Genomic DNA, 104,297 nt, shown 5'->3' with positions numbered 1-104,297 from the left:
ATGCCTCGGGAGGCCTAGATGATACCGCCGCCGCCGGCCGCAGAGGCTGGGCGTTCGGCGGAAACCTTTTTCCTGTAGCCGCTGGCGCGATAAGCTGCGATCGGGTCAATGGCGCCGCCCACGCGGCGGCGGGCTTCGGCGAGGATCGGCTCGACATCGGCACGGTAAGCACGCTTCAGCGTTTCCGTCGCCATCAGCGCGTCATTCTCGTCCTGATAGCCCGAAAGCGCCTCGCGGTCGACGATCAGGGCCTGCGCGTAGGCGCGGCGGATTTCGTTGGCGCTATTGATAAGGCTCTCGATCGGGTCCGTCACATTGTGCGACTGATCGATCATGTGCGCCGGATGGAAGCCATTTACGCCCCGTTGCTCGGCATCGACCAGTTCGTTGAAGACGAGGAACAGACGGTAAGGCTCGATCGAACCCGCGTCCAGGTCGTCGTCGCCATATTTCGAATCGTTGAAGTGGAAGCCGCCGAGCTTTCCGAACTGGATCAGGCGGGCAACAATCATCTCTATATTGGTATTCGGTGCATGGTGACCTAGGTCCACGAGGCACTGCGCTTTGGGGCCGAGCGTCTGAGCGATCAGATAGTTGGTGCCCCAGTCCTGCACGATCGTCGAATAGAAGGCCGGCTCGTACATCTTGTGTTCGGAGAACAGCTTCCAGTCCTCCGGCAACGCCTTGTAGATATCCGCCATGGAGGCAAGGTAGCGTTCGAAAGCTTTGGTGAAGTTGCTCTGGCCGGGGAAGTTCGAGCCGTCGCCGATCCAGACCGTCAGGGCCTTGGAGCCGATCGCCTTTCCGATCTCGATGCATTCGAGGTTGTGCTCGATGGCTTGTTGGCGCGTCGCCGCGTCCGTATGGCTGAGCGAGCCATATTTATAGGAATATTTCTGGCCCGGCGCATCCGAGAACGTGTTGGAATTCATTGCATCGAAGCTAAGGCCGAGCGCATCACCTTTGGCCTTCAACTCGCCGGCATCAGCCTTGTCCCAGGGAATATGGAGGGAAACGGTCGGCGTTGCCTGCGTCAGTTGATGAATGACGGCGCAATCGTCCAGCTTGTCAAAGATGCCGCGCGGCTCGCCCGTGCCGGGAAAGCGGGCAAAGCGTGTGCCACCCGTTCCCACGCCCCAGGAGGGAACAGCGACGAAGAATGCTGCGACCTTTTTCGTAATGGCGTCGATGTCTATGCCGCGGCGGGCAAGGTTTGCACCGAGCGCGTCGTAATCGGCCTTGAGCGCCGCCGTCCTCTTGTCGTTTTCCTCGACGATCAGATCCTGCGCAATCCTGAACTCAGCCATCAAATCCTCCCTGAAACGCGAACCATGGGGCCCTGTTCTGCGTTCTATTGCTTCATTCCTAACCCACCAAAGAGGCGCTCGTGGACGTCATCCGCATACTTCTCGCGATCATCCTGCCGCCGCTCGGCGTGTTCCTGCAGGTCGGGCTCGGCCTGCATTTCTGGCTCAATATATTGCTCACGCTCTGCGGCTACATCCCGGGGATCATCCACGCAATATGGGTGATCCTCCGGAAATAACGCCTTAGCGCGGGAAGCTCTGTGCGTTGCCGGCATCGACGTTGATGATGTTGCCGGTGGATTTTGCCGAAAGGTCCGAAGCGAGAAAATAGATCGCCTCGGCAATATCTTCCGGGAAGACGTTGAGCTTCAGCATCGAACGCTTGCGGTAGTGTTCCTCAAGGTCGTCCACTTCGATCTTCGAGGAAGCCGCGCGCTGTTCGCGCCACTCGCCGTTCCAGATCTTCGAGCCGCGCAGCACAGCATCGGGGTTCACCGTATTGACGCGAATGCCGGCTTCTGCGCCTTCGAGCGCCAGGCAGCGGGCGAGATGAATTTCGGCGGCCTTGGCCGTGCAATAGGCAGCAGCGTTCGGTGATGATGCGAGGCCGTTCTTCGATGCGACGAAGACCACATTGCCGCCGAGGCTCTGCCTGCGGAACAGGCGGAAGGCTTCGCGCGAAACGAGGAAATAGCCGGTCGCCAGGATGTCGATGTTCTTGTTCCACATCGAAAGCTCGGTGCTTTCGATCGGCGCCGACGACGCAATGCCGGCATTCGAAACGAGGATGTCGATGCCACCGAACTCGACACAGGATTCCCCAAAGGATGAGACCACCGCATCCTCCCTGGTGACGTCGAGCTTTACGGTGCGAACCGCATCCGCACCGTGCTTCTTCACGAAGTCGGCTTCAGTCGCCTCCAGTGCCGACTGGTCGATATCGGCAAGCACCACGCAGGCGCCCTCGCCTACCAGACGCGCCGCCGTTGCCCGGCCGATGCCGCCGGCACCGCCGGTGACGAAGGCAACCTTCCCGGCAAGGCTCTTGGGCTTCGGCATGCGCTGCAGCTTGGCTTCTTCCAGCAGCCAGTATTCGATATCGAAGGCTTCCTGTTCCGGCAGGCCTTGGTATTCGGAAACCGTCGAAGCGCCGCGCATCACGTTGATTGCATTGACGTAGAATTCGCTGGCGATGCGGGCGGTTGCCTTGTCGCGGGCAAAGGAGAACATGCCGACACCGGGAACAAGGAATATGACCGGGTTCGCATCGCGCATGGCGGGCGAATTATCGTGCTTGCAGTCGTTGTAATAGCGGGCGTAGTCGGCGCGATAGTCCTCCAGCGCCTTGTCGAGGCCGGCAACGATCGCATCGACATCCGGCCTTGCCGGGTCAAAATCGACGATCAGCGGGCGAATCTTGGTGCGCAGGAAGTGGTCCGGGCAGCTGGTGCCGAGCGCACCCAGCGGACGCAGGCTCTTCGAATTTACGAATTCGAGTACAGCATCCTGATCGTCGAAATGGCCGAGCTTGCGCTCTTGCTTTCCGATCCGGCCCCGGATTTCCGGCATCAAGCGGGCCGCAATCGCGCGGCGTTCGGAAACCGGCAGGCTCTGCGTTGCAGCACCGCCGAAGATCGTCTTGCCCTCGGTCTTTTCTGCAAACCAGACGATGGCTTTGTTGATGATGTCGAGGGTCAGCTCGTAGCAGGCCTTGGCGTCGTTCGCCCAGGTGAAGAGGCCGTGACTTTCGAGCACGACACCCTTGGCGTGCGGGTTCGCCTTGACGAAGGCTTCGAGATCGAGGCCGAGCTGGAAGCCCGGGCGGCGCCAGGGCAGCCAGCCGATGTCGTCGCCGAATATCTGCCGCGTCAGTTCCTTGGAATTCTTGGATGCGGCGATTGCGATTATCGCGTCCGGATGCATGTGGTCGACATGTGTGAAGGGCACGAAACCATGCAGCGGCGTATCGATGGAGGCGGCACGGGAATTCAGATTGAACGTGCAATGCGGCAGGAAGCCGACCATGCGGTCTTCGTCCTCGACGCCCTTATAGATGCCTTTCAGCGAATCGAGCTTGTCCTGATAGAGCGTCGCAAAGCCATCGAGCTTGATGGTGCCGACGTCGCCGCCGGAGCCCTTCACCCAGAGAACCTTGACCTTATCGCCAGTGAGCGGATCCGTTTCCATCACTTTGGCCGAGGTATTGCCGCCACCATAGTTGGTAATGCGCTTGTCGGCGCCAAGCAGGTTCGAGCGGTAGAGCAGCTTGCCGGGTTCATCGAGCCCTGCTGCGTAAGAATTATCCCAACGGTTCTCAAGAAGCCGGACGGTGGCCGCCATGTCATCCTCCCTTGTGTGCCTTATGCGCGGACGAAATCCACGTGCTATTCGGTGACGGTATCGCTCATCAAAACGCACATTGTCAATCGAAAACGATCAAAAACAATTATTGTGCAGCGCAATATGAAGATTCTTGATCGTTTTTGATTGACAGCTTTTAACGGATACGAAATAAATGCGACAGGGAGGAGCCAAATGCACGAACGTGAACGCCATCGCATCATCTTGAGCGCGGTCCAGGAAAAATCGGTCGTCACAATTCAGGATATTTCCGAATTGACCGGGGCTTCCGAGGCTACGATCCGTCGTGACATTGCGGCTCTCCATGTGCAGGGCAAGATCCGGCGTGTGCGTGGCGGCGCCGAGGCCGTCCATCCACCGCAGCTCGGCAATCTCGCGGGCCGCCCCTTTAGAGTTTCAGAATCTGTCAATATCGATAAAAAGCGCGCAATTGCGCGGGCCGCGGTCGATCTTTGCGACCCGGGCGACGCAATCATCATCAATGGCGGCACGACGACCTTCCAGATGGTGCACTTCATGTCGGCGCATCGCATGCAGGTCATGACGAATTCTTTCGCGATCGCCGAGCATTTGGTAAAACATTCCAAGAATACGGTGACGGTGCCGGGCGGCGTAATCTACCGCGAGCAGAGCCTCATCCTGTCGCCCTTCGACAATGACGCCATCCGCAATTTCTATGCGCGCCGTTTTTTCATCGGAGCTCAGGGCGTCGGCCCGCTCGGCATCATGGAAGCCGACGCGCAGATCATTCAAAGCGAACAGAAGCTGATGCATCAGGCCGACGAACTCGTCGTCATGGTCGATTCCAGCAAGTTCCGCCGCCGGTCGAGCCTCATTCTGTGCCCGCTCGACCGTGTTTCGACGATCATCACCGACGACGGCATCCAAGACGATTCCGCCAAGATGATCGAGGATGCAGGCATCCGACTCGTCGTCGCGAGCGCCGGCCTGCAATCGGTGAAGGAGGATTCCTCGTCGGTCGCCTGAGAAGCGCCGGCCAGGTGTAGTTAGTCTTAATCAACGTGGGAGGATGAAAGCATGAAACTCGCAAAGAAACTCGCGGTGGGCGTCGCACTCGCCGTCGCCATGATGGCAGGCACGGCAAGTGCTGCCGACATGAAGATCGGTCTTGTCGTCAAGTCGCTCGGTAACGGCTTCTTCGATGCGGCCAACAAGGGTGCCCAGGAAGCCGCCAAGGAGCTCGGCGGTGTCGAAGTGATCTATACCGGCCCGACCTCGACGACGGCCGAAGGCCAGATCGAAGTCATCAATTCGCTGATCGCACAGGGCGTCGATGCCATCGCGATTTCGGCGAACGACCCGGACGCTGTCGTTCCGGCTTTGAAGAAGGCTACACAGCGCGGCATCAAGGTCATTTCCTGGGATTCCGGTGTCGCCGCTGAAGGCCGCATCCTGCAGCTCAACCCATCGTCCAACGAGCTGATCGGCAAGATGTGCCTGACGCTTGTCAAGGATCACCTTGACGGCGGCAAGGGCGATTTCGCGATCCTGTCGGCAACGACGACCTCGACGAACCAGAACATCTGGATCGACCAGATGAAGAAGCAGCTCAAGGACTTCCCGGGCCTGAACCTCGTCACCACCGTTTACGGCGACGATCTTTCGGACAAGTCCTACCGCGAAGCCGAAGGCCTCTTGAAGTCCAACCCGAACGTCAAGGTCATCGTCGCTCCGACGACGGTCGGCGTTCTGGCGGCATCCAAGGTCGTCGAAGACAAGGGTCTCGTCGGCAAGGTCTATGTCACGGGTCTCGGTCTGCCGTCCGAAATGGCCGGTGCGATCAAGTCGGGCGCGACGAAGGAATTCGCCATCTGGAACCCGATCGACCTCGGCTATTCAGCCGCGCAGATTGCCTATCGCCTTGTCAAGGGTGAAACCGACGGCAAGCCGGGCAGCGAGATCGAAGCCGGCCGCATGGGCAAGATCAAGGTTGGCGACAACGGCGAGGCCGCAATGGCAGACCCGTTCGTCTACAACGCCTCGAACATCGACCAGTTCTCCAAGGTCTTCTGATCTCGAACCGTTATACATAAGCCCCGGCGGCTTTAGGGCCGCCGGGATTTCTCATTCGACACCGGTAACGCGCTGATGAACACTGCCCTTCAACAACCCGTCACGGACCGCAAGGCCGCAGATGCGCAGGCCATCCTCGAAATGCGGGGCATCTCGCAGATCTTTCCCGGCGTAAAGGCGCTCGACAATGTCAGCATCGCGCTCTATCCCGGCAGGGTGACGGCGCTGATCGGCGAAAACGGCGCGGGCAAATCCACGCTCGTCAAGATCCTGACCGGCATCTACAGGCCGAACGAAGGCGAAATCATCGTCGACGGCCACCCAGTCACCTTTGCAAGCGCGCAGGCCGCAATCGATGCGGGCGTCACGGCCATCCATCAGGAAACTGTCCTCTTCGACGAGTTGACCGTTGCCGAAAACATCTTCCTCGGCCATGCGCCGCGCACAAAATTCCGCACGATCGACTGGAAGCAAATGAACAGCCGCTCGAAGGAGCTGCTGACCTCACTCGAAAGCAATATCGATCCGACGATCCGGCTGAAGGACCTCTCGATCGCGCAGCGCCATCTGGTGGCGATCGCCCGCGCGCTTTCGATCGAGGCCCGTATCGTCATCATGGACGAGCCGACGGCCGCCCTTTCCCGTAAAGAAATCGACGATCTCTTCCGCATCGTCCAGGGCCTGAAGGAAAAGGGCAAGGCGATCCTTTTCATCAGCCACAAGTTCGACGAACTCTACGAGATCGCCGACAACTTCGTTGTCTTCCGCGACGGCCGCGCCGTCGGAAACGGCAGGCTGAAGGAAACGCCGCAGGACGCGATCGTGAAGCTCATGGTCGGCCGCGATGTCGAAAACGTGTTTCCCAAGTTTCCGGTGCAGATCGGCGGTCCGGTCCTCGAAGTCCAGAATTACTGTCACCGCACGGAATTCCGCGATATTTCCTTCACTCTCCGCAAGGGCGAAATTCTTGGCGTTTATGGCCTGATCGGCGCCGGACGCTCGGAACTTTGCCAATCGCTCTTCGGCATCACCAAGCCGCTCTCCGGCAAACTCATACTCGACGGCAAGGAGCTGTCGATTGCCTCTCCTCATGATGCCATACGCGCCGGCATCGTCTATGTGCCGGAAGAGCGCGGCCGCCACGGTCTGGCGCTGCCGATGCCGATCTACCAGAACATGACATTGCCGTCGCTGACGCGCACCTCGCGCAAGGGCTTCCTCAAAGCCGCCAACGAATTTGCGCTTGCCCGCAAATATGCCGAGCGCCTGGACCTTCGCGCCGCCGCCCTCTCCGTCCCTGTCGGCACGCTGTCAGGCGGCAACCAGCAGAAAGTCGTCATCGGCAAGTGGCTGGCGACGCAGCCCAAGGTCATCATCCTCGACGAGCCGACCAAGGGCATCGATATCGGTTCCAAGGCTGCCGTCCACGGCTTCATCAGCGAACTCGCCGCGGAAGGCCTTTCGATCATCATGATCTCCTCCGAACTGCCGGAAATCATCGGCATGTCGGATCGGGTGCTGGTGATGAAGGAAGGGTTGTCGGTCGGCCTCTTTGCGCGAGCAGAGCTTTCACCGGAGACACTGGTGCGCGCAGCGACCGGAAATGCATGAGGTAAAACATGGCAAGACTGATCAGAAAACGCGAAACACTGCTTTTCCTCATCATCGTCTTGATGATTGGGGTCTTTTCGACGCGCGCGGCGGATTTTGCGACGCCTTCGAACCTCGCCGGCATCTTCAACGATACGTCGATCCTCATCATTCTGGCGCTGGCGCAGATGACCGTGATACTGACGAAATCCATCGACCTTTCGGTCGCCGCCAACCTTGCCTTCACCGGCATGGCGATCGCGATGATGAATGCCGCCTATCCCGATTTGCCGCTGGTCGTCCTGATCCTTGCAGCGATTGCGATCGGCGCCTGCCTCGGTGCGATCAATGGCTGTCTCGTCTGGGCGCTTGAAATTCCGCCGATCGTCGTCACGCTCGGAACACTGACGATCTATCGCGGCATGGCCTTTGTGCTCTCTGGCGGCGCCTGGGTGAACGCCCACCAGATGACGCCGACGTTCCTTTCCGTGCCGCGCACGCTGATCCTCGGCCTGCCCGTTCTCGGCTGGGTAGGCATCGTCATCGTGCTGCTGATGTATATACTGCTGAAATACACCCAGTTCGGCCGCTCGGCCTATGCGACCGGCGGCAATCCGACGGCGGCCGTCTATGCAGGCATCGATACAGGCTGGACGAAGTTCCTCGCCTTCGTGCTGTCCGGTGCGCTCGCCGGCCTTGCGAGCTATCTTTGGGTCTCGCGCTACGCCGTCGCCTATGTCGATATCGCCAGCGGCTTCGAACTTGACAGTGTGGCGGCCTGCGTCATCGGCGGCATTTCGATTGCCGGCGGCGTCGGCTCGGTCATTGGTACCGTTCTCGGAGCTCTCTTCCTCGGCGTCATCAAGAACGCGCTTCCCGTTATCGGCATCTCGCCCTTCACGCAGATGGCGATCTCCGGCACCGTCATCATCCTCGCCGTCGTCTTCAATGCCCGGCGCGAACGCAGCCGCGGGCGCATCATCCTGCGCGACAAGGCAGCCGCAGAAACTCCAGCCGAGGTGACCGCATGAGCAGCGTTTCCGCCCCAATCGAAAAACGCGTGATTCCCGATCGTCTCGGCACGCCGCTCCGCCGCATCATGGCCAGCTGGGAAGTGCTGCTCTTCGGCGTTGCCATCGCCATCTTCATCTTCAATTCCATGGCATCGCCCTACTTCCTGAATGCCTGGAACCTCTCGGACGCGACCTTCAACTTCACCGAAAAGGCGATGATCGCCTTCGCCATGGCGTTGCTCGTCATTGCCGGCGAGATCGACCTTTCGGTAGCCGCCATCATCGCGCTTGCCTCGACCGCCATGGGTTGGGCCGCTCAGGCTGGCATCGGCACACCGGGCCTCGTCCTGATCGGTATCGGCACCGGTCTCGTCTGCGGGCTTTTCAACGGTTTCCTCGTCTCGGCATTGAAGCTGCCATCGATCGTCGTCACCATCGGCACGATGAGCCTCTTCCGCGGCGTTTCCTATATCGTGCTCGGCGACCAGGCCTATGGCAAATACCCCGCCGATTTCGCCTATTTCGGCCAAGGCTATGTCGTCTGGGTGTTCTCCTTCGAGTTCGTTTTGTTCATCGTGCTGGCGATCCTTTTTGCCATCCTGCTGCACGCCACGAACTTCGGCCGTCAGGTGTATACGATCGGCAACAACGATTTCGCCGCCCGCTTCTCCGGCATACCGGTCGAGCGCGTGAAATTCATCCTGTTCATGCTGACAGGCGTCATGAGCGGCGTCGCTGCCGTGTGCCTCACCTCGCGCCTCGGATCCACCCGTCCCTCGATTGCGCAGGGCTGGGAGCTCGAAGTCGTCACCATGGTCGTGCTCGGCGGCGTCTCGATCCTCGGCGGCTCCGGCACGATCGGCGGTGTCGTCATCGCCGCCTTCGTCATGGGTCTCGTTACGTTCGGCCTCGGCCTGCTCAATGTTCCGGGCATCGTCATGTCGATCTTCATCGGCCTGCTGCTCATCATCACGATTGCCATTCCGATCGTCGCCCGCCGTATCAAAGCCATGAGCTCCAAATGACCCTCGAAAAACACGCCTTCAAGATGAAGCTCAACCCGGGCATGGAAGCCGAGTACAAGAAACGGCACAACGAGATCTGGCCGGAACTTATCGAGCTGCTGCATCATTCCGGCGCCAGCGATTATTCGATCCATCTCGACCGCGAGACGAACACGCTGTTCGGCGTGCTGACGCGGCCGAAAGATCACACGATGGCAAGCCTGCCAGAGCATCCCATCATGAAGAAGTGGTGGGCGCATATGGCCGACATCATGGAAACCAACCCGGACAATTCACCGGTTCAGAGCGATCTGGTCACCGTCTTCCACATGCCATGAACAACATGCCCGATTACAGCCGCATCGCCGTTCTCGATATCGGCAAGACGAATGCGAAAGTCGTCGTGCTCGACAGCCAAACCGGCACGGAAATCGCAGCCGCAAAGACGGCGAATACGGTCGTCAGGTCCGGCATCTATCCGCATTATGATATCGACGGCTTATGGGCCTTCGCGCTCGATGCATTGAAGTCTTTCGCGACGGCGCCGGGCTTCGATGCGATTTCGATCACGACACACGGCGCGTCGGCAGCGCTCATCGGCGCCGATGGCAAGCTCGCCATGCCGGTTCTCGATTACGAGCACGAATATCTGCAAGAGATCCGAGAGGCTTATAGCGCGCTGCGCCCACCCTTCGAGGAGACCTATTCGCCGCGCCAGTCGATGGGGCTGAATGTCGGCGCCCAGCTTCACTATCAGAAAACGGCCTTTCCGCGGGAATTCGCGAAGGTGGCAACCATCGTCACCTATCCTCAATATTGGGCGGCACGGCTGACGGGCGTTACGGCGAATGAGTTGACCTCGCTTGGCTGCCACACGGATCTCTGGAATCCGAAGGCAGGTGAATATTCCTCGCTGGTCGATACGCTCGGCGTCCGCGATCTCATGGCGCCCATCCATTCGGCCTTTGAGGCGCTCGGTCCCGTCTTGCCGGAGATCGCTCGCGGCATCGAAATCGCTGCCGATATCCCGGTCTATTGTGGCATCCACGACTCCAATGCCTCGCTGCTGCCGCATCTCGTTGCGCGCCAGGCGCCCTTTGCGGTTGTCTCGACGGGCACGTGGGTTGTCAATTTCGGCGTCGGCGGCGACCTTACCCATCTCGACCCGAAGCGCGATGCGCTTGCCAATGTCGATGCCTATGGCCGCGCTGTGCCGTCCTCCCGCTTCATGGGGGGCCGTGAGTTCGAGATTCTTTCCACAGAAATCGGCAGTGTTCCGCCAGAGGACGTTGCGGCAGCTCTCGGCCCCGTCGTTGCGGGAAACCTGATGTTGCTGCCGAATGTCGCCACCGGCTCCGGCCCCTTCCCCGGCCGCCAAGGACGCTGGCTGAATGCCGATAGGGCAAGCCCTGCGGAACGCTACGCCGCCATGTGCCTCTACCTCGCCTTGATGACCGAGGCCTGCTTCGGCTTGATCGGCGCCAAGGGGCCTGTCATCGTCGAAGGGCCGTTCGCGCTGAACGAGACGTATCTCAAGGTTCTCGCAGCACTGACGGGGCGTGACGTGATTGCCCTGCCGGGATCGACCGGCACCAGTCAAGGCGCCGCACTGCTCACCGGCATCAGACCCACACCCGGTCCGGAAAGGCGTTTCACGCCAGCTGCGATTGCCGGCCTGAAAAACTATCGCCACACCTGGCACGCAGCGATGGAATAGCGGTCTTTTCATCCGCGCCCTTTACCTCGCCCAAGGCCGGCAGCTAATGTTGGATCGTTCAAAATCAGGTGGAGGAAACATCATGATGGATTCAAACGCGGTCTTCGATCCGCGTGCCCTTGCCGCGCGGCTTCGCAGTCTCCACAATGCCGGCAAACTGGCGCCGACTGCCAGTTTCGCGCTTCCCGCCGATCTCCGCCACGCCATGGATGCGCAGAATTTCCTCGCCGCCGAAGAAGGCATCACCAGCAATGCCTGGAAAGTGGCCGCTTCGCCGGATGGCCAGGCCGTGACGGCGCCGCTCCATCCCTATGCGGAAACCGATTCCGGTGCCCAAATCCCCTGGGCGAAGGGCATGAAGTTTGAAGCGGAGATTGCCGTTCGTCTCGGCAAGGATCTTGCGATCCGCGAAAGCAGCTACAGTCGCGCCGAAGTCGCCGATGCGGTTGCGACTGTCCATCTCGGCGCCGAACTCCTGGCTTCCGCCATCGAGGAAAGCGGCAGGCTCTCCTTTTTCCTCTTCCTCGCCGATCGCCTCGGCAACTGCGGCTATGTGCTCGGCCCGGCCATGCCGAAGACGCTGATCGATACGGCAACCGGAACACAGTTGAAAGTTACCTTCAACGGACAACCGATCTACGACGCCCCGGCGCAGCATCCGAAAGGCGACGTGCTCACCTGGCTTGTCGGCTACGCCAATGACAGGTTTCGGCCGGAAAACTCGCTGAAGGCCGGCGCGTTGATCACCACAGGCACCCTTTGCGGCGCGATTGAACTCGCTTCGCCGGGCGAGATCGATATCCTCCTTGGCGAGGCCAGTAGGCTTCACCTCTCGCTCATCGCGAAATAATCAGACTTTGCTGCGAAACATCTCGATGATGGCGGAGAAGTCCCTTCCGCCATTGCCCTGCTTTTCGAAGAGCGCATAAAGCTGCGCGGCTTCGGCGCCGAGCGGGGTCGATGCGCCGCTTGAAAGTGCGGCCTCCTGCGACAGCCGCAGATCCTTCAGCATCAGAGCAGCGGCAAATCCTGGCTTGTAACCGTTGTTTGCCGGCGAGGTCGGTACCGGACCCGGCACCGGGCAATAGGTGTTGATCGACCAGCACTGGCCGGACGAGGTCGAGGCAACATCAAAGAGCGCCTGATGCGAAAGGCCGAGTTTTTCCGCCAGCACGAAAGCTTCGCAAACACCGATCATCGAGATACCGAGGATCATATTGTTGCAGATCTTGGCCGCCTGCCCAGCACCCGCTTCGCCGCAGTGGACGATCTTCTTGCCCATGGCTTCGAGGATCGGTTTTGCCTTGGCGAAACTCTCTTTTGAACCGCCCGCCATGAAGGTCAGCGTACCGGCCGCTGCCCCGCCGGTTCCGCCGGAGACGGGAGCGTCGAGCGAGAGGCAGCCTGCGGTTTTGGCCATCGCATGGGCCTTGCGAGCACTTTCGACATCGATCGTCGAGCAGTCGATCACCAGTGTTCCTGCAGGAATGGAAGCGAGAATGTCTGGCCAGGCCGTCAGCACATGTTTGCCCTGCGGCAGCATCGTGACGACGATCTCGGCATTGGCCACCGCCTGGCTGATGTGGCCCGCAGGCTTCACGCCGGTTTCCTCCGCCGCCTTGAGAACTGGCGCAGCAAGATCAAAACCCGTCACCTCATGCCCGGCCTTGACGAGATTTGCCGCCATCGGTCCGCCCATATTGCCGAGCCCGATAAATGCGATCCGTGCCATGCTGGCCTCCTATCTGTTGTCTTCGAGGATCATTGCGGCAGCCTTTTCGGCGATCATGATCGTCGGCGAATTCGTATTGCCTGACGTGATGGACGGCATGATGGAGGCATCTGCGATCCTGAGCTTGCCGAGCGCGCGCAGCTTGAGCCGCGGATCAACAACGCTGTCCTTGTCTGCGCCCATCCGGCAGGTGCCGACCGGATGGAATATCGTCGTGCCGATGTCGCCCGCCGCCCGCTCCAGATCGGCCTCCGTCTGATAGGAGGGGCCGGGTTTGAATTCCTCCGGCTTGAAGCGCGCGAAGGATGGCTGCAAAACGATCCGCCGCGTCAGCCTTATCGATCGAACAGCGATGTCGCGATCACGCTCCGTCGAGAGGTATTTCGGCGCAATCGTCGGCTGCGCGGCGAAATCCGGGCTCGCAAGATGGACGGAGCCGCGGCTCTCCGGCCTCAGGTTGCAAACGCTTGCAGTGATCGCTGGAAAGGCGTGCACCGGATCGCCGAACTTGTCGAGCGAGACCGGCTGCACGTGATATTGCAGGTCGGGCGTCTCCTTGTCAGGCCCTGAGCGCGTGAAGATGCCAAGCTGGCTCGGCGCCATGGCCATCGGCCCTGAGCGGCGGATGAGATATTCGAGCCCGATTGCTGCCTTGCCGATCAGCTTCGTTGCTTTCTCATTCAGCGTCGGCACACCGGTGACCTTATAGGCGAGGCGAAGCTGCAGATGGTCCTGCAGGTTCTCGCCGACGCCCTTGACCTCGGTAACGACGTCGACGCCGGCATTCTTCAGGACCTCGCCGCGGCCGATGCCGGAAAGCTCCAGGATATGCGGCGAGCCGATGGAGCCAGCCGAAAGCACTGTCTCCCTGGTGGCGTAAGCGCGCTTCGCGATGCCGTCATGCTGGAACTCGACGCCGGAAATGGCTCCCTCCTCCACAAGCAGCCGCCGCACTTGCGCCTTGGTCAAAACCGTTAGATTGGCGCGCTTCATCGCCGGCCGCAGGAAGGCCTTTGCCGTGTTCCATCGAATGCCGGAGCGCTGGTTGACGTCGAAGTAGCCGGAGCCCTCGTTGCTGCCGCGGTTGAAATCCTCCGTCATCGGAATACCAGCTTCCCTTGCCGCCTGCTGGAAGGCATCGAGCACGGCCCAGCGTACCCGCGCCTTCTCCACGCGCCATTCGCCGCCGGCACCATGGATTGCGTCTGCACCGCGGTAATGATCCTCCGATTTGCGGAAGAACGGCAGGACGTCATCCCAGTTCCAGCCGGCACACCCCATCTGCCGCCAAAGGTCATAGTCGCGCGCCTGGCCACGCATGTAGATCATGCCGTTGATCGAAGAGCAGCCGCCGAGCACCTTGCCGCGGGGATAACCCAAGGCCCGGCCGTTCAACCCTTCCTCCGGTGCTGTCGTAAAGCACCAGTCGGTGCGCGGATTGTTGATGCAATAGAGATAGCCGACCGGAATATGGATCCAGTAGTAGTTGTCGCTGCCACCGGCTTCCAGCAGCAGCACGCGGCGATTGCGGTCTTCGGACAGGCGGTTGGCCAGCACGCAGCCCGCGCTGCCTGCGCCGATGATGATATAGTCGTAACGATCCATCTGATGTCACCGGCCGTTCAACGGCGATATACGAAGCCCAGTTTCCGGCCGACCCACGAAGCGTAGAACTCGCCGACGATGCCGCGACGGAAGATCAGCACGCAGATCATGAAGACGACGCCGGTGATGATCGTGACCGGGAATTCCGAGGTCGCGAGATAATTCTGCAGTGTCACAACGAGCCCTGCCCCGAAGATCGGGCCAATCAACGTGCCTATGCCGCCAAGAAGCGTCATTAAGATCACCTCGCCCGACATCTGCCAGGCGACGTCCGTCAGCGTCGCGAACTGGAAGACCAGCGATTTCAACGCCCCAGCCAGCCCGGCAAGGGCCGCCGACATCACGAAGGCGCCGAGCTTGTAATGCGCCACCGAATAGCCGAGCGATATCGCCCGGTTCTCGTTCTCGCGGATCGATTTCAGGATCATGCCGAAGGGCGAATGGATGAAACGCCAGATCAGAAGCATGCCGATGATGAAGATTGCCAGCACGAAATAATACATGTTGGTCGAATTGTTCAGGTCGATGAAGCCGAAGAGATGCCCCCGCGGCACGGACTGGATGCCGTCCTCGCCCTCAGTGAATTCCGCCTGCAGGCAAAAGAAGAAGAACATCTGCGAAAGCGCCAGCGTGATCATCGCGAAATAGATGCCCTGACGGCGAATAGCGAGATATCCCATGACGAGACCGAGGAGCGCCGCACCCACGACGCCCGTAAGGATGCCGAGCTCCGGCGGGAAGCCCCAGGATTTCACCGTATAGGCGGTGAAATAGGCCGCCCCGCCGAAGAAGGTGGCATGCCCGAAGGATAGCAGCCCGGTGTAGCCGAGGAGCAGGTTGAAGGCGCAGGCAAAGAGCGCAAAGCACAGGAGCTTCATCAGGAAGATCGGATAGAAGAAGTACGGCGCGAGCAGCAGAAGCAAAAGGCCGATGATCAGGAAACCTGCCTGTACCGACAGTGCGGTGCGGCTCTTTTCTGCACGAATGGTTTCGGTGATGTCCGTCATCTTACGCATCCCGGCCGAAGAGGCCCGCGGGCCTGACGAGAAGTACGATCGCCATGATCACGAAGATCACGATGTTCGACGCTTCCGGATAGAAAACCTTGGTGAGACCCTCCGCAATGCCCAGCACATAGCCGGTGACGATCGCCCCCATAATCGAGCCCATGCCGCCGACGACCACCACGGCGAAGACGACAATGATGATGTTCGATCCCATCAGCGGCGAGACCTGGTAAATTGGCGCCGCCAGCACGCCGGCAAAAGCTGCAAGACCGGCGCCGAGCGCGTAGGTCAGAGTCAGGAGCAGCGGCACGTTGACGCCGAAAACCTGCACCAGCACGGTATTTTCCGTCGCCGCGCGGAGATAGGCTCCGAGCTTGGTCTTCTCGATGAGAAGCCAGGTGCCGATGCAGACCACGAGTGACATGACGATCACCCAGCCGCGATAGATCGGCAGGAACATGAAACCGAGGTTGGTTCCCCCTGCAAGTGCTGCCGGCGTAGCGTAGGGCTGGCCGGACGAGCCGTAGAGATAGCGGAAGGTCCCTTCGATCGCCAGCGCCATGCCGAAGGTGAAGAGCAGGCCGTAGAGCGGATCGAGGTCATAGAGCCGCCGCAGGAAGAGCCGTTCCACGACGGCGCCGAACAGGCCAACAGCGACCGGGGCGAGAATAAGCGCCGGCCAGTAGCCGATACCACCATAGGCAAGCATCAGATAAGCGACGAAGGCACCTAGCATGTACTGCGCGCCATGCGCAAAGTTGATGACGCGCAACAGCCCGAAAATGATCGCCAGGCCGAGACTCAAAAGCGCGTAGAAGGAGCCGTTGATGAGGCCGATCAGCAATTGGCCGAGAAGCGCCTGAACGGGAATGCCGAAGATCATCGTCATGGCATCACACTCCCAAGACCCTGTGCAGCGTATCCATCCGCTGCGGCAGGTCGCCAACCGGGAAATCGGCGACCATCTGCCCATGATCCATCAGATAGAAACGGTCGGCAATACGGCTTGCAAACCGGAAGTTCTGCTCGACAAGGAGAATGGTCATGCCGCGCTCCTTCAGCTTCTTCAATACCTCGCCGATACGCTGGACGATGACCGGCGCCAGACCTTCCGTCGGCTCGTCGAGCAGCAGCATCTTGACGCCGGTGCGCAGAACGCGGGCGATCGCCAGCATCTGCTGTTCGCCGCCGGAAAGCTTGGTTCCAGAGCTCGCGCGGCGCTCGTAGAGATTCGGGAAAAGCTCGTAGATCTCGTCGAGGCTCATGCCGCCCTCGGCAACAACCGGCGGCAGAAGCAGGTTTTCCGAGACCGTTAGTGTCGAAAAAATGCCGCGCTCCTCGGGCACGAAGCCGATGCCCTTGTGCGCCGTCTTGTGCAGCGGCACCTGCATCATGTCCGCTCCACCAAAGCTGATCTTGCCTTTGCGAGCCCGGACAATGCCGGTGATCGTGCGCAGTGTGGTCGTCTTGCCGACGCCGTTGCGGCCGAGGATGGTGATCGTCTCACCCTCGCCGACGCGCATGTCGACGCCGTGCAGGACGTGGCTTTCGCCATACCAGGCATTAAGGCCCTGAACGTCCAGAAGGGTAGCCATCAACCTTCCTCCGTGCCCATATAGGCCTCGCGGACGCGCGGGTCCTGGCTGACGGTCGCATAATCGCCCTCGGCGAGGATTTCGCCACGCTGGAGCACGGTCACCTGCTGACAGATATTGGCGACGACGGAGAGATTGTGCTCGACCATCAACACCGCGCGGTCGCGGGCAACCTCGCGGATGATGGCCGAAACGACGCTGACGTCCTCCCGCCCCATGCCTGCCATCGGCTCGTCGAGCAGCAGTACCTTCGGGTCGAGCGCGAGCGTCGTGGCGATCTCCAGCACGCGCTTGCGGCCGTAGGAGAGATCGGCAGCGATTTGGTCCCGCTCCTTGGAAAGCCCGACGCTTGCGAGCAGCTGCTCGGCACGATTGTTCAGGCGATCGAGCGCCGACACCGGCCGCCAGAATTGCGTGGAGAGATTGTTCGGCCGTTGCAGGGCGACACGCACATTGTCGAGCACCGACAGATGCGGGAAGACCGCCGAAATCTGGAACGAGCGCACCAGCCCCATGCGCGCCACCTTGTCGGGCGGCGTCCGGGTGATGTCCGTGCCCATGAGCGTGATCGTGCCGTGCGTCGGCTGCAGGAACTTGGTCAGCAGGTTGAAGACCGTCGTCTTGCCCGCGCCGTTCGGCCCGATGAGTGCATGGACGCTTGCGTCATGCACATCGAGATCGACATTCTTGACGGCCGCGAAGCCGCCGAAATCCTTGCGAAGGCCGCGGGCGGACAGGACCACCCGCGGCGTCGCATTCGTTTGTGTTGCGGAGACCGCCATCAGCTTATTTCACCAGATCGCAGCCGCTCTTGGCGGGATCGATATAGGCGTCCTTACCGGGGATGGTGGCGAGAACGTTGAAGTAGTCCCAAGGTTCCTTGCTTTCGTCCGGCTTCTTCACCTGCAAAAGGTACATGTCGTGGATCATGCGGCCGTTCGGGCCGACGGTGCCGCCGCGGCCAAAGACGTCGTCCACCGGCATCTCGTGCAATTGCTTGGCAACAGCATCCGTTTCGTCCGTGCCGGCCTTCTGGATGGCCTTCAGGTACTGAAGCACGGCCGAGTAGGTGCCGGCATGGGTCATGTTCGGCATCCTGCCGGTGCGCTCGAAGTATTTCTTCCCGAAGGCGCGGCTTTCCTCGTCCAGGTTCCAATAATAGCCTTCCGTCAGGGTCAGGCCCTGCGCCGCCTCGAGGCCGAGGCCGTGAACCTCAGCGAGCGTGAAGAGAAGCGCGGCCAATCGCTGGCCACCCTGCGTGATGCCGAATTCAGCCGCCTGCTTGATGGCATTCGCCGTATCGAGGCCTGCATTGGCAAGGCCGACGACCTTGGCGCCGGAGGATTGAGCCTGCAGCAGGAAGGACGAGAAATCCTGGCTGGCGAGCGGATGGCGCACGGCACCGACGACGGTACCGCCATTGGACTTCACGAAATCGCTCCCCTGTTTCTCCAGCGAATAGCCGAATGCGTAGTCGGCCGTCAGGAAGAACCAGCTGTCGCCGCCCTGCTTGACAAGCGCGCCGCCGGTGCCGACGGCAAGTGCATGCGTGTCATAGGCCCAGTGGAAGCCGTAGGGCGAACAGGCCTTGCCCGTCAGATCCGTCGTCGCGGCACCCGTGACGATATCGATCTTCTTCTTCTCTTTGCCGATTGCCTGGACAGCAAGCGCGACCGACGAGGTCGTCAGTTCCATGATCGCGTCCACCTGTTCGGTATCGTACCATTGGCGGGCGATGTTCGATGCGATGTCCGGCTTGTTCTGATGGTCGGCGTCGACGATCTCGATCGGAGCGTCAAGCACCTTTCCGCCGAAATCTTCAGCCGCCATGTTGGCGGCTTCGACGGACCACTTGCCGCCGAAATCGGCATAAACGCCGGATTGATCGTTCAGGATGCCGATCTTCACCTTTCCATCGGAAGCACCGTCGGCGAGTACCGCGGTGCTGCTTGCAAGCAGGAATGCCACGGACGCAATGAGATTCTTTCGCATATGTCTCTCCTCCCAGAGATGGCCAGATCGCGAGTCTGTTCAAAATTGGCCAGCGGTTCTCCTCAACCAGCCGACGCTACGCCTACGATCACGGAAATTCCGCGTTGAGGCAACGGGCGGTTTACAATTAATTGCAAACAGTATCTGTTCGTTTTTGAACAGAACTGCGTGAGAACGAAACCTAGGGCGCTTTCCGATCTTGTGCAGCCATCGACGATTGGACCAAAGACGTAGATGGATGCGTGACGCCGCATGAGCAATCCTCCACAATTTACTTGGGACGACCTGCAGTTTTTTCTAGCGGTGGCGCGCACCGGCCAGCTCTCGACGGCTGCAAGGCAGCTGCGCAGCAGCCACGCCACCGTCTCACGGCGCATCGACAGGCTGGAATTCGCTCTCAAGGTCAAGCTCTTCGAGCGCAACCCGCGCGGCTACGTGCTGACGGCGATGGGTACGCGTTTCGTGGACACCGCCGAAAAGATGGAGCAGGAGACCGAGCGCCTACGTGCCGATCTTGCCGCAGGCTCGATGACGCAGCGAGGCGTCGTGCGGCTCAGCGCGCCGGAAGGCTTTGCGAATTTCTTCTTTGCGAGCGTGCTGCCGAAATTCGCAGCACATCACCCGCATCTGTCGCTCGAATTGGTGACGATCCAGCAGATCATGTCGCTGTCGCGCAAGGAGGCCGACATTACCGTCGTATTGGACGAACCCAAGGGCGGACCGTATTTTTCCGAGAAGCTGACCGACTACCATCTGCAGGTTTACGGTTCGCGGGATTATCTCGCCAAAAACCCGCCGGTTACCTGTCGCGACGACCTGCTCAACCATCCCTTCATCAGCTATATCGAAGAGATGATCTTTGCGCCGGGACTTGATTATCTCGGCGACGTCCATCCGCGCATCAAGCCGCAGTTCCAGAGTTCCAGCATCTTTGCGCAGCTGACGGCGACGCGAAACGGCCTGGGGCTTTGCGTGCTTCCCTATTTCTTCGCAAGCCTTTATCCGGAGCTGGTGCGCGTCCTGCCGGACGAGGTGGACCTCTGCCGGAACTACTGGGTCACTTGTCATCAGGATATGAGACAAGCGCCACGCGTGCGCGCCGTCATCGACTTTCTGCGCGAGGCCGTGAAAGGCGAGGACGCGCGGTTCATTCCGCCATTTGCGGCCGCAATGCATTCCGGCCGAAAGGCCGGATGACTATTTCAGGAATTCGGCGCGGTGCGGCGTGAAGGTGTCGATCAGCCGCCCCTTCTCCAGCGCCGTGACGCCGTGAACGAGGTTCGGCGGCACGATGAAGCTGCCGCCCTGTTTCAGGACTTCGGTCTTGCCGTCGATGGTAACCGCAAAGCTGCCTTCGGCGACGTAGCTTGCCTGGATATGCGGATGGGAATGGGCAGCACCGATCGCGTCCTTTTCGAAGGCGACTTCCACCATCATCATTTCCGGTAGGTAGACCATGATGCGGCGCGTGACGCCCGGCTCAGGGCTGATCCAGTCAGCGCCTTCGGCATGCACGAAAAGAGCGCTCGATGTCATTTTCGCCTCCTCATTCGATTCCTTTGGACGGCAAGTTGGAACATCGAAACCTGTTTGAAAAGAGCCCGTCCGCTATATTCCTCCCGATTGACGCCGAACCTACCCGGGGTTATGGCCAGCTTGATCAGGCATGCCTGAAAAATGGTGAGGAGACACCGTCATGCAGCATACCCGCGAAACCTTCGACTGGGCCGATCCCTTCCGGCTTGTGGAGCAGCTGACCGACGAAGAGCGCATGGTGCAGGACACAGCGCACGCTTATGCGCAGGAGAAGCTCACTCCCCGGGTGCTCGAAGCCTTCCGCCATGAAAAGACCGATCCGGCGATCTTCCGCGAAATGGGCGAACTCGGCCTGCTCGGCCCGACGATTGCTCCGGAATACGGCGGAGCGGGTTTGGGTTATGTCGCCTACGGCCTGATCGCCCGCGAAGTAGAGCGCGTCGACAGCGGCTACCGTTCGATGATGAGCGTGCAGTCGTCGCTCGTCATGGTGCCGATCGAGGCCTTCGGCTCGGATGCGCAGAAACAGAAATATCTGCCCAAGCTTGCAGCCGGCGAGTGGATTGGCTGCTTTGGGCTGACCGAACCGAACCACGGCTCCGATCCGGGCTCGATGGCGACGCGCGCCAAAGAGGTCGATGGCGGCTACAGCCTCATGGGCACCAAAACTTGGATCTCCAATTCGCCGATCGCCGACGTCTTCATCGTCTGGGCCAAGACGGAGGACGGCGTGATCCGCGGCTTCATTCTGGAAAAGGGCTGGAAGGGTCTTTCGGCACCGGCCATCCACGGCAAGGTGGGGCTGCGCGCATCGATCACCGGCGAGGTCGTGCTCGACGAGGTCTTCGTGCCGGAGGAAAACCTGCTGCCGAACGTGACGGGCCTGAAGGGTCCGTTCACCTGCCTGAATTCCGCCCGTTTCGGCATTGCCTGGGGCGCGCTCGGTGCGGCAGAGGCCTGCTATGCGACGGCGCGGCAATACACGCTCGACCGCAAGCAGTTCAACCGGCCGCTGGCCGCCAACCAACTGATCCAGAAAAAGCTTGCCGACATGGCAACCGAGATTTCGCTCGGCCTGCAGGGGTGCCTCAGGCTCGGCCGCATGAAGGAGGAAGGCCACCCGCCGGTGGAACTCACCTCGATCCTCAAGCGCAATTCCTGCGGCAAGGCGCTCGACATTGCGCGCGCTGCCCGCGACATGCTCGGCGGCAATGGCATCTCCGACGAGTTCGGTGTCGCCCGCCACCTCGTCAATCTCGAAGTCGTCAATACCTACGAGGGCACGCACGACATCCACGCGCTCATCCTCGGCCGCGCCATCACGGGAATCCAGGCCTTCGCGAACTAGCGTCCCGTCCTTCGGCGCCAGAGCGTGTAGGCGACCGAAGCAAGCACACCAACCACGATGCCGAGCGCAACGTTGCCGTAGACGGCACCGAGCCCCACGCCAAGCGCAATGCCGATCGCGATCGGAAATGCAAGATCCTTGTCCATTCGATGCTCCCTTCGCATTTTGCAGATCGGCCATGGAGCGAATTGCAACCACTCGGAGATTGTGCCACGCTGCCGTCGTTGCAACGGCCCGATTGGGGGAAGGGTCTGTCATATGCTTCTGTTTCTTGCTTTCTTGATTGGAATTGTTGCCGGCCTCAGAGCCATGACTGCGCCAGCTGCTGTCGCCTGGGGCGCCGCACTCGGTTGGTTCGACGTCTCTCAGACACCTCTGGCCTTCATGGGCTACCGGTGGACGCCGTGGGTTTTGACCCTGCTTGCCGCCGTCGAATTGATAACCGACCAACTGCCGACGACGCCGAGCCGCAAGGTGCCGATGCAATTCGGTGCGCGCATCATCATGGGTGCACTGGCCGGTGCCATGATCGGCGCACCGGGCGGTTCCCTGATAGCCGGTCTTGTCGCCGGCATCGTCGGCGCAGTCGTTGGCACGCTCGGCGGCGCCACCATCCGCGCAAAACTCGCGGCCGCTTTCGGCAAGGATTTGCCGGCAGCACTTATCGAGGATGCCGTCGCCATCGGCGGCGCGCTGCTGATTGTGGGGGCTGTGCCATGAAAAATTATGACGCGATCTTCATCGGGGCCGGTCAGTCTGGACCCTTCCTCGCCGCCCGCATGGCCGGGAAGGGCATGAAGGTGGCGCTGATCGAGCGCAAATATCTCGGCGGCACCTGCGTCAATGCCGGCTGCATGCCGACGAAGACGCTTGTTGCCAGCGCTCGTGCTGCACATGTCGCCCGCCGCGGCGCCGACTACGGCGTAAAGATCACCGGTGGGATCGACGTCGACATGAAGATCGTACGCAAGCGCGCCGAGACCGTCATCATGGATGCCCGCAACGGCCTGATCGGTTGGTTCGACGGTATGGAGACGGCGGACGTCGTCTACGGCCAGGCGCAATTCACCGGCCCGAAGACGGTTTCGGTCAATGGCGAGACGCTGACCGCGCCGCAAGTCTTTCTGAATGTCGGCGCCCGCCCGGTCATTCCGGATTTTCCCGGTCTTAAGGATATCGACTACCTCACCAGCACGTCGATAATCTACCTCGACACGCTGCCACGCCATCTCGCCGTCATCGGCGGCAGCTATATTGGCCTCGAATTCGCGCAGATGTACCGCCGCTTCGGCGCCAAAGTCACCGTCGTCGAACGCGGACCGAAACTTGCCTCCCGTGAGGACGAGGATATCTCCGACGCAATCGAGGACATTCTGCGCGCGGAAGGTATCGCAGTTCACACGAATGCGGATGGTATCGCCTTTGCGAAGAGAGGCGATGGCGTTGACGTCAGCACTGGCGCCGGCAGGCCGGCAATCGGGGCCAGCCATGTGCTGATTGCAACCGGCCGCAGGCCGAACACCGACGATCTCGGCCTCGATGCCGCCGGCGTTGCGACGGACAAGCGCGGGTACATCACAGTCGACGACAGGCTGATGACCAATGTCGAGGGCATCTTCGCGCTTGGCGACTGCAACGGCCGTGGGGCTTTCACGCATACTTCCTACAATGATTTCGAGATCGCTGCGGCTAACCTGCTGGATGGCGGCGACCGCAGGGTGAGCAGCCGCATTCCAGCCTATGCGCTCTATATCGATCCGCCGCTCGGCCGTGCAGGCATCACGGAGAAGGAAGCACGCTTTTCCGGCAAAAAGATCATGATTTCGACACGCCCGATGAGCCGCGTCGGCCGCGCCAATGAACGTGGCGAGACGCAAGGTTTCATGAAGATTATCGCGGATGCTGAAACCAAGCAGATCCTCGGCGCCGCGATCCTCGGCATCGAGGGTGACGAGGCGATCCACGGCATCATCGATGCAATGAATGCCGGCACGACCTACCCTGCCCTGCAATGGTCGGTGCCGATCCATCCGACCATCTCGGAACTGATCCCAACGGTGCTGGGAGATTTGAAGACCGTCTGAGCAGTCCACAACGATCTGCAGCGCTGGCTGCCGCGTGAACGCAGCCGAGGTGTGATTGTCCGCTTGTTACCATCAACGACTTCGGCAGCAGGAAAGATGCGCAGCCGGAATTCTTCGGCGATGGCATGTCGTCCCATCAAATGCGGCCTTCTAAAATTTGATGGGAACCGTTGATAGTCGGGGGATGAATGGGCATCGAATCTGCCAGTAGCGCTCCAGCGGAGCTTTCGTTCGATCTATGCATTGTCGGGGCCGGCGCAAGTGGCCTGACAATAGCATCCAATTTCCTTAAGAGATCCTTGTCGGTTTGCGTGCTTGAAAGCGGCGGCGTCGATGGACAGGGACAGCCGAATTTTTCGGGTGACGGCCATGACGGCGGACTCCCATATGCTTCGTTGGCGACAACCCGCTTGAAGGGTCTTGGCGGGAGCACGCAGCAACTGGGATGGGGAGGTTTCTGCAAGCCGCTGGATCGACAGGATTTTGTCGAAAGGACATGGGTCGGCAATAGCGGCTGGCCATTCGATCTCGAGCACTTGGGTCCCTATTATGAGCGCGCCTGCCAAACGCTCGGTCTCGGGGACGTTAGCCTTCTTGGCGAGCGTCAGCGATTGTTTCCTGCGCAATCGCCGATCATTGCGACTGATTCCGTTGGATTGTGTAATAATCACCGGCTTGGACGTCATTTTCGTGAGCCCGTCAAAAGCTCAACGAGCGTTGATTTATTTTTTGATGCAACGGTTCTCAGTTTGGAGTTTGCGCCGGGGCAATCCACGATAGCAGCGGCCCTCTGCATAGATCGTCACGGAAGGACGTTTCGAGTGAGGGCCCGCGCCTTCGTCATTGCAGCGGGCGGGATTGAAAATGCCCGGCTCTTGATGATTTCCAATCTTGCCGCACAAAGAGAACCCGGCTTGGTTGGTCGATATTTCATGGATCACCCTCGCTTTACAATCGGGACCCTGTTCCCGTCGAATAAATATGTCCAAAGAGTTTTCGCACGACTCGACCGTGTCCGCGTTACGAGACGCCACCGCATGGCGCGGACATTGGGGTGGCGCGACGCCGGCGGCTATGTGGTTAATGGCCTGACGCTGCCGTTCGAAATTCATGCGAAGGAAGCGCTGCTGAACTATCGCGCATGGGTAGAGCCATGCTTTCTCGGTCAGAGCCAGCGCGCCTATGACGATTATCGGCTATCGCTCCTGAACGCGCGTGATAGGCTCATTCTATCAGGTCGGGGGGGCTTTCCCTCAATATCACCGAAGCATATGACGTGGACCAGCGGAATGCATCTGCTCAGGCCGCCTTCACTTGTTCGCGGCTTTCGACTGCATCATTTCATCGAGCCTGAACCTTGCTTCGAAAGCCGGCTCGCGCTGTCAGACAAGAAAGACCGCTACGGCCTGCCCCTTGTGTCGCTGTCCTGGCATCTATCTGGGTCTACCCTCGACAGCCTGAAACGTACAATTGCCATTTTGCAGAACGAGATGCGCGTCAGCGGTCTCGGAGAACTTCTTGTAACCCAGGAAGAATGGGACGTTTTGCAAAATCCAATGTGGACTTGGCATCATATGGGAACAACCCGAATGCATGACCATCCCGCGCGCGGCGTTGTCGACCGCAATTGCCGCGTGCATGGGGTTTCAAACCTTTTCGTGGCAGGAAGTTCCGTTTTTCCAACCGCGGGGAACGACACCCCGACCCTCACGATCGTGGCTCTCGCCCACCGCCTTTCCGATCATCTGAACGAATTTGCCAGCTGACCGCTCGCCTTCCATTTGGCAATGCCTGCTTCGAGCTGCATTGGATTGAAATCAAAGAGTTTCCGCGCTCTCAATATACTGAGCGGAGCAAAACCTGCGTTCTTTGCAACACCGCGTACTGTGATCAGGGCCGGATCGGCGCCCAGCGCCTCAGCAAGGATGACAGCCGCTTCGAGCGAGGAACGCCCGGCACCTGAACCAACGTTGAGCAACCCGTCGAACGGCGCCTCGATCATCTTGAGCGCGAGTTCCACGACGTCGTCGACATGAATGAAATCGGCAGTGTAGACACCGCCCTGATCGATAATGACGGGAGTATTGCGCACAAGATTGGCGATGAAGGTGGGCAGCATTCCGCGCGGATGCATTCCGGGTCCATAGACAGATCCAAGACGCAGGATGGTCGCAACAACCGTCCCTGCGCGCGCCGCCGCCGCCAAGCAGAGTTCACCAGCGAGCTTGCTCGCCAGATAATAGGTTGCCCGCTCCACGGGATAGGCGGGCGAATCCTCATGCGCCGGCACCTGGGAGCGGGTATAAACCTGACCCGAGCTAAAATGGATGATGTGACCAATCCTTTGCTGGGCTGCATCCGTTGCAAGTTGAAGGGCGGAAATGGTATTGTTTTGGAAGCAAAGTGGCGCCGCTCCAGGGTCGCTTAGGTCGTTGGGAATCACTGCGGCAAGATGAAATACCGCTTGCACATCGCGAAGCTTCGGCAGTGGCTGACCTAAGTGCCAGGGTAAAATCTCAAGTGATTTGGAACGCGGAACGGAGCATCGTGTTACGTCCCGAACGAGCGCGACGACGCTAATTCCCCTCGAAAGCGCCGTTCGTGCTAACTTGCTTCCAATGAAGCCGGTGGCCCCCGTGATGGCGATCTTCATCATTGTCGTGGTTCAAGTAAGTCGCTGTTCATCAAAACGGTCTCCGACCAATGACGAAGCACCGTCACGGGCAGAACCGCTGGTTGGATGATGGGCTCATCAAAAAGGATGTGCCGAATGCACATCTCGACTTCGTTGAAACCGGCGTGCACGCGTATGCCAGTGGTCCCGGAGAAGCGGCCGTTAATTTCAAAGATTCTGACGGCTCCATCGTCAAGACGGAACTGAAAGTTGGCGGGGCCGAACGCGTTCAATATCGTAGCCGCGCGTTCTACGGCCTCGTTGAGTTCACCGTACGGCTCAGCGAATGCGCGGTATGTGTTACCGTCCCGCAGGTCGCGGCGCATGACAATAGACGCGGCGCACTTGCCCTCAAACGTCAAAGTTCCGGCCGTATACTCCGTCTCAGGCGTTCCGACGTATTTCTGAATGACACAGCAAGGCTGTTCATCAATTGCGGCCTGCAGTTCGCCATCCGAGTGAATGACGCGTACTCCGATCGAGCGGGCGCCGACGCGTGGCTTGACGATGAGCGGAAATCCGACCGTTGCGATGAGGTCATGTTCGTTGCCCGGTAGACATGATGGAACAAAACCCAAGCCTTCGCTTTCGAGAAACTGAGCCGTCAGCCACTTATCGTCCGCAATTTCAACGACCCGCGGCGAGCTGATGATGACGCGCGTGCCGTAGGTCGCTTCAAGAAATTCCCGGTGCGCCGCAAAAGCGTGAAGCTCGACATCGGTGCCTGGAATAACGACGTCCGGCCGCTCGCGCTCAATGACAACGCAAATCCGTTCGAAGTATGCGGGATCGTTGGCCATCGGAATGAGATATGGCACATCTCCCCAATACAGGCCGACGGCGAGAGGGCTGGGATCGGCAACGACGATGGTGGCATTCAAATTTGATCGCTGAAGGCTGCGGATAATGCCTTGTCCAAGGAGCGCCCCAGCGCCAGTGACGAGTACCTTCACCGCCCAACCCCCATAGTTCTCAGAATATCCCGGCACTGCCCGAGCTGGTCGATGCGATGCGCGTCGGAGCCGATCGACACGATCGGATCGATCTGCCGACAAAGTTCGACGAACGTCGCAGTGTCGACCAGATATGAAGAGTTTATTTCGATTGCTATTCCTCGCTCGAGCGACGCTTCCATCATTTGCGCGAAGTACTCGGCGGGAAAAGCCCCGTGGCGGCGCTGATACATGCCTCCTGGATGGCCAAGCACGTCGATCGGCGCATGTTTGATCAAGCCCATCGAAAGCTGGAACTCTATGGCCGCTGTCTCGGCCGCAGAGATTTTATTGAAGTCAAGGTAGTCGCCATTCCCGTCGGGAAACCGATGTACGACGCCCAATACGATATCTGAGCCCTGCTGCACCGAGGGCGATATATCAAGTGTTCCGGCTTCATCCAATGCCTTGGCCTCCGATCCTACAAAGACCTTCATGGCAGGATAGGCATGTGCGATTTCTCTTATCTCTGCTGCGAAGCTGTCAAACCAGTCAGTTGATCGTCGAACATGTTCAGTAAATGCAATGGCGCCAAGGCCGATGCGAGCGGCTTCTTCCAGAATTGCAGCAGAGCTTGCTTGCCCGTCTGTCCAGTTTGTATGGACCTGATATTCGACGTTGACCGCCGAGGGAGTGAGTTCACTATACCGGCAAAATACTGGTTTTGGCATCTTAAGCATCCGCCGCGCTGAGCTTTGGTGCATCTGCTGTCGCACGCTTGACGGCAGTTGCGACGATCTCTGCGTTCGCGCGCATCGTTCTTCCGTCGATCGTGGGGTCGACAAGGAAGGCCAAACTCGTCTCACCCAACATCTGGGCCGTCGACAGGCGTTCCTTTGGCGAAAGACCGAGATCAGAAAAACATCTCTCGAGATATATTTCGGAGCAACTGCCGGAAAAGCAGGGAACCCCTTCGGCGTTGATCTCGGCAATCAGACGATCCCGGTCATGGCCGGCGCTGAGTTTATCGGGCCTAACAAAGACATAGAAGCGGTAGTAGGCATGCCGCAGCCGGGGTTCCGGGACTGGCACCCGCAGCGCATCGATTTCTGAGAGCGCCTCCGCCAAGATTGCAGCGTTTTTGCTCCTAATGTCGCGCGACGAGGAAAGCCGCTTCAGTTGGTGCAGCCCCAGCACGGCTTGGATCGAGGTCATTCGAAGGTTCGTACCAATTGACTCGTGCAGCCAACGAAACCCCGTTTGGTCCTTGGTTCTTATGACCGTGTCGTAGGATTTCCCGTGATCTTTTCTGCTCCAGGCCCGCGACCAAAGCGCGTCGTCATTCATCGAGATGAGCCCACCTTCTCCTCCCGTCGTTATGATCTTGTCCTGGCAGAACGAAAAAGCCGCGATATCGCCAAAGCTGCCAACGGGCTTTCCGTCGATTTCAGCCCCATGGGCTTGAGCACAATCCTCGATCACCCACAGTCCATGCCGCCGGGCGAGGCGCATAATTTCGGGCATGTCGCACGGCCAACCGGCAAGATGGACCACAATCAGACCCTTTGTGTGCGGGGTTATCTTCGCTTCGATGGAAGCAGCAGTGAGGTTCTGGCTCTCAGGATCGACATCGGCAAAAATCGGGACGCCGCCACTGAATGGTACGCATGCACCGGATGCAACAAAGCTGCGGGGCGTGACGATGACCTCATCGCCCGGCGCCAAGGCGAGCGCGAACAGGGCAAGATCGAGCGCGACGGTTCCATTCGCGAGCGCAATGGCCCGTCGGTTGCCGAGGAATTCCGCATAGGCTTGTTCGAAAGCCTCGACGTAGGGCCCTGTCCAGGCGTTTACGCGACCCGATCGCAAGACCTCGGCCACCTCCTCGATTTGCTCTTCGCTATAAACTGGCCACTTTGGCATCCTTCCCTCGCTTGCCGGTCATCGGCACTGATCCGAATTCATCCTCAACAGACGCATCTAACAAGAACAAAGGCTTCCGCGGCACGTCTCAGCACGGTAGCCCCTCGCAGGGTCGCGAGCGCCCGCAGGCTTTCGATTGACCGCTCATGCGGCGCATCGCGGATCTGGGACGCGTAGCACCGCATTGCTTCAAGCTTTCGCTCCAGATGATCTTCGATGTCGACAAAGACATTCGGCACGAAAGAGGGTGTGAGATAGGGAGCGTTCCAGTTTGTTTCCGATAACGTCTCGTAGGCAAGGATAAGTGTCGGATATTGCGGCTGATGGGGGCGTGCGCCAACAAGACAGGAGGCAAAGATGAGCTGGTGGTCCAGATGCATGTCACCGAGGAATGGGATGATGAGCGTTTGCGGGCGCAACCGCGCGATCAATTCGCCCAACGCGGCATTGAGCGTGGAATGTGCTATTTCGGAAAGCGCTGCGGCTGGAAAGCCGAGCCAGACGGTTTCCTTGACCCCGAGGAGTTCGAGAGAGCGCCTGCATTCTGCCTGCACCTTGGCGACCATGGCTGCGGAGAAGGCGGGTGGCTTTCCTTCGGTGACGATCGCGACAAACACGTCGTTCCCAGCTGCCGAAAGCTTCGACATCGTGCCGCCAGCGCCGAGCACCTCATCATCAGGATGAGGTGCGACCACGAGTGTTGTCCCGAAAGCAGCGCTGTTCATTCCGCTTCCCCAAGAACTGCGTGACGCGCAATTTTGCGATCTGCCGGTGTCGTCCATTTCGTCACTTCGACGCATTCACCGTTGCCGCATCGAACGACGAAACCACCGGTGGTTAGTGTCTGGATCTGCCCAGGAAGACCGATGTAGCGATGGCTATGCGCGTAAGGCCGAGCGGTCCAGATAGACAGGTGCTCTCCGTCCATCGTTGTAAACGCGCCGGGATAGGGATCGCCAACCGCCCTGATGAAAGTCAGAACCCGGTCTGCATCCGCATGCCAATCGATCTTCCCATCTCGAGGCCGGCGGCGCGCGCAGTAGGTGGCATGGTCATGGTCCTGCGGCGTTCGGGTCGCGACGCCTTGGTGAAAATCATTCACGATTTGAGGAATAAGCTCGCGAATGGCGCTCCGTTGCCTATCGTAAAGACTTCTCGCGGTTTCGTCATTTCTCAACCGAAAGCGCTGCTGACGCAGTATGTCGCCAGTGTCGATGCCATCGTCGATCCAAAAAAAGCTAGCGCCGGTTTCCTGTTGATGGGTCAGGATTGTCCACGGAATGACGGCTCTGCCCCTCAGTTTCGGCAACAAAGAAGGATGAAAACCTATGCAGCCCAGGCGGGCCGCTTCACGAAAGGGTGCTTTGCAGACCTGGGACCAACCGACGATGAAAATGATGTCAGGGTTCAATTGCCGAACCTCCGCTACAATCGGGGCAGAGTTCACATCCTCTGCGTAAATGATCGGGAGGGTGGCGCTTACGGCCTGGGAGATATCGATCGCGTCAGAATGCCGGCCCAAGGCCTTTCGGGGTAACGTCACGACTGCGGCAGGGGCAGTCTGTGATTCCAAGAGAGCTTCAATGGCAGCAACTGTTGACTCCACCGCTCCGACGACAACGATACGCATGGTTTAGCCTTTCGGGTCCAATCCAACTCGCAAACAGGACAGTATCGTCGGCTGGGTTTCAGCCTTCTGAACATTGTGTTCATTCACCACCTCGCCCAACACCAACGTCTTGAGCGTCATCGCCACAATCAATACGTCAAGCGCAAGGTTGTGCTGTTCGACATACCAGATATCCAGAGCGAGCTTCTGCATGTCGTTCAGGCGTGTGTTGCCGTTGACCTGGGCCCAACCCGTCAAGCCCGGCTGCACCCTGCAGCGAAGCTGACCGATGGCGCCAAGATCACTCAGCGTTTGAATAGGCAAGGGCCGCGGTCCAACAAAAGACATCACCCCTGCCAGAACCAGAATAAGCTGCGGCAGCTCGTCAAAGCGAAGACGTCTGATGATGGCTGTCAGTCGCGTTTGCCTCAAATGGTCAGGAAGCAGGTCGCCTTTCCCGTCTCGCTCATTAGACATCGTGCGAAATTTCAAGATCGAGAACGGCCGCATTGAAAGGCCTGCTCTCACCTGGCGGAACATAACCGGCCAACCCAACGCGAGATACGTCAGCGCAGCGACCGTCAAAAAGATCGGCGAGCAGATGATCAGAACAAGAGACGAAAGCAGGATGTCGAAGATCCTCTTGCTGACTGAGCTTTCGTTTAGGAGCTCGCTGCGACCTCGCGCGTCCCGGAAGTCACCTGGTGCCACCACTTCATCCCCCGAGGCGTTATATTCCAGCGATCGCGACGATGACCGCGTCGCCGGGCAGAACTTCGGTTTGTGCATCCGCAGGCATTGCCTGTCGGTTCCCGTCCACTTGACGTCTTATCTGATAGGAGAAAGTGATCTTGTTCTTGGCCGCGTTTTCTGTTGCCGACGCCGCAGCCATCAGGAAGAACTGTTCTTCAGCTGATTGACGTTCCGCGATCAACTTCTTGATCGCTACATCCCGCTCTTGCTGTTTCAGCAAAATGTCGTTCTGACGGTCTGCCTGAAGCTTTGCTAGGTCTAATCGCAGTCCCCCAAGCTCGCGCCGTGAACGCGACATGTCGGCGTAGATTTGCAACAGACTTGCCTTTTCCCCAGACGCGGCCGTCTTTGCCCGCAGCCATTCGGCAGAGGTATTCAGTTGCTTCTGTCGCAGCTCGTCCGCACGGCCAAAAACTGCTTCGGTTGTCGCAACCAGCTCCTTCTGCTCCACCTCCAGCTGCTGAAGAATCTCAAGTCCTTTTTCTGCTTCCTTGATGCCTTGGGAAAGAATATCGATCTGAGACCTGCTGGTCGCTAAATCCGTTTCCAGAATCTTTTGTTCTATTTCGACTACTGACTTTATTGAAACATCTTGGACAAATTTCTTTGCGATCTCAGGTACATCGTTCAAGTCTACCTTATCGCGTCCCTCAAGCTGGGCAACCAATCTTGCGGCGTAGACGGCCTCGTGAACGATTTGAGCGTCCGAGCCGTCGATCTCACCGCGCAACCGGGCCCGCGCCACAATCCGGTCGGATGGATTGGTGACGTCAGTCTGGGTTCCACCTGCAAGTCCGATGGCCTGTTCAACCGTCAGGCCAGGGTAAAACGGAAACGATCCAGGGCTGTTCACTTCGCCCAGTACAAAGATCGGCCTGAACGTCGTGATGTTTAGCGCGATCCTCGGGTCCTTCAGAATGTCTTTTTCGACATACTGCGCGCGGAGACTGGCCAGCGCCTGAGTGACCGTCAGTCCGGCTATGCGAACATCTCCGATCAGCGGAAACTGGACGTCGCCGGCCGAGGTAACGGTCAGGGTGACGGGAAGCTCCGCGTCATCCAGAAAATCAAAGGTTACGGCGTCGCCGGCGGAGAGGCGGTAGTCATCCGCACCAGCTTTCGCGCAGGCCGCCGACATCGCCAGCGCTAAGAAGACACAGCCCAAAAAGGCTGGCCGGCGAGAAAACCCTCGCCAAGTAAAGATCGCTTGAAACATGGATCACCCTCGGCCAAGAGATAGTGCGCGCGCACGCCGTCGCATGCCCGACTTCGCCTCCAATATTTCAGCCCAGAATAAACGGAATTTGCGTTTTGTCGAGTATTGATTAAGAATGCATGCTCCTAAACGCTTAGTTTTGACTAAGACGACTGTCTTGTAACAATATGTGATACTGATTTTCTACATAACACTACTATCGATCTGGACTTGGCCGTCCTTATCGCCTTGGGCCTGGACGTCATCAAAGGAATGCCCATGTCAGCGTTTTCCCTCATTGCGAAAAAAGCGGATCGCTTCAGGGCAAGGGTTTTCAGCGAGCGCGATTTCGCCAAGCATTTAAGACAGATACTTCATCTCCTAAGCGGCAACTTTGTAGCGTCGATGGTTGGGCTTGTGGCCTTTGCCTTGACTGCCCGAGCACTGGGACCGGCGGATTACGGCATTCTCGCTCTCTGTTTTGCGTTCAGTCGCGCGATCGAGCGACTGGTCAGCTTTCAATCCTGGCAGCCTTTGATCAAGTTCGGTGCGCAGGCGATGGAGGATCAGCGAACTGAAGATCTCCGGCGGTTGCTAAAATTCGGCTTTGTGTTGGACGTAGGGGCTGCGCTCGTTTCTTGGATTGTCGCGGTTGGTCTAATCCTTTTTGCTTCGCCGCTTGTGGGGATCCGACCCGAAGTCCAAACCTTTGCCCTGATTTACTGCAGCGCCCTGCCGTTCCAGATTGCCGGAATGCCCACAGCGGTCTTGCGGCTTTTCGGTGGTTTTTCCACGCTTGCCTACAGTCAGGTCCTCGGTAGCTTCGTCAGGGTGCTTCTGTGCGGTATCGGGCTGCTGGCTGGATGGGGATTGAGAGAGTTCACGTTTATCTGGATGGGCATGCAGATCATCAGTTCCATGAGCATGACAGGGCTTGCGTTCCTGGAAACACGCCGCCGCGGCTATCAGAATATTCTGACGGCACCTCTAACGGGCATAACACAGAGCGTACCTGGATTGTGGCGCTTCGCGCTGTCGGCAAACATCTCTCTTACGATCCGCTCGAGCGCAAACGAGCTGGATACGCTCTTGGTCGGGTATCTGGCCGATCCAACAGCGGCCGGGCTTTACCACATAGCAAAGCGCATAGGCAGGATGGCGCAACAAGCCGGTGTACAAGTCCAAACCGTTGTGTACCCGGAGCTTTCGAGACTTTGGGCGACCCATTCAGTTTCGGCATTTCGCCGCATCGTACGGCAGACCCAATGGCTTCTACTCGCCGCCGGCATTTGTCTCATCGCCGTCGTGAGCCTGACGATTAAGCCTCTTTTGCTCTGGACAGCGGGCGCGCAGTTTATAGGAGCCGCACCTTTAGTTGTCGTCCAGGCCATCGCCGTTGTTATGGTGCTGAACGGCTCTGTCCTGCGGTCCGCATTGCTTGCAATGGGGCGCGAAAACGCCGTTCTTCGCAGCGTCTTGTTTTCCACCTTGGCATTTCATCTTACTGCCTTTGCGCTCATACCTGTCATCGGCCCCATGGGCGCCAACATCGCGCACATCACAATGGCATCTTTATGGATGCTTGCGATGTTGCTCCCCTATCGAGCCCACATTGCGGATAACGCAGGCGCCAATGATACGAGTGGATTAGGTTGATCTTTTCAAGCTGAATACGCGCAAGGATGCCAGCATGTTTCTTGCTATCGTCCAATCAATCCGCTTAACCGAGGATCCATGATCAGCGGCACTGTTTATAATCCCGCCGATAATGAATGCGTGGTTGAGGTTTAATCGCTCTACCAAGTCAACCAGCGCGGCTTGTCTCGTTTTATGAAGTACGCCAATCACGAATATCGAGTCGACATGCGCCGACAGCCAGATCGCGTCCTGGGCCGTGTCGGTGGCTGGTGTATCCACGATGACGAGATCGTAGTGTTGTCTCAAGGCGTTGAACAGTTCTCGGTATTGCTGCAGCGACGGTCGCCCCGTAAGAACGTCCAAGAAGGGATATGACGGCGAGCGTGTCACCATATGCTTGAGGTCGGAGCCGGCAATGGGGCTGTTGGCTAGACCCCGGCTTGAGGTTACACTGTAGGCATTCACTGCACCCGCCGAGAGGTCAACCAGGATCGTGCTCAAGCCTTCACGTTGAGCAGAAGCAGCCATGGCGACCGACAACATCGTCTTGCCATCGCGCCTCGATGTCGAGGTGAACATGACAACCTTGCTTCCTGGCGAGCTGTCGATCGTTTTCCAAGCCAAGCAAAGCGTGCGGGCCGCAATCGCCAGTCCAGAGTTCTCATCAGCCAGCAGTCTCGAGCCTGTCTCCTTCGCTACATCATGCTTAAGGGCACAGCCAGGGACGCTAACGATATTCGGCCGGCCTAGGATCGCCGAGACGGTCTTGGAAGAATGAATACGGCTGTCCAAATTGTCCAGAATGATCATCCCCATAAGGGCGAGAAGACTAGAACCGACAAGTCCCGCTCCAAATATAAATAGCGGCTGAGGAAAGGACGGTTGAACAGGCACCTCGGCGAACGAGGACACCATCGCAGTCGCTTTGAACTGTTCCCGGTCAGGGTCCAGAGCGCTCAGACGCAGTTCTACAGCATCATAACGCTTCTGCTCGCTCAGGAGGTCGCGCTCAAGTTCTCGTCTGCGGATTTCAGCTAGATTGCGGGACTGCACCCTGTCTTGCAATACCGACACTGCCTGCTCAAAATTCTTCACCCGAATGCTTGCCACCCTCGCGTTGTTTTCGAGTTCCTGGAGGATTCGGCTCGCCTCGTCGAGGATCATCTTCCGGTTTGAGGCAATCTCAGCATCGGCGTCGATAACAAGGGGATGGTTGTTGCCGAATTTAGACGTCAATTGTCCTCGCAGCCTCTGAAGACGGGCTCCCTCGGTTCGAAGGCTGGTAAGAAGATCGGACGTGACAACCTTGCCGATGTCTTCCTCGCCACCTGAGGCGAGACGGGCCTTAGCTTCGTTCACCTTCGCCCATTCTCCCGCCTCATCGACGCGTGCGAGTGTAAATTGCTCGTTCAATTGTTCGGTGCGGGCCCGAAGCAAATCATCCTTTGGATCAAAGGTGAGATCGCTCGTAGCAGTAAAGGCTGCTATCTCGCGTTCGCGTTTCGTAATTGAGACTGCCAGTTCATCTGACTGCTGACGCAGATATTTAATCGTCTCCGAAGTCGCAACTGACTTCAGATTGCTTGTCCATTCGACGTAATGCCGGGCAATCGCATCAGCGACGGCCGCCGCCTGGATCGGACTTGGTTGACGAACGGTGATCGTCAACGCCAAGCTGTCGCCCTTTCGATCGACCGTGAAGGTGCCGAGAAGCGTTGTAATGGCGCGATCACGTTGGGCAGTTTCGGAAATGATACGCTTTGTTGGAGAGCGGCGGCCGTCGCGTTCCTCGCCACCCAAAAACCAACCGGAGATCCTTCGAACAGCAAGAGAGAGAGCGTTTGGCTCGGCCACGCTCAGATAGGAATTGTAAAAGGGATCTGCGACCAGATTCAGCGCATCGACGACGGTACCCATAAAGACCCGAGACCGGATAATGTCGAGCTCGGTATCCATTGACGACTTATCGCGCTCTTGTTTTTGCGCTTCCACCACAGCTTCGTAAGGGCGCGTGTCATTCCGGTCAAAAACAATGGCCGACGTCGCTGCATATTCCGCGGGCAACGCAAAACTTAATAGCAGAGAGAGGAGCGCGCCAACCGTGATGACAATCGCTAAAAACTTCTTGTACCGCCACACGAGCGACCAGGCCTCTCCGGTCCCTCTGCTGCTTGAAAAGCGCTCATTGACGAATGGCGAGCTACCGTCACTGCTATTGTACGCAAAGTTACCAGCCGCACGTTCGGTCGTAAGCATACCGCCTCCGATGCTCATTCAAAACTCAACGCCAAAAACTCAACGCCAACGCATGTGATCGTTGCCCGAATTCGCGGATTCCCAGATCCGTCATCTGCTTCAATGGCCTGAAAGACTAGAAGATGCGACCTTTTTTGGCAAGAAAATCTCGTGATCCTAAAGACAATATACGATATTGTCGTAGTTATCTTATTGCTTAACAAAAGGTGACGGCAGCAAAGACTAGTATCGGGGGCGTATAATCATGTCTACCAAGAAAGTATTACAGGCCCGACGGGAGGACTTGGGGCTTCCTTGGCTGGCCCGTTCTCGTTTTAGGGAAAGAAACGGGTCACAAGTCGCTGATTGGGCTGAGAATTTGTCTGCACTAGCCGCCGTTTTCTTGTCGCCCATGAATTTTCTCCGGCTGCCGTTTTTCTACTTCACTCTCAGCGACGCGTTTGCATGCATCTGTCTTTTCATCCTTGTGCTGCGCGGCCGGCTGCGATTTGATCCTATCGGCGCGGTGCCGACTGTGGTTTGGCTGCTCGGATTGTGCATGCTGCTGACAGGACTGCTTGTGAGCAGCATGATCAACGGCGATCCATTGCGGGGCACCGTTTACATCGTTCAATATTTCTTCGCGTACTTCATTCTTCTTGTCGTCATCGGCAGCAGCGACCGTCAAAGGCTGCTGTTAATGTCCAAGGTTTACGTGGCGTCGATATTACTGATGTGCCTACACGGGGCATATGTCATCAACATAGTGGCCGAGACAAATACCACGTTCGTCAGCGGCAGTGGCCGCTTGACCGGTTTTGTAGAACGCGAAAACGAATGCTCCGCACTGATTGCACTTTCCGTTCCGATGCTGCTCACATTCTGCTTCGGCCGCGGATCCAGCAAGCTCGGCCTGCTGGCTTTACCCTTCATGGGCTACGGCGTGATGTTGACGGGATCCAACACTGGCCTGGCGTCTTTCCTCTTGGGTGTCGGCCTGTTCTGCGCCTTGACCTTGAATGTAAAACTTCTTGCGCCTATCGGCGCCTTGGGCGCCATTTTGATCGTAATTGTCGAGCGATGGGGCCGGGATTATCTTCCGGTCGCGTTTCAAAGGCGCGTTCTCGGCGCGCTGGAAAGTGGAGACCTCGACCAGGCCGGTTCCTTCCAACATCGCGTACAATTGATCCATGAAGCGATCGGCCGGACAAAGGATACTTTCCTCTTTGGGCTTGGCGCCGATCAGTACGCGCTGACCAGCGTATTAACGCAACCTGTGCACAACCTCTATCTTCTGTTGTGGACGGAAGGCGGATTTCTCAGCATGGTGGGCTTCATCGTGATGATTGGCGCAAGTTTCGGTCCTGCGCTGTCAGCCTGGCAACAGCCGGGAGGACGACATCTTGCCGCATCTGCAATCTGCACGGTCTGCCTTTTTCTCTTTTTGATCAATGCCTTCCCAAGCGTCTACGGCCGCTTCTGGGCGATGCCGATCATATTGACCGTAGCACTGGCGAACACTTGTCGCTATCAGTCTTCAAGGCGGATGCGTTAGACGAGCCCCATGCGCAAAAGCAGTGTCTTATTGACGTCGTGAACGTCAAATTTTTGCTGGGCAACGCGGCGCGATTCGAGACCCATTTGCGCCGCAGCCGTTGGGTCCCGGACAAAGCTTAGCATCGCATCCGCCAGCGCTTTGGCGTTTCTGGGAGGGACGAGAAGCCCATTCACATTTTGGATCACCGTCTCACGGCAGCCAGGGAGATCGGTCGTTATCACAGCCCTTCCTGTCGACAGTGCCTCTAGGATGCTGCGCGGAATACCCTCCCGGTAATACGAGGGCAGCACGAACACGTTGCAATCAGCCAGATAGGGACGAACATCTCTCGTCTCTCCCAGATATTTGATCACCCCTTCGCTGCTCCAGTCCTGGATTTGCTTTCTTGAAATTGCAGCCGGGTTGGGATCGAATTGGCCAAGCAGCCTGAACTCGGCGTCGGGAACAGTTCTCTTGACTAGCCGTGCAGCATCCACGTAGTCGTGGATGCCTTTGTCTGTCAGGAGCCTCGCGATCAGCAAGAAGACGCACCTGCCAGACGGCGGGGGCTGGTAGCCGAAGTGAACGAGGTCAATTCCGGAGCCTGGAACGCGGCAAATCTTGGTATCATCGGTGGTCATCCGATAATGCTTCACATCCTTATCGTCCGCTTCGTTATACGTGAAGATGACTTTCGCGCCACTCAAAGCGATGCGATACAATAGGACGCTTGCTGCTCGCATGAATTTGCCCTTCAGCGTGGCGCCGCAACTATCCGAAAACACATGCCCTAAGCCGGTGATGAGAAAGCATCGACTGGGAATTTTGGCGAGCCGCCCGGCGATGCCCGCATAGATAATCGGTTTCATGGTGTACGGCACAACCACATCCGGCCGGAGCTTGCGAAAATGCTTGAGTAACGCGCTGACGGTGGCAATATCCTGAAGTGGGTTGAGCCCTGCCCGCGCCATCGGGATGACGACGAAGGCAACCCCGATCTTTGCCAGATCGCCCCTGACGGCGGCGTCATCCTCCGGGCCGAAAGCAGTTACGGAGTGTCCCGCTTCAACCATCCGCTTCAGAAGTTCATAACGGAAATTGGTCAAAGAGGGAGAATAACTTGAGATGACTGCAATCTTGCGGGGAGCCGTCCCGACTTTTCCCGCCTCAGCGTAGTCCGGGCCTTCGCCTGGCCGGCTCCTAAGCTCCGATTCGACGCCATGCATTATTCGATCCACTTCGTCTGCGCTCCTCCAAGGCAGCCTCATAGAGGCACATGTGAGCGTCTCGATATTGTCTCAGCGAAAACCTTTGTTCGACCCGCTTTCGACCCGCCAAGCCACGCTTCGATCGTGCTTCGGCGGACTGGCTGAAAAGGCTCGCTACGACCTGAGCTTGAGCTTCCGGATCGCCGGGTCTGCTGATGAGATCATGGTCACCGATGAGCCAGGCACAATCGCCAATGTCGGTTGCAACAACGGGTACGCCACAAGCCATGGCCTCGGCAACCGAAAGCGGGAACGCTTCCCCCCAAGCAGATGACAAGACGAAAACATCAAACCCCGGCAACAAACTGGCAACGTCGCTTCGGGGACCTGGTGTCGTTAGCCGGTCCTCCAGGTCCATATCGCGTGCGAGCCGGCGCGCGGCTCCATCACTGTGACCTTCGCCAATGATCAAACCGTGCACATCGAACCCCTGGGTGCGCAGTTGCGCCAGTATTCTAACGAAACCCTCATGATTTTTCATCGGGTGCGCTCTCGCGACATTGCCGATTACCAGCCGTTCGGGAGGTATATTCAGTTCCGCACGAATACGCTCGCGAGCATTCGGAAGGGGGCGGAACGCCTCACAGTCAATTCCGTTTGGAATAATTACCCGTTTTGATGCATCGAATCCGAGGGCCTCATGCTGAGCGGCTGCGGTGCTGGAACAATAGGAGATGGCAGACGTCATTTTCGAAAGCCGCGCTTGCAGGCGGATGATGAACCGCGTCAGGGGCTTTTCCCTCTTTATCTCATCAAGAGAGTGGTGGACGCTCCAGATTACCGGCTGGGAAGCGCCCATCAGCGCAGCCGCGGATGCCGCCAAATTGCCATGGTACATCCATCCGTGCAGAAGATCGCTCGGCGTGGCTGCCATTACTGAGCGAAGGCGGGTGAGCGCTCGAAGAGACGTCATGGAGGTGTGCATGTCCAGTGCGTGAATGGGGACGTTGTTGGCTCTCAATAAGGCAGCAACCGGCCCAGGGCTCATAAGAGACATGACCTCTGGTAGATAGTCAGTACCACGCAGCTCGTTTACAAATCTCGCCAGCATATATTCGGCGCCGCCAACGTTCAGGCCGGTGATGCAGTTTAAAACCCGAGTGATCATTGCAAAATGCCGCCCCTGACGCGTTAAAGCGAATGGTTTCAGCGAGGTAGCGGCGTGATGCTTGACGCTATTTTCACCCGGCGTCCCTTGCCCTGCTTCCGCGCCTGGGGCCTCGTCCTGGCGATACCCCACAGGGGAGCGGCTTTCGGCGACTTTTCAAACCCTTCGACGATTTGGCCGATAATTTCTAGAACGCGCTCCTCCTCGCCCATCTCTCCGTGGGTCTGCAGTGCTTCGAACGCTTCCTCCAACACCTCCAGGGCCACCGGGGATGGGACCGCTCCCAGGACGCCAGGAACAGGCGAGGCAACCCGCTGTTCACCGTCATCGAAGAGCTCTTCGAATAGCTTTTCCCCCGGTCGCATCCCAATCGTTGTGATCGGAATATCCACTTCAGGCGTGAACCCGGCCAAGGTTATCATACGCTTGGCAATGTCGATGATCTTGATCGGTTCTCCCATATCCAGGACGAAAATCTCTCCCTGGCCGATTTCGCCTTCCAGGCCATAGGCCGAAGCCTGCAATGTTAGTTCGACTGCTTCCCGGATTGTCATAAAGAAGCGAGTCATGTTCGGGTCCGTTATTGTCAGCGGCCCGCCGCGCGCGAGTTGCTTCTTAAACAGAGGAATCAAAGAGCCGCTCGACCCGAGTACGTTTCCAAACCGCACTGTCATGAAACGCGGTCCACGATGTTCGTCAAAGCCTCGAAGATCCAGCGCCTGGCAATAAAGCTCTGCAAGGCGTTTTGTCGCTCCCATCACACTCGTCGGATTGACCACTTTGTCGGTCGACACTTGCACCATCGCCAGAACGCCACTTCGCGCCGCCGCCCGTGCAACGTTCATTGTGCCAACAACATTTGTCAGGACACCTTCGCATGCGTTCATCTCGACCATCGGCACGTGCTTCAGTGCCGCGGCGTGAAACACCAATTCTGGTCGATGGTCTTCGAAGATGCGATCGACGCGCTTCGCACGGCGCACGTTGCACATATGTGGGAAGCGCGGAACATCCGGAAAACGCTCGCTGAGTTCCATATCGATCTGGTAAAGGTTGAGTTCGCAGTTCTCAATCAACACCACCTCCGCCGGCTCGCAGGCGGCTATTTGCAACGTCAACTCACTTCCGATCGACCCTCCCGCACCTGTTACCAAAACCCGTCGGCCCTTGACCAATCGGTCAATCGCTTCGTGATCGAGGGCAGCCTGTGGTCGCTCCAGCAAATCGGTAAGCTCGATGGCTCGCAGTTCAAAGCGGTTTTCCCTATGTGCATTTTTCAGTTCCGTCATCTGAGAGAGGCGCGAAACAGAAATACCCATTGACTCGGCCTGACGTATAAGTGTCTCCGATCGCTCATCGCCGAAAGCAGAAGGTGGCTCGGTAAAAACGATGTGGCGGGGGCACAGCCCTTGACGTTTGAGCTGTTCCACAGCAAATCCGAACTGGTCGAGCGTTCCAAGAATTGGAACGCCACGCAGCGTCATTCCTTGATGCACAGAGTCAACGTCCAGGCAGCCGACGGGCAGATGCTGGCAGTTCTTGTCGCGACTGACAGCACGCAGATATAAATCTGCCGCCCCTTGTGCACCGACGAGCAGCGTGGGGACGCGTCGCACGTTTACCGAGGAAGCCTGGGTCACCGCCCTTCCCCATTGCCGTAACTCGTCCCATCTGAAACTAAGGCGCGAAGCGAGCAAGAAGGCTGCGAGCAATAATGGCTCAACGACGATCGCGCTCCGCGGAATATCCTCCAGCCTTGTGCCGAAGAAGAGTATAACGACGAAAAGACCCGAGCTAATGGCAACAGCACGCACGACGGTGCCGAGGTCGGCAACCGAACCATATCGCCAATTTCGACTGTAAAGACCGCAAAGCGGAAAGAGGATTGCACACATCGCCAGGTACTGCCAGCAGGCTATAGCCAACGCCCGCACCACCTCCGCACGCAGCGCCAAAGCATCGACGCCGTATCGAAGCATGAATGCAAACGAGAGTGCGAGGACTGCCGCGAACAAGTCGGCAACAAATAGGCCAGGCGACTTGCTTACATTTAAGATGGCCGCGCGCAACCGTCGCCAGCCGGCGGCCGACAGCCGCTTTGATACGATTTGGAGTGCATGAGTGCGGCGCGCCCTCGGCCCCATCGCGTCGGGCTGTGGTTCGGTCCACGCTTGATCGTCGCGTCGCATGACGTCCCCCTCACAATCCGCACTTGCAGCATTCTTAAAAAGCGACTCTGCTCAGTTTTCCGCGCCTCACAAAGAATACTCATGTGGGCCAACTGACTTTGGGATCGAACTGGATAGTGTAGCATTGCGGCAAATGACTTATGCATTGGCTGCGACTCTTCATAGTACATTCGCACAAACATTCCGAGCTGTAAATGGATGTTTATAGTATCAAAACTCTATGGATTTAATGATCTAAACGTATATCATTCGCCTATACTTGTTGCTTCAGAGCAATAATACCCCAATCTGATTAATCCTATTTTGTATTGTTACGAGAAAATGTCTTCTGAATACGGACTTCGATCGCTCATACGGATTAGTTGCACCATTCCGCTGTGTTAATCAAACAATTGGCCTCACGAATCCGGTGGGAGCAAGCAGACGTTTGGCCGAAGAAGACAATTGTCTCCTGCAGATATCGTCAACCAAGCCAACCAGTGCGGGATCCATATATTCACTAAAGGCGCCAACTCGACCGCGCCGCATTCTCAAGCTTTCCTTGTCCGACCGATCATAATCATGCGCCGGGATTCCTTGGGCAATCTCCTGTTCTTGCATCGCTTCAAAGCGCCCGGCGTCGACGGCACGCCTTAAAGCTTCTGGTTTGACTGCGCAGCCCAAAAAGGCGAGAGCGGCTGTCGTTTCAACTTCTGTTTGACGCGAGAGCGCCTCATAACTGACAATATGGTGCCGCCTGTGCGACAGTCCTTTTGCCCAGCCGTTGAGATAGCGGCACATGGCCGGCAAACCCTGCTCGCCATCTGAAACGAACTCAGTCAGGCCACCCGCGAAACGATGTTTGTGCCGAGTAGCGTGGAAATAGGCAGACACAACGACATCGCGTGGATCGCGAACCATCAGGATGACAGGACGGTTGAAGAAAAGTGTCCGCCTGTAGTGGAGGTGGCTCACCCAAATTTTCGGAATTGTGTATTCGATTCCGTTCTTGTTAAAACCCGGAATGCCTCTTTCTGTGTCTAAATCAAAGTTCGGTACGACCGAAAACATGTTGTGCAAGTCGATCGCTTGGCCAATGCCTGCGACATCAGCAAAGTAGTGTGACAGCAAGTAACGAAACCATGTCCTGCCGGATTTGGGATATGAAGTTAGGAAGCTGTCTGCCTGGAGCGCATAGCGCATCAGCATTGTGCGTCTTCGGATTCGCCGCACCGCCTTGACCGGAAATGAACTCATCTGCTTCACTCGCGCCGTTCGAGATGGGTTACATCCCATGCCATTTGGTCCCATGCGCTCAGGACGCTCTGCCTGGAATATTTGTCGACCGACCTACATGCGTTGGCCGCCAATCGGCGCCTAAGCTCGCTGTCGGATATCGTTTGCTCTAAAGCTTGCGCAAGAGCGCCGATATCTTCGGGCGGAACAAGCAAGCCGTCGTGCCCATTGGTTATCATGACCTCGGGGCCCCATTTGCATGCGAATGAAACGACCGGAAGGCCAGCGGCCATCGCCTCAAGCAGGACGATACCCCAACCCTCGTAGCGCGACGACAGAACAAAAATGTCAGTTGTCTCGATCCATTCACCCGGCGTTTTTGTTATCCCAGGCAAGTCGACGCGGCTGGCAAGTCCAAGCGCTTCGCGCTGCGCTTCGAGCTCCTGCCGGGCTTCGCCTTCACCCCAGATAACCAATCGCCACGAGGGAAACCGCGCTTCGATACGGGCGAACGCCTGCAACAACAGGTCAAATCCCTTCTGGCGAGTGAGCCGACCAACCGCCGTCAAGACGTTGCTGCCGCGACGGTCGCTCCAGCCGACAGGCAGGTTGACCGCATTTGGAATGACCCATGATCGGCGGCGCTGCGCGATGGAAAAATGATCCATCGCGCCCTGTGTCATGGTTACAAGCCCAAAGGCTCGCGGATATAGAGTCCGCTGGAGAAGTTTCCAAAGTGGCCCAAAGGGTTGAGCGTCCGGATTGTTTCGTTCCGACACAACGGTGGGGATACCGGTTCCAAGCGTGGCTACCAAGGCGAGGAGATTGGTTCGGGTCAAAAAGCTGAGCAAAAAGTCCGGTTTGCGTCTGGAGATCTCGGCTCGCATGCGCCGGACACGCAAAAAGGCAAGCCACGTTGCCACCAAAAAGGGCGCCCGTCTGGGCGGTACGCCAATCCGTCTAATGCGCACCCGAGGCGAGAAGGTGTAATATGGCGTGGCATCATGGTTCTCAAGTGTCAACAGCGTCACATCGTAACCGACCTCCGCCCAATGGTTAGCGAGCATATTGACGACGTGTTCCGTGCCTCCCGCTCCAAGCGCTGGCAGAACGATGAGCACCTTTAAGGGCCGTCCGGTCGGAAGAGTGGCGTAGCTGCCGTTCATCGGCACCTGTCCAACGATGACGCACCCCCGTCAATGCAGAACACAGCTTTCTCAGGGATACTCGCCGATAATCCGATGCTCCGCCAACTTTTCCATGAACTGATCAAAATTCGACCATCCATCCCCATCCCCATCCTCCCAAGGATCGCTGGTTCCAGGCTTTGCACCCACGGCCAGCTCGATACTGTCTGCGATACCGTCACCATCCGCGTCAGCATATGCTTCGCCCGGCGCGATGGGCGGCAATTCACCCGGCGCCTTGACCATCCGCCCCTGTCCGGTCTGGTTCATGTCCGCGATCTCCTTAATGAGTCTTGCATCGATTGCGTCCCTCGGAAACGCGCCCGCACGCTGGCGCACATTCCGATAAGCGTCGGTGGCAGTTAGGATGTTGCCGACTGACAGCGGACAAGGCGGCGTCGACACGAGAAGCCTCTCAGTATCCGGTGCGACCAAGGCGACCTTTTTCGAGCCAGAACTCCAGGTCAGATTGTCATGCTGGTAGATGCGCGGCTCGGCGGCACTGTTGGTATCGTTCCAATTTATCGCGTAGGTGATGACTTCGGTACTGGGCCCGGCTTTGAAATAATTACCAACGTAGGAGATTGGCGTGCCGCCGGGATATTGCGAAAAAACTTCGCCCCATTCGGAGCGCGCATTAAAGAATACATTGTTTATGACGTCAATGCATGACCCACCATAGTGATTATTGTCGGGATTCCGGTCCCGATTTGACACGCAGGCGTTGCCCCAGAACGTGATCTCCTGAGGCTGGCGCGGATCAGATCCGAGCAATGCGCACTTGCTGTGCTTATTTAAGCCTTCGCCGAAGATTGAGTGAGCGATCGTTACTTTGGTGGAGTCAGCGTGGGTATTTATGTTTTCATCCGTGGCCCACGAACCGGATATATGATCGACATAAATATTGGAGCTGTCCTCAATCGTCAGGGCATCGACGTTCTCCACGCTGTTGGGAAAACGCGGTCGAATCCTGATATGGCGAAGAATCACGTTATGGCTTCTCTTGATTATGAATGGCGTATGCTTGTTCTTGCGGTCCTTGTTGCTGATGGTCAGCAGGACTCCGCCGCCTGGCGCCGTCTGGCCAAGGATTGATACGAAGCTGCTATCCTCTCCGATCATGATCGGTCGCGTTAGTTCCACAATTCCGGCGACTTTGAACAGGCAGTTGCGGGGTCCTTGCGCCTCTACGCATTCGCGCAACGTTCCAGGCCCATTATCATTGAGGCTGGTGACATAGATGATGCGGCCTCCCCGTCCACCCTGGCTGAACTTGCCGTACCCATCCGCGTGCTCAAACGCCAACCTCTCACCCGCCCGAACCTCTGAGGGATCGACGCTAATTCCAAGCGCTAGCATGCACAGAATAGATGACGTCCACAAAGCGGAACAAGCTCTCATAAGACAATGTCCTGCTTTACTAAAGGAATTTAGGCACACATCCTCTCATCGCAGAAATAGCCTCTCCCGAAACTTCGCGACGAACTGAGACATGGCGAAATTATATTCTGTGTAAACATATTACGCCTAACGGCGGATGGGAAGACGCTATTTGGGATTACACTTGTACATAAGCGCAACAGCTCCAAAANAACATATTACGCCTAACGGCGGATGGGAAGACGCTATTTGGGATTACACTTGTACATAAGCGCAACAGCTCCAAAAAATTGACAATACCGTGGACCAGGCCGTATGATCACTCGCTAAATAAGGCTGACCGAATGCAAAAGTCGTCAAATNAAATTGACAATACCGTGGACCAGGCCGTATGATCACTCGCTAAATAAGGCTGACCGAATGCAAAAGTCGTCAAATCGACAGGGCATTGCAGGTTTTGAGTTGGTCATGGTGAGGATGTCGTCGCGTGTCCATCAAACCAGTCGTCGTAGCATTTCCGTTTCTTGGGGATGAGGTAGGGGGCAGCCACATTTCCGCGGTTGATTTGATCGCGGGCTTAGATTCCACTTTGATCAAATGTCTGATCATATTGCACATCACCGATGGCGCACTGGCGAGCTATCTGACGAAACGCGGGATGACCTTTTTTGCTGCTCCGAGAGGGCAGGTCCTATCGCCCGCGCACCGGCTGCCACATCAAAACAGGTTGAAGGTCGCCGCTGCCTATGCCGCCTACCTTCCTCGTCTCGTTCGCTTCCTGCGCGGCCACCTTGTTGACGTGGTACACACAAATGACGGCCAGATGCATGCGACATGGGCAATACCCGCACGGATTTCGGGCGCACGATTGCTATGGCACCATCGCGGAGATCCGACCGCACGCGCTGCAAATTTCCTCGCCCCCGTCCTTGCTAATGAGATCGTGACCGTCTCGAATTTCGCACGGCCAAGCCGACCTATTCTTCCGATTGACGACCGGGTGACCGTCTTACACAGTCCCTTCGAGCACCCAATTTCGCTGCCCGACAGAGCCCAATGTCATCATCAGCTCTGCGAGGAACTGAACCTGAAGGGGAATATCCGCTTTGCCGGATATATTGGCGTTCTCACCGCGCGCAAGCGGCCATTGCACTTCGTGGAGACGATCGCAGCCTTTGGGAAACGCTATCCCGGGATCACGTTGCACGGTGTTCTACTTGGCTTGCCAGAGCCCGGCGGCGACCGGCTTGATGAGAAAGTCCGCTCCTATGCGGATGAACTCGGGATTGGCGATAGGATACATCTTATGGGATTCCGTTCGCCCATCTCTCCATTGATGTGCGCGCTTGATGCGCTCCTCGTTCCGGCAATCAACGAGCCCTTCGGGCGCACGCTGATTGAGGCTATGATGCTCGGCACGCCAGTCATTGCGACGAACCACGGCGGCAATCCGGAGGCTATTGTCGACGGCGAGAACGGGTATCTCGTCCCGGCCGAATCTCCGCAGGCATTCGTTGAGCCGCTCCATCGCCTTTTGACCAATCGAACCCAGTGGGAACGCGTCAGCGAAACCGCTCGCTCGGCCGCTTTGTCGCATTACAGCGCAAGCAGCCATATCGAGGGGATCACGAGCATCTACGAGCGGATGAGGAACTAGCCAGCAAGGCTTGCAAAGACAGTTGCGATATGAGGGGCAGCCATGGACCGTTTGGACTTCCTAATCATCGGCGCGGCGAAAAGCGCTACAACATGGCTGCAGCAGTCCCTTCAGAGGCATCCGGATGTCTATATGCCCGATCCCGAACTGCACTACTTCAGTCGGGTCTACGGAAACGGGGCTGCATGGTACGCGGATCAGTTTCGGCCGCCGCGCGACGACCTTGTTATTGGCGAAAAATCGAACTCATATATGGATACGCCGGAGGCTGCCGCGCGCATTCATGGTGACTTTCCAAATGTGCGGCTGATTGCTCAGCTCAGAAACCCTGTCGAGCGTGCATACTCGGACTATTGCATGCTCTATCGAAGGGGTGAGGTGGGCCGCGAAATAGGCCAGTATCTCGACCCGCGAGCCGGCCAGGGCGGTCGTTTTTTAAACGGCGGCCTCTACTACGATCAGTTGCAAGGTTTCCTTGACCGTTTCGGATCCGATAATCTGCTGGTCCTACTTTATGAAAATATTTCGATCGAACCACGTCGTCAGCTCGATCGTGTAGGGAGTTTTCTCGGGCTGCGGGCAGAGCTGCAGGTGCCGCCGGTAGCAGAAAAAGTCAAGGACAAGAAGCAGCCTCTAGTAGGCCCGGAGATGCGACGATGGCTGGCGCCTTTCAAAACGACGGTCAAACCGTTCCGACATACCGCCGCCTTCAAGAAGGCCCGCTCGCTCATCGCTCGAGAGATAAATTACGCAACGCTTTCAGAGGATCTGAAAGAGCGGCTCATCGGCTATTACGAGCCGCAAATCGATAAACTTGGCACGCTGATGGATGTCGATCTGACGCCATGGCTTCAAAACACGCAGATCGCTCAACTCCCGGTGAAGGAATGAACAATGGCAGCATGCCATGGAGGGGAAGCCGTGCTCAACGCACCGAATAGCGACAAAGCAAGCCACCTTCGCCGGTTGGAAGCTGAAGCCATCCATATCATGCGCGAAGTCGCCGCTGAATTCTCAAAACCGGTGATGCTTTTCTCCGTCGGCAAAGACTCCTGTGTCATGCTTCATCTTGCCAGGAAAGCCTTTTACCCGGCAAAGCCACCATTTCCGCTCCTGCACGTCGACACCGGATGGAAATTTCGGGAGATGATCACCTTCCGTGATCGGGTCGTTGCAGAACTTGGACTTCAGCTACTCGTCCACATAAATGAGGACGGTTTGCAGCAAAACGTCAATCCCTTCACACATGGGTCCAACGTTCACACCCATATCATGAAGACGCTTGCACTACGTCAGGCTCTTGACAAATATGGCTTCGACGCGGCCTTTGGCGGAGCTCGCCGTGACGAAGACAAGTCGCGAGCCAAGGAGCGAATATTCTCATTTCGCAACGCAGAACACGGCTGGGATCCGAAAGCCCAGCGGCCTGAGATGTGGAAGACCTATAACACGCGTGTCGCTCGCAACGAGTCGATACGCGTCTTTCCGCTGTCCAACTGGACTGAGCTCGACATCTGGCACTACATCCAGAGAGAAAAAATTCCGGTCGTACCGCTCTACTTCGCAGCCGAGCGGCCGGTCGTGAGGCGTGATGGCGCTTTTATAGTCATCGATGATGATCGCATGCCCCTCACAGCGTCCGATATCGTCGAACGCCGACGAGTGCGTTTCCGCACGCTTGGCTGTTACCCGCTCACGGCTGCAACCTTGTCCGATGCGGTCAACGTCGAAGAGATCATCGAGGAGATGCTCACCTCCCGCACGTCGGAAAGACATGGACGAATGATCGATAAGGATGAGGCCGGCGCAATGGAGAGGAAGAAGCGCGAGGGGTACTTCTAATGCGATATACGGACGGACCATTAAAGGAAACCGACGCAGCGTCTCTGCCAGCCCCCCAAGACGAAAAAACCCTGCTGCGCTTTTTAACCTGCGGCTCTGTCGACGACGGGAAATCGACGCTCATTGGACGCCTGCTCCACCAAACAAACTGCATTCTCGAAGACCAGCTCGTTGCCCTGGAGCGCGACAGCAAATTATTCGGAACGACCGGCGATGAAATAGACTTCTCGCTGCTCGTTGACGGATTGGAGGCCGAGAGACAACAGGGCATAACAATCGACGTAGCCTACCGTTTTTTTTCGACCGATCGACGGAAGTTCATTGTCGCCGACACGCCGGGGCATGAAGAATATACGCGCAATATGGCAACGGGTGCCTCAACGGCGGATTTGGCGGTCGTGTTGGTCGATGCGCGCCAAGGGGTGCTGCAGCAGACAAGGCGGCACACCTTTATTGCGGCACTGCTTGGCATCCGCAATGTTGTACTGGCTGTCAATAAGTTCGATCTCGTCGCATATGATCAGCGAGTATTCTATGAGATCAGTGATGAGTTCATGCAGTTCGCGGAGAAATTCGCGTTCGATACCATCCAAGTGATTCCAATTTCAGCCCTTTCCGGAGACAATGTCAGTCAGCCCTCCGTCAAGATGGCCTGGTATGACGGACCGGCATTGCTCAACTATCTTGAGACCGTCCCAGTCGCTGCCGGGCAAGCACGTAGACCGTTCCGATTTCCAGTTCAGCTCGTCAACCGCCCCGATTCAAGCTTTCGCGGTTATGCAGGCCAAGTTGCCTCCGGCGAGGTATCTGTGGGTGATCGAGTAACTATCGCAAAGTCAGGCCAGCAAACCCGAATCAAAGAAATTGTCACATACGACGGATCACTGTTGACGGCGCGCGAAGGCGATGCCGTAACCATTCTCCTCGAAGATCAAGTGGAGCTTTCCCGCGGGAACATGCTCGTGGCGTCAGACGATCGGCCAGAAATTGCCGACCAGTTTCAAGCGCACGTTATCTGGTTCGATCGCAAAGACATGCTTCCTGGCCGTTCGTATCTCCTGCGAACCGAGACCGAATGCATCGGGGCAACTATCACCGACCTCAAGTACAGCATCGACGTTAACAGCTGTGCTCAGTTGGCTGCAAAGTCACTGCACATGAACGAGATCGGGGTGTGCAATTTTTCCACGCAATCCGCGATTGCCTTTGACCCCTTTGCCAAAAACCGCGTTACGGGCAACTTCATAATCATCGATCGGCTGACCAATGCCACGGTCGGCGCAGGGATGATTGATTTTGCTTTACGCCGGGCCGACAACGTTCACTGGCAGGCCCTCGATGTTAACAAGGCTGCGCGGGCTCACAGCCTGGGTCAGCGGCCGCGCGTGATCTGGTTTACTGGTCTTTCTGGCTCCGGCAAATCCACAATCGCAAACCTGCTTGAAAAGCGGCTCACAGCCAACGGCCTGCATACCTACATCCTCGACGGCGACAATATCCGCCATGGGCTCAATCGTGATTTAGGCTTTACAGATGCAGATCGCGTGGAGAACATTCGCCGGGTGGCTGAGGTGGCTAAGCTGATGCTGGACGCGGGCCTTATCGTCCTCGTGTCCTTTATTTCCCCCTTCCGTTCGGAACGACAGATGGCCCGCAATCTTATGCAGGATGATTTCGTTGAAGTTTTCGTTGATACGCCGATCGAGGAATGCGCCAAGAGAGACCCGAAGGGGCTATATAAAAAGGCAAAAGCAGGCGAGCTTAAGAACTTTACGGGGATCAGCTCCCCCTACGAGATTCCCTTGGAGCCGGAAATCCGCCTCAGCACCATGGGCATGGATCCCGGTCTGCTGGCTGCACGGATAGAAGATTATTTGAATAGAAGCGAGGCTTCTCGCTGAGCTGCGCATCAGCCGCAGACGTGGTCTGATCGGCACGCCTCGTCCTGCGGCAGTGGCGAGTTCAACGTCGCGCTTTCCGGCTGCCTGGGCTGGTCGGCAAGACAGTGCTAGCTGCAAAGGCACCAAGCGCACCTACCCCCATCCCCCGCCTTGCAATATGCAGGCATATGAGATCTCCGTTTACAAGCCGCCATCAAAAGTTACCCTAAGGAAACGAAGGTGGTGCGTCCGGCGCGACCTATTCCAAGCTCACCTGCTGGAAGTCATTCTCAAATCGCTTTACGACATCCACTCGTATTACGTTTACCTGGTTCTATTTGATTCTCTATGAAAGTGCTCGGCGGCAATGGCGGAACATCTAAAACTGAAGGTTGGCGCCACATACATCTCCCGAAAAACGGGAAAGAAGATTGTTGTCACAGCCATCGAGGATGGCCGGGTCTATTTCACTATCGAAGGGTTTAACCCGATTTCGCCACTTTTTCTGACGACTGAGAAATTTATCCATCTGGTCGGGCTCGATCAGGCGTCTCACTAAGCCTTTGGGTTAGACATCAACGACGCGTTGCCTGCGCGCCACGATAATGCGCGATGATTTCTGGCGGAGAAAAGACCCGCTGCGTTTTTCTGCCATAGAAAAAGACGCCGCTTGCGCCATCCTCTGCATAAGGAGCCGGTATGAGATGATCGAGATACTGAGCCCAAAAGCATGCGAGCTTCGCCATTTTACCCACCTTTCGAGACCTAAAAAGGCCGCTCGCGAGATAATCGACTGCCCACATAAACTGAATTCCCGGCCCGCCGTTTGCACCCGAGTCCAGTCTTTCGAACTGCCGAAATAAGTACCGATGGCCGCTTTCGGTAAATCGTGTGAAGTCGAATGCGCCCTCATGAACCTGCTGCATGAAAGGGGTCTCGGCGTAAACCAAACCAGATGGCTTCAAAACCCGCCATATCTCTGCGACTACCTCGCTCGGCTGGAGAACGTGCTCCAGTACGGCTTGAACAATCACGCAATCGAATGTCTCGGCTGGTAAAGGTATCTTATGAGCATCGGCAACAAATTGGACATGAGGCGTGACGTAAACGTCGAAACTGTAAACCTCCAAGCGCGGATGGTCGTAGACTGGCTCAAGCCCATTGCCGACGCTCCCACCGCCAATGATGAGCACTTTCGAAGGGCCGTCATTTTTCTCCAGATGACGTACTAAATTCAATATGTTCACGCGTGTCCCCGACTTCGCCGGAGAGACCATTCGCTTTAGTGAACGCTGCAAACCAGTGTACTCCGGCCGAACGATGGCGCTCCCTGCATTGCGGCAAGTGATTTCGCTTTCAGTGAAAACTGATTGCTCAAAATCGATGAGGATCGGAGCTCCATCTATCATCCGATATTCGAACACCCTCTCGCTGCCGCTGTCATTTGCAACGAGCTTGCCACCTTCGAGACGCAGCGGGCTCATCGTGCGGGGGCATAGGAGAAGGTCAATGCAATCAGCGCGAGGAACGAGCATAGCTAGCCTCCGGTTGCGTTTTCATATCGTGTAGATGGGGGCATGCAGGTGGCTTTCCACCTTTTACCGTAAGTGAAATAGCACAAACGCGGTGGTTGTTAAATATTAAAATAATCTAAATTATAGAATGCCGTTTTAATCTCGTTGCGCTGCAAAAGAGTAAGGGTTTAATTCAATTCCGCTCTGTTTTCTCGCGTAGCACTTAACTTAGGTTGCAACTGGAAATAAGTATAAAATAATGCCGTGGACAGATTTGCTGTTGCCAACACACTGATAATCAGCAAGCTCCTGAGCGTCGACCTTGATGTTGTCTATCAAATCCTGGGACCCTTTATGCTGTGGCTTGCCCACTGCGCTGTCGCGCCGTGGAATGCCTTGATTGGATCCTCGAATATTAAGGTCTCCTAGATCGGCGGCTTCGGGCCGACACGGCCCGGAGCCGAAGAGTGCGATCGAGGCTCGCACTGGTGCGCGTAGCGGAAGCCCGCGCCGGTTTTTTCGCCAACCGGTCAATGCGCCCTTCCGTAATGTTTGCTCGCGCCCAACAGGTGTCGGGAATAGTCATGCTCGACCGCTCCTTTGCGCAACCTTTCGATATCCACCTGCTCGACAATCTCGCCTGCCTCCATGATGGCGACGTGGCTGCACATGTGGGACACGACGGCGAGATCGTGGCTGACGAGCAAATAGGTGAGGCCGCGCTCCTTACGCAGATCCTGCAGCAGATTGAGGATTTCCGCCTGGACCGACACGTCCAGCGCAGACGTGGGTTCGTCAAGGAGTAGGACGGCCGGATCAAGTACCAGAGCACGAGCAATGGCCACACGCTGCCGTTGCCCGCCGGAGAGCTGGTGCGGAAATCGGTAACTGAGCGACGGATCGAGGCCAACCGACCACAGCACGCCATCCACGTCCACCGAGTTGATCGCGAGCCCCTGGTTCCGAAGCGGCTCTTTGAGCTGCGCGCGGATTGTCTTGCGGGGATGGAGTGATCCGTAAGGGTCCTGAAAGACCATCTGCACGCGGCGGAAGAACGGCCGGTCGCGCCGCCGGTCCAATGTGCTTCCATCCAGCTTGATCCGGCCGTCGTAATTCGGATTGAGGCCGGATATCGCGCGCAGCACTGTGGACTTGCCGCAGCCGGATTCCCCCACCAAGCCGAAAGCCGTGCCCTTCTTGATGGCAAGGCTGACGTTCCTGACGACCGGCCTCTGGGTGGGATCAAAACGGATCGTGAGATTGTCGATTTCGATCACCGTGCCGTCTCCAAACCAATGTCAGTGAGCCAGGCCGGGTCGCGCTTCAATATCGGCAGCCGTACGGGCGGATCGTCGATCGACGGCAGCGATGCGAGCAGGCCTTGCGTATAGGGATGCCTTGCATTTGCGAAGTCAGAGGCCCTGAGGACCTCGACGACGCGGCCGGCATACATGATCAGCACCCGGTCGCAGAAGTTCCGGACGAGGTTCAGGTCGTGGCTGATGAAAATCAGGCCGAGGTTGCGGCGAGCGACGAGTTCATCAAGCAGTGCCAGGATTTCGAGCCGTACTGTGACATCGAGGGCGGATGTCGGCTCGTCAGCGATCAGAACCTCCGGTTCCGCAATCAGCATCATGGCGATCATCACGCGCTGGCCCATGCCGCCCGATATCTCGTGCGGATAGAGGCGAGCCACGCTTTCCGGATCGCGGATCTGGACGGCCTCGAGCATCGCGAGCGTCTGCTGATGAGCCTGCTTTGCGTTCGCCTTCGGATAGTGAAAACGATAGGTTTCGGCAATCTGCTCGCCGATCCGCATGACGGGGTTCAGCGAATATTTCGGGTCCTGCAGGATCAGTCCGATCCGTCGCCCCCGTATTGTCATCATCCTACGCTCGCCGGCTTTGATGAGATCCACATCCCGAAACGTCATCCGGTCCGCGGTGACGACGGCAGTCGGTGGCAGCAGCTTCATGATGGCACGCCCGACCGTCGACTTGCCGGATCCGGATTCGCCGATGATCCCGAGTTTTTCCTGTCCGAGCGAAAAGCTGACGCCGCGCACCGCCCGCACGGCTCCGCCGCCGAAGGCGATCTCGAGATTGCGGATGTCGATGAGGGAAGAACTCATTCCGAACCTCGTGGATCAAGGACGTCCCGAAGTGCGTCGCCGACGAGGTTGAACGCAAGGCTCACCAGCGCAATCGCAATGCCGGGTGCAGCAATGACCCAGGGACTGTCGAGCATGAATTCACGCCCGGTCGCCGCCATCGCTCCCCATTCTGGCCAAGGCGGCTGCGCGCCGAGGCCGAGGAACCCGAGCCCTGCGGCGGTGATGATGATGCCGGCCATGTTGAGGGTCACGCGCACGATCACCGACGGAATGCACATCGGCAGGATGTGGCGGGTGATGATGGCCATTGGCGTCGCCCCCTGCAGACGCACGGCGGCGATGAAATCGGCCTTGCGCAGACTGAGCGTCTCGGCGCGCGCAAGCCGGGCGATCGGCGGCCATGCGGTCAACGAAATTGCGATGATCGCGTTGGTAATGCCGGGACCGAGCGCTGCCGCAAAGCCCAATGCCAACACCAGGCCTGGAAAGGAAAGGAAAATGTCGGTGATCCGCATCAGGATTTCATCGACGATGCCGCCGAAATAACCGGAGCAGGTGCCAATCAGAAGGCCCATCGGCGCAACGATGACGGTAACGAGCATGATGATGTAAAGCGTGGTGCGCGCGCCGTAGATCACACGGGAAAAGACGTCGCGGCCGAAATTGTCGGTGCCAAGCCAATGCTCTGCCGAAGGCGGAGCGAGGCGCCCCGCCATGTCCTGAACGATCGGATCGTAACGCGTCAGCAGTGGCGCGGCGACCGCGACCAGGATCAGCAGTCCGATGATTGCCAGCCCAGCCAAACCGAGCGGATGCAAGCGGAACTTCAGCCACCCCTGATGGAATTGCTGTACCGACGACTGAAACCAGCCCCGCGGTTCGGGCGCGCGCAGCCATTTGCGAAAGCCGCTGTCGGCGGCGCGATCTGTGTGTTCGGCGGAGATTGTCATCGGCATCACCGTGTTCTCGGATCAAGAATGCGATAAAGCACATCCGAAATGATGTTGATCGTCAGGAAGACAGCCCCAATGGTCAGCACCGCGCCCATCACGACATTCATGTCGTTCATCTGAAGTCCGCGGGTCAGATACTGGCCGAGTCCCGGCCAACCGAAGACGGTCTCGATGAGCACTGCCCCTTCAAGGAGGCCCCCGAAGGTGAGCGCCATGATCGTCAGCAGTTGCACGCGGATATTTCTGAAGGCATGTCGCCAGACGACCTTCCGCAGTCCGAGCCCTTTTGCCCTCGCCGTTATGATATATTCCTGGCTGAGCTGTTCCAGCATGAAGCTGCGCGACATGCGGCTGATATAAGCCACGGAATAGTAGCCGAGGATCGCGCCCGGCAGGATGATGTGTCCGAGCGCACTTCGGAACACATCCCACTGGCGCTCGATCGCCGAATCGATCAGCAGGAAGCCGGTGACCGGCGTGACGAGCCCCTCGTAGAATACGTCCACCCGGCCGGATGCGCCGACGAGTTTCAGCTTCGCATAGAAGATGAAGAGCGCCATCAGCCCGGTCCAGAAGATCGGGATGGAGTGGCCGGCGAGCGCAACGATGCGCGCGATGTGGTCGATGATCGTGCCGCGCCTGACGGCCGCAGTGATGCCAAGCGGAACGCCGACAAGGGCGCCGACAATCATGGCGATGATGGCAAGCTCGATGGTCGCCGGGAAGATGGTCAGCAGATCGGTGAGTATCGGCTGACCGGTCGTCGCAGATGTGCCGAGGTCGCCCGTCGCAACCTTCCGCACATAGTTCAGGAACTGCACCCAGATCGGCTGTCCCAACCCCAACTCGTTATAGACGCGATCATAGACGTCCTTGCTCACCTCCGCCCCGGTAATGGCGAGCACCGGGTCGGCTGGAAGCAGGCGGCCCATCGAAAAGGTGAGGAACAGCAGGCCGAGGAGCGTTGTCACGACCGCCACGACACGCCCTGCCAGTCGCCGCAGGATGGTCACGAGCGGATGCGGCGGCGGCGCGTGGGCGGCGCCGTCCTCGTCCATACTGCGGTCCGCATCCCGTTTCGATGTCAGATCGGCATTCACCACGGGAAATTACTCCTTCGTCACGTCGTGCCAGCGCGTCGACCAGGTCGTATGCCCATGATAGCCCTTGACATTGGCACGCATGACATACGGGTCAGTGCGCTGGAAGAAGATGACGAGCGGGGCGTCCATGCCGCTGTAGATGCCGTCCATCTTCTGGAAGATCTCCGCGCGCTTTCCCGCATTGCGTTCCTTCATCGACTGATCGACGAGCGCATTGAGCTCGTCCACCTTCATCCCGGCCCGCCAGAGGTAGTAGCTGCCGAGACGCGCCTCGTCGCTGTTGTCGGGATTGTAGGCGTATTGCGTGGCAACGGCGAACGGATCCGGCAGCCGGGCACCCGAGTTGCCGAGCAGGACCTCATACTTGCGCTCGCGGAATGCGGGGGTGAATTCGCCGGGCACGAGATTGAGATCAAGGCCGGCGGCGCGGGCGCTCGCCTGCAGCGCTTCTGCGAAAGGCAAGGTTGCCGCACCCGACGGGTTGAGCACCTTCTTCAGGCCGTTCGGATATCCGGCCTCGGCCAGCAATTTCTTGGCCTTGGCGGGATCATAATCGTAGCGCGATGCCGCATCTTCCGGCGCTCCGATCATTCCGCGAGGGATCATCGACTGCCATGGAAAGCCGGTATAACGCATGATGTTGCCGGAGATCGCCTTCCAGTCGAACGCGTGCTGAAACGCCTCACGGACCTTGGGCTTCTGCAGGTCCGGATCCTTTTGGTTGAGCGCAACATAGTAGAAGCCGAGGCCCGGAACGCTCTCGATCACCATATCCTTGCTATTCGACAAGGCATCAAGGTCGCCGCTTGCGATGTATTGGCCGACATCGACGTCACCGGCTTCGAGCTGCAGCCTGAGGTTGCCAGATTCTGGTATGTGGCGGGCGACAACACGTGCCATGGCCGGTGCGCCGCCCCAATAGTCCTTCTGCGCATTGAAGATCGCGACGTCGTTCGGGCGCCATTGCGCCAGCGCGAACGGTCCGCTTCCTGCCGAATTGGCCGACAGCCACGCACCAGCGAGGTCGCCATTCGCCTCGTGCGATAACGCCGTTTTCTTGTCGATGATGCCGATCGACGAGCCGGCGAGGGAATAAAGCACAAGATCGGTATTGACGGCCAGTGGCAATTCAATCTCCAGAGTGTGCTCGTCTTTGGCCCGGACGAGCTTGTCCACGTTCTCGGGCGTGAAGCCCCAGAGCGCGATATCGGTTGAGCCGACCTGCCCCATCTTGATCACACGCTGGATGGACCACGCGGCGTCTTCGGCCGTGACCGGATTACCGCTCTGGAAGACCGCATCGTCGCGCAAGGTCAAGGTGATGATCTTGCCGTCTTCGGAAACGAGCCAATTCGTGGCAAGCATCGGCTTCAGCGTCTTAAGATCATCCGGCGACAGCTGGACGAGGTTGTCATAGATGTTCGAGATCAGTTCGGAAACCGTGCGGGCGTTGTTCTGTGCTGGGTCGAGCGTCCGGATGCCGGTAAGATTGGTACCGATCACCAGCATGTTTGGTGGTGACGCCGCAAAGGATGGCTGCGCCGTGATCAAAGCGCCAGCAAGTGTGATCGTCGTCAGCAAGTTCTTCAGCATCTCAAGACCTCCCAATCTCGCGGCGCAGCAGTTTCGGCGCCTTTTGTCTTTCAGTTATGAATTCAAACTCAGCCTGCCGCCTGCGCGGAAACCTATTGGTCCGCAGGCGCAAGGATATCGCCTGCGACCTCCCAGCCCTTGAGCAGGCGAACCAATTCTTCGCGATCCTTTTGATCAAGCAGCGGCAGTCCCGGCACGCGCACCGGTCCGACGTTGAGGCCGGAATGCGCCACAGCCTCCTTTACGACCGTAACATTCGCGCCGTTGCGGAATTTCGTCCGCATGCGCTCAAAGGGCTCGAGCCGATTGATGATGGCGCGTGCAGCTTCGAAATCGCCCTTGGCCAGTGCATCGTGGACCGCAAGCGACAACTGTGGCGCAACGTTGACAAGGCCGGATGTGAAGCCCCGCGCACCAGCGGCCGTGAAGGATAGCGCCCAGCTTTCTGCAAGGCCGCAGACGAACAGCGCTCCCGCCGGATCCGACGCTGCTATGGCCCTGGAGAGAAGCATCAGATCCGGCGTCGCGAACTTGATGCCGGCAATGTTGCCGTGGGCTGCAAGACGGACCATGTCGTCGACATTGAAGCCGTCCGCCCGCACATAGGCAACCAGCGGCAAAGGCGAAGCGTCCGCAAGACTGCAGAAATAGTCGATCTGCGCGGACGGCGCGGCAAAGGGATCGACGGGCTGGTGTGACATGACCGCCGTTGCACCGATCGCGGCTGCATCCTTGGCCATCCGGATTGCTTCGCGCAGCGACCTGCCGATTGCGGCCGTCACAGGGGCTCTGCCGTCAACGCCGGAAACCGCAGCTTCGTGCACGCTGCGGATCTCCTCCGGGGTCAAAGCGTAGAATTCGCCGGTGTTTCCTGCAGCGACGATATTGTGAATGCCAGCGATCGCCACCCGCCGATAGACCGTCGCCGTGGTCCGGGGTTCGACCTCGCCATTTCCGTCATAGGCCGTCACGGGAACACCCGACACGCCTCTAAGCGCTTGACGCATGGTTGCGATGCTCATCTTCTTTCCCTGTTCCCTTCCATCAATTGCTGAACCGGAAGGGCGGCAGGCCCTCCGCATCCACGTCAAAGGCGATGACCGTACCCGCTTCGAAATGGCCGCTGCGATCGCTCGATAGGCTAGTGACGAAGAGCGTCCGCATATCCGGCCCGCCGAAGCAGGGCATCGTTGGTGCGGCGACCGGCAGAATATAAATCTCGACGATGTCGCCACCTGGAGAAATCCGGTTGAGCCGGCCCGCAGAAACGCCTGCACTCCAATAGGTGCCGTCCCGGTCGGTTGCGGCGCCGTCCGGCCGGCCCTCCTCCTCCGTGAAGACCCGAAGCCGTCCGGCGTTTCCGGGCTCGCCTGTGGCCGGATCGAAATCAAAAGCCTGCAGGAAGCATTGGCGGCTGTCGGAGTGATACATCCGCCGGCCGTCTGGCGACCAGGCAAGGCCGTTGGAGCTGGTCAATCCTGTTGCGATGGTCCGCGCCATGCCATCGGAGCTCACCCGGTAAAGCGCCGCATCATTGACCTGCGGCTTGGCTTCGCTCATCGACCCGACCCAGAAATGGCCGTCAGGGCCAACCTTGCCATCGTTGAGGCGGCAATTTACGCCTCTCCCCACTGGATCGCATAAAAACTCGAGGCTTCCGGAAGCGGGGTCGAAAAGGTGAATGCCCGATCGAAGGGCAACAACGATACGGCGGTCACGGCAAAGCCCAAGGCTGCCGATCGCCGAAGGCATTCGGAAGCTGTCGATCTTCCCCTGCGCCGAAAGCCGGACGATAGCCGGCGCCTGGATGTCTACGAGCCAAAGATATCCGGTCTTCTCGTCCCATACCGGCGATTCGCCGACGCCCAGCGGTTGCTGCAGCATCGGACGGACTTCCGGATGGATGATCCGCGGCGCCGTCACGGAACCGTCTCCAGGCTCTTGGCCAAACCCTCGGCGTCCCGCGTGCGGATGATGCCGTCGTGATTGATCTCACAGAACCCTCCGCCCTGGAACGCAAGAGCAACCGGCCCTTCTGACGGCTCCTCGATGCGCGCATGATCCCGCGGGCGGTCTTGCGGCTGATAGCCCAATTTGGCCGCGACCTCGTTGTCCCACCAGGGCTCCTCGGTATCGGAAACGCCGTAGACCACTGTTGCGGCGATAAGCGGGTGGGATAGGCCGATCCTGACCAATTGCGCCAGATCCCGCGCACTGATCCAGATTGCCACCGACCGCTCGCTGTTAGGGTAGGTTCCGGCGTTGCCGATGCGGATGGAAAAAGTGCGAATGCCGCAGGTGTCGTAGTAAAGCCCTCCCACCAGTTCGCCCCAGCATTTGGAAAGCCCATAAGGGCTGTCCGGGCGCATAGGATCCAGCGGAGACACGATCTGGCCGCGCGGATAAAAGCCCGTGGCGTGATTGCTCGATGCGTAGACGACCCGCCGGACGCTGTTGATCCGTGCGGCCTCGTAGAGATTGTATGTCCCAAGCACGTTCGCCTGCAAAATGGCGTTCATGTCGATGCCGCTTGCAATGCCGGCCAGATGGACGACGCCATCAACATCCTCAAGGGCGGCCGTTGCCTCATCGAGCCTTGTAAGGTCAGCCCTGACGAAGCTTTCATTTTCACCGAGCCGGGCAGGTTCATGGAAATCGATCAGGCGCACGTGCTCGACATACGGCCGAAGAAGCGGGCGCAGCAACGTCCCTATGCGTCCGGCAGCGCCTGTGAGAGCCAGCCGTTTCATCGTCCCTTCCTCCCCAACATCGCTCAAACCCCCTGGAACATGCGGGCGCGCGCATTCAGTATGTGTCTTTTCATCGCGTCATGGGCCTCGGCTTCGTTGCGCGCCAAGATTGCCTCCACGATCACCGCGTGCTCGTCCTGGACGCTGCGTATCTGTTCGGGCGTCCGCTTGAGGCTCAGGCTTCGCGTCACCGAGTGCCCGATGGCGAAATGCGGCCTGAACCACTCGCGAACCGTGATGTGGAACTGGTTTCCGGTTGCCATGGCAATCGCATCGTGAAGCGCCTGGTCCTCCTCGGCGCCAAGTTTGCCGTCCCGCAGACATTGTTCGATAGCAAAGAGCGCGGCGGTTATCCGCTCCTTGTCGGCCGGCTGCCAGTTGCGTGCGGCAAGCTCCGCGGCCTCGGCCTCGAGGCCGGCGCGGAATTCGAAAAAACGCTGCACGTCGGCAAGGGAGCCGACCGGGACCATTTTCAGCATGGACGAATCCGGTCGTTGCCGCACGTAGGAGCCTGAACCCTTGCGCGAGACGACCAGTCCGTCAGCCCTCAAACGCTCGAGCGCTTCGCGCACGACAGGCCTTGATGCACCGAACATGACGGCGAGCTTCGATTCCGGCGGCAACCGCTCATTCACCGGAAAGTTTCCGTCCGCAATCATCCCCACGATCTTCTCGTAGATGATGTCACTGAAGCGCGTTGCGCCCCGGTTCGAATCGGCAACGGCCGACAGTTTCATCATCGCCCTTCTTTCTGCCGCCAGGCAGCAAATTCCGCGGCTGCCTCCTCGCCGGGAGGGTAAAGGCCGAATATGCCTTGCCCGGCCTGCACCCGCTCCTCGACGAAGTCTTCGAAGACCGTCTGCTCGAAGGCCTCGTTTGCCACCTCCTCGGCCATCGCAGCGGGGATGACGACCACGCCCTCGTTGTCGCCAACCATGATATCGCCCGGGTAGACGGGCACATCGCCGCAGCCGATCGGCTGATTGATGTCGAGCGCATGATGGCGCACCAAGTTCGTCGGCGCCGATGGTGCCGCGTGATAAGCGGCGAACGGCAAAGCGGCGATATCCGGCGTATCCCGGAAACCGCCGTCTGTGACGACGCCGGCCGCACCCCGCTTGAAAAGGCGCGTAATCAGAATACCGCCGGCCGATGCCGCAGAAGGATCCTTGCGGCTGTCGATGACCAGCACGCAGCCCGGCGGACACTCCTCGATGGCGCGGCGCTGCGGATGGCTCCGATCGGCAAAGACGCCAAGGTGATCGATGTCCTCGCGGGCGGGAATGTAGCGCAGCGTGAAGGCAGGGCCGACGAGGCGCGGGGCCTGCGGATTGATCTTGTGGACGCCGCAAATGAAGACGTTCCTCAAGCCGCGCTTCAGCAGCACCGTCGTCAGCGTCGCCGTCGAAACAGCTTTCAGTTTTTCGCGCACAGCATCTGACAGTTCCATGTTTTTCACACTCTCGAGGCGGTCTTTTCCGGCAGCGACAGCCATTTTCTATGCCGCAGAGCTACTAAATCTGTCATTATCTGTCAACTCTTGTAATTATTTGAGAAGGTGTCTATGGTCGGCCCACGGCGTTAAAGAAGAGCGCCTTGCGACGAGTAGGGAGCTCGTCGCGCCGGTTGATCACAGTCGTGCCGGCACAAAACGGGAGGGAACTCTATGCGTGATGAAATACTGTCTCGCGGCGTCACTCGGCGCGCCGTGCTCGGAGGCATGGCCGGAGTGGCAGCCTTGTCCATTGCTGGCCGCGTCGCTGCGGCAGGCGGCGAAGCGCCCGCATTGGCGCAGCTTGCCAAGGACGGAAAGCTGCCGCCGCTCTCTGAACGGCTGCCGAAAAAGCCGATGGTCGTGACGCCTCTCGAAAAGGTCGGCACTTATGGCGGAACTCTCCGCCGCGGGCTCCGAGGTTCATCCGACCATAATGGCATCCTGCGCATGGTCGGCAACCAGAGCCTCGTGCGCTGGAATCTGGAATTTACGCAGGTTATGCCCAACCTCGCCGAACGTTGGGAAATCAACGACGACGCCTCCCAGTTTACCTTCCACCTCATCGAAGGGGTCCGCTGGTCCGATGGCCATCCTTTCACCGCCGATGACATCGTTTTTGCCATTGAGGACTGCGTGAAGAACAGCGAGCTCTACAGCTCGACGCCTGCGCAGCTGTCGGTTGCGGGCAAGGCCGTCAATGTCGAGAAGATCGATGAATTTACGGTGAAATTCACCTTTGCTGCGGCAAACGCGCTCTATCTGGAAAACCTCGCGACGCCGCTCGGCCAGCATCCGACACTCTTTCCGAAGCATTATTGCAGCCAGTTCCTGCCGAAATACAATCCCAATATCGCCGAAGACGTCACGAAGGCAGGCGCCGGCAGCTGGACGGATCTCTTCCGCGCGCGCTGCGGCGATATCGAGATTCCATCGCGGTGGGGCAACCCGGCCAAGCCGACGCTCGATCCATGGGTCGTGAAGGAGCCTTACAGCGGCGGCGCGACGCGCGTCGTCATGACCCGGAACCCCTATTTCTGGCAGGTCGATACCCAAGGCAACCAGCTTCCCTATGTCGATGAGATCAATTTCAGCATCTCGCAGGACGTCGAGTCGCTGATGCTGAATGTCATCTCCGGGAAGATCGACATCCAGGAGCGCCATATCAGCGTTCTCTCGAACAAGCCGACGCTCTCCCAGAACATGGACAAAGGCGACTACCGCCTACTGTCGCTGGTGCCGTCCGCCTCACAGCAGTGCCAGATCTACTTCAACATGACCCACAAGGATCCTGCCCTACGCAAGATGTTTGCCGACAAGTCGTTCAGGCAGGCGCTTTCGCTTGGAATCAACCGGCTAGAATTGATCGACATCGTGTATTTCGGGCAGAGCGAAGGCTACCAGGCCGGACCCCGCCCTGAGCATCCGTGGTATCACGAAAAGCTCGCGCGCCAGTTTACCGAATACGATCCTGACAAAGCGGGCGCGATGCTGGATCAGGCAGGCTACGACAAGAAGGACGGGAACGGGTTCCGCCTCCGGCCCGACGGCCAGAAGGTGTTTTTCACGGTCGACGTCATTCCGACGCTCTATCCCGACCTCGTCGATGCCTTGGAACTGGTCAAGGCGCATTGGGCGCAGATCGGCATCGACATGAAGGTCAATACGATCGAGCGCGCCCTCTATTATACCCGCGGCGACGACAACGCGCATGATGCGGCGGTCTGGCCGGGTCCGGGCGGACTTGATCCGATGCTTGATCCGCGCGACTTCTTCGCCTTCCACCCGCAAGGCTCGCGCTACGCCATTCCGTGGTCGCTTTGGTATACGTCGAACGGCGCACGCGGCGAAGAACCGCCGGAAAGTCAGAAGACACGCATGAAGCTCTTCGACGGCGCCCGTTCGACCGCCGATCTCGACAAGCGCGGTGCGATCATGAAGCAGATCTTCGACATCGCGGCTGACGAATTCGAGACAGTCGGCCTCTGCCTTGCCGTCGGCGGCTTCGGCATCATCCGCAACAACCTGCGCAATGTCCCGGAAAAGCAGCCGGATAGCTGGTCCTGGCCCAATCCGGGACCGGCACTGCCCCAGCAGTTTAGCTTCACGAGCTGATTTGCCGTTCCCGCGCCGCCCTTTTGGGGCGGCGCTTCTTTCAAGCACGCTGTCCGGAAACTTCGGAAGCGGTGTTCAATGCAAGAGATGCCTCATGCTTGTCTTCATCGCTAAACGCCTTCTGTGGATGATCCCATCCCTTTTCGCTGTCAGCTTCCTGGCCTTTGTACTTATCCAGCTCCCGCCGGGCGATTACGTCACGACCTATATCGCAACGCTTGCTGCGTCGAACGAGGTCATCGATCAGAATACCGCGGCGCAATTGCGCGAGCGTTTCGGCCTCGATGATCCGATGCTCGTGCAATATTTCAAATGGATATGGGGCATCGTTTCCCGCGGCGACTTCGGCATCTCCTTCGAATGGCAACAACCGGTCTCCGGCCTCATCTGGGAGCGCATTGCGTTGACGCTGGTGCTTGCTCTTTCGACGCTGATCGCCACCTGGGCGATCGCACTTCCGATCGGCGTCTTTTCCGCCGTGCGTAAATATTCGATCGGCGACTATTTTTTTACCGCCTTCACCTTCCTGGGATTGGCTATCCCCTCGTTCCTGCTGGCGCTCGTGCTGATGTATATCGCTGCCGTCGAATTCGGTCAGGACGTCGGCGGTCTCTTTTCGTCCGAGTTCGAGACTGCGCCCTGGAGCTTCGCCAAGATACTCGACCTGTTTTCGCATATATGGCTTCCGGTAATCATCCTGGCCGTATCCTCGACCGCAAGCTTGATCCGCGTCATGCGCGCGAACATGCTTGACGAATTGCCAAAACCTTACGTCACGACGGCACGGGCAAAGGGTCTCTCGGAGTTCAGGCTGCTCGTGAAGTATCCCTTACGGATCGCGCTCAATCCGTTCATCTCGACGATTGCCTGGCTGCTTCCCAACCTTATTTCCGGTTCCGTCGTCGTGGCGATCGTCCTCAATCTGCCGACGGCGGCCCCCCTGTTGCTGCAGGCGCTGATGGCGCAGGACATGTATCTGGCCGGCGCCTTCGTGCTTTTGATCTGCGCGCTCACGCTGATCGGCTCGCTGATCAGCGACATCCTGCTTGCGCTGGTCGATCCCCGCATCCGGTTGGAATAGGAGCTGATCGTGACCGACATTGCTGTCACAAATCTTTCGCCGGATCGTGCCGCCGTCGCCTCGCAATGGCAGCTCATCTGGTGGGCCTTCCGCCGGCACCGGCTTGCCATGGTTGCCCTCGTCGTCACCATCCTGATGTACATCGTTGCCGTCGTTCCGGGCTTCTTCGCCATCAACGATCCGAACCTGCAGAACGCTCGGGCGACCTTTCATCCGCCGCAGGCGCTGCATTTCGTCGACGCGGACAATGGCCTCTCTATCGATCTGCACTACTATGCGATGAAGCTCACCCGCGACCCGGAAACCCTTGCGGCGATCTACAAGGAGGACAGGACGAAACGGGTCGACGTCCAGCTGTTCGGGCGCGGCTATGAATATTCGGTGCTCGGCTTATTTAGAACGAACATCCATCTGATCGCTTCGTCCGACAAGGCGAGCCCTCTTCTGCTGTTCGGCGCCGACCGACTCGGGCGCGACGTCTTTAGCCGGACGGTTCAGGGCTCTCAGATCTCGCTGTCGATCGGCCTTGTCGGTGTCTTCTTTTCGCTGCTGCTCGGCATCGTGCTCGGCGGCATTTCCGGCTATTACGGCGGCCGCATCGATTTCTTCATGCAGCGCGTCATCGATTTCGTGCTGTCGCTGCCGACGATCCCGATCTGGCTTGCGATGGCGGCGGCGCTCCCGCAGGGCTGGCCGGCAACGCTCCAGTACATGATGATCACCATCATCCTGTCGCTGACCGGTTGGGCGCAGCTTGCCCGTGTCGTACGGGGCCGCTTTCTGTCCTTGCGTACCGAGGAATTCGTCGCTGCCGCGAGATTGGACGGCGTTCGCGAAAGGCGCATCATCTTCCGCCACATGCTGCCGAGTTTCGCGAGCCACATCATAGCGTCGATCACGCTCGCCGTGCCGGCGATGATCCTTGCGGAGACCTCCCTCTCCTTCCTGGGCCTCGGCCTGCAGCCGCCGACCATCTCCTGGGGTGTGCTTTTGCGCGAGGCTCAAAACATCCGCTCGATCGCCACGGCGCCATGGCTCTTCCTGCCGGGCGCGGCCGTCGTCGTCGCGGTTATGGCGCTCAACCTTCTCGGCGACGGCCTGCGCGATGCGGCTGACCCATACAACAAATGAGGCCGGCATGACCGACATCGTTCCGATCACGGCTGGCAGGGCGCTCCTGCAGGTGCAGAACCTGACCGTCGACTTTGCCTTGCGCAACGGCGCCTTTCGCGCAGTCGATGATCTTTCCTTTTCCATCGAGCCGGGAAAGACGCTTTGCGTCGTCGGCGAGAGCGGCTCCGGCAAGTCCGTGACGGCCCGCTCGATCCTGCAGATCTTAGACGCGCCAGGCCGTATCTGCGGCGGGTCCATCGTCCTGAATGGCAAAGACGGTCGCTCCGTTAATCTCGTCAGTCTTAACCCGCGCGGGCGCCACATCCGCGCCATACGCGGCCGCGACATTGCCATGATTTTCCAGGAACCGATGTCGTCACTCTCGCCGGTCCACACGGTGGGCGACCAGATCATCGAAGCACTTCGTCTTCACACCAGGATGAGCAAGGCGGATGCACGCGCCGAAGCGATATCACTTCTGAAGCAGGTGGAGATTCCTTTCCCGGAAAAAGCCGTGGATCGCTATACGTTCCAATATTCGGGCGGCATGCGCCAGCGCGCCATGATCGCAATGGCGCTCGCATGCAAGCCGCAGTTGCTGATCGCCGACGAGCCTACGACGGCTTTGGACGTCACCACGCAAGCCGAAATCCTCGACCTGATTGCCCGACTACAAAAGGCTTACGGCATGGCGGTGCTTTTCATAACGCACGACATGGGCGTCGTGGCGCAAATCGCTGACGACGTGCTCGTCATGCACAACGGCGTCGCCAAGGAATACGCCCCAGTCGAGCAGATTTTTCATGCGCCGAAAGACGATTACACCCGGATGCTGATCGGCTCCGTTTTGAAACTGGAAGCCAAGGCCGAAATCAGGCTGGCGCGGGCGCCGCTCGACAGGACGGCAGCGCCAATTCTCGAGCTCCGCAACGTGTCCATGGATTTCGGCGAGGTCAAAGCGCTCGACGATGTCTCCATTTCTCTCCTGCCGGGCGAGACGCTCGGCATCGTCGGCGAAAGCGGGTCCGGAAAGACGACGATGGGACGTTCGATCATGCGCCTCATCGATCCGACCGCGGGCGAGATTCTGTATCGCCGCGCTGATGGCGGCATGATCGATCTGGCAACCGCGAAGGGGCAACCGCTTGCCGCTGCGCGGCGCGAACTGCGCATGGTGTTCCAGGACCCCTTCGGCTCTCTCAATCCCCGTATGACCGTCTCGCAAATCATCGGCGAGCCGCTGCTTGTCAACGGCATCGCACGCGGCCGGGCACTCGATGAACGCATTTGTCACCTGATGGAGCAGGTGGGGCTCGATCCGACGACCCGTGAACGTTACCCGCATGCTTTTTCCGGAGGCCAGCGTCAGCGCATCGGCATTGCCCGCGCCATCACGCTCAGCCCACGCATCATCGTTGCCGACGAAGCGACTTCGGCGCTCGACGTATCCGTGCGCTCGCAGGTCCTCGACCTTTTGATGCGCTTGCAGGACGAGCTCGGCCTTGCCTACATCTTCATCAGCCACGACATCGGCGTCATTCGCTACATGTGCGATCGTGTCGGCGTAATGTACAAGGGCCGGCTTGTCGAAGTTGGAGATGCGGACAAGATCTGCAACACGCCGGAGCACGCCTATACCCAAGCGCTCATCTCCGCCATTCCGCGCCCCGATCCACGCGACCGGGATCGCTCGCGGCGTTTCCGCTACATCGAACCAGCCAATCTCAAGAACGGGAGTTCTGTGCGATGAAAATCACCGGAATTAGAACCTTTCTCATGCATGCCGGGCAACCAGACCCCTCGAAATGGGCCTCCGATGAGCGCTCGGGAGACGGCGCATCCAAACAGCTGCCCGGCACACGAAATTGGCTGTTCTTGAAGATCGACACCGACGAAGGCATCACGGGTATCGGTGAATGCTCGGGTTGGCCGCGGGTCATCGAGACGGCGATCCACGATCTGGCACCGCTTCTCATTGGCGAGGATCCGGCCCATATCGAGCGTCTCTGGCAGAAGATGCACATCGCCATGATGGGCCACGGCATGCTGGGAACGGTCGGCGCCGGCGCCTTGACGGGTATCGACATGGCACTTTGGGACATTAAGGGAAAAGCGCTCGGCGTGCCGGTCTGGATGCTGCTCGGCGGCAAGGTTCGCGACAGGATCCCGATCTACTCCCACGCAAACACGCCCGAGCGCGCGCTTGCGGTCAAGGAGCGCGGCATCAAGGCGATTAAATGCGGCGGGGTCGCCGATCCCGTCCGCAAAGTCGCTGCGTTGCGCGAGGCGGTCGGCAACGATATCGACATTGCGATCGATCTGCATGGACCGCCCTGGCTGACGCCTGCGGATGCCTGCCGCCTGGTCAGGGCGTTGGAGCCTTACGAACTCTTCTGGGTCGAAGATCCAATTGCGCCGGAGAATATCGACGGTTACCGGCGCATTCGCGATGCGGCGCACGTGCCACTGGCGGCCGGCGAGCGCTCGGCGACCATCTTCGGCGAACGGGAACTCATCGAGAAAGAACTGGTCGACGTGATCCAGCCGGATACCGGCCGGGCCGGCGGCATCACACAGATGAAAAAGATCGCGGCGATGGCCGAGGCGCATCATATCCAGATGGCTCCGCATTCCGGCTCGCTTGGCCCGGTCGCCGAATATGCGGCCCTGCACGTGCTTGCAGCGATTCCCAACGCGCTTATCCTCGAGCGCATCGACGACGACTGGGACGGCCGCCGGCGGACCATCGTGCCGCATCCTGAACAGGTCGACGGATCAATTGCCGTTCCTGATGCGCCAGGGCTTGGCTGCGACATCGACGAGGCCTTCGTGGCCCGCTTCCCAAGCGGCGGCAACGTCTCCGTACCCGTGCCGGAGAATGCCGGCTCGTACAGTCCCGGAACCTACAACGAGCACCTCTATGTGCAGACGCGCCTCTCGCGCCGCACTTATTTCAATCGGTAGAAGGACAGAAAGATGAAGATCGACCGCATGCGGGTTTTCATGACCCGCGACAAGGACCGTCCCCGCGTCATCGTCGCACTCGATACGGATGACGGCCTGACAGGTTGGGGCGAATGCTACAATCATGGTCCGGATAAGGCGCTACCGCCGATTTTGGATTATCTCTACGCCTTCCTGTCAGGCCAGGATCCGACACGCGTCGACTATCTCGTCAATCTGCTGATCCAGCAAAGCAGGTTCCCGCCAGGCGCACTCGGCCTAGCCGCAATCTCGGCGCTCGATCACTGCCTGTGGGACCTTGCCGCCAAGGCTGCGAACGTTCCGGTCTACAAACTGCTCGGTGGTGAAGTGCGCGATCGCATCAAGGTCTATGCAGGCGTCTACACGGCACCGGATGCGCCGGCGGCTCGCGACGAGTTCGATCGCCTGAATGAGGAATGGGGCTTCACCGCTTTCAAGCTCAGCCCGTGGCGCATCGACATGCACGCTCATCGCTGGGGCAACGTCGTCAAGGCTTCGGCGGACTATTTCCGCTCGCTTCGTGAAACCGTGCGCGACGACTATGAGATCGCGTTTGACGCGCATGCGAAGATCTTCGAGCCGGTCGCAGCCCGCCAGCTCGGCAATGCACTGGCACCCTATGATCCGCTGTTTTACGAGGAACCGCTTCGCCCGGAAAACATCGAGGCCTGGGGCGACCTCAAGCAGGGACTCAACTGCGTCCTCGCAACGGGCGAGTCACTCTACAATCGAAACGAGTTCCTGCGCCTTCTGCAGGTCAAGGGCGCGGACCTGATACAGCCCGACATCTGCGTCGTCGGCGGCATCAGCGAAATGCGGCGGATTGCGACACTCGCCGAAGCCTATTTCGTCGGCGTCGCGCCACACAATCCCATGGGTCCGCTGGCAACTGCAGTTAACGTCCATTTCTCGGCCGCTGCGCAGAACTTCCGGATCCTCGAATACCGGCTGCCGAAGGGCCAGGCCTACGTTTATGGCGGCATCGACATCGAGAAGCGGCAGGGCGAAACGCGGTACGTTGCCGATCCCTATCTGCCGAAGGATGGTTATCTGGAGCTGCGGCCCGACCGGCCCGGCTGGGGTGTCGAGATGGACGAGAAGGCAATGACCGAGGAAGGTTATGTTCATTGGCAACGGCGCGTCCCGAAACGGCCGGACGGCTCCTATGCATTTGCCTGAGGAGTTGTAGACTAAACGAAAGAGTGGACCGCCGGCTGGCTGCAACGGCGGTCCCCAATGGCCATCATCAACCCGACTTCGATTGTCGGGTATCTTGGGGTCGGCGGCGTGAGCGCAAGCATGGTTTCGTCGGTTCGGCGGCCCGCCGGGAACCTTGCCGAATGTACGCGCTAAGCCGCCGCTGCCGCGCTCTCACGGAATGAAACGAGTTTCTGGCGCCGATCATCCCATAACACGAGCCTGACGCACTGCAGGCTTTGCCAGAGTGAAATGCGCCCGATTCCGGCAAGTTGTGGGTGGTCGCGCAGCACTTCCGGCAGCCTGTAATAAGGTATGCGGCTCGACAGATGATGCACGTGGTGAATGCCGATATTGCCGGTCAACCATCGTAGCGCCAGCGGCAGATCGTAATGGGATGCGCCGTGGAGAGCGGCTTTTGGAAACTGCCAGTCGTCGCCTATCGACCAGTGCGTGTCCTCGAACTGATGCTGGACATAGAAGAGCCATATGCCGGCCGCACCCGACAGAAGCACGATCGGCAGGTGGATCATCAGGAACGGCCCGACCCCCACAATCCACATCATCAGGCCTGCAAGTGTGACAACCGCGAGGTTTGTACCCATGGTCGAAACCCAGGGAAGCGCTCCGCAATTCATCATCCCGAATGGCAGGCGCTGCTTGAAGAGGAAGAGCCAGGCAGGGCCGATGCCGAACATCACCAGCGGGTGCCGGTAGAGGCGATAGCCGAGGCGGTTCATGGGCGAAAGCGCACGGTACTCTGCAACCGTCAGGGTCGTGATATCACCAACGCCCCGCTCGTCGAGATTGCCGGCCGACGCATGATGGGCAGCGTGCGCCCGGCGCCAATAGGCGTAAGGTGTCAGTGTAAGTACGCCTATGACACGCCCTGTCCAATCATCAATGCCGCGACGGGCGAAGAACGAGCCGTGACCGCAATCGTGCTGGATCATAAACAGTCGCAGGAGGAAGGCTGCGGCCGCAATGATTGCAGCCAGTCCGTACCAGAAGCCGTAAACGAGGGAAAAATAGGCGATAGCCCAGAACCCCACGAACGGGACGGCGGTGACAATAAGCTCGAAGGCGGAGCGGCCAATACGAGGCTGGCGATATTTCGCCAGAGTCTTCAACCATGCTCCGACATTGTCTTCAGCAAGCGGGGCTGGTGTATGGACATGTGCATTCATCAAAAGCGGTTCCTATCGCGCGCCTTGCGTCATCTGCGCACGCATGGTTTGTCTGCGCCCATAGGCGCAGTGGTTTGGGACCTCAGGCTTGGCGGGCCTTGCGCGCGGCATAACGGCGATCACGCTCGGCCTTGCGTGCGGCTTCGTCCGCCACGCCGCGTGAAACGCGATCAGCAATTTCTGCCTGACGGGCTTCCGCTTCTGCCTTTTCCTCGGCCTCGGCCGCAGCCGCCATCGCCGCCGCAGCGGCAAGAATTCGCTGGTTCTCTGCTGTCTTCAATGCTTCCCGCTCGGCACGGCGGGCCTCGCGGGCGCGGATCACCGCGTCACGCGCAGCAAGCCGCTCCTGCATCCCGGGATCGGCTGATTTCGGGGCGGAGGCGAACTTTGCCAGAAGCTCTCGCTTTGCCTCCGCCGCGGCATTGCGGCGTTCGGCAAAACCGTTGTCGTTGGAATGTCTCAATAGGTATTCCTTTGGATCTCGTAAGGTAGGGAGGCTTGTACCATCGCGCTGCTAGGGAAGACCTGCGCTGGTATCGCGCGCTGCGGAAGGTGCCTCAGAACGGAAAGAGGCCAGACATGAGCCTGGCCTCTTGTAACCTCTTGCCGCCGTGTCGGTACATCCGTGGTCATCGGCGGCTAAAGCTTAGGCGGCCTTGAGCTGGCCGGCAGACATCTTGCCCGACTTGCTGTCGCGCTCGAGCTCGAAACCGAGCTTCTGGCCTTCGACGATCGAGCTCATCCCTGCGCGTTCGACGGCCGAGATGTGAACGAACACATCGGCGCTGCCGTCGTCAGGCTGAATGAAGCCGAAACCTTTGGTGGAATTGAACCATTTAACTGTGCCAGTGGTCATAACGAACCCTTTCTTAGCAACATTGATCACCGCTGGGCGACGCACAGCGGGTTTTCGACTTTTGAGAGAAGGAAGTTCGTCGCGAAGCGCGAGGCGCAGCAAAAACAACTATCGGCAAACAAAGTATCGATGGGTTTTTGTATAGACACTTTCGACGGCCGCGTCAACTTCTTGTTTTGACGCTTGCGTTGATACCACTTACGATGGCAATCCCCAAAAGGAGTCGCGTCAGCCGGATTGCCGGGCTCGGCGCGGTTCGACTTCCAAAGAATCGCTCTCGCCCCGCCTAGGCAGAGGATATGCGTCGGCTTCGTAAAGCCTCTGCATCTGCTGACCATCATAGCGGGCTTCCTCAACCTCTAGTATGGAACCGCGAAGCAGCGAGGCAGGCATGTCCTCAATCGCAAAGCGAAGCGCTTCAGCGGCCGAATCAAACCTTCTGTACCGAAGCCGGCTCGTTCTCTTCACGGTCTTGCAGGGGTATAGTCCTGCACCGGTGCTGTAATCAAATATCGCCATGCGTACGCTCCTTTAGGGCAAACAGGGTCTCGAGATTGGCGCGCCTCATACGATTCTCGAGGCGCTGCTGCATTTCAACGGGCCTGCGTTCTCTCATTCTGAGGATCTGTCTGGTGCGTACGTCCTGCAACTTGGCGGCATTCGAGCCTTCGGGGGCTGTGCGTCGGAACAGGCTCTCCGCCGCGTGGCGGGTCGTGTCTATCATGAGGTATCCTAAAACGTGGATGCGCGAGGCAATGGCTTCAGCGCGACTATCTTCCGCCGCAGAGCGGAATTATGGACGTTTTGCAATTCTGAGATTGCCAAGCAGCCGGGCGAACCGGCGAGATCAGGTAGCCAAAAGGCTGAAAACGCAACAATGATGTGGTGACGCGGGCCGCCTTATTCAAGGCGGCCCGCACTTGCGCCCAACAAAGCCAGGCCCTTGGTACCGGCGGCGGCGGCAGAAGCATGCGAAAAGCTGCTTCCAAGACTGGAGCTATTTCTGCTTCTTGCCGAGGCTAAGCGCGCTGTTTGCGAACTTGACCTGAGTGCCTTGCGCCGTGGCGACAGGTGTCACCGTCTTTTCCTTTTTGGGTTTTCGAACTTCACGATTGCTTCGCGCTTGGCCCTTGGCCATTTGGTCCTCCTGGGTTTTTCGGTTGATTGTTGATCGCAGCTTCAATGCTGCGGCAGCGTTGTATTTCTGCGCCCGCTCAGTGGCGACGAAATGTTCCAGAAGCTCGCAGTGGATACTTCGCAACCGTCCCGGGAAGGCTTGGCGGCTGATGCTGCGAAATTGATCCGCTTGAGGGGCAAGACGTCCGATGGCCTGCTCTTGCCAATTTGCTGAACCCGAATGTTTTCGCCGTACCCAAACTCGCTGACGCTGACGAGATTGCGAGCGGTACTGTAAAGATGGAGGCTGGAAGACATTTCGTCCTCCTTTCGTTGGGGCCAGGACATCGAGGCCCCGAAGCAGCAGCGCCCTTGATCCGGCTGCTGAAGGCATTCAACATGCACGCTTTGACGGTCGTACGCAATGGCGCTCATCCGAAGCTCGGCGCTCGCGAGACAATGGTCTGTACAAATAAGACTATGGACGATCGCCGGCTTGCCGCATATGTGCCGTTAGAGATCTAAAGAGTGGGCTGCCGGGAGCCCACTCGCGAATTCTGTCCGGTCCGGATACTGCTCGGGCATTTCGACCCGACGGGGATTCCCGAAAAAATGGATCACTCCATAACGATCTGCAGTTTCACATCGGTCGGCCGCGCTTCCACTGCGCGGTCAAACGCCTTGATCGAATCCTCGAATTTGAAGGTCTCCGAGATCAAAGGCTTCAGGTCGACGCGGCCGGAGCCGAGCAGTGCGATCGAACGCTCGTATTGGTGCGCGTAGCGGAAGACCGTTTCGATGCGGATTTCCTTGGTCGAGGCGGTCGAAACGTCGAACCCTATCGGATTGACCGGAAGGCCGACGGCAACGATGACGCCGCCTGGGCGCGCCAGGTCCATGATCGTCTCCCAGGCCTTTGGTGATCCGGAGCACTCGAAGATCACGTCCGCGCCCCAGCCATCCGTCAGCCGTCTCACCTCGTCAGTCAGGTTCTTCTCGCGGACATTGACCGGAATGACGCCCTGGTACTGCGCAGCGATATCGAGCTTCGGCTGGGCGAGATCGGCAACGATCGCCCGGGCGCAGCCTCCGGCAAGGGCAGCAATCGCCACCATCGTTCCGATCGGTCCGGCGCCGACGACGACGGCTGTGTCGCCCGGCGCAATCTTCGCTTTTGCCGCTGCCTGCATGCCGACCGCGAAGGGCTCGACCATGGCGCCTTCGGCAAAGCTCACATTGTCCGGCAACTTGAATGTATAATTGGCGGGATGAACCACTTCCGGCGTCAGCACACCGTGAACCGGCGGCGTCGCCCAGAAGGTGACGGCAGGATCGACGTTGTACATGCCGAGACGGCTTGCCTTCGAATTCGGATCGGGAATGCCGGGCTCCATGCAGACGCGGTCGCCGGCTTTCAGATGCGTCACGCCTTCGCCGACTTCGACCACCGTGCCTGCAGCTTCATGACCGAGCACCATTGGTTCCTTGACCACAAAGGGTCCGATCCTGCCGTGCGTGTAGTAATGCACGTCCGAACCACAGACGCCGACGGTATGGATCCTGATCTTCACCCGTCCCGGTCCTGTTTCCAGCGGCAGATCGACGTCGCGAAGCGCAAGCTCATGCTGGCGTTCCAGGACCAGCGCACGGACTTTGGCCATATGTCGGTTTCCTTCCCTGATGATTTCGTCCGGTTCACCGCGGACATCGTTTGAGCGACTATACGACCCCTGGCCCTCGCAATTCAACAGAAATGCGAGGCTTTTGCTCACCGCATGATGAAATGCTCGACTAATCTGACGGGATTGAGCGCAGGCAGCGGGCATCGGCACTTATAAGATTTTTATATTGGCGACCTCCGCCCCGTCTCGAACCTTTATGCGCTTCGGCAGCATATTCACGCTCGAGAGATCGGCAAGATCATCTCCGCGCCAGAAAGCCCGAAAGGTGCCGTCTTTCAAAGACGGTGCCCTTTGTCTTGTCTGACTCCAAAGAACAACAACAGGAGTCAAGATCGATGATGGACATCATTCTACCCGGCATTGCGGTCGCATTCTTCGCACTGTGCTTTGCCTATACCAGCGCCTGCGACAGGCTCTGAACCGAGGAACATCATGACACTCGATTATATCTTAAGCGGTGCGGTGACGGTGTTTCTGACCGTTTACCTTACCTACGCTCTTATTCGCCCCGAGCGCTTCTGATCAAGAAGCCCGGGTACTGAAAGTTACCTCCCATGACCCTCAACGGATGGCTTCAGATCCTGCTTTACTGCGGGATCCTCATCGCGCTCGTCAGACCGCTCGGCGGCTACATGACGCGTGTCTTCGACGGCGAGCGCACATTCCTTTCACCGGTCCTCGTTCCAATCGAGCGCGGGCTTTACGCCATTGCCGGCACGAGCGAGCGCGAGGAGCAGCATTGGACCTCCTATGTTTTTTCGATGCTGCTTTTCAATTTCCTGGGCGTGCTCGTCCTTTATGCGCTGATGCGCCTGCAGGCTGTTCTCCCCTATAACCCGGCCGGCATGACCTCCGTGCCGCCGGAGCTGTCGTTCAACACCGCCGTCAGCTTCGTCACGAACACGAATTGGCAGAATTACGGCGGCGAAAGCACGATGTCCTATCTCACGCAGATGGTAGGGCTCACCGTTCAGAACTTCGTGTCGGCTGCAACCGGTATTGCCATTGCCGTCGGCCTAATCCGCGCCTTTGCGCGCGCGTCCGGTAAGGCAATCGGCAATTTCTGGGTCGATATGATCCGCAGCACGCTCTACGTGCTGCTGCCGCTCTGCATCATACTGACACTGGTCTATGTCTATCTCGGCGTTCCGCAGACGCTCGGCCCTTATGTGGAAGCAACGACGCTTGAAGGCGCCAAGCAGACAATCGCTGTCGGCCCCGTTGCCTCCCAGCTTGCCATCAAGATGCTGGGAACAAACGGCGGAGGCTTCTTCAATGCCAATTCCGCGCATCCCTTCGAGAATCCGGACGCCATTTCTAACCTCGTCCAGATGCTTTCCATCTTCGCGATCGGCGCCGCATTGACCAATGTTTTCGGCCGCATGGTCGGCAACCAGCGCCAGGGCTGGGCGATCCTTGCCACGATGGGCATCCTGTTCGTCATCGGCGTCGGCGTCACTTACTGGGCGGAAGCCTCCGGCAACCCGCTGATGCACGCCTTCGGACTCAACGGTGGCAATATGGAAGGCAAGGAAGTCCGCTTCGGCGTCGCGCTCTCCTCGCTGTTTGCCGTCATCACGACCGCCGCCTCCTGCGGCGCCGTCAATGCGATGCACGGCAGTTTCACCGCGTTTGGTGGCCTCATCCCGCTGATCAACATGCAGCTCGGCGAAGTCATCGTCGGCGGCGTGGGCGCAGGCTTTTACGGCATCTTGCTGTTCATCATCATCGCGATCTTTGTCGCAGGCCTGATGGTCGGCCGTACGCCGGAATATCTCGGCAAGAAGATCGAAGCCAAGGAAATGAAAATGGCCGTGCTTGCCATTCTCTGCCTGCCCGCTGCCATGCTGATCTTCACGGCAATCGCAACCGTGCTTCCCTCAGCCGTCGCCTCGATCGGCACGGCCGGTCCGCACGGCTTCTCCGAAATCCTTTATGCCTATACCTCGGCTGCCGCCAACAACGGCTCGGCTTTCGGTGGCCTGACCGGCAACACGCCCTTTTACAACATCACGCTCGGCATCGGCATGCTGGCTGGCCGCTTCCTGGTCATCATCCCGGCCCTTGCAATCGCGGGTTCGTTGGTCGCCAAGAAGTCGGTTCCCGCCTCGGCAGGCACATTCCCGACCGATGGTCCGCTCTTCGTCGGGCTTCTGGGCGGCACCATCCTGATCGTCGGCGGTCTGACCTTCTTTCCGGCCCTCGCCCTCGGCCCGGTCGTCGAGCACCTGATGATGATCGCCGGCCAGACCTTCTGAGGTGAAGACATGATCCTTCGTCGCAGACCTCGCAGCCCCTTCAAGTCACATCCCGGTTCACCGGGATGTGACAGCGAGCGGATGGCGCGGGCCTCCGACATCATCCTGGTGATGATGGCCGGCCTCCTCGTCATCCTCGCCGCCGTTCGAATCCTACATGGCTGACCGCGCGACGGTCGCCTTACTCTTTCAAGCTGGAGTCTCTTATGAGCCAGGCAAAATCCGCGAGCATCATGGATTCTCGCATCCTCATTCCGGCAGTCAGCGCTGCTTTCAAGAAGCTCAACCCGCGGACGCTTGCCCGAAACCCGGTCATGTTCGTCGTGGCCACAGTCTCGGCGCTCACGACCGTTCTCTTCCTCCGCGATCTCATCACCGGCCGCGGGAATCTCGACTTTTCCTTCCAGATCAATCTCTGGCTCTGGTTCACCGTGCTTTTCGCCAACTTCGCCGAGGCTGTCGCCGAAGGCCGTGGCAAGGCGCAGGCCGACTCGCTTCGCAGGGCCCGCACCGAAACCCAAGCCAAGCTGCTGACGTCCAATGACGGCACGGGTTACCGCATGGTGCCCGGCACGAGCCTGAAGGTCGGCGACCTTGTCCTTGTCGAGGCCGGCGACATCATCCCGTCGGACGGCGAAGTCGTCGAAGGTGTCGCCTCGGTCAACGAAGCTGCGATCACCGGCGAATCCGCGCCGGTCATCCGCGAATCCGGCGGTGATCGTTCGGCGGTCACCGGCGGCACGCAGGTGCTTTCCGACTGGATCCGCGTTCGCATCACGGCGGCTGCGGGGTCGACTTTCCTCGACCGCATGATCTCGCTCGTCGAAGGTGCGGAACGCCAGAAGACCCCGAACGAGATCGCCCTCAACATCCTGCTCGCCGGCATGACGCTGATCTTCGTTCTCGCGACTGCGACGATCCCAAGCTTTGCGATCTATGCCGGCGGCTCGATCCCCATCATCATGCTCGTTGCACTCTTCGTGACATTGATCCCGACGACGATCGGCGCCCTGCTCTCGGCCATCGGTATTGCCGGCATGGACCGTCTTGTCCGCTTCAACGTGCTCGCCATGTCCGGCCGCGCCGTCGAAGCCGCCGGAGACGTTGACACGCTGCTGCTCGACAAGACAGGCACCATCACCCTCGGCAACCGCCAGGCAACCGCCTTCCATCCGGTCCGCGGCGTCTCCGAGCAGGAGCTTGCCGACGCAGCCCAGCTTGCTTCGCTTGCCGACGAAACGCCGGAAGGCCGATCGATCGTCGTGCTTGCCAAGGAGAAATACGCAATCCGCGGCCGCGAGATGGCCAGCCTGAAGGCGACTTTCGTGCCCTTCACGGCCCAGACCCGCATGAGTGGGGTCGATGTCGAGGGCTCGTCGATACGCAAGGGCGCTGTCGACGCGGTGCTTGCCTATGTCGGCGAAGGCTCAACCTCTATGTCGGGCAACGCCGCACTCGCATTGCGGATCAACAGCGACGTCGTGAAGGAGTTGCAGACAATCGCCGACGAAATCGCCAGGTCCGGCGGCACGCCGCTTGCCGTTGCCCGTGACGGCCGTCTGCTTGGCGTCATTCAGCTCAAGGACATCGTCAAGGGCGGCATCCGCGAGCGTTTCGCCGAACTGCGCCGCATGGGCATCCGTACCGTCATGATCACAGGCGACAACCCGATGACCGCCGCTGCGATCGCCGCCGAAGCCGGCGTCGACGACTTCCTGGCGCAGGCAACACCCGAAAACAAGCTGACGCTCATCCGCGAGGAACAGGCGAAAGGTAAGCTGGTCGCCATGTGCGGCGACGGCACGAACGACGCACCGGCCCTTGCCCAGGCCGACGTCGGTGTCGCCATGAATACCGGCACCGTCGCCGCCCGCGAGGCGGGCAACATGGTCGACCTCGACAGCGACCCGACGAAGCTCATCGAGATCGTCGAGATCGGCAAGCAGCTCTTGATGACCCGAGGCGCGCTGACGACCTTTTCGATCGCCAACGATATCGCCAAGTATTTCGCCATCATCCCGGCGATGTTCCTCACCTTCTACCCGCAGCTTTCCGCGCTGAACGTCATGGGCTTGTCGTCGCCGCAAAGCGCCATCCTCTCGGCGATCATCTTCAACGCGCTGATCATCATCGCGTTGATCCCCTTGTCCCTCAAAGGCGTGCGCTACCGTCCGATTGGGGCGGGCGCCCTGCTTTCGCGCAACCTTTTGATCTACGGCCTCGGCGGCATTGTCGTTCCGTTCATCGGCATCAAGGCGATCGACATGCTGATCACCGCTGCCGGCCTCGCCTAAGGAGTACCAGCAATGTTGAAACAACTTCGTCCAGCGATCGTCATGTTCGTTGCCACCACGGCCATCACCGGCCTGCTTTACCCGCTTGCCATGACAGGCGTCGCCAAGGCGCTGTTTCCGACGCAGGCAAATGGCAGCCTGATCGAGAAGGATGGCCAGGTGATCGGCTCGACGCTGATCGGCCAATCCTTCACCAGCGACACGTATTTCCACGGCCGTCCTTCGGCGGCGGGCGACGGCTACAATGCCGAAAGCTCCGGCGGCTCGAACCTCGGCCCGACCAGCCAGAAGCTGATCGACCGTGTGAAGGCCGACTACGAGGCCGCCAAGGCGACAAACCCGAATGCCGAAGTGCCGATCGATCTGGTGACCGCCTCCGGCAGCGGGCTTGACCCGCATATCTCGCCGGACACTGCCTACTTCCAGGTACCGCGCGTTGCCAAGGCCCGCAACATGGACGAGGCTGCGGTAAAGGCGCTGGTGGATAGCGCCATACAGCACCCTGAACTCGGCATCCTTGGCGAACCGACGGTCAATGTTCTGGCATTGAACCGGTCCCTCGATGCTTCTATGACTCAGTAAAGGTTGTAGGCCCCGGACGGTTCGCAAGCGGTCCAGGGCCTGCTCATCGGAAAGATCATGCGAATGCCGGATGATAACCGCGATCAGGTTGCAAGGCCCTCGCCGGACGCGCTTCTCGAGAAGGCGCGGGCCGAAACGCGCGGCCGGTTGAAGATATTCCTCGGCGCCGCACCTGGCGTCGGCAAGACCTATGAAATGCTGGTTTCCGGACGGGCAAAGCTTGCGGACGGCATCGACGTTGTTGTTGGGGTCGTCGAGACCCACGGCCGCAGGGAAACCCAGGCTCTGCTCGACGGCTTTGCGATCATTCCGCGGGTGAAAGTCCATTACAAGGGCCACACTCTGGAGGAGATGGACCTCGACGCCATCCTCGCCCGCAAGCCGGGGCTCGTCCTCGTCGATGAACTTGCCCACACCAACGCCGAAGGCAGCCGCCATCCGAAACGCTATCTCGACGTCAAGGAGCTGCTGGATCGCGGCATCGACGTCTATACGACGCTGAACATCCAGCATGTCGAGAGCCTGAACGACGTCGTTTCGCAGATCACCCGCATCCGCGTCCGCGAGACGGTGCCCGACTCCGTGATCGACATGGCTGACGATATCGAGATCATCGACCTGACGCCCGAGGACCTGATCAAGCGCCTGCACGATGGCAAGGTCTATGTGCCGAAAACGGCCGAACGCGCGCTGACCAACTATTTCACGCCCGGGAATCTGACGGCACTTCGTGAACTTGCGTTGCGCAAGACTGCGCAGCGTGTCGACGACCAGCTTGTAAGCCATATGCAGGCGCATGCGATCTCTGGTCCATGGGCTGCCGGCGAACGCGTGCTCGTCTCGATCGATCACCATCCGCGATCTGCCTCGCTGGTGCGCTATGCCACACGCATGGCTTCGCGGCTGCGCGCGCCATGGTCCGCCGTCTATATCGAAACCAACCGGTCGATCAGCCTGACAGAAGAAGAGCGGGATACGATCGCAGCAACGCTGCGCCTAGCCGAGCGGCTCGGCGGCGAGGCACTCACGCTTCCCGGCAACCGGGTCGCCGAGGAATTGCTTCGCCACGCGAGCGCCAACAACGTCACGCATATCGTTGTCGGTTCGCCCGAGGCGCCGACATGGCGCCAATGGTTTCAGCACTCGCCGGTCGACGATCTGATCCGGCTCGCCGGCGATATCAGCATTCATGTCATCTCCGGCAACGAGAAGGACGACAGCGCGGGCCGAGGCGTCAGACTGGCACCTGCATTGCCGGCCTTCAACATCAAGGCCTATCTGCTCGCAACGGCCTATGTTGCCGTAGCGCTCGGATTCAGCGTGGTGCTCGATCAGGTTCTGGACGTGCGCAACCTTGCCCTGGTTTTCCTGATGGCAGTACTCACCTCCGCCGTCCTCCACGGTTTGCGGCCCGCGCTCTACAGCTGCCTTCTGGGCGCGCTTGCCTTTAACTTCTTTTTCCTGCCGCCGCGTTTCACCCTGACGATCAGGGACCCCGAAAGCGTGATCGCCTTTTTCTTCTTTATCGGCGTTGCGCTGATTGCGAGTAACCTCACGGCAGCCGTTCAGCGGCAGGCGGCGGCCGCGCGTCAGCGTGCGCGCACCACCGAGGACCTTTATCTTTTTTCCCGCAAGCTCGCGAGCACCGGCACGCTCGACGACGTGCTCTGGGCGACCGCCTTCCAGATCGCCTCGATGCTCAAGGTCCGTGTCGTCCTGCTCCTACCCGAAGAAGGTACGATCGCAGTCAAGGCAGGATATCCGCCTGACGACACGCTGGACGATGCCGATATTGCCGCGGCACGCTGGGCCTGGGAACACAATCATGCCGCCGGGCGCGGCGCGGATACGCTTCCCGGCGCCAAACGCCTTTATGTGCCGCTACGAACCGGGCGCACCGCCGTCGGCGTCATCGGTCTCGACAGCGACCGCCGCGAGGGCCCGCTGTTTACGCCCGAGCAGCAGCGGCTCCTGGATGCGCTTGCCGACCAGGCAGCGCTTGCCATCGAGCGCGTACAGCTCGTTGCCGATGTCGATCGCGCCAAGCTCGCCGCCGAAGCCGACCGGTTGCGTTCCGCCTTGCTGACCTCGATTTCGCACGACCTGAAGACACCGCTTGCCGCGGTCCTTGGCGCCGCCGGCACACTGCGCGACTATTTCGGCTCCATGCTGGCAGAAGATCGCGACGATCTTCTGTCGACAGTTATCGACGAATCCGAACGCCTGAACCGGTTCATCGCCAACCTGCTCGACATGACGAAAATCGAATCCGGAGCCATGGAGCCGAATTACGGCTTGCACTATCCAGGCGATATCGCCGGCAGCGCGCTGAGGCGGGCCATCAAGATCCTTGAGCGTCACAAGACCGAGATGATCATGCCTGCCGACCTGCCGATGGTGCGTGTCGATCCCGTACTTTTCGAACAGGCGCTCTTCAACCTGCTCGACAATGCTGCGAAATATGCGCCTGAAGGTTCGGTGATCCGCATCGAGGGCTGGACCGATGCCGGACACCTCGTCATTCAGATTGCCGACGAGGGCCCGGGTATTCCACCCAACGATCTCACCCGCGTCTTCGATACCTTCCACCGCGTCCGCAAGGGCGACCAGGTGCGTGCCGGAACAGGTCTCGGCCTTTCCATTTGCCGCGGTTTCATCGAGGCAATGGGAGGAACGATCATTGCCGAAAACCGCAAGGACCGCTCCGGCGCCGTCTTTACCATCCGCCTGCCGAAACCCAATGACATTCCAAAACTGGATGAGCTCAAATGACCGGTTCAGCCGTGAAAATTCTCGTTGTCGACGACGAGCCGCCGATCCGCAAACTGCTTCGCGTCGGGCTCAGTGCGCAAGGCTACGAGGTGCATGAGGCGCCGAATGCCGCCAGTGCCGATCGGGCCGTGAAAGAAAATGAGCCGGACCTCGTCGTTCTGGATCTCGGCCTTCCCGACAAGCCGGGCCACGACCTGCTGCGCGAATGGCGCGAAGATGGCCTTTCCATGCCCGTCGTCATCCTCTCCAGCCGCACCGACGAGGCGGGCATCGTCAAGGCGCTCGAAACCGGCGCTGACGACTATGTGACGAAACCCTTCGGCATCAACGAGCTCGGTGCCCGCATCCGTGTGGCACTCCGCCATCGGCTGCAGCAGCAGGGCGAAAAGGCCATCTTCCAAACCAGTGGTCTTTCCATCGATCTCGTCAAGCGGATCGTCAAGGTGGACGACAGGGAGATCAAGCTGTCTCCGAAGGAATACGATATCCTTCGAGTGCTCGCCCAGCACGCCGGCAAGGTGCTGACGCATCAGTTCCTTCTGAAACAGATTTGGGGACCGGCAGCCGACGTTCAGTATCTGCGCGTCTATGTCCGCCAGCTGCGGCAAAAGGTGGAGCAGATTCCGGACCAGCCGCAATATATCACCACCGAAACCGGCGTCGGCTACCGGCTTAGGGAGCCGGATTGATTTCGGGCGCCTCATCCGGTCAATATGATAACGGGAAAGACATGAACCTCGCAGACATCATCCGGCCGGAGCATGCCTTCATCGGCGTCTCGGGGGCGACGAAGTGGCGTGCGCTGCGGAGCCTCGCGGAAAAGGCCGGCAAAGCATTCGACATCGAGGAGAAGATCATCCTCCAGGCGCTGGAAAGCCGTGAAAACCTCGGCTCGACCGGCATCGGCAACGGCATCGCGGTGCCGCATGCGGTGATCGCCGGCATGACGAGCCCGCGCGGCCTTCTTGTGCGTTTCGCGCAGCCGCTGGATTTCGAGGCGATCGACGACGTGCCGACGGACATCGCCTTCGTGCTGCTTTTCGGAGAGAGCAATCGAGGCGCATACCTAAACGTGCTTGCCGCCATCGCACGGCGCCTGCAGTCAGATGGCGTCCTTATGTCGATGCGCAAGGCAAAAAACGTCGATGAATTCTATTCGAGTTTCATTGGAGATTCACGACCATGAGAGAGCGCGGTTTGAGCGCGGCGCCTGGTCCCTTGAGACATCATCGCCCGTCCTGTCGCGAATTTGTTATTTCAGCAGCCTTCTTGTCGCCGGAATGCCACATTTCTTAGGATGGCTCGCAATGCGGACATATCGCCGGGCAGGATGCTCATTTCAGATTTGCCCGTCATATGGGATGACATTCTAAAAGCACCTGGGGAACCGGAAGAACGTTCGTTTCGTTATACGACCAAGTTGATAGAGTTTAGGCAGAACGAAGGAGGTTCCCATGCGATCAATAAGGACGATTCGGCTGCTTGCGGCCGCTGTCTTTGCAGGCAGCGTAGCAATCGGCGCCGTTGCCCCGGCTTTCGCCGATCAGACGCTTCTCAACGTGTCCTACGACCCGACGCGCGAATTGTATAAGGATTTCAATGTCGCCTTTGCCGAAAAGTGGCAGAAGGATACCGGCGAGACGGTCACGATCCAGACGTCGCATGGCGGCTCCGGCGCCCAGGCGCGTTCGGTCATCGATGGCCTTGAGGCCGATGTCGTAACTCTCGCACTCGAAGGCGACATCGATGCGATCGCCGAGAAGACCGGCAAGATCCCGGCCGATTGGAAGTCCAAGTTCCCGAACAATTCGGCGCCCTACACCTCCACCATCGTTTTCCTCGTCCGCAAGGGCAATCCGAAGGGCATCAAGGATTGGGGCGACCTGATCAAGGAAGATGTCCAGGTCATCACGCCGAACCCGAAGACCTCGGGCGGCGCACGCTGGAACTTCCTGGCCGCCTGGGCTTGGGCCAAGCAGGCAAACGGCGGCAACGACACCAAAGCCCAAGAATACGTGACGCAGCTGCTACAGCACGTTCCGGTGCTCGACACCGGCGCTCGCGGCGCAACGACGACCTTCGTCCAGCGCGGTCTGGGCGATGTTCTGCTCGCCTGGGAAAACGAAGCCTATCTTTCGCTGGAAGAACTTGGTCCGGACCAGTTTGAGATCGTCACGCCGACCCTGTCGATCCGCGCCGATCCGCCGGTCGCAATCGTCGACGGCAACGTCGACAAGAAAGGCACGCGCAAGGTCGCCGAAGCCTATCTCAACTACCTCTACTCCGATGAAGGCCAGAAGATCGCTGCCAAGCACTTCTATCGCCCGAGCAAGCCGGAAGTCGCCGACAAGGCGGACATTGCCCGTTTCCAGAACCTGAAGCTCGCGACTATCGACGACTTCGGCGGGTGGAAGGAGGCGCAGCCGAAATTCTTCGGTGATGGCGGCGTGTTTGACCAAATCTACAAGCCGGCCCAATAATACGCCGCATGAAAGCACATAGCCCCACACGGTGGCGGTTCAAACGGCCGAGCGTCATTCCAGGTTTTGGAATAGCGCTCGGCCTTACCTTGACCTGGCTCACCCTTCTGATCCTCATCCCGCTCTCGGGCCTCGCCTGGCGCTCGAGCGAGCTCGGCTGGGACAAATTCGTGTCGATCGCGCTCGATCAGCGTACGCTAAGCGCGCTTCGCATTAGCTTCGGCGCCGCGTTCGTCGCGGCCTGCGTCAATGCCGCTTTCGGCGTCGTCCTCGCCTGGGTGCTGGTGCGCTACCGTTTCCCCGGCAAGCGCGTCATTGATGCGATGGTCGATCTGCCTTTCGCATTGCCGACCGCCGTTGCCGGCATCGCCTTGACGACGCTCTATGCGCCGAACGGCTGGATCGGCCAGTTCCTGACGCCGCTCGGCATCAAGATCGCCTTCACACCTGTGGGCATCGTCGTCGCTCTCGTTTTCGTCGGTCTACCCTTCGTCGTGCGTACCGTGCAGCCGGTGATGGAAGAGATCGACAAGGAGGTGGAAGAAGCTGCCGCAACGCTCGGTGCCAATCGTTTCCAGACGATCTTCCGCGTCCTGCTTCCAGCACTCGCGCCTGCCGTGCTGACGGGCTTTGCACTCGCCTTCGCTCGCGGCGTCGGCGAATACGGCTCGGTCATCTTCATTGCCGGCAACCTGCCGTTCAAGTCGGAGATTGCGCCGCTTTTGATCGTCATCAAATTGGAAGAATACAACTATGCGGCCGCGACGGGTATTGCTGCAGTCATGCTGATCATCTCGTTCATCATGCTGCTGGTCATCAATCTCATCCAGAGTTGGAGCAGGCGGAGGTATGGGAATGGCATTTGACACGATCGCTCGCTCAACCAAGGTCCGCTCTGTCATCACCGAAACCAGGTTCGCCCGCTGGACGCTCATCATCCTGTCGCTGATCTTCCTGCTCCTTATTTTGCTGCTGCCGCTTGCGGCGGTCTTCGTCGAGGCCTTTCGCAAGGGCGGGAGTGCTTTCTTCGAGGCGCTGCAGGACGCGGAAACCTTCTCCGCGATTCGGCTGACCCTTGTCGTCGCCGGAATCAGTGTACCGCTAAACTTGTTTTTCGGCGTCGCGGCGGCTTGGGCGATTGCCAAGTTCGAGTTCAAGGGCAAGGCTTTCCTGACGACCTTGATCGACCTGCCTTTCTCCGTCTCGCCGGTTATTTCCGGCCTCGTCTTCGTGCTGCTTTTCGGCGCCAATACCTATCTCGGAAAATGGTTCGATGCGCACGACATCAAGATTCTTTTCGCCGTGCCGGGACTGATCCTTGCCACCATGTTCGTCACGTTCCCGTTCGTCGCGCGGGAATTGATCCCGCTGATGCAGGAGCAGGGAACGGCAGACGAAGAGGCTGCCTTGTCGCTAGGGGCCAGCGGCTGGCAGACCTTCTGGCACGTCACCTTGCCGAACATTAAATGGGGTCTGCTTTATGGTGTGCTGCTCTGCAACGCCCGCGCCATGGGCGAGTTCGGTGCCGTCTCCGTCGTCTCCGGCCATATCCGCGGCCAAACGAACACCATGCCGCTGCAGGTAGAAATTCTCTACAACGAATATAACTTCACCGGCGCCTTTGCCGTTGCGACATTGCTTGCCTTGCTTGCCCTTGTGACCCTTGTTTTGAAGACGCTGCTCGAAATGCGATACAGCGAAGAAATCGCCGCCAGCCGGCGGCACTGAAGGAAATAAAATGGAAGTTCGCATTCAGAACCTGCGCAAGGAATTCGAGCGTTTTCCGGCGTTGCACGACGTCTCTCTTGATATCCGCTCCGGCGAACTGATCGCGCTGCTCGGGCCGTCCGGCTCCGGCAAGACGACATTGCTGCGCCTCATTGCCGGCCTCGAGAGCCCGACCGAGGGCCTGATCTACTTCGGTGACGAAGATGCCTCGAAAAAGACCGTGCAAGAGCGCAATATCGGCTTCGTGTTCCAGCACTACGCCCTCTTCCGCTACATGACGGTGCTCGACAACGTCGCCTTCGGGCTCAAGGTGCGCAACACGGCCCGCCGCCCGTCAAAAATCGAAATCCGCAGCCGCGCGCTGGAACTGCTCGATCTCGTGCAGCTTTCCGGCCTGGAGAAACGCTATCCGGCCCAGCTCTCGGGGGGCCAGCGCCAGCGCGTCGCCCTCGCCCGTGCGCTGGCAGTTGAGCCGAACGTACTGCTTCTCGATGAGCCCTTCGGCGCGCTCGACGCCCAGGTGCGCAAGGACCTGCGCAAATGGCTTCGTGAAATCCACGACCGCACCGGCCACACCACGGTTTTCGTCACGCATGACCAGGACGAGGCGATGGAACTCGCCGACCGCGTCGTCGTCATGAGCCAGGGCGCGATCGAACAGGTCGGCACGCCTGACCAGGTCTACGACAACCCGAATTCACCTTTCGTCTTCGGCTTCGTCGGTCAGTCGAACTGTCTGGATGTGCGCGTTGCCAGCGGCGAAATCTGGTTCGAAGACCGCCCGCTGGGGCTCACGGCTCAGAACGAGGCGGACGGCCAAGCGCAGCTCTATTTCCGTCCGCACGATATCGAACTGCGCGACGGCTGCGGCGGCTGCATTGCCGGCCTGCTCGTTTCCAGCCGCCGCGTGGCCGGCACGCGCCATATCGAGGTCAATATCGGCAAGGATCACCCATCGATAGAGCTCGAACTGCCGCCTGCACAGGCTGACAGCCTTGACCGCAACCGCATCGCCTTCCGTCCGAAACGCTGGAAGCTGTTCAGGAGCGCTTGACGGTCCATGCCTCTCCAAAAGGAGTAGAGGAGGCACGAAAGTTCAAATGCATTGCCGACGACTTCTCAAATATGTTGCCGGCGGCATCAAAGAAAGCGCCATCCTTTATATTACGCATTGCTTATTTTAGAGAAATGCCCAATAACCATACCTGCGAAACGTTTTGGCAACCATTTGTCAGGTGGAGGAGATCATGTCTCTCGCAATCAACGATATCGCACCGGATTTCCAGGCAGAAACGACCGAAGGCAAGATTCAGTTTCACGACTGGATCGGCAATTCCTGGGCCGTCCTGTTCTCACATCCGAAGGATTTCACGCCGGTCTGCACCACCGAACTGGGCTACATGGCCAGGATCAAGCCCGAGTTCGATAGACGCGGAGTGAAGATCATTGGCTTGTCTGTCGATCCGCTCGACCGCCATTCCGGCTGGGCAAGCGACATCAAGGAAACCCAGGGCGCAGCACCGAATTTCCCGATGATTGCCGATACCGACTACAACGTGTCGAAGCTCTATGGCATGCTTCCGGCAGCAGTATCCGGCGATCCGACGACGCGCACGCCGGCCGACAACCAGACGGTGCGTAACGTCTTCGTCATCGGTCCGGACAAAAAGATCAAGCTTATCCTCGTCTATCCGATGACCACCGGCCGCAATTTCGATGAAGTGCTGCGTGTGATCGACTCTCTGCAGCTGACGGCCAAACACAGGGTCGCAACGCCGGTGAACTGGAAGCAAGGCGAAGACGTCATCATCGCCGGCTCAGTGAGCGACGACGAAGCCAGGACGATCTATCCGAAAGGATGGAACGCGCCGAAGCCCTACATCCGGATCGTCCCGCAGCCAGAGACGTAACAGCAGCATCCGGTTCGTCCGGGGCAACATTGCGAAAGGGGGTGCCGATGATCTTCCGTCAGCTCTTCGACAGCGTTTCCGGCACCTACACCTATCTCATCGCCAGCCGGCAAGGGGGCGAGGCGCTCATCATCGATCCTGTGCTCGAGAAGGTCGATCGCTATCTCAAGCTCGTGGAAGAGCTTGACCTCAAGCTGGTCAAGGCCGTGGATACGCATCTGCACGCCGACCACATTACCGGGTTGGGCGCACTGCGCGACCGCACCCATTGCATTACCGTGATGGGCGAACAGACGCTTGCCGATGTCGTCTCGATGCGCGTGACCGAAGGCGACCGTGTCGCGATCGAGGGACTGAGCCTCGACGTGCTCTATACGCCCGGCCATACCGACGATTCCTATTCCTTCCTCATGAACGGCCGCGTGTTCACGGGCGACACGCTGCTCATCCGCGGCACCGGACGCACCGATTTCCAGAACGGCAATCCGCTTCAGCAATATGATTCCATCTTCAACAAGCTCCTCAAATTGCCGGACGAGACGCTGGTCTATCCGGCGCACGACTATAAGGGCGACACGGTCTCGACCATCGGCGAGGAGAAGCGCTTCAATCCGCGCCTCAAGGTTCGATCGGCTGACGAATATGCCGACCTCATGAACAACCTGAAGCTGCCAAATCCGAAGATGATGGATGTGGCCGTGCCCGCAAATATTCATGTCGGTCTGCATCAAGACGAGATCGTACGCAAAGGCTGGGCCGTCTCGGCTGCCGACGCGGTGACGCTGCGCGGCCGCCCCGACATTGCAATCGTCGATCTGCGCGAGAAGGCAGAACGCGAGAAGCATGGAACGATCCCCGGCTCTCTGCATGCACCCTATCTGGATTTACAGGAAAACATCAGCGCGGGCGGCATGCTGCATGAAATGGCGACCGCTGCCGGCAAGCGCGTCCTGTTCTACTGCGCCTTCGGCGAACGTTCGGCGATGGCCGTTCAGGCAGCCCATGACGCCGGACTTGCCAGCGCCTGCCACATCGAAGGTGGCCTCGACGCCTGGAAGAAGGCGAATGGGCCAGTGGTCCGATAGACCGCATCATCAATTTTTTCAGCTGTGCGACAGCGTCCTTTAACACGGAGCTTGCCCACATGTCTGATTTCGATTGGCACCAGAAGAATGGGACGAACACGGAAAAATCAGCAAGCGCCAGGCCGCACTGTGGATGCCGTAGCCGACGGGGCGGAGGAAGAGACGTCAGCCTGCCCTGTTCCCCTCGCTATCGAATAGGTGCAGATGCTGAGCCGGAAAGGAGACGTTGACTTTCGGCCCGCACGCCAGCGCTTCGCGGTCAAGCGTGAAGACTTTGAACGGCAACCCGTGCAGTGAGAGATGCAGGATAATGCCGAAGCCCGTCGGCTCGACGAGTTCGACCTCAGCGCTGATGCCGCTTTGATCCGACATGACGACATGCTCCGGACGGATGCCGAGCGTGACTTTCGCGCCGCTCGAAAGCGCAAGCGGCGCCGATAGTGGAACCAGTGTGCCGTCCTTGAGCCTGACCCCGCTCGCCTCGTAAATTGCATCTAGGAAATTCATACCCGGTGAGCCGATGAAGCCTGCGACGAAAAGATTGGCGGGCCTGTCGTAGAGTTCGAGCGGGCTGCCGACCTGCTGGACGACCCCGCCATGCATGGCGACGATCCGGTCCGCCAGCGTCATTGCCTCGATCTGGTCGTGCGTCACATAGATCGAGGTCGCCTTCAGGTCACCATGCAGTTTCTTGATCTCCGCCCGCATCTGTTCGCGAAGACGCGCGTCGAGGTTCGAAAGCGGCTCGTCGAAGAGGAAGGCCTTCGGCTGACGCACGATGGCCCGGCCCATGGCGACACGCTGCCGCTGGCCGCCAGAAAGTGCCTTCGGCCGTCGTTCAAGCAGCGGATCGAGGCCAAGTTTGGAGGCCGCATTTGCAACCGCACTCGCAATCTTTTCCTTCGCCGTCTTCCTGAGCTTCAGGCTGTAGCTCATGTTTCCGGCGACGTTCATGTGCGGATAAAGCGCGTAGGACTGGAACACCATGGCAATGTCCCGGTCCTTAGGGTGCAGCTCGTTGACCCGCTTCCCGGCAATGCGGATTTCGCCGCCAGTGACGTCTTCCAGCCCCGCGATCATGCGCAGCAAGGTGGATTTGCCGCAGCCCGACGGGCCGACGAGCACGACGAATTCCCCGTCCTTGATGCGCAGATCGATGTCATGCAGCACCTGTACGTGGCCATAGGCTTTCTTGATGTTCTGAATATCGATCGATGCCATTGACTAACCCTTGACCGCGCCGGCCGTCAGGCCCTGGACGAGATAACGCTGAATGAGTAGGAAGAAGAGGCCGGCTGGAATGAGCGCCATGACGCCCGCCGCCATCATCTGCCCGAAATCCACGGAGAATTTCGAAACGAATGTGAGAAGGCCGACCGGGAAGGTCGCCGCGTCGTTGCCGTTAATAAGCATAAGCGCGAAGAGCAGCTCGCTCCATGCCGCCGTGAAGACGAAGCCGAGCGTTGCAGCAATCCCCGGAAGCGTTAGCGGCAATATGATTTGCCGAAACGCGGTGAACTGTGTGGCGCCATCGATCAGCGCGGCCTCTTCAAGATCCTTCGGGATGCCGTCGAAGAAGGACTGCATCAGGAAGGTCGCGAAGGGCACGTTGAAGGCCGTATAGACGACGACGAGGCCGGTCAGGCTATTCGTCAGGTGCAACGGCGAGAGGATTTTGAAGATGGGTGCGACGAGCATGACCAGCGGGAACATCTGCGTCAAAAGCATCAGCGCGACGATCCAGTATTTTGCCCGGAAGTTGAAGCGCGACAGCGCATAACCGGAAAGCGAGGCGCAGATCGTCACCGCCACCGCAGTAGAAGCCGACACGATCAAGCTGTTCTTGAAGAAGGTCGGAAAGGCACTGTGCTGAAGCACGAAGGAAAAGTGATCCCAGGTCGTGCGCGACGGCCACATGCGCACGCCTTCGGTATAAAGAAGATCGTTCGGCGTCACCGAGACCTTCAGCAGCCAGAAAAGTGGGAAGAGCGCGAAACCGATATAGCAGAGGATCGCCAACCGATGCGCGATGGTCGGAATGATGGATCGTCTCATCGGCTCAGTCCTTGTTCAGCAAAGTCTGCCTAAGCAGGATGATCAGCATGGAATAGGCAAGCAGCAGCGCGAGCAGAACCAGCGCGATCGCCGAGGCATAGCCGAAATCGAGCCGCCTGAAGGCCTGAGTGAAGATGTAGCTGGCGACGATCTGCGTTCGGTCCGCAGGTCCGCCGCCGGTCATGACGACGATGAGGTCGGCGAAGTTCGACACCCAGACGGTGCGCAGCAGCACGGTGATGGCAATCGTTGGCGCAAGGAAGGGAAGCGTGATCGAACGGAAACGCTGGAACCAGCCGGCGCCGTCGATGGACGCGGCTTCATAAAGGTCGCGCGGGATTGCCTGAAGTGCAGCAAGCAGCGTGATCGCGAAGAATGGAATGCCCCACCAGACATTGGCGATGATCGGTCCCCACATCGCATATTGCGGATCAGAGAGGATATTGCTGGGCGCGCCCATTAGCCCGAGACCGAAGAGCCAGTGCGGGATCGGCCCGATCACAGGATTAAATAGCCAGGCCCAGTTGAGACCGGCAAGGAAAGATGGGACCGCCCACGGCAGGAAGACCAGCGCCTGAACGATACCCCTGCCCCAAAACGGCTTGTCGAGGAGCAGCGCCAGGATGAGCCCGAAGATGAACTGCAAGATGACGGAAGCCCCGGTCCACCACAGCGTATTCCGAAGCGCGCCGTAGAAGGCTGCATCCACAGAAAGGGCGCGGAAATGCTCAAGCCCGATGAAGCCGCCGGAAAACGGATTCAGAAGCTGGATATCGCGGAAAGCATAGGAAATGCCCACCACGAGTGGCACCAGCATGACCGCGATGATGAGGATCAGCGACGGCGCGCTGTAGAGATAAGGTTCCGAGGCATCCGCAAGACGCTGAAGCCACGGCCTGCGGTCGGGGCGCATGTCGCGCGTGTCGGCGGTCATAGTCATCGGGTTGCGGCTCTCATCATGTTACGCGAAAGTCTTGTCCGGCGGCCAGCCCCGTCATCCGCCTGCCGGCACCCTCTCTCCGATGGCGGGAAGAGATATGGCGCGGCCTCTCGGGTGCCTTCTCCCCACTGGGGAGAAGGCGGCCCGAAGGGTGGAATGAGGGGCTCCAGCCTCAAAGCCAGCCGATTTACTTCTTGGCCAGGAACTTCTGCTGTGCCTTGGTCAGGTAATCGGCCCACTGATCGGCCAGTTCCTTCGGTGTGATGTCGCCGAGAAGTGCCTGCTGCGAGGTCTTGATCGCCAGCGAATCCTTGAAGAAGGCGAATTCTTCGAGATAGGTCGGCATGACGGTCGGAATCGTGTTTGGGTCGGCCAATTCTTCGAACCAGCCCTTGAACTGGTCGCCTGCATAGAAGGGATCCTTCTCGGCGGCCGTGTAGGCCGGCAGGGCGCCGATCTTCTTGTTCCACTCGATGTTGCCTTCCGGACCTTCGAGCGTTGCAATCAGCTTCCAGGAAAGATCCTTGTTCTGGCTCGTCGTGAACATCGACCAGCCCGCATAGCCGATCGTCGGGAAGGATTTGCCGTCCGGGCCTTTCGGCAGCGGGATGACGCCGAAGTCCTCCTTCTTCATGCGCTCGGCAATCGCGATCAAGGCATCCGGATCCTGGTCGAGGAAAGCGCAGGTGCCGGAGTAAAAGCCGGCAACGACCTCGTTGAAGCCCCAGTTCACGCTGTCCTTCGGCGCATAGCCCTTCTTGTAGAGATCGACCATCCACTCGATGCCTTTTGCCCAGCCGGGGCTGTTCATGGTCGAGGTGCCGTCTTCGTTGAAATACTTGTTGTCGCCTGCCATGGAGGCGGCGAAGATCATCCAGCCGTTGAGGCCACCCGGGCCGCCACGCATGCAGTAGCCGTATTTGCCGGAGATCTTGGAGACCGCTTCGGAGGCCTTGGTGAATTCGTCCATCGTCTTCGGCGGTTCGGCGACACCTGCATCCTGCAGCAGCTTCTTGTTGTAGAACATGGCGCGCAGATAGAAGCCGTACGGCAGCATATAGGCCGTGTCCTTGACATCGCGGCCGAGTTCGAGCGCGCGCGGCGTCAGTTCCTTGGTGTGCTCCCACTTTTCGAGATAGGGCTCAAGGCTTTCGAGCATGCCATTGTTGCCATAAAGCGAAAGCCAGGTGTCGGGCATTTCCATCACATCGGGCGTATCGCCCGCCGATACCATGGTCGCGAACTTCTGGAAGGCTTCGTTCCACGGCAGCGAGATGATCTCGACCTTGGTGCCCGGGTTTTCGGCTTCGAACTTGCCGACGATCGATTTCAGCGTCTCGGTGCGCTCCGGACTGGTGATGACTTCGACGAGCTTCAGCGTCGTATCGGCAAGGGCCGTGCCTGCCATCATCGTGGCGAAGAGCGTTGCGGTTATCAGTCTTTTCATGCTCAGTTCCCCCTTTTTGGTGTTCTCTCAGGTTGAAGATTATGAAGCGGCAGCAATCGCCGCTTCGATATCTCTCCACAGCGCCTCGGTTCCTTCGAGGCCGACATGGAGGCGTACGGACCGCGGATGAATGCCAAAGGCATGCGCGGAGTTCGGCTGCGCTTTCTGCTGAAGCACAACCTCGCCTGGTACGATCAGGCTTTCATGTCCACCCCAGCTCACTCCCAGTTTGAAGAGCTTAAGGTGATCGGCGAAGGCGCGGATATCGACGCCATCGCGGAATATGAACGAAAAGAGGCCCGACGTGCCGTTGAGTCCCACAGGCAGGCGGTTGGTAAGGCCCGGATGGCAGACCTGCTCGACCACATCGAGCGCCTGCAGGCGCTGGGCGATCGTCATCGCCGCAGCCTCGTGGGCCTTCATGCGAAGCGGCAGGGTACGGAGACCGCGGATCAGGAGCCAGGCATCGAAGGGCGAAAGCTTGCCGCCGAGATAAGGATAGGCCTCGGCCTTGATGTGCGCGATCATTTCCTTGGAGCCTGCAACGACGCCGGCGACGACATCGCTGTGGCCGCCGAGATATTTCGATGCCGAGTGAATGACGAGATCGACACCCAAGGTCAGCGGCTGCTGGAAGAAAGGACTAGCCCAGCTATTGTCTATCATCGTGACGACGCCGTGCCCCCTGGCAAGTGCCGCAAGCGCGCCGACGTCATGGGCTTCGATAATCCAGCTCGTCGGGCTTTCCATGTAAAAGACCTTGGCGCCGGGCAGTGCCTTGGCGACTGCCTCCTCGTCGCGTCCATCGACATAGGTCACTTCAACCTTCATGCGCTTCAGGATCGTGCCGAACAGACGGAAAGCATCGGGATAGACATGCTTGACCGCCACGATCCGGTCGCCAGGCTCGACGAAACTTAAAACTGCAGACGAGATCGCCGACATGCCGCTTGCAAAGCCGACCGCGTCTTCCGCGCCTTCGAGCTTTGCCAGCATTTCCTCGAACATACGCACCGTCGGGTTGAGCCCGCGCGTATAGATCGGTCGCACCTTCTCGCCGCGATAGGAGGCAATCATGTCGTCGTAATCGGTAAAAGTGAAAAGCGATGTCTGAAAAATCGGCGGAACGACCGCGTCGGCAAAGTTGCCCTCGTCGTGCGCGGTGATCAGCGAGGCAAGATCGAACGGTTGCAAGCCGCTGCTCATTTGGACATTTCCTTGATGTCTTCCTCGACGACCTCGAGAATTTTCAATGTTTCTACGCGAGCAGCCTCCGCGTCCTGAGCGCCGATCGCGTTGAAAAGCGTGCGGTGGAACGGAAAGGACCGGCGCGCGAAGTCTTCTCGGTCGAACGGGTGGGTCCAGAAGCGCTCGAAGGCCTCACGCATCTGTTCAAGAAGCTGACCGAACAGCGGATTGTGAGTTGCGTCGTAAACCGCCATGTGAAAGGCGAGGTCTTCGGGACCGGATGTGCCCTTCGCATGGTGCACTCGTTCCATCTCGCCGAGCTTCTCCTCGATGATCACGAGATCTCTGGCTGTTCTGCGCCGCGCGGCCACCATGCCCGCCTCGCATTCGATACCGCGGCGAACCTCCAGCGTCTGCAAAAGCACGTCGCGAAGATGCGCCGTGTCGAGCGACAGCGGCATGTGGATGGTCGCCTTGGAAACAGGCTTCAGCAGATAGGTGCCGCTTCCCTTGCGCGTCTCGATGACTCCAAGTGCCTGAAAGTGCCGGATCGCCTCGCGAATGGTCGAACGGCCGACGGCAAGGGCTGCCATGAGTTCGCGTTCGGCAGGCAGCCTGTCGCCTGTCTTAAGCTTCGCGGCGTCGACGTAGTGAGCCAACGCTTCGGTGACCTGACGCGCGCGATCCATTGCCGGAAGCGGCCGGATCAAGGGATTATCGCTGACATTTGCCTTCATGGGTTCCCCGATGTCTTCCCACAGACGCAAAATTGGTCTGACATCTTAGCATTTCTCAAAGACTCCGACCCGTCAAGATGCCAAGACAGTTGTAGATGGCCCCGCTCTCCCACAATGTCCTTTTGCACCCCCGAAAGGGCCTCAAAGCACCTGCATCGATGTCCCTCTTTTGCAATCGCTCCCAGAAGAAGAGCCAGATCATTTCTCAGAGCGCACAGATCCCGGTCACTGCGAATTCTGGAACGGCGGCCGCCCGAACGTTGAGGTCGAGTGCTTAAGTCTCGCCGGATGCACCGCTCTTCGATCTGCCGCCTAAACCCTGAAAATGACAGGTGTTTAGCGTGTCAGAACCGGCTTCACTTCCTTGTGGAAGAAGCGGAAATAGGAGGAGACCTGCGCCTGCGCGTTGGAATTAGGATCGAACTGGATACCAAGGCGACCGCTGTGGCTCCAGCGGATGATGCCATGGAGCGTTCCCAGGTCGTCTGCCAGAATCTGTACGCGGCTGCCCGATGCTGCATGGATCGGCGCTCTGATTTCTACCGCCATGCCGGTGACCGACATGTCGAGGATGCGGGCGTCCACTTCCTTGTTGAGGTAACGGACCTTCCCGAATATGCGGCAATGCTTGCGCTCAGCCTTGCGGGTAACGATATTCAAATTTCGCATAATACTGCTGCTCCCATTTGAACATGTGTGGCAAGATATCGCGAAACGGTTGAACAATCTCTAATAGCAGTCGCTAATTTAGTGAAGGCCCAGCAGAACTGCCAATCCAGCGTTGACGCTGGATTTGATGCCGTCAGCTCTTGAGTGGGCTCTGCCCGCGATCGTGGCGCAGATCAAAGCCAGACAACTTCGCCTGTATCGCGCCGGCTATGATCCCAGTCCGATCGATGACGACTGGACGTCTAACCTAACGGGGAAGGAAACCGCCGGACTGGCAATCGCTGAAAAGCCTTACCTTGCTTGCAGCTTGCTGGCCGTCGTTTTACTGCCTCCGCGATAGTGCCGACGAAAGCGATCACAAGTACAACCGATCTTAACAAAAAACATCCAGTCCGGAATTCCACCGAATCTTCTCTCGGCCGCTAATTTAGTTGATGTACCAGCGCCCGCGATTCAGACATCGTTGGTCTATTTTGCGATCACTACTCACAGGAATGATGTCGATAACATCAACGACCTTGAACACGTGTGTGACCCCACCACAATCAACGAACGCCATATCGTCGTTTAAGCGAAGCTCCGTAGCGAGAAAGTTGCGCTCATCCCCCCGGTCCATGATCGATACGACAAACACCACCGCCCTCCATATAGTTGCAACGCACTTCGCTAAAAAAACTACAAATAGCTTCTTAACGCATGGTTTAGAAAAGACGGGACTGAGCTGTGACGATGTCGATTTCTTGTGAGATACCAAAAAAAGTCTGCGATTATGGCGCGAGTATATCCACAATACTACCTAGCATCAAATGCTACTGCGAGTGTTATCGCCGAGGCCTTCGCCCGTGAAGCGGTATGGGTTCGCCATCCGTGCATCCGTTGATTGGCGTACATTCCGACTGGGAGGTAACGAGATTATCCATTCGGACAATCCGAAACACCTCCTTGGTTTCAAGGTTGATGTTTTGACGGGTGTCGATGCCAAGGCATTGAAGTCGCAGAACGACTTCAATGCAGCGAAGCAGGCCTTCATGAAATACTGGTGGATCATACCCGTCCTCCTGCTCCTGATCTGGTGGAAAAGCTGATCCCAAGGCGCGAGATGATTGGATGTTTGTGACCTGCGATTTCCGTGATCCACTGCCCATTGCTAATGACAACGACTGATCGCAGTGGGCCTACCAGCGGCCGGAGTGCGCGCTAAAGGGCGGAAGTCGAAGGATAGCACACGGAGGCAAGCAGGCTTGTTTTTCAGTTCAATCCGGTGCCGGCGAGAAGATGAAAAAGACTGGATTGGACTGGCTCCCCTATCCAATGCCTTACTCCATCTGGGCGATCGCGCAGGAACGCATGCGGAGCGTGACAGCATGTGTTAGGGTTCGATGCGCGCTATCGAGGAGCCGGAGTGATGCCAACTGGTGCCAGCGACCGGCAACGGGTTGAGCGTAGATTGGCTGCAATTCTACACTTCCGAATTCCCAGCGGGCGACTGCTTGAACCCGACCCGACCGCGGCCTCCCTTTCGGCGTCCATGGAACTCGGGAAGGAGCGCTTGCCGATGCAGAATTCGTGAGCGGGGCACAGAGGTGGAACAGAACTCGGAGATCGGCCCAGCCAGACCTGACGACTTCACTGCGATTCGAGCCTTGTGCAACGGCTTCATCGACTGGTGCCGGTCGCGCTATGACGAGAACGCTTGGTTCGTCGACCGCTACTACACGCCAGAATCATGGGCCGCACTCCTAGACAGCCTGCCGAGGCTCCACTCGGCTCCAGATGGGGAGATTCTTGTTGCCCGCCTGAACGGAAAGGTGGTCGGCTGCGTGATGATGCAGCGGATCGACGAACACACATGCGAGATGAAGCGCATGTTCATCAGCCCTGATGGCCGAGGCTTAGGGCTGGGCCGCCGTCTCGCCGAGAGCATCGTGCGCGTGGCTGCTGAGCGGGGCTACACCACCATGCGGCTGGACACCGGCCGCAATCACGATGAGGCGCTAAGCCTCTACCGCTCTCTCGGATTCCAGGAGATCGCGCCCTACTACGAAGCACCTCCTGAACTGCGCAACCATCTCATCTTCATGGAAGCCCCTCTGGCAGGCTAACTCCGTCGCCCTCTGATCACAAATGATCCTGTCAACCTGATACCTCTAAAAATACTTGATTGAATTTCGCCGCCGTCACGAAAGTGGGCATCCTGAGACAATCGAGGGCATAAAATGTCTTAGGAAGACATTTTATGGCAAGGATGACGCCCGCAAAGTCCCTGCTGCGAGCCCGTTGGGCACCTTAACCTGGTTGAGTTCCACAAATAAGTTAGTGGCTGGGTCGGGAGTTACGACAAAGTCGTTGCAGCGGAGCAAGTGTTCAGGTGCTCAATTTACTACCTCCGCAGCTCTCAAGGACCGCTTGCGCATCCTGAAGATCGAGCGTCCCGTGGCCGTTAGAGAGACAGCCGAGGAGCGGCATGAGCAGCCCGCAGGCCTGCGCCCTAAGACCCTGTGCTCGCCAAAGCCGGGCCAAACTCACCGCCGAGCGCAGTTCCCACATCTTCGCATCCTGCATGCGGGCGACGTCGAGCGCACGGCGGAAGCACGCCTCGATTTCGGCAGGATCGCATTCGGAGCTCGATGATATGAGTTCGCCCTTGAGCCGATGCAGCTCCGCCTCGCACCAGCGGTTGCCAGTGCGTGCGACAATGGTAAGCGCCTCGTCAATCAAGGTGCTACCCTCGGCAAACCGATCAGCCTTTCCATGCGCCTCCGCGAGTAAACCCATCGCCCAAGGCGCCGTCATTCCTGACCCGATCGCCTGCATGCCAGCCAACCCGTCTCGCAACCGCTCGATGCCTTCCGCGATCAGGCCCCGCTCCGCCAGCACCCACCCCTGCAGGAAGACTCCCTGGGTGTGCCAGAATGGAAACTCGTGTTCGGCCGCGAACGCCAACGCCAACTCCGCCGCCTCTTGCGCCTTGGCGATGTCGCGTCGATGCACCTGCAAAATCGCCGCCCATGTCAGTACATAGGCACGGCTGAACAAATGCCTGAGGCTCGCGGTCATGGCGAGCGCCTCGTCCATCAGCTCCAGCGCCCGGTCATCGTGGCCGAGATACCACAGCGCCATGCCGCCACGGCACAGGCAGATCGGTCCTCCATCCTGTCCATAGAGCGCTAGATGGGCCCGGTGCTGGGCGATGTCGTATTGGCTGATCCCGTGCTCGAAGTGCTTCCATGCCGAGGCGAATTCGCCACGCCAGGAGCAGGTAATGCCCAAAGCATAGGACGCTTCCACCACGAGCACAGGATCCGAGATCTGCTGCGCCAACCTCAGAAGCCGTTCGCCAAGGTCCCGCGCCGCGGAAAGCTCGGACCGCACCGCATGATGAATGGTGAGACCGAGGAGCACCGGGAACAGCCTGGGCGTTTCCTGGATCCGCTCCGCCAGGTTGAGAGCACGGTTGTAGACGCGCTCGACCTCCGGGTGGCCATAGCCCTTCGCGGCGGTAAGCACTCGTCCCATGGTGATCAACAACGTCAGCTCAAGCTCGAGTTGCTCCGGATTCTCGGGCATCTGGGCGAGCAGGTCGAGTGCCTTGGCCAAATGGCCGACGGCCTCGGTATTCGCCGCCCGCTCGTTTGCGTGCTCGGCGGCCCGGTGCCAGAACACGACGGCTTGCGGCAGCTCTCCTGCCTCCGTCAGATGATGGGCCAGGAGCTCCGGCTGAGCGGACACGACATGTGGGGCGAGTTCTTCGAAGACCTGCGCAATACGGCGATGTAGTTCCCGGCGGCGGCTCTTGAGGAGCGACTGATATGCGGTATCTCGGACGAGCGCGTGCTTGAAGCTGTAGATCGCGTTAGGGGGGCTTCCGCGCCGAAAAACTAGCTCAGTAGCAACCAGTTGATCAAGGCTCCTCTGCAGCTCATGCTCATCGAGCACTGCTAACGCCGCAATCAGCTCATAGGAGAACTCGCGCCCAATGCAGGCGCCGATCTGGGCCACCACCTTGGCCCTCCCGAGGCGGTCGAGGCGGGCCATCAGCGAGTCGTACAGCGTTACCGGGATCGCCAGCGGCGGCATATGTGCAGCCAGTCCAAGCTGATCGCCGGCCACTCCCAGGAGACCAGATTCGAGCATGGTTTTGGTCAACTCCTCAAGGTACAGCGGTACGCCATCGGTGTTGGCCAGGATGTAATCGAGCACTCCGGCAGGCAGTGCCTTTCCGCCGGTCAGCCGTTCGACCAGCGATTGAGCGTGCACCCGGTCGAGGCGATTCAGGACTACCTTTGTCACGTGCCGGTAACTACGCCAAGGCGGGACGAACTCGGGCCTGTGGGTAATGACCAGCAGCACCGGGAGCTGCCGGATGTGGTTCACGAACAAGCCGAACAGCTCTAGGCTACTCGCGTCCAGCCAGTGAGCGTCCTCAAGCACCAGGAGCACTGGCTGCTTCGCAGCCAGTCTGCCAAGCTGGGCGATGAGCACGTCGAAGGTTCGGTTCTTACGCTGTTGGGGCGCGAGATCCAGTATTGGACCGCGGCCAGTGCCTGGAATTCCGAGAAGCTCGGCCAACAATGGAAGCGCTTCGCTCACCTCACCCACCTGTTCCGCGATCAGCGCCTGGAGTTTGGCGAGCTTCACGACCGATGAATCCTCGCGTTCAAATCCCGCTTCCTGTTCAAGCTGGCCAATCACCGGGCGAAGCGCGCTGTTGATGTGGTATGGCGAGGCGAAGTAGCGGCGCAACCTGTGTGGTTCTCGAAGGAGACGCTCGCGAAGGGCCAGGGCGAGACGCGACTTGCCGATTCCAGCCTCACCCTCGAGCAGGACGACCTGACCTTCCTTGGCCTTTGCCTGAGTCCAGCGATCGACCAACAATGCGAGTTCCGGGTCACGGCCGACCAACGGCAGTACGGTCGCGTGACCGGCCTCGAAGCGGTCGTCGCTACGCACTTCACCGAGCACCCGAAACGCTTCAGCCGCCCCGGAAAAACCTTTGATCGACCGCAGTCCGATGCTTTCGAGCTTGAACTGGCCCCGCAGCAGTGCGCGCGTTGCTTCGGCAATGACCACCGTGCCGGATCCGGCCAACTCCTGTAGGCGGGCCGCCTGGTTCGGCGTTTCACCCACGACGCTGCATTCCTCGGCCTCGCCGGTG

At 58.9% G+C, this 104,297-nt stretch carries 94 protein-coding genes; 42 read left to right on the top strand and 52 right to left on the bottom strand.

What is annotated here, in order from left to right; genetic code table 11:
• Positions 1-14 precede the first annotated feature (14 nt).
• Entirely contained in the window at positions 15-1,307 is a 1,293-nt protein-coding gene (gene rhaI, locus BN1800_RS25365; protein ID WP_027510962.1) for an L-rhamnose catabolism isomerase, read from the bottom strand.
• Between the two features lie 80 nt (positions 1,308-1,387).
• Here rhaI and BN1800_RS25360 point away from each other — a divergent pair, with 80 nt between their 5' ends.
• Positions 1,388-1,546, top strand: coding sequence for a YqaE/Pmp3 family membrane protein (locus tag BN1800_RS25360; RefSeq protein ID WP_037142322.1), 159 nt, complete (start codon positions 1,388-1,390; stop codon positions 1,544-1,546).
• Between the two features lie 4 nt (positions 1,547-1,550).
• Here BN1800_RS25360 and BN1800_RS25355 read toward each other — a convergent pair whose 3' ends face one another.
• Positions 1,551-3,647, bottom strand: a complete 2,097-nt coding sequence (locus tag BN1800_RS25355) for a bifunctional rhamnulose-1-phosphate aldolase/short-chain dehydrogenase (protein ID WP_087001648.1) — start codon at positions 3,645-3,647, stop codon at positions 1,551-1,553.
• Between the two features lie 195 nt (positions 3,648-3,842).
• Here BN1800_RS25355 and BN1800_RS25350 point away from each other — a divergent pair, with 195 nt between their 5' ends.
• From BN1800_RS25350 to BN1800_RS25315, 8 genes are all read left to right on the top strand, one after another.
• Positions 3,843-4,655: a DeoR/GlpR family DNA-binding transcription regulator gene (locus tag BN1800_RS25350; protein WP_027510964.1), complete on the top strand. Its 813-nt coding sequence runs from the start codon at positions 3,843-3,845 to the stop codon at positions 4,653-4,655.
• A 51-nt stretch (positions 4,656-4,706) separates the two neighbouring features.
• On the top strand, positions 4,707-5,702 hold the full coding sequence (gene rhaS, locus BN1800_RS25345) for a rhamnose ABC transporter substrate-binding protein (protein ID WP_087001647.1): 996 nt from the start codon (positions 4,707-4,709) through the stop codon (positions 5,700-5,702).
• 75 nt (positions 5,703-5,777) lie between these two features.
• Complete coding sequence (locus BN1800_RS25340; protein WP_087001646.1) at positions 5,778-7,313, top strand: sugar ABC transporter ATP-binding protein; 1,536 nt, start codon at positions 5,778-5,780, stop codon at positions 7,311-7,313.
• Positions 7,314-7,321: 8 nt separating this feature from the next.
• Positions 7,322-8,323, top strand: coding sequence for an ABC transporter permease (locus tag BN1800_RS25335; RefSeq protein ID WP_087001645.1), 1,002 nt, complete (start codon positions 7,322-7,324; stop codon positions 8,321-8,323).
• Positions 8,320-9,330: an ABC transporter permease gene (locus tag BN1800_RS25330; protein WP_087001644.1), complete on the top strand. Its 1,011-nt coding sequence runs from the start codon at positions 8,320-8,322 to the stop codon at positions 9,328-9,330. Before BN1800_RS25335 ends, BN1800_RS25330 begins: the two co-directional genes overlap by 4 nt.
• Positions 9,327-9,647, top strand: a complete 321-nt coding sequence (gene rhaM / locus BN1800_RS25325; protein WP_027510969.1) for an L-rhamnose mutarotase — start codon at positions 9,327-9,329, stop codon at positions 9,645-9,647. Before BN1800_RS25330 ends, rhaM begins: the two co-directional genes overlap by 4 nt.
• A gap of 5 nt (positions 9,648-9,652) precedes the next feature.
• Entirely contained in the window at positions 9,653-11,026 is a 1,374-nt protein-coding gene (locus BN1800_RS25320) for an FGGY-family carbohydrate kinase (RefSeq protein ID WP_087001653.1), read from the top strand.
• A gap of 82 nt (positions 11,027-11,108) precedes the next feature.
• Positions 11,109-11,876, top strand: a complete 768-nt coding sequence (locus BN1800_RS25315; protein WP_087001643.1) for a fumarylacetoacetate hydrolase family protein — start codon at positions 11,109-11,111, stop codon at positions 11,874-11,876.
• Here BN1800_RS25315 and mmsB read toward each other — a convergent pair whose 3' ends face one another.
• From mmsB to BN1800_RS25280, 7 genes are read right to left on the bottom strand one after another with little or no spacing between them, the layout of a single operon-like run.
• A complete protein-coding gene (gene mmsB, locus BN1800_RS25310) occupies positions 11,877-12,758 on the bottom strand; it encodes a 3-hydroxyisobutyrate dehydrogenase (RefSeq protein ID WP_087001642.1) in 882 nt (293 codons plus the stop codon).
• Between the two features lie 9 nt (positions 12,759-12,767).
• Positions 12,768-14,363 carry a GMC family oxidoreductase gene (locus tag BN1800_RS25305; RefSeq protein ID WP_087001641.1) on the bottom strand — a complete coding sequence of 532 codons (1,596 nt, stop codon included), beginning with the start codon at positions 14,361-14,363 and terminating at the stop codon, positions 12,768-12,770.
• A gap of 17 nt (positions 14,364-14,380) precedes the next feature.
• Positions 14,381-15,370, bottom strand: a complete 990-nt coding sequence (locus BN1800_RS25300; RefSeq protein WP_087001640.1) for a branched-chain amino acid ABC transporter permease — start codon at positions 15,368-15,370, stop codon at positions 14,381-14,383.
• 1 nt (position 15,371) lies between these two features.
• Positions 15,372-16,259 carry a branched-chain amino acid ABC transporter permease gene (locus BN1800_RS25295; RefSeq protein ID WP_087001639.1) on the bottom strand — a complete coding sequence of 296 codons (888 nt, stop codon included), beginning with the start codon at positions 16,257-16,259 and terminating at the stop codon, positions 15,372-15,374.
• A gap of 4 nt (positions 16,260-16,263) precedes the next feature.
• Complete coding sequence (locus BN1800_RS25290; protein ID WP_087001638.1) at positions 16,264-16,965, bottom strand: ABC transporter ATP-binding protein; 702 nt, start codon at positions 16,963-16,965, stop codon at positions 16,264-16,266.
• The gene (locus tag BN1800_RS25285) at positions 16,965-17,747 is read right to left on the bottom strand and encodes an ABC transporter ATP-binding protein (protein WP_027510977.1); all 783 of its coding nucleotides are present in this window, start codon (positions 17,745-17,747) and stop codon (positions 16,965-16,967) included. Before BN1800_RS25285 ends, BN1800_RS25290 begins: the two co-directional genes overlap by 1 nt.
• Before the next feature lie 4 nt (positions 17,748-17,751).
• Positions 17,752-18,957 (bottom strand): ABC transporter substrate-binding protein, encoded by a 1,206-nt coding sequence (locus BN1800_RS25280; RefSeq protein ID WP_087001637.1) that lies wholly within the window; start codon positions 18,955-18,957, stop codon positions 17,752-17,754.
• A gap of 252 nt (positions 18,958-19,209) precedes the next feature.
• Between BN1800_RS25280 and BN1800_RS25275 the strand changes: the two genes are divergently transcribed.
• Positions 19,210-20,154, top strand: a complete 945-nt coding sequence (locus tag BN1800_RS25275) for a LysR family transcriptional regulator (RefSeq protein WP_087001636.1) — start codon at positions 19,210-19,212, stop codon at positions 20,152-20,154.
• On the opposite strand, the gene BN1800_RS25270 is transcribed toward BN1800_RS25275, so the two are convergent.
• Complete coding sequence (locus BN1800_RS25270) at positions 20,155-20,493, bottom strand: cupin domain-containing protein (RefSeq protein WP_027510980.1); 339 nt, start codon at positions 20,491-20,493, stop codon at positions 20,155-20,157.
• Between the two features lie 160 nt (positions 20,494-20,653).
• Between BN1800_RS25270 and BN1800_RS25265 the strand changes: the two genes are divergently transcribed.
• Entirely contained in the window at positions 20,654-21,841 is a 1,188-nt protein-coding gene (locus BN1800_RS25265) for an acyl-CoA dehydrogenase (RefSeq protein ID WP_087001635.1), read from the top strand.
• Here the strand turns inward: BN1800_RS25265 and BN1800_RS41540 are convergent.
• Positions 21,838-21,987, bottom strand: a complete 150-nt coding sequence (locus BN1800_RS41540) for a hypothetical protein (protein WP_165928173.1) — start codon at positions 21,985-21,987, stop codon at positions 21,838-21,840. The two genes, BN1800_RS25265 and BN1800_RS41540, sit on opposite strands and share 4 nt — an antisense overlap.
• Before the next feature lie 112 nt (positions 21,988-22,099).
• Between BN1800_RS41540 and BN1800_RS25260 the strand changes: the two genes are divergently transcribed.
• The 3 genes from BN1800_RS25260 to BN1800_RS25250 all read left to right on the top strand — a co-directional run bounded on the left by BN1800_RS25260 (position 22,100) and on the right by BN1800_RS25250 (position 25,691).
• Complete coding sequence (locus BN1800_RS25260) at positions 22,100-22,561, top strand: DUF4126 family protein (protein ID WP_087001634.1); 462 nt, start codon at positions 22,100-22,102, stop codon at positions 22,559-22,561.
• A complete protein-coding gene (locus tag BN1800_RS25255) occupies positions 22,558-23,925 on the top strand; it encodes an FAD-containing oxidoreductase (RefSeq protein WP_087001633.1) in 1,368 nt (455 codons plus the stop codon). Before BN1800_RS25260 ends, BN1800_RS25255 begins: the two co-directional genes overlap by 4 nt.
• Positions 23,926-24,113: 188 nt before the next feature.
• Positions 24,114-25,691, top strand: a complete 1,578-nt coding sequence (locus BN1800_RS25250) for an FAD-dependent oxidoreductase (protein ID WP_087001632.1) — start codon at positions 24,114-24,116, stop codon at positions 25,689-25,691.
• Here the strand turns inward: BN1800_RS25250 and BN1800_RS25245 are convergent.
• The 8 genes from BN1800_RS25245 to BN1800_RS25210 are packed head-to-tail and all read right to left on the bottom strand — an operon-like array spanning position 25,667 to position 33,032.
• A complete protein-coding gene (locus BN1800_RS25245; RefSeq protein WP_087001631.1) occupies positions 25,667-26,581 on the bottom strand; it encodes an NAD-dependent epimerase/dehydratase family protein in 915 nt (304 codons plus the stop codon). The genes BN1800_RS25250 and BN1800_RS25245 overlap by 25 nt on opposite strands.
• Positions 26,578-27,552: an ATP-grasp domain-containing protein gene (locus tag BN1800_RS25240; protein WP_087001630.1), complete on the bottom strand. Its 975-nt coding sequence runs from the start codon at positions 27,550-27,552 to the stop codon at positions 26,578-26,580. The genes BN1800_RS25245 and BN1800_RS25240 overlap by 4 nt, the downstream gene beginning before the upstream one ends.
• Positions 27,549-28,262 (bottom strand): PHP domain-containing protein, encoded by a 714-nt coding sequence (locus tag BN1800_RS25235; RefSeq protein WP_425299066.1) that lies wholly within the window; start codon positions 28,260-28,262, stop codon positions 27,549-27,551. The genes BN1800_RS25240 and BN1800_RS25235 overlap by 4 nt, the downstream gene beginning before the upstream one ends.
• A gap of 1 nt (position 28,263) precedes the next feature.
• Positions 28,264-29,454 (bottom strand): DegT/DnrJ/EryC1/StrS family aminotransferase, encoded by a 1,191-nt coding sequence (locus BN1800_RS25230; RefSeq protein WP_087001628.1) that lies wholly within the window; start codon positions 29,452-29,454, stop codon positions 28,264-28,266.
• Between the two features lie 44 nt (positions 29,455-29,498).
• Positions 29,499-30,179: a PIG-L deacetylase family protein gene (locus BN1800_RS25225; protein WP_087001627.1), complete on the bottom strand. Its 681-nt coding sequence runs from the start codon at positions 30,177-30,179 to the stop codon at positions 29,499-29,501.
• Positions 30,176-31,084: a methionyl-tRNA formyltransferase gene (locus BN1800_RS25220; RefSeq protein WP_087001626.1), complete on the bottom strand. Its 909-nt coding sequence runs from the start codon at positions 31,082-31,084 to the stop codon at positions 30,176-30,178. Before BN1800_RS25220 ends, BN1800_RS25225 begins: the two co-directional genes overlap by 4 nt.
• Positions 31,085-31,087: 3 nt before the next feature.
• Positions 31,088-31,774, bottom strand: a complete 687-nt coding sequence (locus BN1800_RS25215; RefSeq protein ID WP_244564628.1) for a sugar transferase — start codon at positions 31,772-31,774, stop codon at positions 31,088-31,090.
• A gap of 19 nt (positions 31,775-31,793) precedes the next feature.
• The gene (locus BN1800_RS25210) at positions 31,794-33,032 is read right to left on the bottom strand and encodes a polysaccharide biosynthesis/export family protein (RefSeq protein WP_051336618.1); all 1,239 of its coding nucleotides are present in this window, start codon (positions 33,030-33,032) and stop codon (positions 31,794-31,796) included.
• Between the two features lie 258 nt (positions 33,033-33,290).
• Here BN1800_RS25210 and BN1800_RS25205 point away from each other — a divergent pair, with 258 nt between their 5' ends.
• Positions 33,291-34,667, top strand: coding sequence for a lipopolysaccharide biosynthesis protein (locus tag BN1800_RS25205; RefSeq protein ID WP_051336628.1), 1,377 nt, complete (start codon positions 33,291-33,293; stop codon positions 34,665-34,667).
• Here BN1800_RS25205 and BN1800_RS25200 read toward each other — a convergent pair.
• Positions 34,659-36,905: a GumC family protein gene (locus BN1800_RS25200; RefSeq protein WP_179213881.1), complete on the bottom strand. Its 2,247-nt coding sequence runs from the start codon at positions 36,903-36,905 to the stop codon at positions 34,659-34,661. The two genes, BN1800_RS25205 and BN1800_RS25200, sit on opposite strands and share 9 nt — an antisense overlap.
• A gap of 244 nt (positions 36,906-37,149) precedes the next feature.
• On the opposite strand from BN1800_RS25200, the gene BN1800_RS25195 reads away from it, so the two are divergent.
• Positions 37,150-38,439, top strand: coding sequence for an O-antigen ligase family protein (locus tag BN1800_RS25195; RefSeq protein ID WP_087001623.1), 1,290 nt, complete (start codon positions 37,150-37,152; stop codon positions 38,437-38,439).
• On the opposite strand, the gene BN1800_RS25190 is transcribed toward BN1800_RS25195, so the two are convergent.
• The 6 genes from BN1800_RS25190 to BN1800_RS25165 form a co-directional block, all read right to left on the bottom strand.
• Positions 38,436-39,647, bottom strand: coding sequence for a glycosyltransferase family 4 protein (locus BN1800_RS25190; protein ID WP_087001622.1), 1,212 nt, complete (start codon positions 39,645-39,647; stop codon positions 38,436-38,438). The genes BN1800_RS25195 and BN1800_RS25190 overlap by 4 nt on opposite strands.
• A complete protein-coding gene (locus BN1800_RS25185) occupies positions 39,622-40,797 on the bottom strand; it encodes a glycosyltransferase (protein WP_087001621.1) in 1,176 nt (391 codons plus the stop codon). Before BN1800_RS25185 ends, BN1800_RS25190 begins: the two co-directional genes overlap by 26 nt.
• A 38-nt stretch (positions 40,798-40,835) precedes the next feature.
• A complete protein-coding gene (locus BN1800_RS25180; protein ID WP_087001620.1) occupies positions 40,836-42,986 on the bottom strand; it encodes a polysaccharide biosynthesis protein in 2,151 nt (716 codons plus the stop codon).
• A gap of 384 nt (positions 42,987-43,370) precedes the next feature.
• Complete coding sequence (locus BN1800_RS25175; protein ID WP_087001652.1) at positions 43,371-44,222, bottom strand: sulfotransferase domain-containing protein; 852 nt, start codon at positions 44,220-44,222, stop codon at positions 43,371-43,373.
• A 5-nt stretch (positions 44,223-44,227) separates the two neighbouring features.
• Positions 44,228-45,367 (bottom strand): glycosyltransferase family 4 protein, encoded by a 1,140-nt coding sequence (locus BN1800_RS25170; RefSeq protein ID WP_087001619.1) that lies wholly within the window; start codon positions 45,365-45,367, stop codon positions 44,228-44,230.
• 51 nt (positions 45,368-45,418) lie between these two features.
• Positions 45,419-46,693, bottom strand: a complete 1,275-nt coding sequence (locus tag BN1800_RS25165; protein WP_179213880.1) for a pectate lyase family protein — start codon at positions 46,691-46,693, stop codon at positions 45,419-45,421.
• Positions 46,694-47,426: 733 nt separating this feature from the next.
• Here BN1800_RS25165 and BN1800_RS25160 point away from each other — a divergent pair.
• From BN1800_RS25160 to cysN, 4 genes are read left to right on the top strand one after another with little or no spacing between them, the layout of a single operon-like run.
• Positions 47,427-48,425 carry a glycosyltransferase family 4 protein gene (locus tag BN1800_RS25160; protein WP_143534079.1) on the top strand — a complete coding sequence of 333 codons (999 nt, stop codon included), beginning with the start codon at positions 47,427-47,429 and terminating at the stop codon, positions 48,423-48,425.
• A gap of 42 nt (positions 48,426-48,467) precedes the next feature.
• Positions 48,468-49,316, top strand: a complete 849-nt coding sequence (locus tag BN1800_RS25155; RefSeq protein WP_087001616.1) for a sulfotransferase family protein — start codon at positions 48,468-48,470, stop codon at positions 49,314-49,316.
• Between the two features lie 3 nt (positions 49,317-49,319).
• Complete coding sequence (cysD, locus tag BN1800_RS25150) at positions 49,320-50,267, top strand: sulfate adenylyltransferase subunit CysD (protein ID WP_087001615.1); 948 nt, start codon at positions 49,320-49,322, stop codon at positions 50,265-50,267.
• On the top strand, positions 50,267-52,168 hold the full coding sequence (gene cysN / locus BN1800_RS25145) for a sulfate adenylyltransferase subunit CysN (protein WP_087001614.1): 1,902 nt from the start codon (positions 50,267-50,269) through the stop codon (positions 52,166-52,168). Before cysD ends, cysN begins: the two co-directional genes overlap by 1 nt.
• A 554-nt stretch (positions 52,169-52,722) precedes the next feature.
• On the opposite strand, the gene BN1800_RS25135 is transcribed toward cysN, so the two are convergent.
• The 11 genes from BN1800_RS25135 to BN1800_RS25085 form a co-directional block, all read right to left on the bottom strand.
• Positions 52,723-53,682 (bottom strand): class I SAM-dependent methyltransferase, encoded by a 960-nt coding sequence (locus BN1800_RS25135; protein ID WP_087001613.1) that lies wholly within the window; start codon positions 53,680-53,682, stop codon positions 52,723-52,725.
• A gap of 509 nt (positions 53,683-54,191) precedes the next feature.
• The gene (locus tag BN1800_RS25130) at positions 54,192-54,938 is read right to left on the bottom strand and encodes an ABC transporter ATP-binding protein (RefSeq protein ID WP_087001612.1); all 747 of its coding nucleotides are present in this window, start codon (positions 54,936-54,938) and stop codon (positions 54,192-54,194) included.
• Positions 54,935-55,792: an ABC transporter ATP-binding protein gene (locus BN1800_RS25125; protein WP_087001611.1), complete on the bottom strand. Its 858-nt coding sequence runs from the start codon at positions 55,790-55,792 to the stop codon at positions 54,935-54,937. Before BN1800_RS25125 ends, BN1800_RS25130 begins: the two co-directional genes overlap by 4 nt.
• Positions 55,789-56,724, bottom strand: a complete 936-nt coding sequence (locus BN1800_RS25120; RefSeq protein WP_027511004.1) for an ABC transporter permease — start codon at positions 56,722-56,724, stop codon at positions 55,789-55,791. The genes BN1800_RS25125 and BN1800_RS25120 overlap by 4 nt, the downstream gene beginning before the upstream one ends.
• Before the next feature lie 5 nt (positions 56,725-56,729).
• Entirely contained in the window at positions 56,730-57,830 is a 1,101-nt protein-coding gene (locus tag BN1800_RS25115) for an ABC transporter permease (RefSeq protein ID WP_087001610.1), read from the bottom strand.
• Between the two features lie 6 nt (positions 57,831-57,836).
• A complete protein-coding gene (locus tag BN1800_RS25110) occupies positions 57,837-59,423 on the bottom strand; it encodes an ABC transporter substrate-binding protein (RefSeq protein WP_087001609.1) in 1,587 nt (528 codons plus the stop codon).
• Between the two features lie 92 nt (positions 59,424-59,515).
• The gene (locus BN1800_RS25105) at positions 59,516-60,445 is read right to left on the bottom strand and encodes a dihydrodipicolinate synthase family protein (protein ID WP_087001608.1); all 930 of its coding nucleotides are present in this window, start codon (positions 60,443-60,445) and stop codon (positions 59,516-59,518) included.
• A 22-nt stretch (positions 60,446-60,467) separates the two neighbouring features.
• Positions 60,468-61,346, bottom strand: a complete 879-nt coding sequence (locus BN1800_RS25100; RefSeq protein WP_087001607.1) for an SMP-30/gluconolactonase/LRE family protein — start codon at positions 61,344-61,346, stop codon at positions 60,468-60,470.
• Positions 61,343-62,173 carry an NAD-dependent epimerase/dehydratase family protein gene (locus BN1800_RS25095; protein WP_027511009.1) on the bottom strand — a complete coding sequence of 277 codons (831 nt, stop codon included), beginning with the start codon at positions 62,171-62,173 and terminating at the stop codon, positions 61,343-61,345. The genes BN1800_RS25100 and BN1800_RS25095 overlap by 4 nt, the downstream gene beginning before the upstream one ends.
• Before the next feature lie 23 nt (positions 62,174-62,196).
• On the bottom strand, positions 62,197-62,910 hold the full coding sequence (locus tag BN1800_RS25090; RefSeq protein ID WP_087001651.1) for a FadR/GntR family transcriptional regulator: 714 nt from the start codon (positions 62,908-62,910) through the stop codon (positions 62,197-62,199).
• Positions 62,910-63,623 carry a ribonuclease activity regulator RraA gene (locus tag BN1800_RS25085; protein WP_087001650.1) on the bottom strand — a complete coding sequence of 238 codons (714 nt, stop codon included), beginning with the start codon at positions 63,621-63,623 and terminating at the stop codon, positions 62,910-62,912. Before BN1800_RS25085 ends, BN1800_RS25090 begins: the two co-directional genes overlap by 1 nt.
• Before the next feature lie 216 nt (positions 63,624-63,839).
• On the opposite strand from BN1800_RS25085, the gene BN1800_RS25080 reads away from it, so the two are divergent.
• From BN1800_RS25080 to BN1800_RS25055, 6 genes are all read left to right on the top strand, one after another.
• A complete protein-coding gene (locus BN1800_RS25080) occupies positions 63,840-65,780 on the top strand; it encodes an ABC transporter substrate-binding protein (RefSeq protein WP_087001606.1) in 1,941 nt (646 codons plus the stop codon).
• 94 nt (positions 65,781-65,874) lie between these two features.
• Entirely contained in the window at positions 65,875-66,861 is a 987-nt protein-coding gene (locus BN1800_RS25075; protein ID WP_027511013.1) for an ABC transporter permease, read from the top strand.
• 9 nt (positions 66,862-66,870) lie between these two features.
• Entirely contained in the window at positions 66,871-67,992 is a 1,122-nt protein-coding gene (locus tag BN1800_RS25070; RefSeq protein ID WP_027511014.1) for an ABC transporter permease, read from the top strand.
• Between the two features lie 7 nt (positions 67,993-67,999).
• Complete coding sequence (locus BN1800_RS25065) at positions 68,000-69,724, top strand: ABC transporter ATP-binding protein (protein ID WP_087001605.1); 1,725 nt, start codon at positions 68,000-68,002, stop codon at positions 69,722-69,724.
• Positions 69,721-70,938, top strand: coding sequence for a mandelate racemase/muconate lactonizing enzyme family protein (locus BN1800_RS25060; protein WP_087001604.1), 1,218 nt, complete (start codon positions 69,721-69,723; stop codon positions 70,936-70,938). The genes BN1800_RS25065 and BN1800_RS25060 overlap by 4 nt, the downstream gene beginning before the upstream one ends.
• Positions 70,939-70,950: 12 nt before the next feature.
• Positions 70,951-72,138, top strand: coding sequence for a galactarate dehydratase (locus tag BN1800_RS25055; protein WP_027511016.1), 1,188 nt, complete (start codon positions 70,951-70,953; stop codon positions 72,136-72,138).
• A 170-nt stretch (positions 72,139-72,308) separates the two neighbouring features.
• On the opposite strand, the gene BN1800_RS25050 is transcribed toward BN1800_RS25055, so the two are convergent.
• From BN1800_RS25050 to BN1800_RS25020, 7 genes are all read right to left on the bottom strand, one after another.
• On the bottom strand, positions 72,309-73,343 hold the full coding sequence (locus tag BN1800_RS25050; protein WP_027511017.1) for a fatty acid desaturase: 1,035 nt from the start codon (positions 73,341-73,343) through the stop codon (positions 72,309-72,311).
• An 82-nt stretch (positions 73,344-73,425) separates the two neighbouring features.
• Positions 73,426-73,806, bottom strand: coding sequence for a DUF6481 family protein (locus tag BN1800_RS25045; RefSeq protein WP_027511018.1), 381 nt, complete (start codon positions 73,804-73,806; stop codon positions 73,426-73,428).
• Between the two features lie 183 nt (positions 73,807-73,989).
• Positions 73,990-74,199 (bottom strand): cold-shock protein, encoded by a 210-nt coding sequence (locus BN1800_RS25040; protein WP_027511019.1) that lies wholly within the window; start codon positions 74,197-74,199, stop codon positions 73,990-73,992.
• 26 nt (positions 74,200-74,225) lie between these two features.
• The gene (locus tag BN1800_RS41535; protein ID WP_156915295.1) at positions 74,226-74,540 is read right to left on the bottom strand and encodes a hypothetical protein; all 315 of its coding nucleotides are present in this window, start codon (positions 74,538-74,540) and stop codon (positions 74,226-74,228) included.
• A 164-nt stretch (positions 74,541-74,704) separates the two neighbouring features.
• Positions 74,705-74,923 (bottom strand): hypothetical protein, encoded by a 219-nt coding sequence (locus BN1800_RS25030; RefSeq protein WP_027511020.1) that lies wholly within the window; start codon positions 74,921-74,923, stop codon positions 74,705-74,707.
• A gap of 273 nt (positions 74,924-75,196) precedes the next feature.
• Complete coding sequence (locus BN1800_RS40545) at positions 75,197-75,709, bottom strand: hypothetical protein (protein ID WP_143534077.1); 513 nt, start codon at positions 75,707-75,709, stop codon at positions 75,197-75,199.
• Positions 75,710-75,932: 223 nt separating this feature from the next.
• The gene (locus tag BN1800_RS25020) at positions 75,933-76,976 is read right to left on the bottom strand and encodes an NAD(P)-dependent alcohol dehydrogenase (RefSeq protein ID WP_087001602.1); all 1,044 of its coding nucleotides are present in this window, start codon (positions 76,974-76,976) and stop codon (positions 75,933-75,935) included.
• A gap of 453 nt (positions 76,977-77,429) precedes the next feature.
• Here BN1800_RS25020 and BN1800_RS25010 point away from each other — a divergent pair, with 453 nt between their 5' ends.
• The 14 genes from BN1800_RS25010 (at position 77,430) to BN1800_RS24950 (ending at position 92,106) form a co-directional block, all read left to right on the top strand.
• The gene (locus BN1800_RS25010; protein WP_016556800.1) at positions 77,430-77,519 is read left to right on the top strand and encodes a K(+)-transporting ATPase subunit F; all 90 of its coding nucleotides are present in this window, start codon (positions 77,430-77,432) and stop codon (positions 77,517-77,519) included.
• Positions 77,520-77,551: 32 nt separating this feature from the next.
• Positions 77,552-79,255: a potassium-transporting ATPase subunit KdpA gene (gene kdpA / locus BN1800_RS25005; protein WP_087001600.1), complete on the top strand. Its 1,704-nt coding sequence runs from the start codon at positions 77,552-77,554 to the stop codon at positions 79,253-79,255.
• A gap of 9 nt (positions 79,256-79,264) precedes the next feature.
• Positions 79,265-79,420 (top strand): hypothetical protein, encoded by a 156-nt coding sequence (locus BN1800_RS41530; protein ID WP_167333911.1) that lies wholly within the window; start codon positions 79,265-79,267, stop codon positions 79,418-79,420.
• A 41-nt stretch (positions 79,421-79,461) separates the two neighbouring features.
• The gene (gene kdpB, locus BN1800_RS25000) at positions 79,462-81,549 is read left to right on the top strand and encodes a potassium-transporting ATPase subunit KdpB (RefSeq protein ID WP_087001599.1); all 2,088 of its coding nucleotides are present in this window, start codon (positions 79,462-79,464) and stop codon (positions 81,547-81,549) included.
• Between the two features lie 12 nt (positions 81,550-81,561).
• The gene (gene kdpC / locus BN1800_RS24995) at positions 81,562-82,131 is read left to right on the top strand and encodes a potassium-transporting ATPase subunit KdpC (RefSeq protein ID WP_087001598.1); all 570 of its coding nucleotides are present in this window, start codon (positions 81,562-81,564) and stop codon (positions 82,129-82,131) included.
• 63 nt (positions 82,132-82,194) lie between these two features.
• A complete protein-coding gene (locus BN1800_RS24990) occupies positions 82,195-84,903 on the top strand; it encodes a sensor histidine kinase (protein ID WP_087001597.1) in 2,709 nt (902 codons plus the stop codon).
• On the top strand, positions 84,900-85,592 hold the full coding sequence (locus tag BN1800_RS24985; protein WP_087001596.1) for a response regulator transcription factor: 693 nt from the start codon (positions 84,900-84,902) through the stop codon (positions 85,590-85,592). Before BN1800_RS24990 ends, BN1800_RS24985 begins: the two co-directional genes overlap by 4 nt.
• 41 nt (positions 85,593-85,633) lie before the next feature.
• Positions 85,634-86,089 (top strand): PTS sugar transporter subunit IIA, encoded by a 456-nt coding sequence (locus BN1800_RS24980; protein ID WP_087001595.1) that lies wholly within the window; start codon positions 85,634-85,636, stop codon positions 86,087-86,089.
• A gap of 268 nt (positions 86,090-86,357) precedes the next feature.
• Positions 86,358-87,383, top strand: coding sequence for a sulfate ABC transporter substrate-binding protein (locus BN1800_RS24975; RefSeq protein ID WP_087001594.1), 1,026 nt, complete (start codon positions 86,358-86,360; stop codon positions 87,381-87,383).
• An 8-nt stretch (positions 87,384-87,391) separates the two neighbouring features.
• Positions 87,392-88,249: a sulfate ABC transporter permease subunit CysT gene (cysT, locus tag BN1800_RS24970; protein ID WP_087001593.1), complete on the top strand. Its 858-nt coding sequence runs from the start codon at positions 87,392-87,394 to the stop codon at positions 88,247-88,249.
• Positions 88,239-89,111 (top strand): sulfate ABC transporter permease subunit CysW, encoded by an 873-nt coding sequence (gene cysW, locus BN1800_RS24965; protein ID WP_027511031.1) that lies wholly within the window; start codon positions 88,239-88,241, stop codon positions 89,109-89,111. Before cysT ends, cysW begins: the two co-directional genes overlap by 11 nt.
• 10 nt (positions 89,112-89,121) lie before the next feature.
• On the top strand, positions 89,122-90,165 hold the full coding sequence (locus BN1800_RS24960) for a sulfate/molybdate ABC transporter ATP-binding protein (protein WP_087001592.1): 1,044 nt from the start codon (positions 89,122-89,124) through the stop codon (positions 90,163-90,165).
• A gap of 193 nt (positions 90,166-90,358) precedes the next feature.
• The gene (locus tag BN1800_RS24955; protein ID WP_027511033.1) at positions 90,359-91,021 is read left to right on the top strand and encodes a peroxiredoxin; all 663 of its coding nucleotides are present in this window, start codon (positions 90,359-90,361) and stop codon (positions 91,019-91,021) included.
• Between the two features lie 47 nt (positions 91,022-91,068).
• A complete protein-coding gene (locus BN1800_RS24950; RefSeq protein WP_087001591.1) occupies positions 91,069-92,106 on the top strand; it encodes an MBL fold metallo-hydrolase in 1,038 nt (345 codons plus the stop codon).
• A 165-nt stretch (positions 92,107-92,271) separates the two neighbouring features.
• Here BN1800_RS24950 and BN1800_RS24945 read toward each other — a convergent pair whose 3' ends face one another.
• From BN1800_RS24945 to BN1800_RS24915, 7 genes are all read right to left on the bottom strand, one after another.
• Entirely contained in the window at positions 92,272-93,327 is a 1,056-nt protein-coding gene (locus BN1800_RS24945; RefSeq protein WP_087001590.1) for an ABC transporter ATP-binding protein, read from the bottom strand.
• Positions 93,328-93,330: 3 nt separating this feature from the next.
• Positions 93,331-94,161 (bottom strand): carbohydrate ABC transporter permease, encoded by an 831-nt coding sequence (locus tag BN1800_RS24940; RefSeq protein ID WP_087001589.1) that lies wholly within the window; start codon positions 94,159-94,161, stop codon positions 93,331-93,333.
• A 4-nt stretch (positions 94,162-94,165) separates the two neighbouring features.
• Positions 94,166-95,101, bottom strand: a complete 936-nt coding sequence (locus BN1800_RS24935; RefSeq protein ID WP_087001588.1) for a carbohydrate ABC transporter permease — start codon at positions 95,099-95,101, stop codon at positions 94,166-94,168.
• 187 nt (positions 95,102-95,288) lie between these two features.
• Positions 95,289-96,548, bottom strand: coding sequence for an ABC transporter substrate-binding protein (locus BN1800_RS24930; RefSeq protein WP_087001587.1), 1,260 nt, complete (start codon positions 96,546-96,548; stop codon positions 95,289-95,291).
• A 39-nt stretch (positions 96,549-96,587) separates the two neighbouring features.
• On the bottom strand, positions 96,588-97,754 hold the full coding sequence (locus BN1800_RS24925; RefSeq protein ID WP_087001586.1) for a PLP-dependent transferase: 1,167 nt from the start codon (positions 97,752-97,754) through the stop codon (positions 96,588-96,590).
• On the bottom strand, positions 97,751-98,473 hold the full coding sequence (locus tag BN1800_RS24920) for a FadR/GntR family transcriptional regulator (protein WP_087001585.1): 723 nt from the start codon (positions 98,471-98,473) through the stop codon (positions 97,751-97,753). The genes BN1800_RS24925 and BN1800_RS24920 overlap by 4 nt, the downstream gene beginning before the upstream one ends.
• Before the next feature lie 336 nt (positions 98,474-98,809).
• The gene (locus BN1800_RS24915) at positions 98,810-99,142 is read right to left on the bottom strand and encodes a PilZ domain-containing protein (RefSeq protein WP_244564626.1); all 333 of its coding nucleotides are present in this window, start codon (positions 99,140-99,142) and stop codon (positions 98,810-98,812) included.
• Positions 99,143-100,104: 962 nt separating this feature from the next.
• Here BN1800_RS24915 and BN1800_RS43485 point away from each other — a divergent pair.
• A complete protein-coding gene (locus BN1800_RS43485; protein ID WP_280173973.1) occupies positions 100,105-100,227 on the top strand; it encodes a hypothetical protein in 123 nt (40 codons plus the stop codon).
• A 498-nt stretch (positions 100,228-100,725) separates the two neighbouring features.
• On the top strand, positions 100,726-101,244 hold the full coding sequence (locus BN1800_RS24895) for a GNAT family N-acetyltransferase (protein WP_087001581.1): 519 nt from the start codon (positions 100,726-100,728) through the stop codon (positions 101,242-101,244).
• Between the two features lie 262 nt (positions 101,245-101,506).
• Here BN1800_RS24895 and BN1800_RS24890 read toward each other — a convergent pair.
• Positions 101,507-104,297 (bottom strand): AAA family ATPase (locus tag BN1800_RS24890; protein WP_087001580.1); only part of this gene is annotated, 2,791 nt, incomplete at its 5' end.

The organism is Rhizobium sullae (assembly GCF_900169785.1).
Lineage (GTDB): Bacteria > Pseudomonadota > Alphaproteobacteria > Rhizobiales > Rhizobiaceae > Rhizobium > Rhizobium sullae.
Note: the sequence above shows the minus strand (reverse complement) of the source record. Positions and strands in the feature narration are given on the sequence as shown.

Bases quoted from the DNA above. Each gene is read 5' to 3' on its own strand.
- rhaI (WP_027510962.1), bottom strand. From the start codon at position 1,307: ATGGCTGAGTTCAGGATTGCGCAGGATCTGATCGTCGAGGAAAACGAC.
- BN1800_RS25355 (WP_087001648.1), bottom strand. From the start codon at position 3,647: ATGGCGGCCACCGTCCGGCTTCTTGAGAACCGTTGGGATAATTCTTAC.
- BN1800_RS25350 (WP_027510964.1), top strand. From the start codon at position 3,843: ATGCACGAACGTGAACGCCATCGCATCATCTTGAGCGCGGTCCAGGAA.
- rhaS (WP_087001647.1), top strand. From the start codon at position 4,707: ATGAAACTCGCAAAGAAACTCGCGGTGGGCGTCGCACTCGCCGTCGCC.
- BN1800_RS25340 (WP_087001646.1), top strand. From the start codon at position 5,778: ATGAACACTGCCCTTCAACAACCCGTCACGGACCGCAAGGCCGCAGAT.
- BN1800_RS25335 (WP_087001645.1), top strand. From the start codon at position 7,322: ATGGCAAGACTGATCAGAAAACGCGAAACACTGCTTTTCCTCATCATC.
- BN1800_RS25330 (WP_087001644.1), top strand. From the start codon at position 8,320: ATGAGCAGCGTTTCCGCCCCAATCGAAAAACGCGTGATTCCCGATCGT.
- rhaM (WP_027510969.1), top strand. From the start codon at position 9,327: ATGACCCTCGAAAAACACGCCTTCAAGATGAAGCTCAACCCGGGCATG.
- BN1800_RS25320 (WP_087001653.1), top strand. From the start codon at position 9,653: ATGCCCGATTACAGCCGCATCGCCGTTCTCGATATCGGCAAGACGAAT.
- BN1800_RS25315 (WP_087001643.1), top strand. From the start codon at position 11,109: ATGATGGATTCAAACGCGGTCTTCGATCCGCGTGCCCTTGCCGCGCGG.
- mmsB (WP_087001642.1), bottom strand. From the start codon at position 12,758: ATGGCACGGATCGCATTTATCGGGCTCGGCAATATGGGCGGACCGATG.
- BN1800_RS25305 (WP_087001641.1), bottom strand. From the start codon at position 14,363: ATGGATCGTTACGACTATATCATCATCGGCGCAGGCAGCGCGGGCTGC.
- BN1800_RS25300 (WP_087001640.1), bottom strand. From the start codon at position 15,370: ATGACGGACATCACCGAAACCATTCGTGCAGAAAAGAGCCGCACCGCA.
- BN1800_RS25295 (WP_087001639.1), bottom strand. From the start codon at position 16,259: ATGACGATGATCTTCGGCATTCCCGTTCAGGCGCTTCTCGGCCAATTG.
- BN1800_RS25290 (WP_087001638.1), bottom strand. From the start codon at position 16,965: ATGGCTACCCTTCTGGACGTTCAGGGCCTTAATGCCTGGTATGGCGAA.
- BN1800_RS25285 (WP_027510977.1), bottom strand. From the start codon at position 17,747: ATGGCGGTCTCCGCAACACAAACGAATGCGACGCCGCGGGTGGTCCTG.
- BN1800_RS25280 (WP_087001637.1), bottom strand. From the start codon at position 18,957: ATGCGAAAGAATCTCATTGCGTCCGTGGCATTCCTGCTTGCAAGCAGC.
- BN1800_RS25275 (WP_087001636.1), top strand. From the start codon at position 19,210: ATGAGCAATCCTCCACAATTTACTTGGGACGACCTGCAGTTTTTTCTA.
- BN1800_RS25270 (WP_027510980.1), bottom strand. From the start codon at position 20,493: ATGACATCGAGCGCTCTTTTCGTGCATGCCGAAGGCGCTGACTGGATC.
- BN1800_RS25265 (WP_087001635.1), top strand. From the start codon at position 20,654: ATGCAGCATACCCGCGAAACCTTCGACTGGGCCGATCCCTTCCGGCTT.
- BN1800_RS41540 (WP_165928173.1), bottom strand. From the start codon at position 21,987: ATGGACAAGGATCTTGCATTTCCGATCGCGATCGGCATTGCGCTTGGC.
- BN1800_RS25260 (WP_087001634.1), top strand. From the start codon at position 22,100: ATGCTTCTGTTTCTTGCTTTCTTGATTGGAATTGTTGCCGGCCTCAGA.
- BN1800_RS25255 (WP_087001633.1), top strand. From the start codon at position 22,558: ATGAAAAATTATGACGCGATCTTCATCGGGGCCGGTCAGTCTGGACCC.
- BN1800_RS25250 (WP_087001632.1), top strand. From the start codon at position 24,114: ATGGGCATCGAATCTGCCAGTAGCGCTCCAGCGGAGCTTTCGTTCGAT.
- BN1800_RS25245 (WP_087001631.1), bottom strand. From the start codon at position 26,581: ATGATGAAGATCGCCATCACGGGGGCCACCGGCTTCATTGGAAGCAAG.
- BN1800_RS25235 (WP_425299066.1), bottom strand. From the start codon at position 28,262: ATGCCAAAACCAGTATTTTGCCGGTATAGTGAACTCACTCCCTCGGCG.
- BN1800_RS25230 (WP_087001628.1), bottom strand. From the start codon at position 29,454: ATGCCAAAGTGGCCAGTTTATAGCGAAGAGCAAATCGAGGAGGTGGCC.
- BN1800_RS25225 (WP_087001627.1), bottom strand. From the start codon at position 30,179: ATGAACAGCGCTGCTTTCGGGACAACACTCGTGGTCGCACCTCATCCT.
- BN1800_RS25220 (WP_087001626.1), bottom strand. From the start codon at position 31,084: ATGCGTATCGTTGTCGTCGGAGCGGTGGAGTCAACAGTTGCTGCCATT.
- BN1800_RS25210 (WP_051336618.1), bottom strand. From the start codon at position 33,032: ATGTTTCAAGCGATCTTTACTTGGCGAGGGTTTTCTCGCCGGCCAGCC.
- BN1800_RS25205 (WP_051336628.1), top strand. From the start codon at position 33,291: ATGTCAGCGTTTTCCCTCATTGCGAAAAAAGCGGATCGCTTCAGGGCA.
- BN1800_RS25200 (WP_179213881.1), bottom strand. From the start codon at position 36,905: ATGCTTACGACCGAACGTGCGGCTGGTAACTTTGCGTACAATAGCAGT.
- BN1800_RS25195 (WP_087001623.1), top strand. From the start codon at position 37,150: ATGTCTACCAAGAAAGTATTACAGGCCCGACGGGAGGACTTGGGGCTT.
- BN1800_RS25190 (WP_087001622.1), bottom strand. From the start codon at position 39,647: ATGCATGGCGTCGAATCGGAGCTTAGGAGCCGGCCAGGCGAAGGCCCG.
- BN1800_RS25185 (WP_087001621.1), bottom strand. From the start codon at position 40,797: ATGATCACTCGGGTTTTAAACTGCATCACCGGCCTGAACGTTGGCGGC.
- BN1800_RS25180 (WP_087001620.1), bottom strand. From the start codon at position 42,986: ATGCGACGCGACGATCAAGCGTGGACCGAACCACAGCCCGACGCGATG.
- BN1800_RS25175 (WP_087001652.1), bottom strand. From the start codon at position 44,222: ATGAGTTCATTTCCGGTCAAGGCGGTGCGGCGAATCCGAAGACGCACA.
- BN1800_RS25170 (WP_087001619.1), bottom strand. From the start codon at position 45,367: ATGAACGGCAGCTACGCCACTCTTCCGACCGGACGGCCCTTAAAGGTG.
- BN1800_RS25160 (WP_143534079.1), top strand. From the start codon at position 47,427: ATGACCTTTTTTGCTGCTCCGAGAGGGCAGGTCCTATCGCCCGCGCAC.
- BN1800_RS25155 (WP_087001616.1), top strand. From the start codon at position 48,468: ATGGACCGTTTGGACTTCCTAATCATCGGCGCGGCGAAAAGCGCTACA.
- cysD (WP_087001615.1), top strand. From the start codon at position 49,320: ATGGCAGCATGCCATGGAGGGGAAGCCGTGCTCAACGCACCGAATAGC.
- cysN (WP_087001614.1), top strand. From the start codon at position 50,267: ATGCGATATACGGACGGACCATTAAAGGAAACCGACGCAGCGTCTCTG.
- BN1800_RS25135 (WP_087001613.1), bottom strand. From the start codon at position 53,682: ATGCTCGTTCCTCGCGCTGATTGCATTGACCTTCTCCTATGCCCCCGC.
- BN1800_RS25125 (WP_087001611.1), bottom strand. From the start codon at position 55,792: ATGAGTTCTTCCCTCATCGACATCCGCAATCTCGAGATCGCCTTCGGC.
- BN1800_RS25120 (WP_027511004.1), bottom strand. From the start codon at position 56,724: ATGACAATCTCCGCCGAACACACAGATCGCGCCGCCGACAGCGGCTTT.
- BN1800_RS25110 (WP_087001609.1), bottom strand. From the start codon at position 59,423: ATGCTGAAGAACTTGCTGACGACGATCACACTTGCTGGCGCTTTGATC.
- BN1800_RS25105 (WP_087001608.1), bottom strand. From the start codon at position 60,445: ATGAGCATCGCAACCATGCGTCAAGCGCTTAGAGGCGTGTCGGGTGTT.
- BN1800_RS25095 (WP_027511009.1), bottom strand. From the start codon at position 62,173: ATGAAACGGCTGGCTCTCACAGGCGCTGCCGGACGCATAGGGACGTTG.
- BN1800_RS25090 (WP_087001651.1), bottom strand. From the start codon at position 62,910: ATGAAACTGTCGGCCGTTGCCGATTCGAACCGGGGCGCAACGCGCTTC.
- BN1800_RS25085 (WP_087001650.1), bottom strand. From the start codon at position 63,623: ATGGAACTGTCAGATGCTGTGCGCGAAAAACTGAAAGCTGTTTCGACG.
- BN1800_RS25080 (WP_087001606.1), top strand. From the start codon at position 63,840: ATGCGTGATGAAATACTGTCTCGCGGCGTCACTCGGCGCGCCGTGCTC.
- BN1800_RS25075 (WP_027511013.1), top strand. From the start codon at position 65,875: ATGCTTGTCTTCATCGCTAAACGCCTTCTGTGGATGATCCCATCCCTT.
- BN1800_RS25065 (WP_087001605.1), top strand. From the start codon at position 68,000: ATGACCGACATCGTTCCGATCACGGCTGGCAGGGCGCTCCTGCAGGTG.
- BN1800_RS25060 (WP_087001604.1), top strand. From the start codon at position 69,721: ATGAAAATCACCGGAATTAGAACCTTTCTCATGCATGCCGGGCAACCA.
- BN1800_RS25055 (WP_027511016.1), top strand. From the start codon at position 70,951: ATGAAGATCGACCGCATGCGGGTTTTCATGACCCGCGACAAGGACCGT.
- BN1800_RS25050 (WP_027511017.1), bottom strand. From the start codon at position 73,343: ATGAATGCACATGTCCATACACCAGCCCCGCTTGCTGAAGACAATGTC.
- BN1800_RS25040 (WP_027511019.1), bottom strand. From the start codon at position 74,199: ATGACCACTGGCACAGTTAAATGGTTCAATTCCACCAAAGGTTTCGGC.
- BN1800_RS41535 (WP_156915295.1), bottom strand. From the start codon at position 74,540: ATGATGGTCAGCAGATGCAGAGGCTTTACGAAGCCGACGCATATCCTC.
- BN1800_RS25030 (WP_027511020.1), bottom strand. From the start codon at position 74,923: ATGATAGACACGACCCGCCACGCGGCGGAGAGCCTGTTCCGACGCACA.
- BN1800_RS40545 (WP_143534077.1), bottom strand. From the start codon at position 75,709: ATGCCTTCAGCAGCCGGATCAAGGGCGCTGCTGCTTCGGGGCCTCGAT.
- BN1800_RS25020 (WP_087001602.1), bottom strand. From the start codon at position 76,976: ATGGCCAAAGTCCGTGCGCTGGTCCTGGAACGCCAGCATGAGCTTGCG.
- BN1800_RS25010 (WP_016556800.1), top strand. From the start codon at position 77,430: ATGACACTCGATTATATCTTAAGCGGTGCGGTGACGGTGTTTCTGACC.
- kdpA (WP_087001600.1), top strand. From the start codon at position 77,552: ATGACCCTCAACGGATGGCTTCAGATCCTGCTTTACTGCGGGATCCTC.
- BN1800_RS41530 (WP_167333911.1), top strand. From the start codon at position 79,265: ATGATCCTTCGTCGCAGACCTCGCAGCCCCTTCAAGTCACATCCCGGT.
- kdpB (WP_087001599.1), top strand. From the start codon at position 79,462: ATGAGCCAGGCAAAATCCGCGAGCATCATGGATTCTCGCATCCTCATT.
- kdpC (WP_087001598.1), top strand. From the start codon at position 81,562: ATGTTGAAACAACTTCGTCCAGCGATCGTCATGTTCGTTGCCACCACG.
- BN1800_RS24990 (WP_087001597.1), top strand. From the start codon at position 82,195: ATGCCGGATGATAACCGCGATCAGGTTGCAAGGCCCTCGCCGGACGCG.
- BN1800_RS24985 (WP_087001596.1), top strand. From the start codon at position 84,900: ATGACCGGTTCAGCCGTGAAAATTCTCGTTGTCGACGACGAGCCGCCG.
- BN1800_RS24980 (WP_087001595.1), top strand. From the start codon at position 85,634: ATGAACCTCGCAGACATCATCCGGCCGGAGCATGCCTTCATCGGCGTC.
- BN1800_RS24975 (WP_087001594.1), top strand. From the start codon at position 86,358: ATGCGATCAATAAGGACGATTCGGCTGCTTGCGGCCGCTGTCTTTGCA.
- cysT (WP_087001593.1), top strand. From the start codon at position 87,392: ATGAAAGCACATAGCCCCACACGGTGGCGGTTCAAACGGCCGAGCGTC.
- cysW (WP_027511031.1), top strand. From the start codon at position 88,239: ATGGCATTTGACACGATCGCTCGCTCAACCAAGGTCCGCTCTGTCATC.
- BN1800_RS24960 (WP_087001592.1), top strand. From the start codon at position 89,122: ATGGAAGTTCGCATTCAGAACCTGCGCAAGGAATTCGAGCGTTTTCCG.
- BN1800_RS24955 (WP_027511033.1), top strand. From the start codon at position 90,359: ATGTCTCTCGCAATCAACGATATCGCACCGGATTTCCAGGCAGAAACG.
- BN1800_RS24950 (WP_087001591.1), top strand. From the start codon at position 91,069: ATGATCTTCCGTCAGCTCTTCGACAGCGTTTCCGGCACCTACACCTAT.
- BN1800_RS24945 (WP_087001590.1), bottom strand. From the start codon at position 93,327: ATGGCATCGATCGATATTCAGAACATCAAGAAAGCCTATGGCCACGTA.
- BN1800_RS24940 (WP_087001589.1), bottom strand. From the start codon at position 94,161: ATGAGACGATCCATCATTCCGACCATCGCGCATCGGTTGGCGATCCTC.
- BN1800_RS24935 (WP_087001588.1), bottom strand. From the start codon at position 95,101: ATGACTATGACCGCCGACACGCGCGACATGCGCCCCGACCGCAGGCCG.
- BN1800_RS24930 (WP_087001587.1), bottom strand. From the start codon at position 96,548: ATGAAAAGACTGATAACCGCAACGCTCTTCGCCACGATGATGGCAGGC.
- BN1800_RS24925 (WP_087001586.1), bottom strand. From the start codon at position 97,754: ATGAGCAGCGGCTTGCAACCGTTCGATCTTGCCTCGCTGATCACCGCG.
- BN1800_RS24920 (WP_087001585.1), bottom strand. From the start codon at position 98,473: ATGAAGGCAAATGTCAGCGATAATCCCTTGATCCGGCCGCTTCCGGCA.
- BN1800_RS24915 (WP_244564626.1), bottom strand. From the start codon at position 99,142: ATGCGAAATTTGAATATCGTTACCCGCAAGGCTGAGCGCAAGCATTGC.